Source organism: Mycobacterium scrofulaceum (assembly GCF_002086735.1).
Lineage (GTDB): Bacteria > Actinomycetota > Actinomycetes > Mycobacteriales > Mycobacteriaceae > Mycobacterium > Mycobacterium scrofulaceum.
The window spans coordinates 1-103605 of record NZ_MVIJ01000018.1 but is presented as its reverse complement, the minus strand read 5'-3'; the positions used below and the strand labels follow the sequence as shown (position 1 = coordinate 103605).

84 protein-coding genes and 4 pseudogenes are annotated in these 103605 nt (G+C 69.3%); 31 read left to right on the top strand and 57 right to left on the bottom strand.

Annotated features, from left to right (window positions below; all coding sequences use genetic code 11):
• The 5 genes and pseudogenes from BST44_RS14070 to BST44_RS14050 form a co-directional block, all read left to right on the top strand.
• Nucleotides 1–186 (top strand): annotated as a pseudogene (locus tag BST44_RS14070) (mammalian cell entry protein); the annotation flags it as partial.
• A gap of 68 nt (nucleotides 187–254) precedes the next feature.
• The gene (locus tag BST44_RS14065) at nucleotides 255–1385 is read left to right on the top strand and encodes a virulence factor Mce family protein (protein WP_439330722.1); all 1131 of its coding nucleotides are present in this window, start codon (nucleotides 255–257) and stop codon (nucleotides 1383–1385) included.
• Nucleotides 1379–2935: an MlaD family protein gene (locus BST44_RS14060; protein WP_083177710.1), complete on the top strand. Its 1557-nt coding sequence runs from the start codon at nucleotides 1379–1381 to the stop codon at nucleotides 2933–2935. The genes BST44_RS14065 and BST44_RS14060 overlap by 7 nt, the downstream gene beginning before the upstream one ends.
• 20 nt (nucleotides 2936–2955) lie before the next feature.
• Complete coding sequence (locus BST44_RS30655; RefSeq protein ID WP_208619793.1) at nucleotides 2956–3429, top strand: type II toxin-antitoxin system Phd/YefM family antitoxin; 474 nt, start codon at nucleotides 2956–2958, stop codon at nucleotides 3427–3429.
• 69 nt (nucleotides 3430–3498) lie between these two features.
• Nucleotides 3499–4341: a pyridoxamine 5'-phosphate oxidase family protein gene (locus BST44_RS14050; RefSeq protein WP_083177708.1), complete on the top strand. Its 843-nt coding sequence runs from the start codon at nucleotides 3499–3501 to the stop codon at nucleotides 4339–4341.
• On the opposite strand, the gene BST44_RS14045 is transcribed toward BST44_RS14050, so the two are convergent.
• The gene (locus BST44_RS14045) at nucleotides 4338–4982 is read right to left on the bottom strand and encodes a TetR/AcrR family transcriptional regulator (protein WP_083177707.1); all 645 of its coding nucleotides are present in this window, start codon (nucleotides 4980–4982) and stop codon (nucleotides 4338–4340) included. The genes BST44_RS14050 and BST44_RS14045 overlap by 4 nt on opposite strands.
• A gap of 95 nt (nucleotides 4983–5077) precedes the next feature.
• Here BST44_RS14045 and BST44_RS14040 point away from each other — a divergent pair, with 95 nt between their 5' ends.
• The 3 genes from BST44_RS14040 to mhpA are packed head-to-tail and all read left to right on the top strand — an operon-like array spanning nucleotide 5078 to nucleotide 8786.
• Complete coding sequence (locus BST44_RS14040) at nucleotides 5078–6208, top strand: VOC family protein (RefSeq protein WP_083177721.1); 1131 nt, start codon at nucleotides 5078–5080, stop codon at nucleotides 6206–6208.
• Nucleotides 6205–7155: a fumarylacetoacetate hydrolase family protein gene (locus BST44_RS14035; RefSeq protein WP_083177706.1), complete on the top strand. Its 951-nt coding sequence runs from the start codon at nucleotides 6205–6207 to the stop codon at nucleotides 7153–7155. The genes BST44_RS14040 and BST44_RS14035 overlap by 4 nt, the downstream gene beginning before the upstream one ends.
• The gene (gene mhpA, locus BST44_RS14030) at nucleotides 7152–8786 is read left to right on the top strand and encodes a bifunctional 3-(3-hydroxy-phenyl)propionate/3-hydroxycinnamic acid hydroxylase MhpA (protein WP_208619792.1); all 1635 of its coding nucleotides are present in this window, start codon (nucleotides 7152–7154) and stop codon (nucleotides 8784–8786) included. Before BST44_RS14035 ends, mhpA begins: the two co-directional genes overlap by 4 nt.
• On the opposite strand, the gene BST44_RS14025 is transcribed toward mhpA, so the two are convergent.
• The 10 genes from BST44_RS14025 to BST44_RS13980 form a co-directional block, all read right to left on the bottom strand.
• Complete coding sequence (locus tag BST44_RS14025; protein ID WP_083177704.1) at nucleotides 8678–9568, bottom strand: universal stress protein; 891 nt, start codon at nucleotides 9566–9568, stop codon at nucleotides 8678–8680. The genes mhpA and BST44_RS14025 overlap by 109 nt on opposite strands.
• 136 nt (nucleotides 9569–9704) lie before the next feature.
• Nucleotides 9705–10613, bottom strand: coding sequence for a formate/nitrite transporter family protein (locus BST44_RS14020; RefSeq protein ID WP_083177703.1), 909 nt, complete (start codon nucleotides 10611–10613; stop codon nucleotides 9705–9707).
• Nucleotides 10610–10879, bottom strand: a complete 270-nt coding sequence (locus tag BST44_RS14015; RefSeq protein WP_083177702.1) for a hypothetical protein — start codon at nucleotides 10877–10879, stop codon at nucleotides 10610–10612. Before BST44_RS14015 ends, BST44_RS14020 begins: the two co-directional genes overlap by 4 nt.
• Nucleotides 10876–11496 (bottom strand): RNA polymerase sigma factor, encoded by a 621-nt coding sequence (locus tag BST44_RS14010; protein ID WP_083177701.1) that lies wholly within the window; start codon nucleotides 11494–11496, stop codon nucleotides 10876–10878. Before BST44_RS14010 ends, BST44_RS14015 begins: the two co-directional genes overlap by 4 nt.
• A gap of 10 nt (nucleotides 11497–11506) precedes the next feature.
• Entirely contained in the window at nucleotides 11507–12574 is a 1068-nt protein-coding gene (locus BST44_RS14005; RefSeq protein WP_083177700.1) for an acyl-CoA dehydrogenase family protein, read from the bottom strand.
• Complete coding sequence (gene cynS, locus BST44_RS14000; RefSeq protein WP_065445364.1) at nucleotides 12571–13047, bottom strand: cyanase; 477 nt, start codon at nucleotides 13045–13047, stop codon at nucleotides 12571–12573. The genes BST44_RS14005 and cynS overlap by 4 nt, the downstream gene beginning before the upstream one ends.
• Before the next feature lie 22 nt (nucleotides 13048–13069).
• Nucleotides 13070–13594: an OsmC family protein gene (locus BST44_RS13995; protein ID WP_083177699.1), complete on the bottom strand. Its 525-nt coding sequence runs from the start codon at nucleotides 13592–13594 to the stop codon at nucleotides 13070–13072.
• A gap of 159 nt (nucleotides 13595–13753) precedes the next feature.
• Entirely contained in the window at nucleotides 13754–15031 is a 1278-nt protein-coding gene (gene efeB / locus BST44_RS13990; RefSeq protein ID WP_083177698.1) for an iron uptake transporter deferrochelatase/peroxidase subunit, read from the bottom strand.
• Nucleotides 15028–16206 (bottom strand): iron uptake system protein EfeO, encoded by a 1179-nt coding sequence (gene efeO, locus BST44_RS13985; RefSeq protein ID WP_208619794.1) that lies wholly within the window; start codon nucleotides 16204–16206, stop codon nucleotides 15028–15030. The genes efeB and efeO overlap by 4 nt, the downstream gene beginning before the upstream one ends.
• A gap of 59 nt (nucleotides 16207–16265) precedes the next feature.
• Nucleotides 16266–17099 (bottom strand): DUF3097 domain-containing protein, encoded by an 834-nt coding sequence (locus tag BST44_RS13980; protein ID WP_083177697.1) that lies wholly within the window; start codon nucleotides 17097–17099, stop codon nucleotides 16266–16268.
• Between the two features lie 218 nt (nucleotides 17100–17317).
• On the opposite strand from BST44_RS13980, the gene BST44_RS13975 reads away from it, so the two are divergent.
• Entirely contained in the window at nucleotides 17318–17605 is a 288-nt protein-coding gene (locus BST44_RS13975) for a DUF3349 domain-containing protein (protein ID WP_083177696.1), read from the top strand.
• A gap of 22 nt (nucleotides 17606–17627) precedes the next feature.
• Here the strand turns inward: BST44_RS13975 and BST44_RS13970 are convergent, their stop codons facing one another.
• From BST44_RS13970 to BST44_RS13945, 6 genes are read right to left on the bottom strand one after another with little or no spacing between them, the layout of a single operon-like run.
• A complete protein-coding gene (locus BST44_RS13970; protein WP_142274491.1) occupies nucleotides 17628–18602 on the bottom strand; it encodes a patatin-like phospholipase family protein in 975 nt (324 codons plus the stop codon).
• Between the two features lie 15 nt (nucleotides 18603–18617).
• Complete coding sequence (locus tag BST44_RS13965; protein ID WP_083177694.1) at nucleotides 18618–19688, bottom strand: ABC transporter ATP-binding protein; 1071 nt, start codon at nucleotides 19686–19688, stop codon at nucleotides 18618–18620.
• Nucleotides 19689–19691: 3 nt separating this feature from the next.
• Nucleotides 19692–20534, bottom strand: a complete 843-nt coding sequence (locus BST44_RS13960) for a carbohydrate ABC transporter permease (RefSeq protein WP_083177693.1) — start codon at nucleotides 20532–20534, stop codon at nucleotides 19692–19694.
• The gene (locus BST44_RS13955; protein ID WP_083177692.1) at nucleotides 20521–21462 is read right to left on the bottom strand and encodes a carbohydrate ABC transporter permease; all 942 of its coding nucleotides are present in this window, start codon (nucleotides 21460–21462) and stop codon (nucleotides 20521–20523) included. Before BST44_RS13955 ends, BST44_RS13960 begins: the two co-directional genes overlap by 14 nt.
• The gene (locus BST44_RS13950) at nucleotides 21459–22781 is read right to left on the bottom strand and encodes an ABC transporter substrate-binding protein (protein ID WP_083177691.1); all 1323 of its coding nucleotides are present in this window, start codon (nucleotides 22779–22781) and stop codon (nucleotides 21459–21461) included. Before BST44_RS13950 ends, BST44_RS13955 begins: the two co-directional genes overlap by 4 nt.
• Nucleotides 22771–23739: a sigma-70 family RNA polymerase sigma factor gene (locus BST44_RS13945; RefSeq protein ID WP_083177690.1), complete on the bottom strand. Its 969-nt coding sequence runs from the start codon at nucleotides 23737–23739 to the stop codon at nucleotides 22771–22773. Before BST44_RS13945 ends, BST44_RS13950 begins: the two co-directional genes overlap by 11 nt.
• A 165-nt stretch (nucleotides 23740–23904) precedes the next feature.
• Here BST44_RS13945 and BST44_RS13940 point away from each other — a divergent pair, with 165 nt between their 5' ends.
• Entirely contained in the window at nucleotides 23905–24255 is a 351-nt protein-coding gene (locus BST44_RS13940; protein ID WP_083177689.1) for a DoxX family protein, read from the top strand.
• A 5-nt stretch (nucleotides 24256–24260) separates the two neighbouring features.
• On the opposite strand, the gene BST44_RS13935 is transcribed toward BST44_RS13940, so the two are convergent.
• Both BST44_RS13935 and pncA read right to left on the bottom strand, forming a co-directional pair.
• Nucleotides 24261–25061: a ketosteroid isomerase family protein gene (locus tag BST44_RS13935; protein WP_083177688.1), complete on the bottom strand. Its 801-nt coding sequence runs from the start codon at nucleotides 25059–25061 to the stop codon at nucleotides 24261–24263.
• On the bottom strand, nucleotides 25061–25621 hold the full coding sequence (gene pncA, locus BST44_RS13930; protein ID WP_083177687.1) for a pyrazinamidase PncA: 561 nt from the start codon (nucleotides 25619–25621) through the stop codon (nucleotides 25061–25063). Before pncA ends, BST44_RS13935 begins: the two co-directional genes overlap by 1 nt.
• A 95-nt stretch (nucleotides 25622–25716) precedes the next feature.
• Between pncA and BST44_RS13925 the strand changes: the two genes are divergently transcribed.
• On the top strand, nucleotides 25717–26745 hold the full coding sequence (locus BST44_RS13925; protein WP_083177686.1) for a DoxX family protein: 1029 nt from the start codon (nucleotides 25717–25719) through the stop codon (nucleotides 26743–26745).
• 4 nt (nucleotides 26746–26749) lie between these two features.
• Here the strand turns inward: BST44_RS13925 and BST44_RS13920 are convergent, their stop codons facing one another.
• Genes BST44_RS13920 through BST44_RS13910 form a run of 3 tightly spaced genes read right to left on the bottom strand, consistent with a single transcriptional unit; the run spans nucleotide 26750 to nucleotide 30776 of the window.
• Nucleotides 26750–27274: a gluconokinase gene (locus tag BST44_RS13920; RefSeq protein WP_083177685.1), complete on the bottom strand. Its 525-nt coding sequence runs from the start codon at nucleotides 27272–27274 to the stop codon at nucleotides 26750–26752.
• On the bottom strand, nucleotides 27241–29253 hold the full coding sequence (locus BST44_RS13915; RefSeq protein ID WP_083177719.1) for a DUF7064 domain-containing protein: 2013 nt from the start codon (nucleotides 29251–29253) through the stop codon (nucleotides 27241–27243). The genes BST44_RS13920 and BST44_RS13915 overlap by 34 nt, the downstream gene beginning before the upstream one ends.
• Before the next feature lie 17 nt (nucleotides 29254–29270).
• Nucleotides 29271–30776: a carboxylesterase/lipase family protein gene (locus BST44_RS13910; protein WP_083177684.1), complete on the bottom strand. Its 1506-nt coding sequence runs from the start codon at nucleotides 30774–30776 to the stop codon at nucleotides 29271–29273.
• A 78-nt stretch (nucleotides 30777–30854) separates the two neighbouring features.
• On the opposite strand from BST44_RS13910, the gene BST44_RS13905 reads away from it, so the two are divergent.
• Complete coding sequence (locus tag BST44_RS13905; protein ID WP_083177683.1) at nucleotides 30855–31526, top strand: hypothetical protein; 672 nt, start codon at nucleotides 30855–30857, stop codon at nucleotides 31524–31526.
• A 238-nt stretch (nucleotides 31527–31764) separates the two neighbouring features.
• Here BST44_RS13905 and BST44_RS13895 read toward each other — a convergent pair whose 3' ends face one another.
• Entirely contained in the window at nucleotides 31765–32847 is a 1083-nt protein-coding gene (locus BST44_RS13895; RefSeq protein WP_083177682.1) for an NAD(P)H-dependent amine dehydrogenase family protein, read from the bottom strand.
• Between the two features lie 62 nt (nucleotides 32848–32909).
• Nucleotides 32910–33698, bottom strand: coding sequence for an SDR family NAD(P)-dependent oxidoreductase (locus BST44_RS13890; protein ID WP_083177681.1), 789 nt, complete (start codon nucleotides 33696–33698; stop codon nucleotides 32910–32912).
• A gap of 213 nt (nucleotides 33699–33911) precedes the next feature.
• Between BST44_RS13890 and BST44_RS13885 the strand changes: the two genes are divergently transcribed.
• The 7 genes from BST44_RS13885 to BST44_RS13860 all read left to right on the top strand — a co-directional run bounded on the left by BST44_RS13885 (nucleotide 33912) and on the right by BST44_RS13860 (nucleotide 39584).
• Nucleotides 33912–34511, top strand: coding sequence for a TetR/AcrR family transcriptional regulator (locus BST44_RS13885; RefSeq protein ID WP_083177680.1), 600 nt, complete (start codon nucleotides 33912–33914; stop codon nucleotides 34509–34511).
• 481 nt (nucleotides 34512–34992) lie between these two features.
• On the top strand, nucleotides 34993–35640 hold the full coding sequence (locus BST44_RS13880) for a hypothetical protein (RefSeq protein WP_050790088.1): 648 nt from the start codon (nucleotides 34993–34995) through the stop codon (nucleotides 35638–35640).
• Nucleotides 35641–35963: 323 nt separating this feature from the next.
• Complete coding sequence (locus tag BST44_RS13875) at nucleotides 35964–37487, top strand: nitric oxide reductase activation protein NorD (RefSeq protein WP_083177678.1); 1524 nt, start codon at nucleotides 35964–35966, stop codon at nucleotides 37485–37487.
• On the top strand, nucleotides 37484–38293 hold the full coding sequence (locus BST44_RS13870; RefSeq protein WP_083177677.1) for a CbbQ/NirQ/NorQ/GpvN family protein: 810 nt from the start codon (nucleotides 37484–37486) through the stop codon (nucleotides 38291–38293). Before BST44_RS13875 ends, BST44_RS13870 begins: the two co-directional genes overlap by 4 nt.
• Before the next feature lie 16 nt (nucleotides 38294–38309).
• Nucleotides 38310–38438, top strand: coding sequence for a hypothetical protein (locus BST44_RS31325; RefSeq protein ID WP_279628975.1), 129 nt, complete (start codon nucleotides 38310–38312; stop codon nucleotides 38436–38438).
• Between the two features lie 89 nt (nucleotides 38439–38527).
• The gene (locus BST44_RS13865; RefSeq protein ID WP_439330721.1) at nucleotides 38528–39133 is read left to right on the top strand and encodes a hypothetical protein; all 606 of its coding nucleotides are present in this window, start codon (nucleotides 38528–38530) and stop codon (nucleotides 39131–39133) included.
• Nucleotides 39134–39152: 19 nt separating this feature from the next.
• Nucleotides 39153–39584 (top strand): hypothetical protein, encoded by a 432-nt coding sequence (locus tag BST44_RS13860; protein ID WP_083177675.1) that lies wholly within the window; start codon nucleotides 39153–39155, stop codon nucleotides 39582–39584.
• A gap of 115 nt (nucleotides 39585–39699) precedes the next feature.
• Here the strand turns inward: BST44_RS13860 and BST44_RS13855 are convergent, their stop codons facing one another.
• The 3 genes from BST44_RS13855 to BST44_RS30650 form a co-directional block, all read right to left on the bottom strand.
• Nucleotides 39700–42330 (bottom strand): sugar epimerase family protein, encoded by a 2631-nt coding sequence (locus tag BST44_RS13855; RefSeq protein ID WP_083177674.1) that lies wholly within the window; start codon nucleotides 42328–42330, stop codon nucleotides 39700–39702.
• A 25-nt stretch (nucleotides 42331–42355) separates the two neighbouring features.
• The gene (locus BST44_RS13850) at nucleotides 42356–54892 is read right to left on the bottom strand and encodes a type I polyketide synthase (RefSeq protein WP_083177718.1); all 12537 of its coding nucleotides are present in this window, start codon (nucleotides 54890–54892) and stop codon (nucleotides 42356–42358) included.
• A gap of 338 nt (nucleotides 54893–55230) precedes the next feature.
• On the bottom strand, nucleotides 55231–55587 hold the full coding sequence (locus tag BST44_RS30650) for a hypothetical protein (protein ID WP_083177673.1): 357 nt from the start codon (nucleotides 55585–55587) through the stop codon (nucleotides 55231–55233).
• A 183-nt stretch (nucleotides 55588–55770) separates the two neighbouring features.
• Between BST44_RS30650 and rbpA the strand changes: the two genes are divergently transcribed.
• On the top strand, nucleotides 55771–56106 hold the full coding sequence (gene rbpA / locus BST44_RS13840) for an RNA polymerase-binding protein RbpA (protein ID WP_023364597.1): 336 nt from the start codon (nucleotides 55771–55773) through the stop codon (nucleotides 56104–56106).
• A gap of 10 nt (nucleotides 56107–56116) precedes the next feature.
• Here rbpA and lnt read toward each other — a convergent pair.
• The 3 genes and pseudogenes from lnt to BST44_RS13820 all read right to left on the bottom strand — a co-directional run bounded on the left by lnt (nucleotide 56117) and on the right by BST44_RS13820 (nucleotide 61170).
• Nucleotides 56117–58707 (bottom strand): annotated as a pseudogene (gene lnt, locus BST44_RS13830) (apolipoprotein N-acyltransferase).
• A gap of 295 nt (nucleotides 58708–59002) precedes the next feature.
• Entirely contained in the window at nucleotides 59003–60568 is a 1566-nt protein-coding gene (locus BST44_RS13825) for an amidohydrolase (RefSeq protein WP_083177717.1), read from the bottom strand.
• 71 nt (nucleotides 60569–60639) lie between these two features.
• Nucleotides 60640–61170, bottom strand: coding sequence for an FxsA family protein (locus tag BST44_RS13820; RefSeq protein ID WP_083177671.1), 531 nt, complete (start codon nucleotides 61168–61170; stop codon nucleotides 60640–60642).
• 73 nt (nucleotides 61171–61243) lie between these two features.
• Here BST44_RS13820 and BST44_RS13815 point away from each other — a divergent pair, with 73 nt between their 5' ends.
• Nucleotides 61244–61948, top strand: coding sequence for a dienelactone hydrolase family protein (locus BST44_RS13815; protein ID WP_083177670.1), 705 nt, complete (start codon nucleotides 61244–61246; stop codon nucleotides 61946–61948).
• A gap of 4 nt (nucleotides 61949–61952) precedes the next feature.
• On the opposite strand, the gene BST44_RS13810 is transcribed toward BST44_RS13815, so the two are convergent.
• The 4 genes from BST44_RS13810 to BST44_RS13795 form a co-directional block, all read right to left on the bottom strand.
• A complete protein-coding gene (locus BST44_RS13810) occupies nucleotides 61953–62807 on the bottom strand; it encodes a type 1 glutamine amidotransferase domain-containing protein (RefSeq protein ID WP_083177669.1) in 855 nt (284 codons plus the stop codon).
• Between the two features lie 6 nt (nucleotides 62808–62813).
• Nucleotides 62814–63200, bottom strand: a complete 387-nt coding sequence (locus BST44_RS13805) for a PPOX class F420-dependent oxidoreductase (protein ID WP_083177668.1) — start codon at nucleotides 63198–63200, stop codon at nucleotides 62814–62816.
• A gap of 84 nt (nucleotides 63201–63284) precedes the next feature.
• Entirely contained in the window at nucleotides 63285–66857 is a 3573-nt protein-coding gene (gene cobN / locus BST44_RS13800; RefSeq protein ID WP_083177667.1) for a cobaltochelatase subunit CobN, read from the bottom strand.
• A gap of 3 nt (nucleotides 66858–66860) precedes the next feature.
• The gene (locus BST44_RS13795; protein ID WP_083177666.1) at nucleotides 66861–67529 is read right to left on the bottom strand and encodes an alpha/beta hydrolase; all 669 of its coding nucleotides are present in this window, start codon (nucleotides 67527–67529) and stop codon (nucleotides 66861–66863) included.
• Nucleotides 67530–67672: 143 nt separating this feature from the next.
• On the opposite strand from BST44_RS13795, the gene cobG reads away from it, so the two are divergent.
• The 3 genes from cobG to BST44_RS13780 are packed head-to-tail and all read left to right on the top strand — an operon-like array spanning nucleotide 67673 to nucleotide 70903.
• The gene (gene cobG / locus BST44_RS13790) at nucleotides 67673–68782 is read left to right on the top strand and encodes a precorrin-3B synthase (RefSeq protein WP_083177665.1); all 1110 of its coding nucleotides are present in this window, start codon (nucleotides 67673–67675) and stop codon (nucleotides 68780–68782) included.
• Between the two features lie 4 nt (nucleotides 68783–68786).
• On the top strand, nucleotides 68787–69413 hold the full coding sequence (locus BST44_RS13785) for a precorrin-8X methylmutase (RefSeq protein ID WP_083177664.1): 627 nt from the start codon (nucleotides 68787–68789) through the stop codon (nucleotides 69411–69413).
• Nucleotides 69410–70903 (top strand): precorrin-2 C(20)-methyltransferase, encoded by a 1494-nt coding sequence (locus BST44_RS13780; RefSeq protein ID WP_083177663.1) that lies wholly within the window; start codon nucleotides 69410–69412, stop codon nucleotides 70901–70903. The genes BST44_RS13785 and BST44_RS13780 overlap by 4 nt, the downstream gene beginning before the upstream one ends.
• Here BST44_RS13780 and BST44_RS13775 read toward each other — a convergent pair whose 3' ends face one another.
• Nucleotides 70904–72487 carry a PPE domain-containing protein gene (locus tag BST44_RS13775; protein ID WP_083177662.1) on the bottom strand — a complete coding sequence of 528 codons (1584 nt, stop codon included), beginning with the start codon at nucleotides 72485–72487 and terminating at the stop codon, nucleotides 70904–70906.
• 134 nt (nucleotides 72488–72621) lie between these two features.
• Here BST44_RS13775 and BST44_RS31320 point away from each other — a divergent pair.
• Nucleotides 72622–73296, top strand: a pseudogene (locus tag BST44_RS31320) (DUF2275 domain-containing protein); the annotation flags it as partial.
• A 141-nt stretch (nucleotides 73297–73437) separates the two neighbouring features.
• Nucleotides 73438–73995 (top strand): RNA polymerase sigma factor SigC, encoded by a 558-nt coding sequence (gene sigC / locus BST44_RS30905; RefSeq protein ID WP_244184811.1) that lies wholly within the window; start codon nucleotides 73438–73440, stop codon nucleotides 73993–73995.
• Here the strand turns inward: sigC and BST44_RS13765 are convergent.
• From BST44_RS13765 to dprE2, 4 genes are read right to left on the bottom strand one after another with little or no spacing between them, the layout of a single operon-like run.
• Nucleotides 73992–74720, bottom strand: coding sequence for a cobalt-precorrin-6A reductase (locus tag BST44_RS13765; protein ID WP_083177661.1), 729 nt, complete (start codon nucleotides 74718–74720; stop codon nucleotides 73992–73994). The genes sigC and BST44_RS13765 overlap by 4 nt on opposite strands.
• Entirely contained in the window at nucleotides 74720–75475 is a 756-nt protein-coding gene (gene cobM, locus BST44_RS13760) for a precorrin-4 C(11)-methyltransferase (RefSeq protein WP_083177660.1), read from the bottom strand. The genes BST44_RS13765 and cobM overlap by 1 nt, the downstream gene beginning before the upstream one ends.
• On the bottom strand, nucleotides 75472–76641 hold the full coding sequence (cbiE, locus tag BST44_RS13755; protein WP_083177659.1) for a precorrin-6y C5,15-methyltransferase (decarboxylating) subunit CbiE: 1170 nt from the start codon (nucleotides 76639–76641) through the stop codon (nucleotides 75472–75474). The genes cobM and cbiE overlap by 4 nt, the downstream gene beginning before the upstream one ends.
• Entirely contained in the window at nucleotides 76638–77387 is a 750-nt protein-coding gene (dprE2, locus tag BST44_RS13750; RefSeq protein WP_083177658.1) for a decaprenylphospho-beta-D-erythro-pentofuranosid-2-ulose 2-reductase, read from the bottom strand. The genes cbiE and dprE2 overlap by 4 nt, the downstream gene beginning before the upstream one ends.
• 35 nt (nucleotides 77388–77422) lie before the next feature.
• Here dprE2 and BST44_RS13745 point away from each other — a divergent pair, with 35 nt between their 5' ends.
• Nucleotides 77423–77836 (top strand): F420-dependent biliverdin reductase, encoded by a 414-nt coding sequence (locus BST44_RS13745; RefSeq protein ID WP_040623142.1) that lies wholly within the window; start codon nucleotides 77423–77425, stop codon nucleotides 77834–77836.
• Between the two features lie 59 nt (nucleotides 77837–77895).
• On the opposite strand, the gene BST44_RS13740 is transcribed toward BST44_RS13745, so the two are convergent.
• The 6 genes and pseudogenes from BST44_RS13740 to BST44_RS13715 form a co-directional block, all read right to left on the bottom strand.
• Nucleotides 77896–78120 carry a hypothetical protein gene (locus tag BST44_RS13740; protein ID WP_083177657.1) on the bottom strand — a complete coding sequence of 75 codons (225 nt, stop codon included), beginning with the start codon at nucleotides 78118–78120 and terminating at the stop codon, nucleotides 77896–77898.
• 57 nt (nucleotides 78121–78177) lie between these two features.
• Nucleotides 78178–78440, bottom strand: a pseudogene (locus BST44_RS13735) (hypothetical protein).
• Nucleotides 78441–78508: 68 nt separating this feature from the next.
• Nucleotides 78509–79039 carry a TNT antitoxin family protein gene (locus BST44_RS13730; RefSeq protein ID WP_083177656.1) on the bottom strand — a complete coding sequence of 177 codons (531 nt, stop codon included), beginning with the start codon at nucleotides 79037–79039 and terminating at the stop codon, nucleotides 78509–78511.
• Nucleotides 79039–82017 (bottom strand): glycohydrolase toxin TNT-related protein, encoded by a 2979-nt coding sequence (locus BST44_RS13725; protein ID WP_083177655.1) that lies wholly within the window; start codon nucleotides 82015–82017, stop codon nucleotides 79039–79041. The genes BST44_RS13730 and BST44_RS13725 overlap by 1 nt, the downstream gene beginning before the upstream one ends.
• A 90-nt stretch (nucleotides 82018–82107) precedes the next feature.
• Nucleotides 82108–84363, bottom strand: a complete 2256-nt coding sequence (locus BST44_RS13720; protein WP_083177654.1) for a prolyl oligopeptidase family serine peptidase — start codon at nucleotides 84361–84363, stop codon at nucleotides 82108–82110.
• A gap of 34 nt (nucleotides 84364–84397) precedes the next feature.
• Nucleotides 84398–85525: a M24 family metallopeptidase gene (locus tag BST44_RS13715; RefSeq protein ID WP_083177653.1), complete on the bottom strand. Its 1128-nt coding sequence runs from the start codon at nucleotides 85523–85525 to the stop codon at nucleotides 84398–84400.
• 50 nt (nucleotides 85526–85575) lie between these two features.
• On the opposite strand from BST44_RS13715, the gene BST44_RS13710 reads away from it, so the two are divergent.
• Complete coding sequence (locus tag BST44_RS13710) at nucleotides 85576–86586, top strand: 5'-3' exonuclease (RefSeq protein ID WP_083177652.1); 1011 nt, start codon at nucleotides 85576–85578, stop codon at nucleotides 86584–86586.
• A gap of 4 nt (nucleotides 86587–86590) precedes the next feature.
• Here BST44_RS13710 and BST44_RS13705 read toward each other — a convergent pair whose 3' ends face one another.
• From BST44_RS13705 to dop, 11 genes are all read right to left on the bottom strand, one after another.
• Entirely contained in the window at nucleotides 86591–87367 is a 777-nt protein-coding gene (locus BST44_RS13705; protein WP_083177651.1) for a DUF4333 domain-containing protein, read from the bottom strand.
• Nucleotides 87368–87443: 76 nt separating this feature from the next.
• The gene (locus tag BST44_RS13700) at nucleotides 87444–90224 is read right to left on the bottom strand and encodes a DEAD/DEAH box helicase (protein ID WP_083177714.1); all 2781 of its coding nucleotides are present in this window, start codon (nucleotides 90222–90224) and stop codon (nucleotides 87444–87446) included.
• Between the two features lie 87 nt (nucleotides 90225–90311).
• Complete coding sequence (tatC, locus tag BST44_RS13695) at nucleotides 90312–91280, bottom strand: twin-arginine translocase subunit TatC (protein WP_142274488.1); 969 nt, start codon at nucleotides 91278–91280, stop codon at nucleotides 90312–90314.
• 42 nt (nucleotides 91281–91322) lie between these two features.
• The gene (tatA, locus tag BST44_RS13690; protein ID WP_083177650.1) at nucleotides 91323–91610 is read right to left on the bottom strand and encodes a Sec-independent protein translocase subunit TatA; all 288 of its coding nucleotides are present in this window, start codon (nucleotides 91608–91610) and stop codon (nucleotides 91323–91325) included.
• 72 nt (nucleotides 91611–91682) lie between these two features.
• On the bottom strand, nucleotides 91683–92654 hold the full coding sequence (locus BST44_RS13685) for a helix-turn-helix transcriptional regulator (protein WP_083177649.1): 972 nt from the start codon (nucleotides 92652–92654) through the stop codon (nucleotides 91683–91685).
• A complete protein-coding gene (locus tag BST44_RS13680; RefSeq protein ID WP_083177712.1) occupies nucleotides 92651–93655 on the bottom strand; it encodes a helix-turn-helix transcriptional regulator in 1005 nt (334 codons plus the stop codon). Before BST44_RS13680 ends, BST44_RS13685 begins: the two co-directional genes overlap by 4 nt.
• Before the next feature lie 223 nt (nucleotides 93656–93878).
• Nucleotides 93879–95237, bottom strand: a complete 1359-nt coding sequence (pafA, locus tag BST44_RS13675; protein WP_142274487.1) for a Pup--protein ligase — start codon at nucleotides 95235–95237, stop codon at nucleotides 93879–93881.
• A gap of 225 nt (nucleotides 95238–95462) precedes the next feature.
• Complete coding sequence (gene prcA, locus BST44_RS13670) at nucleotides 95463–96236, bottom strand: proteasome subunit alpha (RefSeq protein WP_083177647.1); 774 nt, start codon at nucleotides 96234–96236, stop codon at nucleotides 95463–95465.
• Complete coding sequence (prcB, locus tag BST44_RS13665; protein ID WP_083177646.1) at nucleotides 96233–97126, bottom strand: proteasome subunit beta; 894 nt, start codon at nucleotides 97124–97126, stop codon at nucleotides 96233–96235. Before prcB ends, prcA begins: the two co-directional genes overlap by 4 nt.
• Nucleotides 97123–97317, bottom strand: a complete 195-nt coding sequence (locus BST44_RS13660; RefSeq protein ID WP_007170369.1) for a ubiquitin-like protein Pup — start codon at nucleotides 97315–97317, stop codon at nucleotides 97123–97125. The genes prcB and BST44_RS13660 overlap by 4 nt, the downstream gene beginning before the upstream one ends.
• Nucleotides 97318–97436: 119 nt before the next feature.
• Nucleotides 97437–98945 carry a pup deamidase/depupylase gene (gene dop / locus BST44_RS13655; RefSeq protein WP_083177645.1) on the bottom strand — a complete coding sequence of 503 codons (1509 nt, stop codon included), beginning with the start codon at nucleotides 98943–98945 and terminating at the stop codon, nucleotides 97437–97439.
• A gap of 87 nt (nucleotides 98946–99032) precedes the next feature.
• On the opposite strand from dop, the gene BST44_RS13650 reads away from it, so the two are divergent.
• Together BST44_RS13650 and BST44_RS13645 are read left to right on the top strand one after the other, a co-directional pair.
• Nucleotides 99033–100217, top strand: coding sequence for a hypothetical protein (locus BST44_RS13650; protein WP_083177644.1), 1185 nt, complete (start codon nucleotides 99033–99035; stop codon nucleotides 100215–100217).
• A gap of 9 nt (nucleotides 100218–100226) precedes the next feature.
• On the top strand, nucleotides 100227–100871 hold the full coding sequence (locus BST44_RS13645; protein WP_083177643.1) for a hypothetical protein: 645 nt from the start codon (nucleotides 100227–100229) through the stop codon (nucleotides 100869–100871).
• Between the two features lie 36 nt (nucleotides 100872–100907).
• On the opposite strand, the gene arc is transcribed toward BST44_RS13645, so the two are convergent.
• Nucleotides 100908–102737 (bottom strand): proteasome ATPase, encoded by a 1830-nt coding sequence (arc, locus tag BST44_RS13640; protein ID WP_083177711.1) that lies wholly within the window; start codon nucleotides 102735–102737, stop codon nucleotides 100908–100910.
• Between the two features lie 310 nt (nucleotides 102738–103047).
• Here arc and lppK point away from each other — a divergent pair.
• On the top strand, nucleotides 103048–103605 hold a 558-nt coding region (gene lppK, locus BST44_RS13635), incomplete at its 3' end, for a lipoprotein LppK (RefSeq protein WP_142274486.1).

Here is a 103605-nt window from a genome sequence, read left to right as displayed (position 1 = left end):
CCCCCTCCCCCGGGATTGCAGACGCCGCCCGGCCCGCCGAACGCCTACGACGAGAACCCGGTGGTGCCGCCCATCGGCCTGCAAGCGCCGCAGGTGCCGATCCCACCGCCGCCGCCGGCGCCGGGTGTGGCGACGGGCCCGGTCGCGCCGACACCGGCGGCCGCCGCTACGGGAGCGGGATCGTGACGGCCGCGAGGCGCGTGGCGACCGCACAATCGCTGCGCGCGTTCGGTTCCCGCACCCGGCGCACGGCCTTGAAGGGGGCGGCCGTCCTGAGCGCCGCGGCGGTGCTCACCTCGTGCGCGAAGTGGCACGGAATCGCGAACGTGCCGATGCCCGGCGGCCCGGGCTCCGGGCCCGGTTCCTACACCGTTTACGTGCAGATGCCCGACACGCTGGCCCTCAACGACAACAGCCGGGTGCGGGTGGCCGACGTCTTCGTCGGCACGGTGCGCGCGATCGAACTCAAGAACTGGGTTGCGACGCTGACGCTGCGGTTGGGCAAGAACGTGAAGTTGCCCAGGAACGCGACCGCCAAGATCGGTCAGACCAGCCTGCTGGGTTCACAGCACGTGGAGCTGGCGGCACCACCCAACCCGTCCCCGGAGCCACTGCGGAACGGCGACACCATCCCGCTGAAAAATGCGTCCACGTATCCGACGACCGAGCAGACGCTGGCGAGCCTCGCCATCGTGCTGCGCGGGGGAGGCATCCCGAACCTCGAAGTCCTGCAGAACGAGGTCTACAACGTCGTGAACGGCCGGGCCGACCAGATCCGCGCTTTCCTCGGCAAGCTGGATACCTTCACCGCCCGGCTCGACGAGCAACGCGCTGACATCACCCGGGCCATCGATTCCACCAACCGGCTGCTGTCGTACGTGGGTCCCCGCTCCGACGTGCTGGATCGGGTCCTCACCGAATTCCCGCCGCTGCTAAAGCATTTCGCCGAAAAGCAAAACCTTCTGATCAACGCGGTCGACGCGACGGGACGGCTCAGCGGGGTCGCCGACCAATACCTGTCGGCCGCGCGGGGCGACCTGCACCAGGACCTGGCGTCGCTGCAGTGCCCGCTGCGGGAACTCGGCCGCGCGGCGCCGTATCTGATTCGCGCGCTCAAGCTGATCCTCGTCCGGCCGTTCGACATCGACGCCGTGCCCAAGGCATTCCGCGGCGACTATTTCAACCTGTCGCTGACGCTCGATCTGACGATGAGCGCCGTCGACAACGCGGTCCTCACCGGGACCGGGTTCTCCGGGGCGCTGCGCGCGCTCGAGCAATCGTGGGGCCGCGACCCCGAAACGATGATCCCCGACGTCCGGTACACGCCGAACCCCAACGACGCCCCGGGCGGCCCGCTGGTCGAAAGGGCGGACCGGCAATGCTGACCCGTTTCATCAAGCGCCAGCTGGTCATGTTCGCCGTCCTCACGGCGATCACCGCGGTTGCGCTGGGCTGGTACTACCTGCAGATTCCCACTGCGATGGGGATCGGCCAGTACACGCTGAAGGCCGAGCTGCCCGCGTCGGGCGGGCTGTACAAGACCTCCAACGTCACCTATCGCGGCGAAACCATCGGCACCGTCACCGCTGTCGAGCCCACCGCCACGGGCGCCCGGGTCACGATGAGCATCGGCGACCGCTACAAGATCCCGATTGACGCGTCGGCGAACGTGCATTCGGTGTCGGCGGTCGGTGAGCAGTATCTGGACCTGGTGTCGGTGGGGAACCCGCGCCAATACTTCTCGCCCGGTCAGACCATCACCAAGGGCACCATACCCACCGAAATCGGTCCGGCGCTGGACGCGGCGAACCGCGGGCTGGCCGTGCTGCCCAAGGACAAGATCGCCTCGCTGCTCGACGAAACAGCCCAAGCCGTCGGCGGATTGGGCCCCGCCCTGCAACGGCTGGTCGATGCGACGCAGGCGATCGCAGGCGACTTCAAGACCAACATCTCCGACATCAACGACATCGTCCAAAACTCCGGGCCGATCATCGACAGCCAGGTCAACTCCGGTGACTCGATCGAGCGCTGGTCGCACAACCTGAACATTCTGGCCGCCCAGAGCGCGGAGAGCGACCAGCACGTGCAAAGCATCCTGACCCAGGCGGCGCCGACGGCGGATCAGGTCAACGAGGTGTTCGGCGACGTCCGTGAGTCGCTGCCGCAGACACTGGCGAATCTCGCGATCGTGTGGGACATGCTCAAGCGCTACCACAAGGGCGTCGAGCAACTGCTGGTCGCCTACCCGCAGGGCGCGTCGGAGGGCCAGACCGTGACGTCGGCCTTCCCGGGCTACGCGTCGCTGGGCACCTCGCTCACCATCAACCAGCCCCCGCCGTGTCTGACCGGGTTCCTGCCGGCGCCGCAGTGGCGATCTCCCGCGGACACCAGCCTGGCGCCGATGCCGTCCGGAACCTATTGCAAGATCCCGCAGGACACCGCCGCCAACGCCGTGCGCGGCGCGCGGAACCTGCCGTGTGTCGATGTCCCCGGTAAACGCGCCGCCACGCCGCGGGAGTGCCGCGACTCCAAACCCTACGTTCCGCTGGGCACCAACCCGTGGTACGGCGACCCCAATCAGATCGTCACCTGCCCCGCGCCCGCGGCACGCTGCGACCAGCCCGTGAAGCCGGGTCTGGTGATGCCCGCGCCGTCGGTCGACAACGGCCTCAACCCGGCACCGTCCGACCGGGTCGCGGGCACCCCACCCCCGATCAGCGATCCACTGCAGCGGCCTGGGTCGGGCAGCGTCGAATGCAATGGGCAACAACCGAATCCGTGCGTCTATACGCCCGGCGGTCCGCCCCCGGCCGTTTACCTTCCCCAGAGCGGCGAACTGGTGGGGCCCGACGGCGCCAAATACGCGGTGGAGAACTCGAGCAAAACGGGTGACGACGGCTGGAAGGACATGCTGGCGCCGCCGGCCGGCCGATGAACGACGGAGATCGGAGCGAAATGCGGAAAGCGATTGGCTTGGGCCAACTTCGGAGCAACGCATGCACATATCTCGAGCGGGTCGCCGCCGGGGAGAGTATCGACGTCGTGCGTCGCGGCAAGCTGGTGGCGCGGATCGTGCCGGTGGGTGACTTCAGGGTGGCTCCGATCCCGGCGCGATCCGTCCAACCCGCGGCGTCCGACGCCGGTGGGTGGGTCGGACTCGACGAACTGCGAACCCGGGCCGGGCGGTGCTTCGACCGGGTCGCGGCCGGGGAGACGGTCAACGTCGTTCGCGGCGGCCGATTACTGGCCCAGATCGTGCCCGCCGGTGGGGCGGAGCGGGCCCCCGTTCCGGCCGACCCGAGCGGCGGAATCGGGCTCGACGAACTGAGAAAGCGCGCGGGACGCTACTTCGACGAGGTCGCCGCGGGGCAGACGATCGGGGTCATCCGCGGCGGGAAGCTGGTCGCCCGCATCGTGTCGGTCGCCTAGCAGGCGCCGGCCGCTGGCCTCCCCCGCGGCGCGCGGAAGCTTTACCGTGGCGGCATTGTTGCGGCTGGTATGAGTGCGACGGGCTTCCACGAGGGCGAGACCGCGACGCAGCGTCGAGCCGGCGTGGAGGCCGAGGCCAGACGGCTCGAGGGCATGCTCCGTGCGTCGGGCCTGTCCGCAGGCGCCGAGGCGTTTCTCGGGTCACAACGGTTCGCCGCGATGACGGGACGCGACCACGACGGCGTCCTGTGGATCTCGCCGCTGGCGGGACCGCCGGGGTTCCTCCGCGGCGAGGACGACCTCCTTCGTGTGTCCGCGTTGCCCCGGGGCGGCGATCCGCTGCACGAGATCCCCGGCGGTCAACAGGTCGGACTCATCGCCATCGACTTCGCCACGCGGCGCAGGCTGCGGGTCAACGGCGAACTCGTCGATGCCGACGGCGCGGGTCTGACCGTGCGGGTCGACCAGTCATACGGCAACTGCCCCAAGTACATTCATCGGCATGCGATCGACGTTGCCGGGATGACCGGGCCCGTGTCACAGCGGCGCGCAACCCTGCTGGGCCCGACCGACCAAGCATTGGTTGCAGCGTCCGACACGTTCTTCCTGGGCACGAGCCATCCCACCCGCGGTAGCGATGCCTCCCACCGCGGCGGTCCACCCGGATTCGTCCGTATCGACTCCCCGACCCGGCTGTGGTGGCCGGATTTCCCCGGCAACAACATGTTCAACAGCTACGGCAACCTCGCCGTCGACGACGAGGCCGCCCTGCTGTTCGTCGATTTCGATACCGGCGCCGCACTGCACGTCACCGGGACCGCGCGCGTGCGGTGGACCACGCCGGGCGCGTCCGGTGACGATGGCGGCGTGGGTCGAAGCGTCGCATTCTCCGTTGGCGGCGTCGCCCGCTAACCCCCGAAAAATCCTCCGTCGGGCAGAGGGCGCCGGCAGATCGCGCGCGCCTCGGCGGAATCCAGCCCGAACAGGCCGAGGACCTTCTCGGTGGCGACGTCGGCGGCGTGCGCATCGTCGCGATCGGGGTCGTCCCGCAGGAGGTTGCCGAGCCCCAGCAGCGCACCGCCGGCCATGGCCAGGGCCAATTCGGGATCGTCGATCGTGAACCTCCCGGCCGCCATCCCGGCTTTGATGTCGCGCAGGGCGCGCGGCGCCAGACCCCGTTCCGACGACAACAGCTCCAGCCCGTTGGCCAGCAGGATCCTGCTCTCCTGCGGCCGGCGGCGAAACAGCCGGCCGGTCAGCCGGAAACTGGTGGCGAACGTCTCGGCAGGGTCCTCGATGGACTCGGTGAGCCGGTCGAGCAGGGCCCCGTAGGCATCGAGCACGTCGGCGACCGCGGCCTCGAACAGCTGCTCCTTGCTGTCGAAGTGGTTGTAGAAGGACCCCATGCCGACATCGGCGGCCTGGGTGATTTCCAGGACCGGCACGTTGACCTTGCCCTCGGCGATCAGCCGCTGCGCCGCCTGAACCAGCGCCGCCCGGGTGCGCCGCTTGCGGCGCTCCAGCCGGTTGACGGGCTCCACCATCGCATTCATCAACAGCAGTATGCCTCAGTGATGAGGATTTCGTCAGACCCTTGACTGAACGTTCTCTCGTATGTGACGATTTCGTCAGTTAGTTGGGAGTGTTCATGGATCTGACGGAAAGCGCCGACCGGCGCGCGCACAGCGAGCAGGGTGCGCGCCGGGGCGAGCATCCCGGCCGGTCGCGCAACCCGGTGATCAAGGTCGCCGACATCGCGTGGTTGGAGTTCGAGCGGCCGGACCTGGCGCGGGCCGAAGCCTTCGCCCGCGCGTTCGGCTTCCACACGGCGCGGCACACCGCCGACGAGCTGCAGTTGCGCGGCACCCAGGCGGGCGGTCCCTGCGTGATCGTGCGTCGGGGGCGGCGAAACCGGTTCACCGGGGCCGCCTTTCGCGCCCTAGACGAGACCGACGTCCATCGGTTGGCGGCCAACGCCGGTGCCACCGCGCGGCCACTGCCGGAGACCATCGGCGGCCTGGCGGTCGAGTTGTCCGACCCGAGCGGCATGCCGGTGAGAGTCGTCGCCGGCATGCACGAACTGCCCGAGTTGCCGGACCAACCGCCCCAGATCTTCAACTTCGGACGGGACGTCCGGCGCACCAACGCCGCTCAGCGTCCGCCCCGGGTGCCCGCGCGGGTGCAGCGCCTGGGACACCTGGTGGTGCAGTCGACCAAATACCTCGAGACGCTCAACTGGTACCTGGACAACCTCGGCATGATCGTCAGCGACTTCCTGTACTTCCCCGACCAACGTGACCGGGGGCCGACCATGAGCTTCATCCGGTGTGACCGCGGATCGACGCCGGCCGATCATCACACGTTGGCGATGGCCCTGGGGCCGGCCAACCGCTACGTCCACTCGGCCTATCAGGTCAGTGACCTCGACGCCCTGGCCGCCGGCGGCGAATACCTCAGCGCGCGGGGGTATTCCCGATCCTGGGGAGTCGGCAGACACATCCAGGGCAGCCAGATCTTCGACTACTGGCGTGACCCGGATGGTGACTTGTTCGAGCACTTCACCGATGGCGACCTGTTCGACAACACACTGGAGCCGGGCTGGGCGCCCTTCACCGCGTCCGGGTTGGCGCAGTGGGGGCCACCGGCCACCAGGGACTTCCTCGGAACCAACACGAGATCGGCTCCCCGCGAACTGGTTTCGATGATCACCGCGCTCCGCGCGCACAACGAGTTCGATGTCAATCGCATGGTCGGCCTACTGAAAGTCCCCGTCTCATGACCCTTTCCGTGCTGCACACCGCCTCCGAAACCGGCCACGCCTGGTGGCTCAAAACCGCCCAGGGTGCGATCAAGATCGACACCGACGCCACCAGCACCGGCGCGCTGCTGGCCGACCGGGCCGCCATCGAAGGGGCGGCCGCGGGCGCCGCCACCGTCCCCGTCGACACCCTCGAACTGGTCTCGCCGGTGACCCGCCCGTGCCGGGTCATCGCCCAGATGACCAACTACGAGTCGCACGTAAGGGACGCGGGCATGGATCCCGCGTCGACCCCGCTCACTTTCTTCCGCAAGGCGTCGGCGTCCATCTCCGGCCCCTTCGACGACATCGTGAAACCTCAGCACGTCAGGCTGCTCGACTACGAGGTGGAGATCGGCCTGGTGATCGGCCGTGCCGTTCCGGTCGGGACCGACATCTCCGACGCCAACCTCGGCGATTTCGTCGCCGCGCTGGTCGTCACCAACGACGTCTCCGCGCGTGACATCCAGCTCCCGCAGACCCAGTTCTACGAGGCCAAGTCGTATCCGACCTTCACCCCGGTCGGCCCCGAACTGGTGCTGCTCACCGCCGAAGAACTCAAGCGCTTCGGCGATCTGCGGCTGCGCCTGAGCGTCAACGGCCACGAACGCCAGAACGCCCTGGTCGAGGGCGACATGCTGTACCGGCCCCTGGAGGCGCTGCAGTCGCTCACCCAGTTCCAAGAACTCGCCCCGGGTGACCTGGTGCTCACCGGCACCCCGGCCGGCACCGCGCTGAGCGCCCCGCCGAAGCCCGTGCAGTTCATCGGAAACCTGCTGCCGCCCGCGATGAAGTGGAAGATGTTCTTCTCGCGCCAGGCGACCAACCGCAACTACCTGCACGACGGTGACGTCGTCGAGGCGTCGGTGGCCACCGACGACGGGGCCATCGATCTCGGAACGCAGCGCACCGCAGTCCGATTCGCGTGACCGACATTCAGCGGTTTCCCGTCGTGATCGTCGGCGCCGGACCTACCGGCGTCACTGCCGCCACGCTGCTGGCCCAGTACGGAGTGCACTGTTTGGTACTCGACCGCTGGCCCGGCGTGTATCCCCAACCACGCGCCGTGCACCTTGACGACGAGATCTATCGCCTCATCGCCCGCCTCGGGATCGCCGGCGAGTTCGGCGCGCTGTCGCGGCCCACACTGGGATTGCGATTGGTGGACAACCGACTCCGGACGCTCGCCGAGTTCAACCGCGACCCGGAGCACAGCGTGCACGGCTTCCCCCAGGCCAACATGTTCGACCAGCCGGAGCTGGAGGCCCTGCTGCGCGTCAACCTCGAGCGGCACCCCGCCGCCCGACTGCGCGGGAACGCCGAAGTCACCGACGTCGCGGTGGGCGAGACGTCGATCCGGGTCACCTTCACCGACCGCTCCGACGGCCGCGTCCATCGGGTCGACGCCGGCTACCTGCTGGGCTGCGACGGCGCCAACAGCGTAGTGCGGGCCGCGATCGGATCGACCATGCGGGACTTGGACTTTCAGCAGCGCTGGCTGGTGGTGGACGTGGCGAGCGAGGCAGACCTGGGCCAGTGGGACGGCGTGCACCAGGTGTGTGACCCGAACCGCGCCGGTACCTACATGCGCATCGGACCGGCCCGCTACCGGTGGGAGTTCCAATTGCTGGCCGGCGAAACGGCGAGCGACTTCGGCACCATGGAGCGGTTGCTTCCGTTGATCGAGCCGTGGACCCGCACCGTGCCCGTCGGCGAGCTGACCCTGTTACGGGTTACCGAGTACACATTCCGCGCGCAGATCGCCGACCGCTGGCGCCACGGGAACGTCTTCCTGCTCGGCGACGCGGCGCACCTCACTCCCCCGTTCATCGGGCAGGGCATGGGAGCGGGGCTGCGCGACGCGGCCAACCTGGCGTGGAAGATCGCCGGCGTCCACCACGGCACCCTGGCCCCGGATGTGCTGGACACCTATGAGCGGGAACGCAAACCACATGCCCGATCCATGATCCGGCTGGCGCTCGGCGTCGGTTGGGCGATGACGGGCGGCGGCCGCCTGGGCGATGCGGCGCGCCGCGCGGTGTTGCCTCGGCTGCGGCTCGTCCCCGGCCTGCGCGACAAGGTCGTCGACTCCAGGACGCCGGCGCTGCGCCGTTCCGCGCTGGTGCACAGGTCCGTGCGGCGGCCGTGCCGGCTCGCGGGCACCCTGTGCCCCAATCCGGCGCTGCGCGACGGTCGCCGGCTGGACGACGTGCTTGGCCCCGGTTTCGCGTTGATCAGCGCCGCTCGCCTGAGTGTGGCCGACGAGGCGGCGCTGCGGCGGCGCGCTGTCGCGGTGCTGGTCGCCGAGGCCGGCAGCCCGCTGGCGGCGTGGCTACGCCGCCACCGCGCCACCGCCGCGTTGGTGCGCCCCGACCGGACCGTGGCGCGCGCCGGGCGTGACGTGGCCGCCCTTTGCGCGTGGACGGCCGGCGTGCTTTCGCCCGCCGCGGATCAAGACGACGTCGACGGCCGGGCGACGATCACCGGTATCCGCACCGAGTGCAACACCGCGTTGCTGACCGATCCCAACAACAGGGCGCCGAGACCACCGCGTCCGTGACTGCCCACCACGACCAGCTGAGCGAATTCGGACTTCTCGGCGAGCTGTCGGGCCGGCTGGTCGCGTTCGACCAATCGCTGCACCGACACGTCGGGATAGCGTTCCTGCCAACCCGCCAAATTCTCGGCGAGGCTGCGCTGCGCCTCCTCTTCCAGGGACGTCCAATCCGACTCCGGGAGTTCGGTGATGGCCACGTCGCTCCACGAGTGCAAGGCCATGACGTCGACGCCGCGGCGGGACGCCTCGTCGAAGGCGACCGCGGTGGCGAGCTCGGAGGCCGGCGATCCATCGATGCCCACCAGCACCGGCGCATCCGGCCTGTCCGGCAGCTCGTCGCCGTGGATGACGGCCACCGGGCAATGCGCGTTGCGCACCACCGTCGCGCTGACCGAACCGAGCACCCCCCGGGCCAGCAATCCTCGCCCCGCCGTGCCCACCACAACCATGTCCGCCTCGTCGGACATCTTGATCAGGGCGAGCGCCGGGCTCGAGTAGACGAGCTCCCGGTTGATAGCGACCCTTCGATCGGCCGGTAGTGCCTCCTCGGCGAGCTTGATCGCGTGCATGATCGCCTTCTTGCCCTCGTCCTCCAGCCGGATCGCCAGAGATTCGGGGTACGGGACCGGCGGCCAAGTGGCGGTGGGTGTGCTCACCGCGTGGACGACCGTCAGCGGCACTCGCCGCATCCCGGCTTCGCGGGCGGCCCAGATAGCGGCGGCGTTCGATGCCGGCGAGCCGTCGACCGCGACGACGATGCCGCGCTGTTGGTCAGGTGCTGACATTTCGTTCTCCCTCCATCACGACCGACGCTATTGACCCCAGGGGTCTTCGGTCGTGAGGCTTAAGTCCCTAACCGGCGGGACGGAGGGCTGTTACGGCACCCGTTCAAGTCGCCTTAACGCCACGGTCACCCACCGGTTAGACGCGACGGCGCTGCAACTGCGCGATCACCCAGAACGGCAACGCCACGAACAGTGTGCCGCCGATCAGGTTCCCCAAAGTGGTGACCCCGAGGTTGGTGAGCAAGCCGTGTTCGCCGACGCCCCAACTGATCCCGCCGCGCGGCGCGGCCGGATGAAACAGGTTGAGCAGCAAGGGGAGACCGAGGAAGCCGACGTTGGCGATCACGTGCTGGGTTCCGCCGATCACGAACGCGAACGGCCCGTAGAACGCGAACGTCATCCGGGCGACGTCGCTGCGCGCCTTGAAGAACATGCACATCGAGGTCTGCAGGAACCAGGTGCACACCACGGCAAGCAGCACGGCGGTCCAGAATGGCTGGCCGGCCTTCTGCGCGGCCACGGCAGCCGCCCGCTCGGCGAAGGCGCCCAGGTAGGGGCCTCCCGCGGCGCCGCAGACGGTGACGAACACCAGCGCCCCCAGGATGTTGCCGAACAGACCGACGCCGACCAGAAAGGCGTAGCCGCCGACCTTCATCGTGCGGTTGAGGACGGCGAGAAACCCCGCGGCCATGTCGGCGGTGATCAGCGACATGCCGGACACCAGAATCAGAACGAAGGACATCCCGAACGCCAGACCCATCAACAGGCTTGCGACACCGGGGGTCTTGACGCCGGTGCTCACCATCAACGCCAGCAGCGCCCCGAACGCGACCATCACACCGCCGACCAGCGAGCGCACGAGGAACGCCCACGGGTGGAGGGTTTTCTCCACGGCCATGGCGGCCACGCGGTCGACCATCGCGCCCACGCTGAGCGGCTCGAACGGGTCGTCGGCGGCGGCGTCAGTCGTGACGCCGGCGGGAGAGGCGACGTCGGGCGTCGGCGTTTCGCGTTCCAGGTGCGGCGCCTGCGCGTTGATCGTCATCGGTGTTCGCCTTTCCGTAAAGCGTTGATCGCATTCATGACCCCGACGATGTGCTCCTCGGTGAGCCGCTCACCCTCGAAGACGTGGCTGAGCAAGATCTTGAGGTCGACCATTTGCTGCAGGTAGGTCAGGCACGGGGGGCACTCGTCGAGATGCTTGGCGACGATCGGGCCCCAGTGCCGGGGGTGGGAGTCGACGAGTTCGTCGACGAGGCGGACGAAGTCGACGCAGTCGATCGCCGGAACGGTGTTGTCGTGGACGGTCATCGGCGATACCGCTTTTCCAATTCGTTGCGAAGATTTCCCCGCGCGCGGTAGAGCAGCGCCCGCTGCCCTTCGGCGGTCAGTTCGAGAAGTTCGGCGGCCTCTTCGGCCGAGGTGCCGACGATGTCGCGCAGGATGACCAGTTGCCGTTGCCGCTCGGGCAGCCCGTGCAGCGCCGTGCGCACATACCCGATCAGCTCGTTCTCGACGGTATGGTCCTCGGGCAGGAAGCGCCGCGACGGCGGAACGCTCCAGTGCCCCGCGTCCGGATGGCCGGCGGGATGCATGCGGCCCGCCAGGGGGTCGACATCGTCCGCCGACAGCACCTCGTGGTCGCGGATGCGGGATTCGCGGCGCCGGTGCCGCGAGGCCGTGTTCTTGACGATCCCGAACAGCCAGGTGCCGATCGAGGAACGTCCCTCGAATGAGTGCGCGGACTGCAGAACCTGCAACCAGGCCTCCTGCACCGCCTCTTCGGCGACCGTCGCCGAATCGACCATGGTGCGGGCGAAGTTGACCATCGGACGGTGGAAGTCGCGGACCAGCTCGGCCAGCGGAATGCCGCCGACCAGGGGTTCGGATTCGGTGCCCCCCGGCGGCACCGCCACCGGGGTCACCATCGTCTCGCGCTCACGCGCATGCGGCCAGTTCCCAGCGCAGTTGCCCCTCGGACGGGGACTGGACGGGGATGAACGCCGCCTCCCGATAGCGGCGACTCGCCGCTGTCCTGCTCGCATACCCCTTGCCGCCGGCGGTCCGGATTTCCAGATCCGCTCCGGCACTGGATAATTCGGCGGCAGTAAGGCGCAGCGACAACAGCTCCTTCTTGCTGGGCGACCGCTCCCCTCCCACCGCCGCGGCCAACTCCGCCAAAGTCGCTTCCGCGGCGGTGAGCCTTTCCGCGACATGGTCGACCTGGGCGCTGAAAACCGAGTTCACCCCGCTGAGGCCGGTTTTGGCCTGCGCCACCGCGGTCCTGGTGAGCCCCAGGCACATCGCGGATTGCAAGACCAGAAACGTGGGGCGGACGGCCTGCAGATAGCCCTCGAAGTCGCGTGACAGCACCTGCTCCGGGGGAACGTGGGCGGCGGTCAGGTTCAGGTACGACGAGGCCGTGCTACCCATCGCCAGCAGGTCGAAGTGATCGCCCACCCGCACCCCCGGGGTGTTCAGCGGCAAGGCTACGATCAGCCTTTCGCCCGCCTCGGTGCGCACCGCGGTCACCAGGGTCGAGTCGGGGTAGAGGTTGCTCGCCCACCGGATGGGCCCGGACACCGCGTAGCCGCCTTCGACCGGTGTGGCCTTCAGCTCCAGACTTCCGCAGCCCGCCGCCTCCTTGAACGCCGACGCCATGCCGGTGACCCCCAGCGTGGTTCCGGAAAGCAGCGGCTGGGCCGCGGCGATGCTGAAAGGCGTTGCCGCCGTGAGCAGATACTCGACCGCCATCCGGTGGGCCCACAACGAGAACCCGGTGCTCATGCATTCCCCGGAGATCAACCGGATCACCTCGGCCATCTCGGGGAGCCTGCCGTCGGCGTTGGCGGGGGCGCCCACGCCGAGCAGGCCGGCCGCCCCGAATGCGGCGAAACTGCGCCGCGACTGCTGCTCGCCGCGGTCCAGCACCCCGGCATGGGCCCGGATGTCTTCCAACAATTCGACATCCATCTGGCCGGCCGCCGAATCCATCGTCGCCGTCATCCCGATACCTCCTGGGTCGAGTGCTTCCACGCGTAGTCGAGGAACTTGCCGTCGAATGTGACGACCACTCTGTCGCCTCCGGGGTCCGGGCGCCGCTGCACGCTCAGCTGAAAGTTGATCGCGCTCATGATGCCGTCGCCGAATTCCTCGTGGATGAGCTCCTTGATCGCCGGGCCGTAGACGGCCAGTGCCTCATGGAACCGGTAGATCGTCGGGTCTGTCGCCATGGTCGCATCGGAACCCCGATACGGCATCATTTGCAGCACCGCCACCGCCTCGTCGTCGAGGTCAAGGAGCGATGCGACTGTCGCCGCGTCGGCGGCCGAGAGCGGATGCTGCCCGAGCAGCGCCGCGACCGTCCATACCGGGTCCTTGCCGATCGATGCGGCGATCTTCGCCCAGCTCAATCCCCGCTCGGCGCGGGCCAGCCTGACCACCCCGCCGAGCTCCTTCTTCGTCAATGTAGTTGCCACAGCGGTCTTCCCGTCTCGATACCTATCCGGTGCACAGCGTCGAGTCGACACTGACCGGGTTGCGGAACGTGTTCACCACCGGTGACCAGGCGATCGCGTTGTCGTGGATCTCCTTGAGCGTCGCGTCGTCGGCGTCCCCGGCCAGCGTCACCTTGCAGCGGACCGCGCTGAAGCCCAGGCGCTTTCCCTCCGGGGTGTCACCCACGCCCCACACCGCGGAGATGTCGATGTCGCCTTCCATCTCCACCTCGATCTTCGTCAGCGTCACGCCGCGGTGGGTCGCGTTCGCCAGCAGGCCAACCGACACGCACGAACCCAACGCCGCGAGGGCCGTCTCGGAGGGGTTGGGCGCCGAGTCGTCGCCGAGCAGCGCGGGCGGCTCGCCCACCAGCATCGGCGCCAGGTCGCGGACGTAGGTCATGTTGCGGAACCCGGTCTCGCACACCGTCCTGGCTTTCAACGTCTTCTTGCCGGTCTCCGGGTTGGCCCGGGCGTTACACGACAGCTTGTCGAGGCCTTCGGCGTCGATGACGAGCGCGTCGGTCATGTGATCTCCTCCGTATTCGCTGATTTTTCGGCGTCACGGAGTTAGTGCTCGGCGGCCACCGATGTGTGACGCGGGGTCTGATTGTTTTACCTGGACGACACGAAACATCACACAGCCGAAACGCGGCGTCGTCACGCGGCGGCTTTCGGGGAGATTTGCCTAGCCGAAAAGGCTTTGGGCGATGTAGTGGCCCTCGGCGGGCGCGGGCGGCACCGCGAAGATTGCTGAGCCGATGTGGCGAATGTATTCGTTGAGCAAGTCGTGGGCGCCCAGGCGATTCTGCAGCCGGATAAAATCTTGCGGATCTTTTTGATACGAGATGAACAGCAGGCCGGCGTTGAGCCGGCCGTTGGAATCGAGGCCGTCGGTGTAGTTGTAGGACCGCCGCCGGATCATGATGCCGCCGTTGTTCTCCCGGGCCGCCAGGCCGACGTGTGACATCGGGTCGATGAGCGGACTGCCGTCGGCGCTCTTGGCGGCGAAGTCCGGGGTGTCGAATTCGCGCTTGCCGCTCAGCGGCGCCCCCTCTTCTTTGGTGCGGCCAAAGATCCGCTGCTGGTTGCCGATGCGGTCGACATCCCATGTCTCGAGCAGCATGCGGATCTTGCGCACCACCTGATAGGTCCCGCCGGTCATCCACGGCTGCTCCCCGCCGGCGACCCAGACGAATCGGTCGTACTCCGCGTCCGTGACGATGTTGCGGGTTCCGTCCTTGAATCCCAGCAAGTTTCTCGGGGTGTGCTGGCCCGGACCCGACGACGCCCGGCCGAATCCCAGCACCGCCCAGGACGGCGAGACGATGTCTCGGCCCAGGCGGGCCAGGTTCCGCACGGCGTGATAGCAGACCTGCGGGTCGTCGGCGCAGGCTTGCACGGAGAAGTCGCCGCCGCGCAGGCGTGAGTCCAGGTTGTCCCCGTTGAGCGGGGGCAGGTCGGTGAACGCGGCGGGTCGGCGGCGGGCGAGCCCGAACCGATCGCCGAACAGCGACGGGCCCAACCCGATGGTGACGGTGAGGCTGGCGGGGCTCAGCCCGTAGGCCTCCCCCGTGTCGGTCGGAGGCTGGACCTCGACTCGCGGCTCGACGGTGCCCACGGGCTTCCCCCGCTGCAGCATCGCGGCCGCCGCCGACCAGCGCGCCAGCAGGATCTGCAGCTCGGTACGGGCCGCGTCACCCGCCAGCGAGAAGGACATGAACATGGCGTAACGCTGTGGCGGGGTGGCGATTCCACCCTGATGGGCCTGGCCGTAGAACGGATAGCTGCGACGCAGGTCGACGTCGTCGTCATCCTCGCCCTTTTGTCCCGCCGCCAGCGCGTGGCCCGCGAAGCCGCCGACCGCGGTCCCGGTGAGCCCGGCCAACGCGGCGCCGCCGAGCATCCGCCGGCGCGAAACCGCTCTGGCTTCGCCGGGTTCGGTGGTGTCGCCGGTCACGGTCACCCCGCGGATACTTTCTGGGCGACGGCCGACAGGCTCTGGTGCAGCGGCTGGATGACCGCCGTCAGCTTCGGCGCGTCGGTGGCCTTCAGCGCCGGCGTGTAACGCGAGAAGCCGCCCAGTATGGACGGGTCGCGGTATCCGTCGAGAGTGGCCAGCACCGCGCGGAATTGCTGATCGATCTGTTTGACCAGATTGCCGTCGATCTTCTCCAGGCCCGGCCGCAGCGACGCGAAGGCCTGCTGCGCGCCTTCGACGTTGCCCGAGAAGTCGACCAGGTCGAGGTGACTGAAGGCCTCCTCCTCCCCGGTGATCTTCGTGTTCTGGATCTCTTCGATCAGGTCGCTGGCGCCGTTGGCCAAGTCCTCGGGCCGGTAGTGCAGGAGGGCGACGATGGCGGTCAACTTGACGACGTTGCCGACCAACTCGGAGCTGAGAGCCAACGTGGCGGGCGTGATCGTTCCGCCCTGCCAGAGGTCGCGTTCGATGGCGTGGAAACCCTTCCATCCGACCTTCGCGTCGACGGGTGTGGACTCTCGCATGTCGATCAGATAGTCGAGGTTTCCCGCGTTGTCGCCGGGCGCGAAGCCCACCAGGACGAACCCCTCGACCGCGGACTCCGAATGCTCCCAGGATGGCCGCGCTTTGGCGTAGGCGACCTTCGCGGCCTCGACATTGCCCGCCTGCACGGCAGCGTCGAGCGCCCTGACCCCGTCCCCGAGTTGACCGATTTGCTGGACGATGTAGGCCGCGTAGTCCTTGGTGCCCTGGTTGAGGGCGTCCGCGACGCTGCCCGTCGGCCCCACGGCGGCCCGGCCCGTTACCGTCAGCGTCTGGTATTCGCTGCTGGCGCCGGGGCAATACAGTTGATACGACCCGCCGTCGAGAGTCACGGTGAACGACACGGGGTCCAGCCCGGGAGCGAGGTCCTCCTTCTCGCCGACGATTCGCTCGCCCCTGAGCAACTCGACTTCACTGATCCCGGGTGCGTTCGCGTTGGCGACCGTGAACGTCACCGGGCCGGCGGCCAGGTTCGCGTGATCCAGCGCGCAGGCGTCTTTGCCGTCGCGGTTGGCCAGGGTCACCTTCACCGCGTTCGCCCCGCCGGGCCGCCCGGCTTCCGCGCGGCTCCGGTCTGCCCCCGACGGACCGCAAGCGGTCGCCGCGACGACCACCAAACATCCTGTCGCGAATCGCAATCCACGACAGCGTCGCCTCCCGGCCTGACGCCGGTCGGTCACGGCGCCGGCTGGGTCACGAAGTCGATGAGTTCCTCGACGCGGCCGATCAGCGCCGGCTCGAGGTCGTTCCAGTCGCGCACGCGCGAGCGGATGCGGCGCCAGGCCCGCGCGACGTCCGCCTGATTGGCATGCGGTAGGCCGAGCGCCCGGCATGCGCCGTGTTTCCATTCGACGTGCCGCGGTACGTCCGGCCAGGCCGTCAGGCCCAGCCGCTCGGGTTTCACCGCCTGCCAGATGTCGACGTAGGGGTGACCGACCACCAGCGTGTCCGAGCCGCCCGGCCCCCGCCGCACCGCGTCGGCGATCCGCGCCTCTTTCGAGCCGGCGACCAGGTGATCGACCAGCACACCGAGCCGGCGGCCGGGGGCCGGGGCGAACTCGGCCACGATGTCGGCCAGATCGTTCACGCCGCCGAGATACTCGACGACGACGCCCTCGATGCGCAGGTCCTCGCCCCACACCTGCGCGACGAGTTCGGCGTCGTGGCGGCCCTCGACGTAGATCCGGCTGGCGCGGGCCACCCGGGCACGGGCCCCCGGCACCGCAACCGAACCGGACGCCGTCCGCACGGGGGCCGCCGGCGCCGCGCGGCGCGGTGCGGTGAGGATCACCGGCCGGCCCTCGAGCAAATAGCCAGGGCCCAAAGGGAACCCGCGAACGTGGCCGCGCCGGTCTTCCAGGTCGACGCGCCCGTACTCGACCCTGACCACCGCACCGACGTAGCCGGTCTGCGCGTCCTCGACCACCAGGCCGAGCTCGGCGGGGTGCTCGGTCGAGCGGGGCTTGCGCCGGCCCGCGGCAAGGACATCGGTTCCATAGCGATCAACCACGCGGCAATACTAGAAAGCCTTGCGGCCAAACGCGGTTACGGCGCGCCCGCTCGGGGGCATCGTGGTGAAGATCGCTCCCGCCGCCCGCGCGACACCGACGGGTAAAAAATGTGTTTTAACTGTGTGGCGTTACTGAGCTGATGACGTTACCGATGGTACGTTGCTACTCCTAGGACTGCCGCTCATTCGTACATCGCGGCGGTGAGCGAGGTGGGACTATGGACCTGGCACTTTGGGTGTCGAGCATTGTGGCTTTCGTGCGCGCCGGCTACCCGACCGGCATGCCGACCACCGGATATGCACCCCTGGCCGCCCTTGCTCGCCGGCGACTTTGCGACGACGAGATCAGCGCCATCGCAAGCAAACTCATGCGGCGCCAATTCTGGCCGATCAGCCCCGTTGACATCGGTGTGGAGATCACCCGCGTCACCAACCACTTGCCGTTGCCGGCCGACGTGGAGCGCGTCGAGGTTCGCCTTCACGAGATCCGGTGCGCGCGCGGATAAGCGTCCCCGCGGAATCCGATTCTCACGGCGCCTCTTTCGCCGGGCCGCCGCACGCCGCAAGGTAGTCCGGGTAGCTCCAGGTGCGCAGGAACTCCTGGCCCGCCTGCAATCCGCGTTGATAGAGGCCGTCGCGCTGCTCGGCGGTGATGTCGAAATCGATCGGGCTGACGCCTTCGGCGGGCACGAAGATAGTGCGCCGAACGGTGCACGGATCGTCGATGTACGCGTTGTCCTGATTGCTCACCAGTGTCTCGATGGCGGCGATGCCCAACGAGACCGGGCCGTGGACCGGATGGGTGGGCGGGATGCCGGGACGCGCGGACAGCCGGATCCCGAACGTCGGCCACCGCGGTTCGCCGCCCGGCCGGTCGAACAATTCCACCGGGAAGTCGGAGAGCAGGCCGCCGTCGACCCACGTGGCGCTGCCCACCCGGACGGGCTCGAACACATACGGAATGGCCGACGAGGCGTGCACGGCGCGGGCCACCGGGAAGTCGTCGGGATCGATGCCGTAGGAACCGAGGTCCCAGGGGATGCGCACCAGCCGGCGTCGGGACAGGTCACTGGCCGTCACCACGAGCGACCAGGCGAACTGGTCCGGCTCCTCGCCGGTGCGCAAGTCACCGAACGTCCGCACGCCCAGGTCCGCGAGCAGGCCCGCGAGCAGTCGCTCGAGGTAGGCGCCGCGGTAGACCCCGTCCGACACCAGCAGCGACAGTCCCCCACCGATCAGCGGCACCCGACCGATCAGATTGCGGTCCAGGAACTTCCGGTAGTCGATGGACCGCATGATCTCCGCGAGCCGGCCGAGCGGTTCACCCGCGACCTGCAGCGCCGCGACCAGCGACGCCACCACCGAGCCTGCGCTGCTGCCCGCGACGCGCGGAAACCGGTAGCCCGCCGCCGACAGCGCGTCGACCGCGCCGACCAGCCCGACACCCCGGACCCCGCCGCCTTCACAGACCAGATCGGCGCGGGATGCGCTCACGTTCGCCACCATAGCCTTACCGCCTCAAGGGATTCGTCTGCCGTCCACACCGAAGAAGTGCAGATGTCCCGGCTCGGGGTGCAAGCGCACGCGGCTGCCCTTTTGCGGAGGTCGCCGCCCGTCGGCGCGCGCCACGACGGGCTGGTCGATCACCTTGCCCGAGCCGGTGATCCGGCCGTAGAGGTAGGCGTCCGCCCCCAGCTCCTCGACCACGTCGACCTCCATCTCGACCCCGAGACCGCCCAGTTCGAAATGCTCGGGGCGGACCCCCACGACGACTTCGCCCGCGGAGCCGGCGAGCTCCCGCGGGAGCGGGATGGGCCAATCCCCCAAGGACACAGCGGAATCGACGACCGGCAGGGTGAACAGGTTCATCGCGGGCGACCCGATGAAACCTGCGACGAAGACGTTCACCGGGTTGCGGTACAGCTCGCGCGGCGCCGCGAACTGTTGCAGCACACCGTCGCGCAGCACCGCGACTCGATCACCCATGGTCATCGCCTCGACTTGGTCGTGGGTGACGTAGACGGTGGTGGTGCCGAGCCGTCGCTGCAGAGCGGCGATCTGGTTGCGGGTCTGCACGCGCAGCTTGGCGTCCAGATTCGACAGCGGCTCGTCCATCAGGAAGACCCGTGGGCGCCGCACGATGGCGCGCCCCATCGCCACCCGTTGGCGCTGTCCACCGGAGAGGTCCTTGGGCTTGCGGTCCAGGTATGGTTGCAGGTCTAGCAGTTTCGCCGCGTCCAGGACGCGGTCGCGAATCTCCGCCTTGGGCGTCTTGGCGATCTTCAGGGCGAAGCCCATGTTCTGCGCGACCGTCATGTGCGGGTACAGCGCGTAATTCTGGAAGACCATCGCGACGTCGCGGTCCTTGGGGTCGACGCGGGTGACGTCGCGGTCGCCGATCCAAATCCGCCCGGAGTCCAGCGTTTCCAGGCCAGCCACCATCCGCAGCGAGGTCGTCTTGCCGCAGCCGGAGGGACCAACCAGCACGACGAATTCGCCATCCCCGACGTCCAGGTCGAGGCTGTCCAGGGCCGGGCGATCCGCTCCGGCGTAGCGCCGCGTCGCTTGCTCGAACGTGACCGATGCCATGACTTACCCGTTGAGTCCCGTGACGGCGATCCCCCGGACGAAGGACCGCTGCGCGATCGCGTAGATGACGACCAACGGCAGCATGATCAATATCGACGCGGCCATGATGATCGGCCAGCGGGCGACATACTCGCCACGAAGCCGTACCAGGCCGAGCGTCAGCGTGGCCAGGCTGTTGCGCTGCAGCATCAGCAGCGGCCACAGGAAGTCGTTCCAGACGTTGACCCAGGTGAGTACGGCCAGCACCATCACCGCGGGACGGGCATGGGGCAGCAAGACTCGCCAATAGATCTGCCAGGGCGAACACCCGTCGAGTATCGCCGCCTCCTCCAGGTCGGTCGGCAGCGTCCTGAAGAACTGGCGCATCAGGTAGGTGCCGAACGCACTGCCGAACAGGCCCGGCACGATCATCGACCATGGGGTGTCGACCCATCCGACGGTTCGCATCAAGATGAACTGCGGGATCACGGTCACGGTCAGCGGCACCATCAACGTGCCCAGGTATAGCACGAACAGCGTGTCGCGACCGCGAAAATGCAGCCGCGCGAACGCATATCCGGCCAGCGAGCAAAAGAAGACCTGCCCGGCGGTCACGCACCCGGCGTACAGCACGGTGTTGAAGAACATCCGCGCGAAGGGCATCAACGAGAACACCTCGGTGTAGTTGGACCACCGCGGGTGCGCGGGCCAGAGCCTGGGTTCGATGATCTCGCCTTCCTTCTTCAACGAGCCCAACACCGCCCAGGCGATGGGAAACAGCCAGCACCAGGCAATGCCGATCAGCGCGGTGTAGACCAGCACGCCGCGCACGACGTGACGCCTGAACAACCGCTCAGCTGAGCCCACGCGACGTCTCCCAGGATCGCTGCCGAGTGATCCGCAGCTGCATCACGGTCAGACCCAGCAAGATGGCGAACATCACCCATGCCAGCGCGGACGCGTACCCGAACTCCAGGAAGGAGAACGCGTGCTGGAACAGCATGATGCCTAGGACATACGTGGCGGTTTCGGGCCCGCCGTTCGCGCCGTTGAGGACGTAGACCAGGTCAAAAGCCTGGAACGCGTGGATGATCGAGATCACGCCCACGAACGATATCGACCCGCGGATCAGCGGCACCGTGATGGACATGAACTGCCGTACCTCGCCCGCCCCGTCGATGCGGGCCGCCTCGTAGACGGTCTCAGGAACCCCCTGCATCGCCGCGAGCAGGATGACGGTGGCGAACGGAACGCTGCGCCATACGCTGACGATGCACAGCGAGGTCATGGCCCATCGCGGTTCCACCAGCCACGGGACCGGACCGATTCCGACCCAGCCCAGCATCATGTTGAGCAGGCCGCTGTCCGTGTTGAAGACGAACTGCCACACGACCGCCATCACCACCGACGAGATGGCCAGCGGCAGAAAGACGATCGTGCGGAAAATGCCGATGCCCCTGACCTTTCGGTTCAGCACGCCGGCGACGACGAGGCTGACGACGATGGTCGGCACGACCGTTCCGAGGGTGAAGACGACGGTGTTGCCGATGGCGATCAGAAAGAGCGGGTCCGACGTGAACAGCTCGCGGAAGTTTCGCACCCCCACGAACGTCGGCGGCCGGAACACGTCCCATCGCTGAAAGCTCATGTACAGCGAGAACCCGAGCGGAAACAACATGAAGACCGCGACGGCCACCAGGTTCGGCGCCACGAACAGGCGCCCGGCCCACGCCCGCCGCCGCCACGGACGTCCGCCGTTGGCGTGATCGCGGATTGCGGTGTCGGCCGATGTCATGTTGTGCGCAACACCTCGTCGATGGCGGGCGACAGACCGGTCAGCGACGTCGCGGGCCGCGATCCGCGAAGCACCGGCCCGAAGCTGCGGTCCATCAAGGCGACGATCTTCTCCCACGCGGGGGTCACCGGCAGCCCTTCGGAATACGCCGGCCCTTGCGTGAGCACCGCGAGGTTGCCGACGTTGCGGTGGGCGTTGGCGAATTCGGCCGAGTTGAGCGCGGATTGCAGCACAGGCACAAAGAGGCTGGATTCACCGATCAGCGCCTGCCCGACGGGCCCCGTCGCGAATTTCACGAATTCCCAGGCCTGCTCCTTGCGCTGACTGCTCGCTGAGATCGCCAGTCCGGTGGAACCGATGTCGGAATGGGCGGGCTGTCCCTGCCGGCGCGGCCCGACCGGCAGCGCGGTGACATCGAAATCCAGGCCGTCGGCCCGGATGAAGGTCTGATACCGCCAGTGCCCACCCATCGCCATCGCCGCTTTGCCGCCCGCGAACAGGTCTGGCGTGGACATCGATTGCACCTCGGACGCATTCGGTGCGACCTTGTGCTTGTTGGCCAGGTCGGCATAGAACTGCACCGCCTCGATGAAGGCGTCATTGTCGAAGTTGAAGTGTGTCGGGTTCTTCAGCGGGGTGGACCACGGCACCCCGTTGTTCATGGCGAACAACCCGGCCGAGTAGTAGGAAAACCACATGTTCACGAAGCCCCACTGCGTCGCCCGCCCGGAGCGATGGCGCTTGGTGAGCGCGGCCGCCGTGCTGGAGAATTCGGTGAAAGTCCACGGCTGCTCCCAGGTTCGGGGCGGGGCCGGCACCCCGGCCTCGGCGAACAGCCGCGTGTTGTAGAACAGGAAATTTCCCGACCATTGTTCCGGGAGGGCGTACTGGCCTCCGTTGAAGGTGAAGCTGTCGTACAACGCCCCGATGCCGTCGGACTTGAGTTCGGCGGCGAAGGCGGGGTCGCCGGACAGCATCGTGTTGAGGTCGAGGAGGACGCCCCGCGCGGCCAGCTCGGCGTACGTCAGATCCCACGCCATCAACACGTCCGGGCACCTGCCGCCGGCGCAGAACGTCGACAACTGCTGCATGACGCCGGGAGCCGCAAGCACGGGGCGAACTTTGATGTCGGGGTGGCGGCGCATGAACTCGTCGACGATGCGCATTCTGGCATCGCGTTCGTCGGGGTTGGCCGCGAAGAAGAACGTCAGCGCGTCCTCGTCGGGGGCGCATCCGACGGTCCACGGCGCCAACGACGCCGCGGTGAGCGCGCCGACGCCGCGCAGCAGGCCGCGCCGCCCGAACGGCTTATCCAGCATGGCGCTTCCGTTCCCGCCGCGGCGCCGACCGGCCGGCCGGCGGTGCCTGAGGTCCCTGATACCCGATGCTCGGGAGCGCCAGGGTGGCCCGGTGGATGCGGCTGGGGTCTGCGGTGATGTCGATCGCGTGGATGCGGTCGTCGCCGCCGACGGTGATCAGCAACAGGACCTGGGCGCGTCCTCTCGGCGCGATCACGATGCCCGGCGCCCCGTCGATGAGCATGACCGCGCCGGCGCGCGCACGCTGAGGGAACCGGCGGGTCTCCTCCGCGACGCGCCGGGCCCCGCGCAGCTCGGTCTGCACGTCGTCGGGCACCAGCGCCCGATCGACCGTGCGCACCACGTCCGGGGCCAGCAGCTCGAGCAGACCGGCGATGTCACCGCCACGGGACGCCGCGAGAAACGCGTCCACGATCTCGAGGTGTTTGGCCGCGCGCTCGGGTTCGCCGTCCGGTCGGGCCTGCAGGCGTCCGCGCGCCCGGCTCGCCAGCTTCTTCGCGGCGACCGGCGACCGATCCAGCAGGCCGGCGATCTCCTCGAACGGCAGCGCGAACACGTCGTGCAGCACGAAGGCGACGCGCTGCGCGGGTGAGAGGCGGTCGAGCACGACCAGCAACGCGTTGCTGACCGACTCGGTCAGCAACGTTTCCTCGTCCGCCGGGGCGGACGCCGTCGCGGCCAGCCGGTCCAGCTCGTCCGTCGCGGCCAGCGGTTCCTCGGCGCGCCTCTTGCGGGCGCGGAGCTGGTCGATGGCTTCGCGGGCGGTGATGGTGGTGAACCAGCCGGTCAGGTTTTCGACCGCGCCGAATTCCGCGCGGCTGGCCTTCAGCCACGCCGACTGCACCGCGTCGTCGGCGTCGGCCGCCGAGCCCAGCAGCTGGAACGCGACGGATCTCAGGTGCCGCCGGTCCGCCTGGAAACGCTGCGCGAGATCGGTCAGATCGTTCGGGGCGCTCATGGGTCACCTTCTCCGCACTGGAGCCGTCAAGAAGATGACCGCATCCGTCGAGCTCTCTGTCGCAAAGGAGACCAGCACCATGACCTTATCGATTGTGCGCCGCGGCGCGCGCGCCGACCATTCGGCTCGCCGCAAAAACGGCTGCCCGGCAAGGGTTTGCCGCCGATGAACGCCGCATACCTGGTGATCACGCTGATTACCGCCTCGATCACCGCCGGGATCGCCGTCGCCGACCTGATCCCGGCGGGGTTCGTCCTGGCGAACTCGGCCGAGGTGGGGGTGCCCCGTTCGTGGTTGCCGGCGCTGGGGGCGGTCAAGCTGGCCGGCGCGGCCGGCCTGATCGTGGGCCTGGTGGGCCCGCCCGCCGTGGGGATCGCGGCCGCCGCCGGCCTGGTGTTGTTCTTCGTCGGCGCCGTCGTCACGCACCTGCGGGCTCACGTCCTGTACAACATCGCGTTTCCCGGGGCGTACCTGTGCCTGTCGGCGGCGTCACTGGCGCTGCTGATGCTGCGTTGACCGGGTCAGCCGGGGAAGTACCGGATCCGGTCGATGGCGTCGCCCTTGCGGGCCATGTCGGCGAACAGGACCCCGCGCCCGTGGTCGGAGTTGACCGCGACGGTCACCGTGGGGCCCGCGCCGATCACCTTTATGACGCGGGCACCGTCCAGCTGGTCGACGAGTTCAGCCAGGTCGAGCGCGTCGTCGTCACCGAGAGTGATTGTGGCGCTTGGCGATAGCGCACGCACGGCGGCGGCGCGATCTCCTCGCCCGGCGGCGCCCAAAAACGCCCGCACGAACTGCTGATGCCGCGTACCCACCCGCCGGAACCCCGTCAGGAAGCCGGCCGTGCCGAGCAGCCGCTGGTTGCTCAACAGACCGCGCGACAGTTGCAGGCCGGGTGACAGCGCGCGTGATCCGGTCCGCAGGAACTGCAGCATCATCGCGGGCAGCTCCCAATAGGCGCGCAGGCGGCCAATGCGCCACTCCCCGTTGACCTCTCGCAGGTCGTAGCGCAGGAACGCCGGAATGAACATGGTGACCGCCGAACCCATCGCCACCTCGAGCTCGAGGTCGCGCAGCACCACGGCGCCGAGGACGATATCGAGGTCGCGGTGAAACGTGATGTCGCGCGGGCCGATGAAGGTGTCATAGAAACGGCCGATCTGTTGGTGCCCGACGTGCGGCCGCGACCCGACCGGGTCCTCGACGCGACCGTCTCCCGCGAACAGCCCCACCCATCCGGCGCGGTCGTGGGCGGCGGCCGCCTGCGGCGAGCGCTCGACGGCGGCGAGGAGCTGTTCGCGATCCGGCGCCACCCCCATCAGTTTTGTCCGACCAGCTCGACGCCCGCCGACCGCATCGCGGCCAGCGCATCGGCGGCCGAATCCGGCCCGAGGGCCGCGGTCAGGCCGACCAGCACCCGGGTGGACAGGCCCGCCCGTGCGGCGTCCTCGGCGGTCCGCCGGACGCAGTGCTCGGTGGCGACGCCGACCACGTCGACCTCGTCGACCCCGCGCCGCTGCAACCATTCCAGGAGTGGGGTCCGGTCCTGGTCGACGCCCTCGAAACCGCTGTACGCCGCGGCGTAGGCGCCCTTGCGGAAGACCGCCTCGATCCGGTTGGTGTCCAGCTCCGGACGGAAGTCCGCGCCGGGGCTGCCGGCGACGCAGTGCGGGGGCCATGACGACGAATAATCCGGACGGTCGGAGAAGTGGTCGCCCGGTTGGATGTGGAAGTCCTGAGTTGCTACGACATGCCGGTAACCCGGCTCGCCGGTCAGATAGTCGTTGACGGCACGGGCCACGGCGGCGCCGCCGGGCACCGGCAGCGAGCCTCCCTCGCAGAAGTCGTTTTGCACGTCGACGATGATCAACGCCCTCACGGGTCTCACCTTATCCGCGCCGCAACGGCGGGTCGGCCAGCTGGGCTTATGGCCGGGGCGGTTTGTTCGCCAACCAGTCGGGTAATACACGGGCCATGGTCATCCGCAGAATCGCGCGCCCGTTGCTTTCAGTGGCTTTCATCGGCCAAGGAGTCAATTCCCTGCTCAACCCGAAATCTGCGGCGGCCGCGGCCGCTCCCGCGGTGGACGGTTTGCAGGCGCTACCGAATTCGGTGAGCGGCAACATTCCGAGCGACCCCGAGACGTTCGCGCAAATCACCGCCGCCGTACAGATCGGCGGCGGCCTGTTGCTGGCCACCGGCAAGCTGCCGCGCGTCGCGTCGGCCGCGCTCGCGTTCACGGTGTTGCCGGCCAACCTCGGGGCGCACTCATTCTGGAACGAAAGCGACCCGCAGGCCAAAGCGCAGAAGCGCCAGCAATTCCTCACCGACCTCAGCCTGGTGGGCGGGTTGTTGATCGCGTCGGCCGACACCGCGGGCAAGCCGTCGCTGGGGTGGCGGGGCCGCCGCGCGGCCGAGCGGCTCTCCGAGCGGGTGTCGTCGACGCTGCCCGGCTCCGACGACGGCTTCGACACGGACTTCTCGGAGTTCGGCGAAAAGCTCGTCCATGGCCTGCAGATCGGCGCGGAACGCGGTCGCGAACTGGCCAGCACCGCCGCCGAGCGAGGCGCACCGTACGCCGAGGCAGCGCTCGAACGCGGGCGGGAATTCGCCAGCACGGCGGCCGATCGGGGCAAGCCGCTGGCCAAAAAGGCGCGCAAGCGCGGCGAAGAACTCGCCGAAGAGGCGGCCGAACGAGCCGCGCCGCTGGCCAAGAAGGCGCGCAAGCGCGGCGAGGAACTGGCGGACGAAGCCGCCGACTGGGCCGCGCCGCTGGCCGAGAAGGCGCGTAAGCGCAGCGAGAAGCTGGCCAAGAAAGCCCGCAAACGCGGCGAAGAATTGGCGAGCACCGCCCTGGATCGCGGCGAGGACTTCGCCGACACCGCGCGGGCGCGGGGCACCTACCTCGCCGACACGGCCCGCGCTCGCGGCGGCTACCTGGCGGACACCGCGCGCGAGCGCCTGGGTGAGCAGGTCAAGACCGGGCGTCGCAAGCTGGCCTGACGGTTCAGGCGCCGGCCCGTAAATAGCCTTCGACGATCGCGTCGACGCCCTGGTCGACGCTGAGGGTAACGCCGGCCTCGTCGGCGCCGAGGGGTTCCAGCGCGTCGAACTGCGAGCTCAGTAGTGCGGCCGGCATGAAGTGATCGGTCCGGACGGCCAGCCGCCCGCCGATGAGCGCCGGCGGGCCGGCCAGGTGCAGAAACCGGACTTGCGGGCAGTGGGCGCGCAACCGGTCGCGGTAGGCGCGTTTGAGCGCCGAACAACTCACCACGCCGCCGCCGCGGTGGCCGGCCAACCACTCGCCGACCCGGTCGAGCCAGGGGCGGCGATCGTCGTCGTCGAGCGGTTCCCCCGAAGCCATCTTGGCGATGTTCGCCGGCGGATGCAGGGTGTCGGCGTCGACGAACGGAACCCCTAAGCGTTGCGCGAGTCTCATCCCCACGGTCGACTTGCCCGACCCCGAGACGCCCATCACGACGACGGGCGCCGGTGGCCTCACTCGGACCGTTCGCCGAGGTTGCGGTTCCATTCCAGCCAGCCGACCCCGCCGCGGCCGTCGGCCGTCGTGACGGTTGCCCAGGCCCGCGGGAACTGGCTCACCCGGCCGTCGGCAGCGGTGAGCCGGACCGGTGCGTGGCCGCGGACGTCGACGTCCGCGATGACGTCGCCCGGGTTCAGCGTTACGCTGGCGGTTTGCGGTAACCCGTTGGCGCCGAAAGTTTCTCGCGATTCCACGGTTTGCAGGTCGGTGACGGCTCCACCGGCGTCCTGGCTGTAGCCGATGCTGAAGGCCGGTGCGCCGGGAATCCGGATGTTCACGCCGTGCAGGTGGGTGCCGTCGTCGAGATGCAGCGCACTCCACATCCAGTCCATGCTCCACCAGTCGCGCACACCCCAGGAGTGGTCGCGCTGGCCGGGGACCGACTCGAGTCGGTAGGCGGCGTCGTCGACGGTGACGGTGCCCGAGACGGTGCACGGGACCTCGTAACGCGTCGTCACGCGGTATTTGTACGGGGCGCCGTCGGTCGCCCACACCAGGTTCATCGTCATCTCGACGGGCGTGCCCGGCTCGCCCCGCAGCAGCGCGGACGGATCGGGATAGGCCTGGGCGCGCGCACGCAGGTCCACGCGGTAGGCCCGTAGCGGCGTGGTGGCGCAATGGCCGAGCTCCAAGGAATCGCCACGCACCTCCCACGGGTCGGCAGGCAGCGGCACTTGCGCGTCGACGGCCACCGTCGCCATGCCGGGGCCGCACAGCAGCGCGTGCACCCATGCCTTGTGTTCGTTGGCGATCAAACCGAGACGAAACCAGCCGCCCAATCCCTGTGCCACATCGGCGAAGTCGGCGTACCAGCTCTCGCTCCAGAGCGGTTCGTCGGTCGGAGCGTGCGCGTGTTCGTCCTCCTCGGTGGGCCGCAACGGTTCCGGCGTCTGCGCGACGGGCAGGGTCGCCAGCGCGTCCGTGTCGAGCACGTGGTCGCAGTGCCGCTGCAGCATGGTCATGAACATCCGGTCGCCCCGCTCGGTGCGCTCCACCAGCATCGAGGACACGATCGCCATCATCACGCCGAAAAAGCTTTGGCGGCGAACCCCTTCGGCGACCTCGGCGAGCGTGAGGGGAGCCGCCGGCCCCAGCGCCTCGTGGTAGGCCCGCAGCAACGCGTCGTAGTGCTCCCGGCGGTCCGGTGTCGGCAGCGCACAGCCCAGGAAATACGCGAGGTCGGTCAGCGCCGGGCCCCACGAAACCGTCTGCCAGTCAACGACCGTCAACGGACGTTCGGCCCCGGCGGTGCCGAACAGCAGGTTGTCCAGCCGGTAGTCGCCGTGCATCAGGCCCTGGATGCGGTCGGGCGCCGACTCGGCCGCCAGGTACCCGTCGAAGGACGCGACGAGCCGTTCGCACACCATGCGGTGCTCCGGCGCGATCTGGTCTCCGTAGCGGTCGACGAACCCGGCGTACAGCGGGGTGATCATCCCCTGGTTGAGCGGCGACTCACGGTTCAGCCACGGCGCCTCGGCCAGTGTGGGGTCGCCCAGCAGCGGGCCGTGCAGACGCCCCAGCTCCACGACACACAGCTGCGCCTGATCGGCTGTCGCGCCTGCGATTTCGTCCCCGACGACCGCCGGCCCGGCGTCGCCGAGCAGTAGATCGAACACACCCGTCGCGGTGTCGACGGCGGCGTGGTAGCACGGCGCTATCGGGCCACCCAGGCGTGGCGCGATGTCCCCGTAAAACCGCACCTCCCGCTCGTAGAGGCCCAGGGCCAGCCCCGTTTGCCGGCTCACCGGGTCGGTGGCCGCCACCTTGAGCACGACCGACTCGGGCCCGGCCGGGCCCGCCGCACCGTCGGCGTAACGCAGCCGGACCCGGTAGCACTCGCTCATCTGCCCGGTCCCGATGCGCTCGACGTCAAACTCGGCGATCGGTCCCGCGCCGATCGCCGTGGCCAGCCACGCGGCGGTGAGATCTTCGGGGCGTTCGATGACTTGTTCGGTCTCGGCATGCATGAGGTCAGCGTGCCAGGTCACCGCGCCAGGGAGAAGCCGTCCCAGGCAATCCGGCGGTGCGGATGTGGATCGAACTCGACGCGGCTCTTGCGGTCGAAGACCATGACGGCACGGTCGGCGGTGGTGTAGGCGGGCCAGTCGTCGCCCGGGGCCCCGGTGCGGCTGAAGGACCGCCACCGCCGTTGCACCTGGTTGCTGACGCGCAGCGCGGCGCGCCGGTCCGCCGCGGCGGTCAGCAGGGCACCGAAGCGGGTGCGGTAGACGTCGAAGACGGCCAGCAACTCGGTGGCATGCGTCGCGCCGAGGCCCGACCAGCGCAGCGTGCGCGGCGCGTAGTCGTACCGGTAGAGGTAGGTGGGTGCGTGCGCGCTGTGGGCCTCGGCGATCTGCCAGGCCGCCGAGCCGAAGGCGAAGTCACCGCCGAGCTGGATGCACGCCGACGGCGCCGGGTAATCCGGGTAGGCGGCGGTGATGCGTTCACGCGCAGCCGGTTCCGTGTCGGCCAGCAGCTCCTCGATCATCGCTTCATTGGTCGGCAACATCTTGAGGAACCGGGTGAACAGGCGGCCCTCTTCGGCGTTGGTGCCCACGATCAGCGGCACCCGGTGCGCGCTGCCCCCGCGCATCGCCTCGACGGGGTCGACGGGCACGACGTCGTCACCGGCGACCGGACCGATCGGGAAAGCGCCCAACCTGTCCTCCATGCCCTGATCGATCAGCCGGTGTTGCGCGTCCACCAGTTGCGTCGCCGACGCCCGCATCAGCGCCTCGGCGGCGTCGTGCGGGCGCGCGCCCAGCAGTTCGGCGAAGCGGGTCGCGAATTCCGCGGCGGTCTCCGGGGAGCGAACCATGCCGGAGGCCGGGCTCTCCGAAATGGCCCGGGCGAACAGTCCTTCGGCGGCGGGCACGGCCAACAGGGTGGCGGTGATGTGCGCGCCGGCGCTCTCCCCGAAGATGGTGACGTTGTCCGGATCGCCGCCGAACGCCGAGATGTTGTCCTTCACCCAGCGCAACGCCATCACCAGGTCGCGCAGGAACAGGTTGCTGTCGATGGTGACATCCGGCGTCGAAAGGGACGACAGGTCCAGGCATCCCAATGCGCCGAGCCGGTAGTTCACCGACACGTACACGCAACCGCGGCGCGCCAAGGCGGCGCCGTCGTAGAGCGGCGTGGCCGAGCTGCCCAGGATGTAGCCACCGCCGTGGATGAAGACCATGACGGGCAACGGCGCTTCCGCCTGCGCCTCGGGGGTGACGACGTTGAGGGTCAGGCAGTCCTCCCCCATCGGCTGGTAGCGACCGACTCCGAGCATGGTGTAGCGGCGCTGCTGGGGCGCGCAGTTGGCGAATCCGTGGCAGTGCCGCACGCCCGACCACGGCTGTGCGGGCTGGGGGGCCCGTAAGCGCAGGGGTCCGACGGGGGGCCGGGCGTATGGGACGGATCGCCAGCGGTGGACGCCGTCGCGGGTGAAGCCTTCCACAGTGCCAATGGTCGTGCGTGCGCGGACAGTGCGCTGATGCATAACCCGACGGTAGCCGACACCACCGGCGTAACGCGCGCGCAGCGCCTTATTTCGCCGCATGGCGGTTAGCCTGGCGGGATGCGGATCGCCGCGCTGCTCGCAGCGTCGTTACTGGTCGCCGGGTGCTCGCACACCCTGGGCGGCCAGGCCCAGCAAACTCAGACGTCCGCGGGCGCGTCCGCAACCTCATCGGGCGGCAAGGCGCCGGCCCCCTCGGCCCCGCCGGCGACCGGGGCCGGGATGTCCGACGTCGTCGGGTGGATCGAGGCGGGGCGACCCGCGGATCCGGGCCACTTTCACGACGCCATCCGCGACGGTGCGACCACACCACTCGGTAATGACATCGCCTTTACGGCGGCAGCCGGCAAAGTCTCCTGCCTGACCGATTCCAAGCATGCGGCGGGCACCCTGCTATGCCTGGTGAACCTGACCAGTCCGCCGCCCGCGCCCCCGACGTCCTACGGTGACTGGCAGGGCGGCTGGGTGACCTTCGACGGAGTGAACCTGCAGGTGGGTTCCTCGCGGGCCGACCCGGGTCCGTTCGTCAACGGCAACGGTCCCGAACTGGCGACCGGTGATTCCTTGTCATTCGGCGACTATCGTTGCCGCGCCGACCAAACCGGTCTCTCGTGCGTGAACTACGCCCACCAATCGGCGGCGCGGCTGAGCCCCGCGGGCGTCGACCCGTTCGGCTGCCTACGGCCGGGGCCGGCACCGGACGGCGTCGGCGTGGCGTTCAGCTGTTCGTGATGGTCGCGAACAGTTCGCCCATCTCGTCGGCCGCCCGCCCGGGGCCGTGTAGCCGGCTTCGTCACGAATTCGTCGAGGTGGTCGCGCGCTCCTTCGATGGACAGCGGCGGATCGTAGAAACCCGTTGTCCTGCCGACGAAGAACCGCGCGACATGCCCCTCCCCGACCGTGTAGATCTCTCCGGAAACCGGGCACGCTGCGTTATGTGGTCGGGCCGAACAGCTGGCCGCTGTAAGCCCTACTGCTCGTCCCACATCAGGCCGCGCATCGTCGCGGACAGCGGGATGTCCTCCACGCCGATGAGTCCTTGCGGGGCGCGGCATACCCAGTCGATCGCATTGACGGCGCGGCCCGCCGTGGCGATGCAGCCGGCATCGGTGGAATCCAGCACCGGATGCGAAACGTGGGTGTTGATCTCCACCCGGGGCTCGCCCTCCACGACGACACGGTGCACACCGGTACGCCCGTCGGGGGGGAACTCCCAGTCGGGTGCCGCGGCGTGGGTGAGCCTGGTGACGTGCTCGAGGGTGATCACCGGCTTGCCGTCGCGCACGCCCTCGGTGGCGAAGCGCACCGCGGCCATTCGTCCGGGGTCCACCGTCATCATCGCGCACTCGATGCGTTCCGGGGTGTACCACGGTTCGACTCGTTGGCGCACGTCGTCCAGCTTGATGTCGAGGTTGTCCGCCAAGCTGCGGACCTGACCTCCCCACATCGACACGATCACCCCGGGCAGGAACATCATCGGCGAGTCGTCATCCGGTGCTGAACCGAATCCCATTGCGGCACCGGTGAACTCGGCGTCGTCATAGTTTCCGTAGTCGAAGATCTCCTGCACGGTGATCGAAGAGACGCGGGTGGTCAGGCTGACCGCCGAGTGGACCAGCGTATCCCCGGAGAAGCCGGGGTCGATGCCGTTGACGTAGAGCGACGTGTTGCCGGCCGCACAGGCACGCTCCAACGGCTCGCGCAGCCAACCGTCGGCGTGGCGCGGGGTGACCAGCCAGACCATCGACGTGCCAACGACATTGGTACCGGCCGCCAGGAACTTGGCCATCTGCTCGATGGCTTCCATCGGTCGCGTCTCACCCTGGGATGTGTAAACCACGCAGTCGGCCCCGAGGGCGACCAGGGCGTCGACGTCGTCGGTGGCGACGATCCCGGTGGGTTGGTCCAGCCCACACAGCCGCGCCGCGTCCTGGCCGACCTTCTCCGCGCTTGCGGCGTGCACCCCGACCAGTTCGAGATCGGGTCTACCGATGATCGCCCGCAGCGAGTGCCGCCCGACGTTCCCGGTGGAGAATTGGACGACTCTGCGCACGGTTACCCTCGTTCTTCCAGCGGTGCTGCGACCCATCATGACGCGTTGACGCGGAGCGCAGGTCAGTAATCGGGTATCGGCAAAGGTGAATTGTTCGAGTCGATGCCGCCGTCGACGTGGAAGATCGCGTTGGTCGCGTAACAATCGCGTGTGCAGAGGTACACCGCGAGTCGCCCGAGGTCTTCGACGTCACCGAGCCGGTGCAGCGGGGTGGCCTCTTGCATCTTCTCCAGCGACCCGGGCATCAGGTCCAGGCTGCCCTTCAGGCCGTCGGTGGCGAACGAACCCAGGGCGATGGCGTTGACGCGAATCTTCGGCGCGAGTTCCTGTGCCATCGCGCGGGTAAGCGCTTCCAGCCCGCCCTTCGCGACGCAATACGCGGTGAGCGCCCGGATGCCGAACCGTGCCGAGCCCGAGGAGATGTTGATGATGGAACCATTTCCGGCGTCGAGCATCTGGGGCGCCACGAGTTGGCTCATGATGAACGCGGAGGTCACACACCAGTCGAACGTGTGCCGGAAATCCTCGTCGGTGATATCCAGAAATCGCGCGTAGGCCGACCCGCCGACGTTGTTGACGAGGATGTCGATGCGGCCGAAACGCTCCATGGCGGTGTTGACGACCCGTTCTCCGTCCGGACGACTGATTGCGTCGGCTACGAGCGCCAGCCCCTTGCCGCCCGCCGCCTCGATAGCCTCAATCGTGCCCACGATGTCCGCTTCGGTTCGGGCGGTCCCGACCACCGTGACCCCGGCCTCCGCCAACACCCGGGCGATGCCCGCCCCGACACCCCTCCCCGCGCCGGTGACGATCGCGACCTGTCCGTCCAACCGGAACTGCTCCAAGGCCATCCTGGGCTCCTTCGGCCGCGTGTGACTGGTGCGCCGTTCAATCTATGAATCGCACTGACTAAAGTCAACGACTCTGCGGATTCGGGGCCTGGGGATGGCAGGAGCGACCCAAAGAACGGCCAAGTATTGCAGCCTTTCTGACGGAAGCGCGGCATACTTGGCATCGTAGTCCTGGAACTCATGCAGGAGTCAGGTCAACTTGTGAGGAATGAAATGGCTGTGACGGACCGACTCTCGGCACGAGAAGCGAAGCGGCTGCAGACCAGGGAGCGATTGATGGGCGCCGCGATCGCGGAGTTCGCCCGCGCCGGGATGGCCGAGGCCGACGTCGGCGCCATCGTGGCCGCCGCCGGCGTCGCCCACGGGACCTTCTTCTTCCACTTCCCCACCAAGGAGCATGTGCTGCTGGAACTCGAGCGCCGCGAAGAGGACCGCATCGCCAAGCAGTTCGCCCAGTTCTTGAAGTCCAAGCACGATCTTGCTTCCGCGCTCAACGAGGCGGTCCGGCTGGTGATCGGATTGGAACGCCGGCTGGGCGATCTGCTCTTCAATGACTTTCTCGCGCTGCACTTCTCGCAGACGCGGCCGCCCACTGAAGACGGCAGGGATCACCCCCTGATCGTGCTGGTCGCCGAGGAGATCGGTCGGGCGCAGGAGCGCGGCGAGATCGATCCCGACGTCAGCCCGATGAACAGTGCCGTGTTCTTCCTTCTCGGCCTCTACTCCTTGTTGATCACGACCAATCACTGGCCGACCGGCCGCGCGCTGTTGGAGGATTACGTCGCGCGGACGTTGCGGAGTATGCGGGCCTGAGGCGGGCGCGTCAGGGGCGTATCACGCCGCGGAGCGGCATGAGCCCAAGTTCCTTGTGGGACATGAAGCCCGGCGGGGCCTCGCAGACGGCGGAAATGGCGTTCGCGGGGCGGCCGCGACGGCGGGGCGCTCGCTGAGCGTGGGCGTCCGCCGATCGGTGTGTCAACGCCGAAACACCTGACTTGTGTCAGTTACCTGGTCGGCAACAAGACATGTGGTCGACCGCCGTTTTGCAGATTGTCGCCGATAGCTGGCCTGCGGTATCGAATATGCCGGACCTGCACCGTATGTGAGCCCACCTCGGCGCACCTCACATCCGACCTTATGCTGACTGTAGTCAGCCTGTTATAGTGCAGACGCCGATCCAATCAGCGTCGATGACGGGGGGGTTGTCGTGAATCCGCCGAAGCTGGGCCAGCACAATGCCGGCACCGACGCCCGCTCCACCCGCCCTTCGGCCGGCCTGACCATCGACGAGCACATGGAACGGTCGCACTTGGCGCAGCGTCGGGCCGACAAATGGCTTATCTCCGGCAGCCTCCTGATCGGCACCGCGGCCCTGGGCGTCTTCGGCTTGCCGTTGTTTCTCTGGGGCGTCCGACTGCTGCGCCGGGCCCTACGAGACGGTCTCTCGGTGCGGCCAATGCTGGTCACGCTGCTGGGCTATCTGGTCATCATCGACGCGGCCATCAACACCGTGGGCTGGGCGCTCGACCTGGTGGCAAACCACACACTGCTGGCCCGCGTGCTGCTGAACGGCTGGGGCAACATGTTCGACGCCGGCTATTTCTGGCACTACAACGAGCTGTGGGTCGGCGGGGCGGCCGGTCCGGGCGAAAAGGCGTGGGAAGTGGGCCTCATCCTGACCGTCTTCACGATGCGCATCGCCGCCGCCATCGGCTTCCTGCAGATGAAACGCTGGGGCCATCAGTGGATGGTGGTCACCTGCTGGATGGGCGTGGTGATCTGGATCGGCTACGTCTTCAACATGACCATGTTCGCCGACGTGCGCTTCGCCGGCGTGGTGCTGCCGGTCGTCGGCTGGTGGCTCTACGACATCTTCTACATCACCCCCTTCCTGGCCATCCCCTACCTGCACACCGTCAACCGCGAACTCTTCTCCGACTGACATGCCGCACGCGCCGTTCGCAGACGCACATCGTCGGCCCAATCCCGACCGACCGTCCGATCGCCCCGGAGGGATTCCTCTGCGGCAGGGAGTACTTCGACACCCTGCCGGCCCGGGCACACCGAAAGCCCAAGTCGCGCATCGCTTGGCCAAGAGCGCGTCACCAAGGAGGTCAAATCGTGGCTTATGTTTGGGAGATCCTTCGGTATGTCGCCGCGTGGGGCGGCACCGGACTGATCATCTGGTTCTGGTACTGGCTGTTCTCCAACATCGGGACGTTCTGACCGCCGACATAGACCGTCCGGACTCGTTGGATTCGGCCAATGCCTGAAGACTCCCACGCAATGGCGCTGGAGCGGAGTTGCTCGGTCACAGCGGTCGCGCTGAGCGAGCGACGTCGTGAGGGCGCCCGGCTGGTCACCGGCGACCGGCGCCGGTTCGGCCTGAACGCGGCGCTGACGTTCGTTCATGTCCCCTACCCGCCGCTGTGCGATTGGACGCGCAGGGCCCTGACATGCGGTGTGGCCCTGCAATGTTCACCGTCCAAGGATCGGATCACCGAATATCGGCTGAACGAGTTGTCCGGTCGAGAATTGCGCGCCCTCGGCGTTGTCGAAGCCGGGGTCGCCCTCGGTTGGCTGGCCTCGCGTTGGCCGGGCCTGCTCCCCGAGGCGCGACGCCTGCTACCGGACCTGCACACCGAAGCCGGCGACCTGACCGCCGTGGAAATGCTCAACCGGGCAATCGCGTTGGCCGCCACCGACCAGACATTGACGGTCCATCCGCTGCTGGGCACCTTGCCGCTGGCATTCACGGCGCCGCAGGGCTTGGCCGACCGGTTGCGCCGGAGCTTCGGCAGGATGCCCTGGACCACCGCGCAAAAGCGGCTGCCACGGCCGTACTCGGTTCCCGTTGGCGGCGACGGCGGCGTCCGTAATCCCAATCTCCCGCCGCCAAGCCGGCCGCAGGACAACGATTTCGACGTGACCCCCGAGCACCGGCCCGGGATTCCGTATCCGGAATGGAACATGTGGACACGGCAGTTCATGCGCGACCACGTCGCCGTGGTCGAGCGCGCGGACGCCCGGCGCACGCGCGGTGTCGTCCCCGTGGTCGTCGATGTGCGCAAGTGGTTCGAAGAACACACCCACCGTGGGATGGCGAACCGCCTCGAGGACGGCTCCGACCTCGATGTCGACCAATACGTCAGCCACTACATCGACCTGGCCACCGGCGAGGCCAAGGAGCCGAGGATATTTCGCGATTTGCTGCCCAGCGGCCGCGACGTCACCACCGCGGTGCTGCTTGACGGCAGTTCGTCGCTGGGGGTGCACGGCGGGCGAATCTTTCATCTGGAATTGGCCTGCGCCGATGCGCTTTCCCGCGCCATGACACTTGCCCGGGAGCGACACGGCGTCTTCGCGTTCACCGGCAACACCCGCCACCGCGTCGAAGTACATTGCCTGAAGGATTTCGAAGATCGCCGGCTGGTCGCGCCCAGTGGGCTCGGGCTGTCCACCCGCGGATACACCAGGCTCGGCGCGCCGCTGCGACATTTGACCAGCCGGCTGCTCGCGCAGGCATCCGAGCGGCGGCTGCTGATCGTCATCGGCGACGGCCTGCTCTCCGACGAAGGGTATGAGGGCCGCTACGCCTGGGCGGACGCCGCGCACGCCGTCGAGGAGGCCAACGACGCGGGGGTGTCGATGTATTACGTCGGCGTGGGGCCGGTCCGCGTCGATCCCCTTCCGGAGGTGTTCGGGCCCCGCCGATTCCAACGGATCCGACGCGTAGAGGAGCTTCCGCGGGTGTTGGCTCATGTCCATCGCGAACTGGTTGCCGCATGAGTGCCACCACCGACACGTATTTCGCAAACGGCAACGAAGTCCAGCTGTTCGAGCAGGCCTTCCGCCAGCGCACGCCGGTGATGCTCACGGGCCCGACCGGGTGCGGCAAGACGCGTTTCGTCGAGCACATGGGCCTGCTGTTGCAACGGCCCGTCGTCACCATCAGTTGCCACGACGACCTGACCAGCTCGGACCTCGTCGGCCGCTTCATGGTCACCGGCGGCGACGTGGTCTGGACCGACGGCCCGCTGACCCGCGCCGTCAAGGCCGGCGCGATCTGCTACCTCGACGAAGTCGTCGAAGCCCGCCACGACTCGTTGGCCATCCTGCATTCGCTCACCGATCACCGGCGATCGCTGTACCTGGACCGAGCCGGTGAAGTCGTGACGGCACCGGACGCCTTCATGCTGGTGTGTTCGTACAACCCGGCATATCGCAGCTCGCTCAAGGAGCTCAAACCGTCCTTCCGGCAGCGGTTCGTCACACTCGCGATGAGGTATCTGCCGCCCGAACGCGAGGCCGAGGTGATCGTCGCCGAGGCCGGAATCCCCGTCGCCACGGCGCAGCGGTTGGTCGGATGCGCGGTCGCGATCCGCACAGCCGACGAAGCCTTCCACTTCGAGCCGCCGTCGACCAGGGTGCTGGTCACCGCCGCCCATCTGATCGCCTCCGGCGCAAGTGAATTGGACGCGGCGGAGGCTTGCATCCTCGCGCCGCTGAGCCTCGATGGCGCGGTCACCGACGGCCTACGTGAAGTGGCGGTGGCCAGCCTGGCCACCGCGGACGCCCCGAGTGCACGCCCCTAGGAAAGGAACTGACGGCATGGACCAGCAGGAGAGGAAGCGCAAGAGGGCGCTCATCGTCTTTCAGCTGTTCATCTACGGCTACCTGCTCGTGATGTTCGGAATCCAGCTGTACATGTCGTTCGCCCGCGGGTGGTGGGATTTGTGAAACCCGTTGTCGCGCAGCCAGCAAGTTCGGTCAGCCTGGACGATCACCACGACGCGTCCCGCCAGGCGCAGCGCCGCGCCGACAAGTGGATGATCGTCGGCGCCGCGTTGATGGGCATGTGGGCACCGGGGCTGATCGGATTTCCCATCTTCATGCGCGGGGTATGGCTGCAGCGCCAGGCGCTGCGCGCCGGCCTGTCGGTCCGGCCGATGATCGTGACGCTGATCGGCTATCTGGTCCTGATCGACGGAATGCTCAACAGCCTCGGCTGGGCCCTGGACCTGGTCGCCAACCACACCTTGATCAACCGGGTGCTGATGGTCGGCTGGGGCAACATGTTCGACGCCGGTTATTTCTGGCATTACAACGAGCTCTGGGTCGGCGGCGCCGCGGGACCCGGCGAGAAGGCCTACGTGGCGGGCTTGATCCTCACGGTGTTCTCCATGCGGGTCGCCGCGGCGATCGGATTCTTACAGATGAAGCGGTGGGGTCATCAGTGGATGGTCGTCACCTGCTGGATGGGCGTGGTGATCTGGTCCGCCTACGTCTTCAACATGACCATGTTCGCCGACGTGCGTTACGCCGGAGTCGTTTTCCCGGTCGTCGGCTGGTGGCTCTACGACATCTTCTACATCACCCCGTTCCTGGCCATCCCCTACCTGCACACCGTCAACCGCGAAATCTTCACCGACTAGGTCCTAAGGAGCGCCTGCCATGACCGCCTCATCCCCCACCGAAGAACGAGCCGCGACCGCGGATCTCGAGCCGGGGACCACGCCCTACTACGCGCGCATGCACAAATGGATCAAACGGGCCGTCCTGGTATGCCTGGTGGCACTGGTGATCGAAGGCGCATTCACGTTGCCGTTCATGGCCGTCTACTACGGCTACCCCACGCTCAGCCTCACGCAGATCTGCAGCGAATTGCTCAAGATTCGATACTCCAACGACACCCTGGAGTGCAAGTACCCGTACCCGCCCTTCGGGCCTCCGGAAGGCGCTGAGGGCAAGGCCACCGCGCAGGACGTGTGGGGCATCCAGCCGATACCGAAGTACCACCGGCTCGGGTTCCGCGAACTGGTCAGGATCCACGACGACCGGCTCGCCCGTCAAGCCGCCCAACAGCATTCGGCGCCGCACCCGTGACCGAACGGGTCGTTCCGTGGACAACGGGCGGCCGGCCCTGTGCCGATCAGCCGGAGGCCGATTTGCCGGTGTTCGACCGGCCCCTAACATGGAATGTGTTGCCGCGCAGCATTTTTTAGTGAGTATGCCCGTCCGCGGGAAGCGGTTGGCCGTCCGCCGGCGCCACCTCCAGTACGTGAATCTCGCCTGTCGTGCCGTCGACTTCGACGAGCGCACCCGGCGGCAGACTTCGGGTGGCTCCCTGCACGTCCACCACGCACGGGAACCCGAATTCCCGGGCCACCACCGCGGCGTGCGACATCGGGCCGCCCAACTCGGTCACCACGGCCGCGGCATAGCAGAACGCGGCGGTGTAGCCGACGTCGGTGACCTCCGCGACAAGGATCTCGCCGGGCTGCAGGTCGTCGATGGTCTCGGGCCGGACGATGCGCACCCGGCCACGCACCTTCCCCCCGCAGACGCCGACACCGCGCAGGGTTTCCCCACTGGTGAGAGCCGCCGGCGTCGTCGTGGTCGGTTGCCAGCTCCCGCTGAACACCGTCGGCGGAACCACGGCGGCCAGCCGGCGTTGCTCGGCGCGGCGCCGGGCCACCAGCGCCCCGACATCGGCGGGCAGCGCATCGAGCTCGTCGACGAGCAGGTAGAACACATCGTCGGCGGTGTCGACGATTCCGGACTCCACCAACCGCCGCCCGTACTCGCGCATCAGGGTGCGCAGCACCCAATTGGCCCGCACCACCTTGTCGCGACGGGCTTCCCGGTCGCGCAGCTGGCGCGCCGCAAACTGGGCAACGGGCTTGGCGTGCAATGGGATACGGGGGCGCTGCGGCTGAGGCGCCGCAGGGGCGCTCATCGCTCTGGTCACCATCCGGACGAGCAACTCGGGATCGTCGGCGTAGCTGACCGACCGCATCTCGAGTTCGGCGGGGCCGCGATGCCCGATCAGCGCCAGCTCGGCCAGCACGGCGGCGTGAAACTCCGGCGCCTCGACAGCCAGCTTGCCCAGCCGCTCCCCCGGTTCGGCCAGCAGCGCAGTCACTTTCGGATCGCGCTGCGCGGCCACCACCAACCGCTGCATTGCCTCGACCGATCGCGCACTGACCAATTCCGGTCCCGCCGGCGCGGCGGTGTCACGTCCACACAAACCGCGCAGCAGGACGTTGAACGCCGCGCACAGCATGAACGACGCCGACGCCAGCACCCAGCCGTGCACCACCTCGTCGCGCGCCAACGAGATCAGGCTCAGCAGCCGACGGTCGTCCAGCCCGGTGACGTCGTCGGTGAGGCGCTCGAGGCGATCGACGTCGGCGAGGAACTCGTGGGTGTCCTTGGACGAGCCCGCGGACAGACCGACGAGGTTGACACCGAAGACCCCGATGTTGCGGATTGTCCGCAATTGCTTGCGGATCCGGCTGGTTTCGGAGCGTGGACGCTCAGATCCGAAGATCGGCAACGACGCCATACTGGGGCCGAAAAATCCGCTGTTGCTGACGATCGTCGCCGGTTTGGCAAACGGTACGGTTTCGGCCATGTAATGCGCCGACGTGATGGCCCCGTAGAGGCGGTGGGCGAAGACGGCGACGGTCCGGGTGGCGATTTCGCGCTGAACGATGCCCCCGGGGCGGAGCCGCTCGGCGATGGCCACGCCACCGGCGCGCAACCCGCGCACGGTCGCCGAGGCCGACGCCGGCGAGAACGGGCCGGGCAGCGCCTCCGACAGATTGGTGGCCAGGAACGTCGGAAAGCGCGGATCGATCGGGGTATCGAATTCCCCGTTGTCGCCGGGAGGGCCGGCCCAATCGGGCTTCACCCCGTCCTCGGTCGGCGCATCGACGGTCGGAAGGTCACCGATGGTGGCCATCCGCCACGGCAGCGACACCACCCGCTTGCCCACGGTGACCCGGCCGCGCACCGCGAGCGCGAAATCTTCGACACATTCGCTGGAGTTCCACGCCGGGCGGAATCCCCACTGCTCCCGCAACCGCGCGGTATCCATGAACGCGCCGCCGTGCACCAGTTGCAGCTCGGGCAGCTCGAAGCCCAACGGCACGACGGGGCGTCCCAGCGTCGCGGCGATCCGACGGAAGGTCAGCTCGCCCGGGGCGGCGAGATTGACGGGGCCGCTGCCGATTTCGGTGTCCACGATCGCCCGGTTGAAGAGCCGAAGCGCGTCGTCGAGGTGGACGACCTGCATGAGGCGGTCGGCCGACCCGTCGGGAAAGACCGGCAGCGCCAGTAGCCGCCGCACCCAGTTGTCGACGCTTCGGCCGATGATCAGCGCGGAGCGGATCGCGACCCATTCCAGGTCCGATTCCTCCAGCATCTGCTCGACCCGGTCCTTGTATCGGCCCTCGGCGTTGACCGGCATTCTCGCGTCGTGCTCGGTTCTCGGCGCTTCTGTGCCCCCGTACACCTGCGCCGACGACGCGAAGACGATCCTGCTGGCTCCAGTCTCGGCCATCGCCGCCAGCACGTTGCGGGTGCCGTCGATGTTCACCTGCCCGCTGGCCCGGGCACCGGGTCCGGGGCTGTTCGCCCACGCCAGGTGCGCGACGACGTCCGCGCCACCGAGGGCGCGGGTGACGACGTCGGTGTCGCGGATGTCGGCTGCGACGAATTCGGCCGCGCTCGGCCAGCTTTCGGGACGGTGACGGGAGATCCCGATGACGTCGTGGCCCTGGCTGAGCAGGCGGGCGGTGAGCCCGCGGCCGAGCACACCACCGGCCCCGGTGACGGCGATTCTCACTGAGTGCCCTCGCGCAAGGTCATGGCTATTCGTCGTCGTCCATCAGCGCCGCGTTGACCAGGTCCTCGAGGTCCATGTCCGCGATGTCCTTTTCCGCGGTCAACGCGGCGGCCGGCGATGGTCCGTCCGTGCGACTGCCGTCGGCCTCGTTCGCCAACGCCAGCAACAGTTCCAGCACCCCGGCCTGCCGCAGCCGTTTGACCGGAATCGAGCCCACGGCGCGCTGGATCTCCGCTTCCCCGGGCGCGGCGGCCGGGCTCTGTTGCTCGGCCGCCCCGACGAGCTCGCGGTGCATGTAACCGGCCAGCGCCGCGGAGTTCGGGTAGTCGAAGATCAGCGTGGGCGACAGCGCCAGCCCGGTGGCGGATTTCAGCCGGTTGCGCATCTCGACCGCGGTCAGCGAGTCGAAGCCCAATTCCTGGAACGCCCGGTCGGGATCGATGGACTCGGGGCTGGAGTTGCCGAGCACGGTGGCGATGTTGGCGCGCACCAGGTCCAGCAGGACGGCCTGTTGCTCGTCCTCCGGCAGCCCCTCGAGGCGCTGCAGCAGAGCCGACTTCGACTTCGCCGCGGCCAGCGAATCGTCTACCTGACGCCGGGTGGGCGCGTTGATCAGGTCGACGAACATCGGCGGCAACGTCCCGCCGTCGAACTTGACCCGCAGGGCGGCAAGGTCGATGTGGGCGGGCAACAGGAACGGCTCGTCGACGACGAGCGCGGTGTCCATCAGTTCCAGCGCCTCGTCGGAGGACATCGCGACGATTCCGTCGCGGCCGAACCGGGCGCGGTCGGCGGAGCCGAGCGCACCGGTCATCGCGCTGGCCTGATCCCACAGACCCCAGGCCAGCGACATCGCCGGCAGGCCATGCATACGCCGGTGCACGGCCAGACCGTCCAGGAAGGAGTTGGCGGCCGCGTAGTTGGCCTGGCCGGATGCTCCCGCCAACCCCGCCATCGACGAAAACATCACGAACGCGGACACATCCAGGTCGCGGGTCAGCTCGTGCAGGTTCCACGCCGCATCGACCTTGGCCCGCAACACCGACGCCACCCGCTCCGGAGTCAGCGACGAGATCACCGCGTCGTCGAGCACGCCGGCCGCATGGATCACCCCCGACAGCGGCCGGTGCACCGGGATGTCGGCGATCACCTTGGCCAGCGCCTCGCGGTCGGCGGCGTCGCAGGCCACCACCTGCACCTGGGCGCCCGCGGCGTTGAGCTCCGTCACCAACTCGGCGGCCCCCGGCGCGTCCAGGCCGCGCCGGCTCACCAACACCAGGTTCCGCGCGTCGTGGCGGGTCACCACGTGGCGGGCCAACGCCGAACCGGCCATGCCGGTGGCTCCGGTGATCAACACGGTGCCCGCCGCCCAGGCGTCGGGCATGGTCATGACGACCTTGCCGACGTGGCGGGCCTGGCTCAGATACCGCAACGCCGCGGGCGCGCGACGTACGTCAAACCTGGTCACCGGCAGGGGCCGTAGCACGTCGTCGGCGAACATGGCTGCCAGCTCGTCGAGTATCTGTGCAATGCGGTCCGGCCCGGCCTCGAACAGGTCGAAGGCGCGGTAGCGCACACCGGGGTGCTCCCTGGCCACGGCGTCGGGCTCACGCATGTCGGTCTTGCCCATCTCCAGGAACGCGCCGCCGGGTGCGACGAGTCGCAGGGAGGCGTCCACGAAGTCGCCGGACAGCGAGTCCAGCACCAGGTCCATGCCGCGCCCACCGGTCACCGCCCGGAACTTGTCCTCGAAGTCCAGGCTGCGCGAGTCCGAGATGTGGTCCTCGTCAAAGCCCATGGCCCGCAACGTGTCCCACTTGCCGCGGCTGGCGGTGGCGAACACCTCCAGACCGAGGTGCCGGGCCAGCTGCACCGCGGCCATTCCGACGCCGCCCGCGGCGGCGTGCACCAGCACCCGCTGGCCCCGCTTGGCGGCGGCCAGGTCCACCAGCGCGTAGAAAGCCGTGGCGAAGACCACCGTGGTGGTGGCCGCCGCGGTGGGCGACCAGCCGGCGGGCATCTTGACGAGCAGGCGCTCATCGGTCCTGGCTATCGTGCCGGTGCCGTCGGGGAACAGGCCCATGACGCGGTCGCCGACCGCGAAACGCCCACTGCCCGTACTGGTTTTGGGGCCAGTTTCCACGACCACACCGGAGGCCTCGATACCCATGACGGCGTCGGGGTCCGGGTACAGCCCGAGCGCGATCATCACGTCGCGGAAGTTGGCGGCCAGCGCCGACACCGCCACCCGCACCTGCCCGGGCCCCAACGGGGCGTCGGCGTCCGGGATGCGCTCCATTCGCAGGTTCTCGAACGTGCCGGAACTGCTCATGCCCAGTCGCCACGGCCCGTCGCTCGGCGGCACCAGCAGGCCGGCGACGGCGCGACTGCCATGCACGCGCGCGGTGTACACCGTCGAACCGCGCACCACGACCTGCGGCTCGCCGACGGCCAAGGCGGCGGCCACGGACTCGTCGTCCAGCCGGCCGTCGGTGTCGACGAGCACGATGCGCCCGGGGTGCTCGGTCTGCGCCGAACGCACCAGGCCCCACACCGCCGCACCCGCAAGGTCGGTGACGTCCTCCCCCGGCAACGCCATCGCGCCGCGGGTGGCCACGACCAGCGTGCCGGAGTCACGGGCGAGCCAGGACTGCAGCACCGGTAGCACCGCGCGCGTCGCCGCATACACCTCGGCCACGACGTCCTCGGTCACCGGCGCGGACTCGAACACCACCGCCGCGGGGTGCGCCTCGGTGTCGTCGAATGCCGTTGCACCCCAGCGTGAAACGGTGACCGGCGGCACCGACGTCGATCGCTGGGCCGACCAGATGACTTCGAAGAGCCGGTCCGGCCCGGAATTCGACACAGCCGCCAGCAGCTGCTGGTCGGTCACGGGGCGGGCCACCATCGACCCCACCGACAGCACCGGCAGGCCCAATCCGTCCGCCAGTTCGATCGACACCGCCGAATCGCTCACCGGCACGATCCGGGCGCGCACCGCCGTCGCGCCGGCCGCGTGCAGCGAGATCTGCTGCCAGGAGAACGGCACCAGCATGGAACCTTCGGGGAGCTCGTCCCCGTCGGACGTCAGGATCACCGCGTGCAGTGCCGCGTCGAGCATCACCGGGTGGACACCGAACCCCGCCGCCGAGACGCCGCTGTCCGCGGGCAGGGCGACTTCCGCGAACACCTCGTCTCCGCGCCGCCACATCGAGGTCAGGCCGCGGAACGCCGGCCCGTAACCGTAGCCGCGGTCGGCCAGGCGGTCGTAGCCGTCGCCGACGTCGACCGGGACGGCACCGATCGGCGGCCACGCCGACAGGTCCGCGCTCGGCTGCACCGAGCCCGCGCGCAGCACCCCCTCGGCATGCAACGACCAACCCGAACCGGCGTCGGCACGCGAAAAGACGGACACGGCGCGGGTCCCGGCGTCGTCCGCGCCGCCCACGACGACCTGCACGGCGACCGACCCGGAGGCCGGCAGCACCAGCGGCGCCGCCAGATTCAGTTCCTCGACCACGCCGCAGCCCACTTCGTCGCCCGCGCGGATCGCCAGTTCGACGAATCCCGCGCCGGGGAACAGCACGACGCCGCCGACGGCATGGTCGGCCAACCAGCCCTGGGTGCCGGGTGACAACCGGCCGGTCAGCACCACCCCGCCGGACGACGGCAGTTCCACCACGGCACCGAGCAGCGCGTGCTCGCCGGGCACCAAACCCAGGCCCGCGGCGTCGACCGTGGCGCCGTCGCCGGCGAGCCAGAACCTCCGCCGCTCGAACGCGTAGGTGGGCAGCTCCACGAAATTGGCTTGCCCGATGGCGCGGCGCCAGTCGACGTCCATTCCGGCGACGAATCCCTGCGCGACCGCGTTGACCAGGGTCACCGGTTCCGGGCGGTCCTTGCGCAGCGCCGACATGGTGACGATCGGGGCGTCGGCGAGCGACTCTTCGATCGATGCCGTCAGCCCGCCGCCGGGGCCGACCTCGAGGAAGCGGGTCGCGCCGGCCGAGTGCGCGAAGCGCACGCTGTCGGCGAACCGCACGGCTTCGCGGATGTGCCGCTTCCAGTAGCCCGGCGACGCGAAGTCGTCGCCCGCCGGCTGCCCGGTCAGGTTCGACACGATCGGAATCGCCGGTTTGCCGAGGGCGAGTCCGGCTGCCACCGTGCCGAATTCGTCGATCATCGGATCCATCAGCGGCGAGTGGAAGGCGTGCGACACCGCCAACCGGTGAACGCGGCGGCCGTCGTCGCGCAGCTGGGCCGCGATCGCGGACACCTGGTCCTCGGCGCCCGAGATGACCACCGACGCAGGTCCGTTGACGGCGGCGATGCCGACGCTGGCCTCTTCGGAGCGCGCCAGCAGCGGCCGCACCTCCTCTTCGGTGGCCTGCACCGCGAACATTGCCCCGCCCTCGGGCAGGCCCTGCATGAACCGGCCCCGGGCGGCCACCAGCACCGCCGCGTTTTCCAGCGACAACACCCCGGCGACGTGCGCGGCCGACAGCTCACCGATCGAGTGACCGAGCACGAAGTCGGGGTGAATGCCCCAGGACTCGAGCAACCGGAACAAGGCGACTTCCACCGCGAACAACGCCGGCTGGGCGAATTCGGTGGTGTTCAGGAGGTTTTCGTCGTGCCCCCACACGACTTCCCGCAAGGGCCGCAGCAGGTGCCGGTCCAACTCGGCGACCACGGTGTTGAACGCCTCGGCGAACACCGGGTAGGCGGCGTGCAGGCCCATCCCCATGCCGAGGACCTGAGCGCCCTGGCCGGGAAAGACGAAGGCGGTCTTGCCGCCGGACGCGGCAGTGCCCTGGACGACCGATCCGACCTGGCCGGAAGCCAACTCGTCGAGGCCGGCGAGCAACCGCTCGCGATCCCCACCGACCACGACGGCCCGGTGCTCGAAGTTGGATCGGCCCGCCAGCGACCATGCCACGTCGGTGTCATCGAGCTCGTCATGCCGGCGCAGATGCCCGGCGAGGCGCTCGGCTTGGGAGCCCAACGCCGACAACGACTTTGCCGACACCACCCACGGCATGATCGGTAAGTTCCTGCGTTCCGGCACCGGCGCGGGCTCGGCGGGCGCGGCCTCGATGATCACGTGCGCGTTGGTGCCGCTGATGCCGAACGACGACACGCCGGCGCGGCGCGGACCGTTGGGCTGCCAGGGCCGCGGCTCGGTCAGCAGCGCGACCGAACCCATCGACCAGTCGACGTGCGGGCTGGGCTCGTCGACGTGCAGGGTCGCCGGCAACATCGCATGCCGCATCGCCAAAACCATCTTGATCACGCCGGCCACACCGGCGGCGGCCTGCGTGTGCCCCATGTTCGACTTGATCGATCCGAGCAACAGCGGCTCGGCGCGGTCCTGCCCGTAGGTGGCCAACAACGCCTGGGCCTCGATGGGATCGCCCAATGTCGTTCCCGTGCCGTGGCCTTCGACCGCGTCAACGTCGGCCGCCGACAATCCGGCGTTCGCCAGCGCCGCGCGCACCACCCGCTGCTGCGACGGACCGTTGGGCGCGGTCAGCCCGTTGGAGGCGCCGTCCTGGTTGATCGCCGAACCCCGCACCACCGCCAGGACGGGGTGGCCCAGCCGTTGCGCATCCGAGAGGCGTTCCACCACGAGCATGCCGCCACCTTCGGAGAACCCGGTGCCGTCGGCGCCGCCCGCGTAGGCCTTGCACCGGCCGTCCGCGGAAAGCCCGCGCATGCGGCTGAACTCGACGAAGATGTCGGGCGTGGCGTTGACGGTGACACCGCCGGCCAGCGCCAGGTCGCACTCGCCCGAGCGCAGCGACTGCGCGGCCATGTGCAGGGCCACCAGCGACGACGAGCAGGCCGTGTCCACCGACACCGCCGGGCCCTCCAGGCCGAGCGCGTAGGACACCCGCCCCGACGCCACGCTGGACGACTGGCCGGTCAGGCGGAAGCCCTCCGCGGCCGGGGCAGCGCCCATCCCGTAGCCCTGGGTGTACACACCGGCGAAGACCCCGGTCGCGCTGCCGCGCAGGGCGCCGGGCTCGATCCCGGCCCGTTCCAAGGCTTCCCATGACAGCTCGAGGAACATCCGCTGCTGCGGGTCCATGGACAGCGCCTCGCTCGGCGCGATGCCGAAGAAGGCGGGGTCGAAGTCCGCGACACCGTCCACGAAGCCACCGATGCGGGTGTAGCAGGTGCCCGGGACGTCGGGATCCGGGTTGTAGATGCCGGCCAGATCCCAGCCGCGGTCGGTGGGGAACTCCGAGAGCACGTCTCGGCGCTCGACGAGCATCTGCCACAGGTCCTCGGGGGAATTCACCCCGCCCGGATAGCGGCACGACATGCCGACGATCACAATCGGGTCGTCGCCGGCGGCGCGGACGACCGGGGCGGGCCCGACTTCCCGCGGCACCCCGGCGAGTTCGCTGCGGATGTAGCCCGCCAGGCCGTTGGGCGTCGGGTAATCGAAGATCAGGGTGGGCGAAAGCGGCAGCCCGGTCGCGGTTTTCAGCCGGTTACGCATCTCCACGGCGGTCAGCGAATCGAAGCCCAGGTCCTGGAACGCCTTGTCCGGGTCGACCGCCTCCGGCGTGGTGTTACCCAGAACGGTGGCGATGTGCGAGCGCACCAGGTCCAGCAGCACGGCGTGCTGTTCGGCTTCGGGCAGCCCGTGCAACCGGTGCGCCAGAGCCGATTTCGACTTTGCGGCCGCGAGCGAGTCGTCGACCCGGCGTCGCGCGGGGGCGTTGACCAGGTCGGCGAACATGGGTGGCACCGCGGCGGCGTGGGCGCGCAGCGCGTTCAGGTCGATGCGAGCGGGCGCCATGAACGGCTCGTCGACAACCAGTGCGGTGTCGAACAATTCCATCGCCTCGCCCGACGACAGGGCCAAGATGCCGTCGCGGCCGAGCCGGGCCAGGTCGGCGGCGTCCAGGCCGCCGGTCATGGCGCTGGCCTGATCCCACAAACCCCAGGCCAGCGAGACGGCCGGCAGCCCGTGGGCCCGCCGATGCGCGGCCAGCCCGTCCAGGAAGCTGTTGGCCGCCGCGTAATTGGCCTGGCCCGACGACCCCACCAGCCCGGCCATCGACGAGAACATCACGAAGACCGACAGGTCGAGGCCGCGGGTGAGCTCGTGCAGGTTCCAGGCCGCATCGACCTTGGCGCGCAACACCGCATCCACCCGCTCCGGGGTCAACGACGTGATTACCGCGTCGTCGAGCACACCGGCGGCGTGGATCACCCCGGTCAGCGGGTGCCCGGCCGGAATGCCGGCTATCACCGAGGCCAGCGCGTCCGGGTCGGCCGCGTCGCACGCGACCGCGCGAACCCGTGCCCCGCCTTCCTCCAATTCGGCGATCAGCTCGGCTGATCCGGGCGCATCGGGCCCGCTGCGGCTCAGCAACACCAAGTTCTGCGCACCGTGTTCGGTGACCAGGTGGCGCGCCAGCGTCGCACCCGCCATTCCGGTGCCACCGGTGATCAACACGGTGCCGGCCGCCCAGGCGTCGGGCATGGTCATGACGACCTTGCCGACGTGGCGGGCCTGGCTCAGGTAGCGCAGCGCAGCGCGGGCGCGGCGGATGTCGAAGGTGGTCACCGGCAATGGTCGCAGCACGCCGGCGTCGAACAGCCCGGCCAGCTCGATCATCCACTGGTGCATCCGGGGGCGGCCGGGTTCGAAGAGGTCGAAGGCGCGGTAGCGCACGCCCGGGTATTCCTCGGCGATCACACCCGGGTCGCGGATGTCGGTCTTGCCCATCTCCAGGAACACGCCGCCGGGCGTCACCAGCCGCAGCGAGGCGTCCACGAAGTCGCCGGCCAGCGAGTCCAGCACCACATCCATCCCAGCCCCGCCGGTGACGGCGCGGAACTTGTCCTCGAACTCGAGGCTGCGGGAGTCCGAGATGTGGTCGTCGTCGAAGCCCATGGCGCGCAACGTGTCCCACTTGCCGCGGCTGGCCGTCCCGAAGATCTCGAGCCCCAGGTGCCGACCCAACTGGACCGCGGCCATGCCGACACCGCCGGCGGCCGCGTGCACCAGCACGCGCTGACCGGGCTGCACGTCGGCCAGGTGCACGAAGGCCATGTACGCGGTGGTGAATACGGCGGAGATGGCGGCGGCTTCGGCGTACGACCAGTCCGCCGGCATCGGCTGCAGCAGGCGGACGTCGCCGGCGACCAGCGTGCCGCTCCCGTCGGGGAAGAACCCGTAAACCGAGTCGCCGACGGCGAATTCGGTGACGCCCGGACCGATTTCGGTCACCACGCCGGCGCCTTCACCGCCGAGCAACGCGTCGTGGGTGAACATGCCGAGCGTGATCATGATGTCGCGGAAGTTGGCGGCTATCGCGCGCAGCGCCACCCGAACCTGGCCGGGCTCCAAGGCCGCACCGGCGTTGGGAACCGGCTCCAACCGCAGGTTTTCGAAGGTACCGGCGGTGCCGATGCCCAATCGCCAGGGGCCGTCGCCGGGAGGCGTCAACAGGTCGTCGACGGCGCGGCTTGGCCGCACCCGCGCGGTGTGGACCTGACCGTTGCGCAGCAAGACCTGCGGCTCACCGGCCGCGAGCACCGATGCGGCCGCCTGATCGTCCAGGGGCACATCGGAATCCACCAGGACGATGCGGCCGGGATGCTCCGTCTGCGCCGAGCGCACCAGACCCCATACCGCCGCGCCGGGCAGGTCGCGGACGTCCTCCCCCGCCAATCCGACGGCCCCGCGGGTCGCCACGATCAGCACACCGGAGTCGTGGTCGGTCAACCACGATTGCACGGCGGTCAGCGCCTGGTGGGTGCGCTGGTAAGTCGCGGTGACGGGATCCTGCTCGCTTGCAACGGATTCCAAGATTTCGTACGACGGGACGGGACCGGGGGCGGCCGACGGAGTGACCGGCGACCAGGTCAGCTCGAACAGTCGCTCGGGGCCGGCGCTCGACACCGCGGCGCGCAGCTGCCGCTCGCTGACCGGGCGGGCCACCATCGCGCCCACCGACAACACCGGCAGGCCCAGCCCATCGGCGAGCTCGATCGAGATCGCTGCGGCCCCCCCGTCGGCATGTGCGCCGCGATGGTTCGGCGCGATCCGTGCCCGCACGGCGGTTGCCCCCGCGGCGTGCAACGACACGTCCTGCCACGAGAATGGCAGCATCACGTCGACGGGCTGTCCCGCCGCCTGGCGGGCAATGATGACGGCGTGCATCGCCGCGTCGAGCAGCGCCGGGTGCACCCCGAACCCGCCGGCGCCGCCCGCCGCGTCCGGCAGCCGCACCTCGGCGAAAACCTCGTCGTCGCGGACCCATGCCGCGGTCAATCCCCTGAACGCCGGGCCGTAGCCGTACCCCTGCGCCGCCAGCCGGTCGTAGCCGTCGGCCATTTCCACGGCGACCGCACCCGCGGGCGGCCACGCCGACAGGTCGGCGCCGGGCTCGAGCGACCGCGAGCTCAGGACGCCCTCCGCGTGGCAGACCCACCCCGAACCGGCCTCAACGCGGGAAAACACCGACACCGCGCGCCGCCCCGATTCTTCGGCGGGACCGACGACCACTTGCACGGCAACCGAACTCGATGCGGGCAGCATCAGGGGCGCCTGCAGCGTCAGTTCGTCGACCACCGGGCAGCCGACCTGGTCGCCCGCCCGGATCGCCAACTCCACGAACCCGGCGCCCGGGAACACCGCGGCGCCGGCGACCGCGTGGTCGGCCAGCCACCCCTGCAGGCTCGGCGACAACCGACCGGTCAGCAGCACTCCGTCCGACGCGGGCAGCTCCACCACCGCGCTGAGCAACGCGTGCTCGCTGGTGCCCAGTCCGAGGCCGGTGGCGTCGGCCCCGACGCCCTCACCGGAGAGCCAGAACCTGCGCCGGTCGAAGGCGTACGTGGGCAACTCCACGAAGCCCGCCCCCGCCAGCGCCCCACGCCAATTCACGTTCACGCCCGCCACGTACGCGGCGGCGGCCGAGGTCAGGAACCGCTCGAGGCCGCCGTCATTGCGGCCGAGGGTGGGAACCACGATGGGCGCGGGGTCGCCGGCGGAGCTCCCCAGGCAGTCGCTGCAGGTGTCTTCGATGCCGGCGATCAGCGCGGGATGCGGGCTGGATTCGATGAACGTGCGGTACCCGTGCTCGCATGCGGCGCGTACCGCCTGGTCGAACTGCACGGTCTGGCGGATGTTGCGGTACCAGTACGCGGCATCCAAACCTACTGTGTCCAAACGGCTTCCGGTCACCGTCGAGAAGAACGCGACGCGCGAGGAACGCGGCTCGATACCGGCCAGGGCCCCGGCCAGCTCGTCACGGATGGCCTCGACCTCGACCGAGTGCGACGCGTAGTCCACGTCGATGCGGCGGGTGCGCAGCTCCAGGTCGGCGCAGAACCCCACGAGTTCCTCCAGCGCGGCGACTTCGCCCGACACCACCACCGCGGAACGGCCGTTGACCGCCGCGATGCTCACTCGATTTCCATAGGGGGCCAACAGTTCCCGCGCGCGCTCGGTGCTGCACGCGATCGACAGCATGCCCCCGGAGTGGGCCAGCGCCCGCAGCAACTTGCTGCGCAGCGTGACCACCCGCACGGCGTCGCGCAAGGACAGCGCGCCCGCGACGTACGCGGCGGCGATCTCCCCCTGCGAATGGCCGATCACCGCGTCCGGGCCGACCCCGACCGATTTCCACAACTCGGCCAGCGACACCATCACCGCGAACAGCACCGGCTGCACCACGTCCACACGATCCAGGCCCGGAGCGCCCGGGGCGCCGCGCAGGACGTCGATCAGCGACCAGTCGACGAATTCCGCGAACGCCTCCGCACACGCGTCGATCTGCTGCGCGAATACCGGTGCGGTGTCCAGCAATTCGATGCCCATGCCCAGCCACTGGGAGCCTTGGCCGGGGAACACGAAGACGTTCTTGCCCGCGGGCGCCGCGCTGCCCTGAAGGACGGTGCCGGCCGGGTCGTCAGCGGCCAACTCGTCCAGCCCGGCCAGCAACCGATCCCGGTCACCGCCGACGACGACGGCCCGGTGCTCGAACGTCGCGCGGCCGGCCAGCGTCCAGGCTACGTCGGCGACATCGAGCTCGGCGTGACCGCGCACATGCCCGGCCAGCCGGGCGGCCTGGGACCGCAAGGCGGGCAACGACTTCGCCGACACCACCCACGGCACCGTCGCGGGCTTCGATCCGCCCTCGGAGGGCTCGGGCGCCGGGGCCGCCTCAACGATGACGTGGGCGTTGGTGCCGCTGATCCCGAACGACGAGATGCCCGCTCTTTGCACCCGGCTCGCCGGCCAGGGCTGCGACTCGGTCAGCAGCGACACCGATCCTGCCGACCAATCGACATGCGGGCTGGGCACGTCGACATGCAGTGTCGCCGGCAACATTTCGTGGCGCATGGCCTGGACCATCTTGATCACACCGGCCACGCCCGCGGCGGCCTGGGTATGACCCATGTTCGACTTGATCGACCCCAGCCACAGCGGCTGTTTCCCGGGCTCTGCCCTCTCTTGGCCGTAGGTCGCCAGCAACGCCTGCGCCTCGATGGGGTCGCCCAACGTGGTGCCCGTTCCGTGGCCTTCCACGACGTCCACGTCGGCGGCCGACAGGCCGGCGTTGGCCAGCGCGGCACGCACCACCCGCTGCTGCGAGGGACCATTGGGCGCGGTCAGCCCGTTGGACGCGCCGTCCTGGTTGACCGCCGACCCGCGCACCAGCGCCAGCACCGGATGGCCCAACCGCCGGGCGTCCGAGAGCCGCTCGACGACCAGCATCGCACCGCCCTCCGACCAGCCGACGCCGTCGGCCGCCCCGGCGTACGCCTTGGACCGGCCGTCGGGAGCCAGGCCCCGGTGGCGGCTGAACTCGACGAAAACGGTCGGGGTGGCGTTCACGGTCGCGCCGCCCGCCAGCGCCAGGTCGCACTCCCCCGACCGCAGCGACTGCACCGCCATGTGCAATGCCACCAACGACGACGAACACGCGGTGTCCACCGACACCGCGGGGCCCTCGAGCCCGAGCACGTACGACACCCGGCCGGAGGCGACGCTGGAGGTCATGCCCGTCAGGCGGTAGCCCTCGATCTCCTCGGCGAGCATGCCGTAGCCCTGGACGATCAGGCCGGCGAAGACACCGGTCGCGCTGCCCCGCAGCCCGCTGGGGTCGATCCCACCCCGCTCCAGCGCCTCCCAGGACAGTTCCAGCAGCATCCGGTGCTGAGGGTCCATCGCGAGCGCCTCGCTCGGGGCGATGCCGAAGAACGCCGGATCGAAGTCGGCGACGCCGTCGACGAAGCCGCCGCTCTTTGCGTACGTCTTGTGGCGCGCGTCGGGGTCCGGGTCGTACAGGCTCGCCAGGTCCCAGCCGCGATCGGTGGGAAAGTCGGTGATCACGTCGCGGCCGTCGGCCACCATCTGCCACAGGTCCTCGGGCGTCTCCACGCCGCCGGGGAAGCGGCAGGACATGCCGACGATCGCTATGGGTTCGCTCGACCGCTCCAGCAGCGCGCGGTTGGTGCGTTTCAGGCGTTCGACCTGAACCAGCGCTTTGCGCAGCGCCTCGGTCGCATGCTGGAGTTGATCCACCACCACTACCTCTCGCCTAACTTGGCCGTCAGCTGCCCCGATGCGACTCTCGCCGAGTCACGGAAGTTGCTGCACGATGCGATGTCGTGCGGCTTCCCGGCCCAAGAATGTCGCTGGTGAGTATGGCCAACTCTGACGGTATTTCAAAACGTCCGATGCTCCCGACTGCTACAGGAGGACCGGCTTCGGCGTGAGGCACGCCTTGTCGACGGGGATGCGGAACGCGCCGTTGCGGCCGCGGGCATCGGGGCCCCTCGAGACCCGGATACACCGGGATGCCACGGACGCGCCTTCCATGGCGAGACTGTACCCGGCTGTGCATCGATCGTGGTCAGGCCCGGTCAGACGCCCGCGCGGCGCCAGCCGTCGGCCGCCCGGGCGGCGCGGATCAGCACGTCGCACAATTCGCGAAGTTCGGTTGCCTGGGCCCCTTCTTCGAGGGCGGTGGCGACATCCTCGGCCGCGCACCGCACCTGGTAGACGCGGTCGGACAGGTCGACCGCGTCGTCGGCCGACAGGACCACCGCGTCGGGCGGTAACGCCAACGCGGACCCGCCGCCTCGGGTCAACGAGGCGCGTTGTTCGTAGGCGCGCTGCCGGCAGGACTGCCGGCAGTACTGGCGGCGACGCCCCATCCCGGCGTCGGACACGTCTCGACCGCACCAACGGCACGGCTGCGGATGAGGGCGACGGCTCACGCCTGCCGACTTTAGTCGGGATTCCCGGGCGGTCCCGGTATCATTGAAGGTCGCGTCGCGTACGCCGGCTGCCCACGGCCGGGAACTACGCAGGCCGCCGCGACGTTCGCCAAACGGACAGAATCGCACTACAGCCCGACCGTCCAGAACACAGACGTCCAGAAGACCCAGAGGAGTAGCAACATGGCTGATCGCGTTCTTAGGGGCAGTCGCCTCGGAGCCGTGAGCTACGAGACCGACCGCAACCACGACCTCGCACCGCGCCAGATTGCGCGGTACCGCACCGAAAACGGCGAGGAGTTCGAGGTTCCGTTCGCCGACGACGCCGAGATCCCCGGCACCTGGCTGTGCCGCAACGGCATGGAAGGCACCCTCATCGAGGGCGACCTGCCCGAGCCGAAGAAGGTGAAGCCGCCGCGCACACACTGGGACATGCTGCTCGAGCGCCGCAGCGTCGAAGAACTCGAAGAGCTGCTCAAGGAGCGGCTCGAAATCATCCGGTCACGCCGCCGCGGCTGACCCCGGCCGGTTAGGTGCGATGGTCGGCGCGCTGGCTGCCGACGCGGGCCTTGCGGCCCTCGATGCCCCACCTGGTGACCTTGACCAGCGCCTCGCGGATGTTCGATCCGCTCATCTTGGAGACGCCGAGTTCCCGCTCGGTGAAGGTGATGGGCACCTCGGCGATGACGAAACCGTTGCACACCGTGCGCCAGGTCAGGTCGATCTGAAAGCAGTACCCCTTGGAATCCACCGCTTCGAGACCGATGGCCTCGAGGACTTCGCGGCGGTAGGCGCGGTAGCCGGCGGTGATGTCGTGGACGCCGATGCCCAGCGCGAGCCGCGCGTAGGTGTTGGCGGTCCAGGAGAGGGCCCAGCGTCGCCACGGCCAATTGCGCACCGATCCGCCCTCGACGTAGCGGGAGCCGATGGCCAGGTCGGCCCCGGTGTCCACCGCGTCCAGGAGACGGTGCAGCTGCTCGGGCGCGTGACTGCCGTCGGCATCCATTTCCACCAACACCGAGTAGTCGCGGCTCAGGCCCCAGGCGAAGCCCGCCAGATACGCCGCGCCCAGGCCGTCCTTCGCGGTGCGGTGCATCACGTGGGTGCGACCCGCGTCGGCGGCCGCGAGTTCCTCGGCCAGCTCGCCCGTGCCGTCGGGGCTGCTGTCGTCGACGATCAACAGGTGCACGTGGGGGCACGCCTCTCTCAGCCGCCGGTGGATCACCGGCAGGTTCTCCCGCTCGTTGTAGGTGGGGATGATCACCAGGACGCGCTCGCTGGGACGATTTCCCGAGTCCCGGGGCGCCGGCTGGCCGGTGGTCATGTAGCTCCTCTGTGTCGCCCGAAATCACGCGACGGTGGTCGGCCGCCCTCGTGGGGCGGAGTGTAGTCACCGCCGTGCTGCGGCGGAGCCTCGTCCCCGCCCTCGCCGGGCGGACTGTCCGGGTCAGCCTCGTCATCGGGCGCGGTGTCGCCCGTGGGCCTACCGGCGTTTTCGGATTCGTCCGGGGGTTCGGACCTCCGACGAATCGGACGCGGGAACCATCCATTGTGCCGTATCCCGGCCAGGATGGCCGCTCCGGCCGCCGCGACCAGGAGCCATTGCAGCATCGGGCCCCAGCGCGTGGCCGGCGTCAGCCTGGTCTTCAGGCGCACCTGGATGTCCAGGTAATCCGGCTGGAAGAAGTCCGTGCGCACCAGCTCGACCCCGTCCGGCGCGATCACCGCGCTGATCCCGGTGGTGCCGGCGACCACCACGTATCGATCGTGCTCGACGGCCCGCACCTTGGCGAACCCCAGCTGCTGCTCGCTCATCGTCTTGTTGAACGTGGCGTTGTTGCTCGGCACGGCCAGCAACTGGGCGCCGTTGAGAACCGCTTTGCGCGGGACGCGGTCGAAGATCACCTCCCAGCAGGTGGCTACGCCGACCGGCACCCCGGCGATGTGCACGACGTCCCGGCCCGGGCGGGGCACCATGTTGCCGGCGCGGTCGGCGTACGCGGAAAGGTGGCTGAACAGCCACGGCATCGGCAGGTATTCGCCGAAGGGCTGCACAATTTCCTTGTCGTGGCGGTCGGCCGGCCCGGTGGCCGGATTCCACACGATCATGGTGTTGGTGTACTGAGGGTTCTCCGGCGGGCTGCCGGGCAGTTCCGCCACGGTGCCGATCATGATCGGCGCGCCGACCGCGGTCGCGGCCCGCGATATCTCCAGCGCGGCGTCGACGTTGACCAGCGGGTCGATGTCCGAGGAATCCTCCGGCCAGACGACGAATTGCGGTTGCGGCGCCTGACCCGCGCGGACGTCCTCCGCCAGCCGCAGCGTCTCGCGGACGTGGTTGTCGAGGACCGCCCGGCGTTGCGCGTTGAAGTCGAGACCGAGCCGCGGAACGTTGCCCTGCACCACCGCGATGGTGACCGAAGGCTCGCCGCCCGACCCCGTGCCGGCGTGCCGCACCTGCGGCCAGACCAAAACCGACGCGAACAACACCAGGCAGATGCAGACGCCGGGCAACACCACCGCGGGCGGTGCCGCGTCCACCGGCGCCGCTTCGTCGGCGCCGCGGTGCGCCCGGCTGCCGGCGCGCCACCACTTGACGATCTCCAGCTCGATGGCGGTCGCGCTGAACCCGACGAGCACGATCGCCGTGGAGAGCAGCGCAGCCCCCCCGAGTTGGGCCAACGGCAAGAAGGGGCCCTGCGCCTGACCGAATGCGACCGACCCCCACGGAAAGCCGCCGAACGGGACGAGCGATTTCAGCCACTCCTGAGCCGCCCACACCAGCGCGAACCACACGGGCCAGCCGGGGAGCCCACGCACGAGCACGGCGCACAGCCCGAACAGGGCGGGGAACAGCGCGCACGTCATCGCCAGCACCACCCACGGCACGGCGCCCACGAGCAGGCTGATCCAGGGCAGCAGCGGCAGGTAGAACGCCAGCCCGAAGAGGAACCCGTAACCCAGGCCGCCCGCCGGCGTGGTCGCCGGATGCTTGAGCACCCAGGCCAGCAAGGCGGCCGCCACGACCGCTCCCCACCACCAGTTCAGCGACGGGAAGCTGGCGAACAGCAGCACGCCGCCGGCCACCGCGCACGCCAACCGGCTCAGCCGGGGCGCCATGGCGGACCGTACGGCGGGCAGCCGGGCGCGCGCCGCGGCGCCCAGTCCCGCGGCCGCCCGGCGCGGCACGGTCGCCGGGCGGCCCGCGCGCGGCGTGGCAGCGGGCTCGGTGCTGTCGGGTCCGGCGTCGGGGGCGGGTGGGGTTTCGAGCTCTGAGTCGACGGCGGCGGGCTCGTCGTCGCGATCGGATTCGGCTTCGTCGCCGATCGGGTCGCCGATCGGGTCGCCGATCGGGCGCGCCGGCGGGTCGGGCTCGTCGGCGCGGTCGGGTCGGCCCCGTCGGCCGAACCATTCCCTAGCCATGGATGACAGCGCCCCGATGCACCGTTCGCCGGCAGCGCGGCAGCGCGTCGTCGGGGCCCAGGCGGGGCAGGGCCGGCACCCGGGCACGCGGGTCGGTCGACCACCGCGCAACTGCATCCCGGGGGGCGTGGACGTCCAGGGCACCGGCGTCCCAGACCGCGTAGGAGGCGGGCGCGCCGGGCACCAGCGTTCCCGTCACGCCGTCGTGGACGCCGGCGGCCCGCCAGCCGCCCCGGGTGGCGGCGGCGAACGCGGCCCGTGCGGAGACCGCGCTGCCGGGCGTGTGATGGTTGACCGCCGCGCGCACGCTCGCCCACGGGTCGAGGCCCGTTACGGGAGCGTCGGAACCTAGCGCGAGGGGCACGCCTTGGGATGCTAACAGCGCTAACGGGTTGAGCCGACTGCCTCGCTCGGCGCCCAGGCGCCGCGCGTACATGCCGTCGGCGCCGCCCCACAACGCGTCGAAGTTGGGCTGCACGCTGGCGATGACGCCCCATTGGCCCAGCCGGGCGGCCTGCTCGGCCGTGACCATTTCGACGTGCTCGAGGCGATGCCCGCAGCGGGCGACGGCCACCGCCCCTAGCCGCGCGACGACGCGTTCGAAGGCGCTCACCACCGCCGAGACGGCGGCGTCGCCGATGACATGGAAGCCCGCCGTCACCTGCGCCTCGGTGCAGGCCCGCACGTGCGCCTCGATGGCGTCGGGCTCGAGATAACGGGTGCCTTGCCGATCCGGGGCGTCGGCGTACGGCTCGTGCAGCCACGCGGTGCGGGATCCGAGCGCGCCGTCCACGAACAGGTCGCCGGCCAGCCCGCGGGCCCCAGTCTGCTCGATGAGCGCCCGCGCGTGGGCGGCGGTGCTCACCGCCTCGCCCCAGTAGCCGGTCACCTCGACGCCGTGTCCGAGGGCCCGCAGCCGCAGCCAGTCGTCCAGCCCGCCGATCTCGGGGCCGGCGCATTCGTGCACCGCGACGATGCCGGCCGCCGCCGCGGCCGCCAGGGCGGCCGCACGGGCCTCGGCCAGCTGGCCGGGCGTCAACAGGTCACGGGCGACCGCGCGGACCGAGTGGTGGGCGTCGCCGGTGAGCGGCCGGTCGGGGTCGAATCCGGCCGCCGCGGGCAGGTCCGCGGCCAGCCGGCGCAACCCCGTCGAGGCGAGCGCGGAGTGGACGTCGATCCGGGAAAGGTAGGCCGGCCGGTCACCGAGGACGGCGTCGAGGTCGGCGGTGCTCGGGGGAGCGTTCTCGGGCCACGACGACTCGTCCCAGCCGTGCCCCCACACCGGTAGGCCCGGGTGCTCGGCCGCATGCTCGGCGAGCAGTTGCATGCAGTGCGCGCGCGAGCCCGCCGCGCGCAGGTCCAGCCCGCTCAGCGTGAGGCCGGTCGCGGTCAGGTGGATGTGGCTGTCCACGAACCCGGGCGCCACGAACCCGCCGTCCACGTCCTCGACGTCGGCGTCGGGGAACTGCTCGCGACCGACTTCGTCGCGGCCCAGCCACGCGACGACGTCGCCGCGCACCGCCATGGCGGTGGCGTCGGGATGGGACGGGCTGTGCATCCGGCCGTTGACCAGCAGCGTGGTGGGCGTGTCGTTCACAGGGCAAAACTACGTGGGTCGCGGCCGGGCGATCAGTCCCAGCCGGGCCGCCCCGGATATCCGCCGCGCACAGGCTCGTCCGGGAGGGCGGGCGGCCTGAAGTCGCGGACGTCCACGACCTCGCCGTCGATGTAGCCGTCGTGGGCGCCGGCGTGGCCCTGCCGTGGGGCGAACAGCGTCGTGTCGGCGAGCAGCGGCATCCGCCGCCGCAGACCGCGCATGGCGATCGCGGCCAAACCGGGACCGACGGCCGACCGGACCGGCCGCACCAGCAGCAACAGCCCCAACGCGGTGGTGACCAGCCCGGGCACCAGCACCAGGGCGGTGGCCAGGGTGACCAGCGTCCCGTCGCGCACGGCGACGCGCGGCTCGGCCAGGCCGGAACGCAAGTGCCCGATCTGGCGGACGAGGCGGGAGCCCATCGCCGGCACCACCAGGCCCCAGCCGAGCAGGAACGCGCCCGCCAACGCCAGCAGCGTCCAGCCCCACCCAACCGTCGAGACCAGGGCGATGATCGCCACCAGCTCGACGGCGGCGTAGACGAAAAACAGCCGTGACAGCATGTCCCGCCAACGCGCGCCGACCGCGGCGAAGTTCCCATGGTGGCGCCCGGGGCGATTGCAGTTAGATGACGATATGACCACGATTGAGATCGACACCCCCGACGGACCGATCGACGCGCTGCTGGACCTTCCCGCCGGCCAGGGCCCGTGGCCCGGCGTGGTCGTCATCCATGACGCGTTCGGATACGCCCACGACAAGGAGTCGACGAACAAGCGGATCGCGCAGGCCGGCTACATCGCGATCACACCGAACATGTACGCGAGGGGCGGCCGCCTGCGCTGCATCACCCGGGTGATGAAGGAGCTGCAGACACAGCGCGGCCGCGCCCTCGACGACATCACTGCCGCCCGCGATCACCTGAAAGCCATGCCGGAATGCTCCGGCCAGGTCGGCATCGCGGGCTTCTGCATGGGTGGCCAATTCGCTTTGGTCATGTCGCCCAAGGGTTTCGGCGCCTCCGCGCCGTTCTACGGCGCTCCCCTGCCCCGCCACCTCGACAAGACGCTCGACGGGGCGTGCCCGATCGTGGCCAGTTTCGGCGCCCGCGATCCGCTGGGACGGGGCGCGCCCGAAAAACTGCGCGCGACGATCGCCGAAAAGAACATCACCGCCGACGTGAAGGTCTATCCCGGTGTCGGCCACAGCTTCGCCAACGAACTGCCCGCCCAGCCATTGCTTCGGATCACCGGTTTCGGCTATGACCGCGCGGCCACCGAGGACGCCTGGCGCCGGGTCTTCGCGTTCTTCGGCGAACACCTGGCCGCCGGGGCCCGATGATGCGTCACATCAACTTTCGCGACAACACCGTCGCGAACGTGTGGGTGTCTCCGGGCCAACGCGCCGATATGTAGTCGCCGTCGTCGACGACGAACGCGGGCCGCGAGTCGGTCGCCCTGTCGCGCGCGACGCCGGACGTCTTGCGGCGCCAGCCCGGCGTACCGCGCACGACGTCGCGGAAATCGGCCGGATCCTCAAGTGCGCGAGTGACTTCCGACTGCACGGACATGTAGCCGCTCGCCTGGCCGGGTTCCTCGGTGTAAGTGCGGTAGTAGTCGCGGTCCCAGAATCGGGTGACCCGCGTCAATCGCCACGCCAGCCGCTCCATCGCCCACGTCAGCGCCGTGGTCTGGCGCCCGTACAGCACCGAGCGGCCCCTGGCTGGGTCGACGCTGCGCGCGGCGAGGAGCACACCGTGGCAGATGGCGGCCACGATGACCTTTCGCGCGAAGGCCTCGACGACCAACCGGTGCAGGGTGTCGCTGTCGATGTAGCTGCGCATGCCGCGGGCGCGGTGCCCGCCCGGCAACAGCAGCGCGTCGACGCCGTCGAGCGTGGCCTGGGCCCACGCGATGGGGTGCCGAAACTCTTTGGACGCCAACATCTCCCGGTAGGCGTCACGCCCGTCCTTGTTGGCGCGCAGCGCCAACCCGATCAGCGGGATGGCGCCCAGCGCCGGCAGGGCGGACCACACGTCCAAGCCGCGGCCGGTGACCATGATGTCGTCCGCCGCGCCGGGCGCGCCGCTCTCGGTGGCGAACACCACCCGATGACCCTCGCGGGTAAGGATGCGCCAGCTGACGGCGACCTCGGTCGGGTCGAAGTCGCGGTCCGGGATCGGGATGAGGACGGTGCCCATGCGACCCTAGGTCTGGGCCAGCCTGAGCTCGAGACCGACGTTGTTCTCCATGCCGCCGCGCAGCTTGCTGAAGAAGTTGAAGACCTTGCCCACGACGCCGTAACGCTTCCCGATGGCGTCGTAGACCGACGCGGTTTGCGACTTGTCGAGGACGGCGGCGGTACCTTCGACGGCCTCGCTGGTCGGGCGACCCTGCATGGTGCAGGTGGCCAGCGTCACCCTTGGGGTATTGCGGATCCGCCTGACCTTCCACGACTTTTCCTGGGTGATGACCAGGAGCCGGTCTTGGTCGGCGGCCGCCCAGATCGGCGTCGGCTTGGGCTTGCCATCCTTGGTGAAGGTGGTCAGCAGGAGGTATTGCGCTTTGGCGAGATCGGCGAAGGTGGGCGTCACGCTGTTAACCTACCGCGCGACCAGACGCAGAATCGCATGGAGAAGACCCTTCCCATGCGATTCTGCGTCTGCTCGCCAGGGGAACTAGCCTTCCAGGTCGCCCTCGGTTTCCAGCAGCGCCTGGCGCAGGCCGTCGAGGGTATCCGGTTGCGGCCGTTCCCACATGCCGCGGCCGGCGGCCTCCAGCAGGCGTTCGGCCATGCCGTGTAACGCCCAGGGATTGGATTCGGCCATGAACTTCCGGTTCTCGGGATCCAGCACGTAGCGCTCGGTGAGCTGTTCGTACATCCAGTCGGCCATCACCTGAGCGGTCGCGTCGTAGCCGAACAGGTAGTCGACGGTGGCCGCCATCTCGAACGCGCCCTTGTAGCCGTGCCGGCGCATCGCGGCCATCCAACGGGGGTTGATGACGCGGGCGCGAAACACCCGGGCGGTCTCCTCGGACAGCGTGCGGGTGCGGATCGCGTCAGGTCTGGTGTTGTCGCCGATGTACGCGGCCGGGGCCTGACCGGTCAACGCCCGGACGGTGGCGACCATGCCGCCGTGGTACTGGAAGTAGTCGTCGGAGTCGGCGATGTCATGCTCGCGGGTGTCGGTGTTCTTGGCGGCCACCGCGATCCGCCGGTACTGGCGGTTCATGTCGTCGACGGCCTCGCGACCGTCCAGGCCGCGGCCGTAGGCGAAGCCGCCCCACGCGGTGTACACCTGCGCCAGGTCGGCGTCGTCGCGCCAGTTGCGACTGTCGATCAGCTGCAGCAGCCCCGCTCCGTAAGTGCCCGGCTTCGAACCGAAAATCCTTGTCGTAGAGCGTCGTTGGTCGCCGTGCTGGGCCAAGTCGGCCTGGGCGTGTGCGCGCACGTAGTTGTCGTCGGCGGCCTCGTCGAGGTCGGCGACCAGTCGCACCGCATCGTCGAGCATCGTCACCACGTGCGGGAACGCGTCGCGGAAGAACCCCGAGATGCGCACGGTCACGTCGACACGCGGGCGGCCCAGCTCCGCCAGCGGGATCACGGTGAGATCGACGACGCGCCGCGACGCGTCGTCCCAGACCGGCCGGACGCCCAGCAGTGCAAGCACTTCGGCGATGTCGTCACCCGAGGTGCGCATCGCCGAGGTGCCCCACACCGACAGCCCCACCGATTGAGGCCACCTACCGTGGTCGTCGCGGTACCGGGTCAGCAGCGAATCCGCCAGCGCCACACCGGCTTCCCAGGCCAGCCGCGACGGCACCGCCTTGGGATCGACCGAGTAGAAATTGCGCCCGGTCGGCAGCACGTTGACCAGGCCGCGCAGCGGAGACCCCGACGGGCCGGCCGGGATGAACCGGCCGTCCAGCGCGTTGAGTACCTGGTCGATTTCGGCGGCGGTGCCGGCGAGGCGGGGCACCACCTCGGTCGCCGCGAACCGCAGCACCGCCGCCACCTCCGGATCGCCGGTGATGCGGTCCGCGGCCTCCGGATCCCAGCCGCTGGCCTGCAGTGCGGCGACGAGCTCGCGCGCGGCGGCCTCGGCCCGGTCGACCGACGCCCGTTCGTCGGTACCGTCCTCGGCCAGGCCCAGCGCCTGTCGCAGCCCGGGCAGGGTGTGCTCGCCGCCGAACAGTTGGCGGGCCCTCAGGATGGCCAGCACGAGGTCGAGTTCGACCTCGCCCGAGGGCTTTTGGCCCAGGACGTGCAGGCCGTCGCGGATCTGCACGTCCTTGATCTCGCACAGCCAGCCGTCGACGTGCAGCAGCATGTCGTCGAAGGAGTCCTCGGGGGGCCGCTCGGTGAGCCCGAGGTCGTGGTCCATCTTGGCGGCGCGGATCAGCGTCCAGATCTGCTGGCGGATGGCGGGCAGCTTGGCGGGGTCCAGCGCGGCGACGTTGGCGTGCTCGTCGAGCAGCTGCTCCAGCCGGGCGATGTCGCCATAGGTTTCGGCGCGCGCCATCGGTGGGATGAGGTGGTCGACCAGCACTGCGTGCGCCCGCCGCTTGGCCTGGGTGCCCTCGCCGGGGTCGTTGACCAGGAAGGGGTAGATCAGGGGAAGGTCGCCCAGCGCGGCGTCGGACCCGCAGGCCGCCGACATGCCCAGCGTCTTGCCGGGCAGCCACTCCAGGTTGCCGTGCTTGCCCAGGTGCACCACCGCGTGCGAACCGAACCCGGCGTCCAACCAGTGGTAGGCGGCCAGATAGTGGTGGCTGGGCGGCAGGTCCGGGTCGTGATAGATCGCCACCGGGTTCTCCCCGAAGCCGCGGGGCGGCTGCACCATCAGCACCAGGTTGCCCGATTGCATTGCGGCGATGACGATTTCACCGTCGGGGTCGTGTGTGCGATCCACAAACAGGTCGCCGGGCGGCGGACCCCAGTGCTGCGTCACCGCGTCGGTCAGCTCGGCGGGCAAGGTGGCGAACCAGTCGCGATAGTCCCTCGCGGACACCCGGATCGGGTTGCCGGCCAGCTGCCCCTCGGTGAGCCAGTCGGGGTCTTGGCCGCCGCGTTCGATCAAGGCGTGGATCAGTGCGTCGCCGTCGTTGGCCTCGACGCCGGGCAGGTCGCCCACCCGGTAGCCGCGCTCGCCCATCGCCCGCAGCAGGGCGATGGCGCTGGCCGGCGTGTCCAGGCCCACGGCGTTCCCGATCCGGGCGTGCTTGGTCGGATAGGCCGAGAACACCAGGGCCACCCGCTTGTCCGCCGGGGCGACGTGGCGCAGCCGGGCGTGCCGGACCGCCAGGCCCGCGACACGCGCGCACCGTTCCGGGTCGGCGGCGTACGAGATCAGCCCGTCGTCGTCGATCTCCTTGAAGGAGAACGGGACAGTGATGATGCGGCCGTCGAACTCGGGCACGGCCACCTGAGTGGCGACGTCGAGCGGGCTGAGGCCGTCGTCGTTTTCGCTCCATTGCGCCCGGGAGCTGGTCAGACATAACCCCTGCAGGATCGGAATGCCAAGCGCCGCCAGGTGTTCGACGTTCCAGCTGTCGTCGTCGCCGCCGGCCGAGACCGTGGCGGGTTTCAGCCCCCCGGCGGCCAGGACGGTGACCACCATGGCGTCGGCATCGCCGAGGCGTTGCAGCAGTTCGGGTTCGGCGGTGCGCAGCGACGCACAGTAGACCGGCAACGGCCGACCGCCGGCGTCCTCGATGGCCCGGCACAGCGCCTCGACGTACGCGGTGTTGCCCGCCAGTTGCTGCGCGCGGTAGTAGAGGACGGCGATCGTGGGTCCGTCGGCGGCGCCGGTGGGCCGCTCCAGCTCGCCCCAGGTCGGCGTGACGACCGGCGGACCGAACCCGAAGCCGGTCATCAGCACGGTGTCGGAAAGGAAGGCGTGCAGCTGGCGCAGGTTCTCCACGCCGCCGTGCGCGAGGTAGATGTGCGCCTGCACCGCGATGCCGGCGGCCAGCGTGGACAGGCCGGTCAGCTCGGCGTCGGCGGCCTGCTCGCCGCTGACCAGCACCGTCGGCACACCGCTGGCGATCACCGTGTCGATGCCGCTCTGCCAGGCGCGGTAGCCGCCGAGGATGCGGACCACCGCGATCGAGGCGCCGGCCAGCAAGTCCGGCAGTTCGCCGTCGTCCAGGCGCGACGGGTTGGCCCACCGATAGTTCTTCCCGCTGGCGCGGGCGCTGATCAGGTCCGTGTCGGACGTCGACAGCAGCAGGATGGTCGGCTCAGCCACCCCTCATTCGTACCGCAACGTCGCCGCGATCCGGGCGGCGACCTCGCCGGCCGCGCGCAGCGCCTCCTCGCTCCTGCCCGGCTCGTAGCGATCCGCGACCGCGTCGTAGTCGGCGCCGGCGATGGACCCGTGGTCGGCCGCCAGCTCGACCAGCTCGACCGGCCAGCCGACCCGTCGCAGACCCCCGGCGAACTCCCTGCTGGCCGTCGCCGGGACCACGTCGTCGGCCAGGCCGTGCAGCAGGGTGAACGGCGGGCCGACCCGCTGCGCCGGGAGTTCGTCGGCCACGCGCCGACCGAAAATCGGATCCGGGACCATGAACGCGCCCGCCAGACAAACCGTGTGGGCCAAGTGCGCATCGCCGCTCAGCGTCAAAGCCGCGGCAGCGGCGCCTCCCATCGACCAGCCGACGAGCACGATGGCGTTCCCCTCGCCGGCGAAGTCGCGGGCGAAGTCGAGCGATCCCAGCAGGTCCGCGCGCCCGCCGTCGTCGGCGTGGGAGTTCCAGTCCGGCGCCACCACCGCGGCGCCGCAGTCGGCGAGCATGCCGGCGAGCGGACCGAAGGCGGCGCGCGCATCGGTCTGCATGCCGTGCCACAGCAGAACGGCGGGCCGCGGTGGATCGCCATAGACATCGGCCAAACGTCCCGGGGCGTACTCCACTGTCCGCACGGAGACGAGGGTGCCCAGGGTCGTGCCGTATCAATCCCCGCGGGCGCCGCCCAACGTGCATTCAGTGCGAAAAGGATTCGGCGGAACCTCGCAGTGAGTGCACGTTCGGCGCGACGCTGGTGCGCCCTGGGTACCGTGGACGGGTGGCCAGGACGCGCGGCACGGACGCCTGCCCGGGCGCGCTGCAGGTGCACCGGGCGGCCGACGGCGCCCTGGCGCGGATTCGGCTGCCGGGCGGCACGCTGACGGCCGCCCAGCTGGCGGCGCTGGCGCGGGTGGCGAGCGAATACGGCTCGTCGACGCTCGAGCTCACCGCCCGCGGCAACATCCAGGTGCGCGGGATCACCGACGAGGCGGCGGCCGCGGACGCCATCGCCGGCGCCGGGTTGTTGCCGTCGGCGACGCACGAGCGCGTCCGCAACATCGTCGCGTCTCCGCTGTCCGGCCGGGCCGGCGGCAACGCCGACGTGCGGCCGTGGGTCGCCGGCCTGGACGCCGCGATCCGCGCCGAGCCCCGCCTCGCCGGGCTGGGCGGCCGGTTCTGGTTCAGCGTCGACGACGGGCACGCCGACGTGTCGGGTCTGTGCGCCGACGTCGGCGTGCACGCGTTCCCCGACGGCTGCGCGCTGCTGCTGGCGGGACGCGACACCGGTCTGCGCCTGGGCGCCGACGAGGTGGTCGAGACGCTGGTCGTCATCGCCACGCGCTTCGCCACTACGCGCGGAAGTGCTTGGCGGGTAAAGGAATTGGACGATCTCGAAAGGCTGCTGCCCGGAGTCGAACTCGGTGCCGCCCCCTTTTCCGCGGTCACCAGGCCGCCGGTGGGCTGGATCGCCCAGGACCAGCCCGGTTCAGAAGGCCGCGTGGCCCTGGGTGCCGCTGTGCCGCTGGGCGTGCTGCCCGCACGGGTCGCGGAGTACCTGGCGGCGATCGAGGCCCCGCTGGTGATCACGCCGTGGCGATCGGTGCTGGTGTGTGATCTGGACGAGGCCGTCGCCGACGTCGCGCTGCGGGTGCTGGCCCCGTCGGGTTTGGTCTTCGACGAGAACTCCCCCTGGCTGACCGTCAGCGCCTGCACCGGCAGTCCCGGGTGCGCGCACTCGGCCGCCGATGTGCGGGCAGACGCCGCCCGGGCGCTGAAACCGGATGCGGGGATGCATCGTCACTTCGTCGGCTGCGAACGCGCGTGCGGCAGCCCGCTCGCCGCTGAGGTGCTGCTGGCGACCGGCGACGGATACCGCCAGCTACGGTAATCGGGTGCTCGACTACATCCGCGACGCGGCGGAGATCTACCGCCAGTCGTTCGCGACCATCCGCGCGGAAGCCGACCTGACCCCGTTCCCGGAGGACGTCGCGCGGGTGGTGGTCCGGTTGATCCACACCTGCGGGCAGGTCGACGTCGCCGAGCACGTCGCGTTCACCGATGACGTTGCCGCGCGGGTCGGCGCCGCCCTGCGCGGCGGCGCCCCGGTGCTGTGCGATTCGTCGATGGTCGCGGCGGGAATCACCGCCGCGCGGCTGCCGGCGGGCAACGAGGTGGTCTCGCTGGTGGCCGATCCGCGCGCCCCCGAGCTGGCCGCGCGCCGGCACACCACCCGATCGGCGGCCGGGGTCGAGCTGTGGGCCGATCGGCTGCCGGGCGCGGTGCTCGCGATCGGCAACGCGCCGACGGCCCTGTTCCGGCTGCTCGAGCTGGTCGACGAGGGCGTCTCCCCGCCGGCCGGCGTGCTGGGCGGCCCGGTCGGGTTCGTGGGATCGGCGCAGTCCAAGCAGGAGCTCATCGACCGCCCGCGCGGGATGTCCTATCTGGTGGTGCGGGGCCGCCGCGGCGGCAGCGCCATGGCCGCCGCGGCCGTTAACGCGATCGCGAGCGACCGCGAATGACCGACCCGGGCAGCCGGCGGGGCACGCTGTGGGGCGTCGGGCTGGGGCCCGGTGACCCCGAATTGGTCACCGTCAAGGCGGCCCGGGTGATCGGCGAGGCCGATGTCGTGGCCTACCACAGCGCCCGGCACGGCCGCAGCATCGCGCGCGGCATCGCCGAACCGTACCTGCGGCCCGGCCAGATCGAGGAGCACCTCGTCTATCCGGTGACCACCGAGGTGACCGACCATCCCGGCGGCTACGCGGGGGCACTGGAGGACTTCTACGTGGACGCCGCCGCGCGCATCGCCGCGCACCTCGACGCGGGCCGCAACGTGGCGCTGCTGGCCGAGGGGGACCCCCTGTTCTACAGCTCATACATGCACTTGCACACGCGGCTGACGCAGCGGTTCGACGCCGTCATCGTGCCGGGTGTGACGTCCGTGAGCGCCGCTTCGGCCGCGATCGCGACACCCTTGGTCGCCGGCGACGAGGTGCTCTCGGTGCTGCCGGGCACCCTGCCGGTCGCCGAGCTGACCCGCCGCCTGGCCGACGCCGACGCCGCGGTGGTGCTGAAACTGGGACGTTCATATCGTGCTGTGCGGGAAGCGCTTTCGGAATCCGGCCAACTGGACGACGCGTATTACGTCGAGCGGGCCAGCACCGCCGGGCAGCGCATCCTGCCCGCCGCCGACGTCGACGAGGCAGGCGTGCCGTACTTCTCGCTGGCGATGCTGCCGGGCGGGCGGCGAGGCCGGCAGTCGCCCCCCGCAGGGTCCGTCGCCGTGGTCGGTCTGGGCCCCGGCGACAGCGACTGGATGACCCCGCAGAGCCGGCGAGAGCTGGCCGCCGCCACCGACCTGATCGGCTACGGCGGCTATTTGGATCGCGTGCCAGTGCGCGACGGCCAACGCCGGCACGCCAGCGACAACACCGACGAGCCCGAGCGTGCCCGCCTGGCCTGCGCGCTGGCCGAGGAGGGCCGGGCCGTGGCGGTGGTGTCGTCGGGCGATCCCGGAGTCTTCGCGATGGCCACCGCCGTGCTGGAGGAGGCCAAGGAGTGGCCGGGCGTGCGGGTCCGGGTCATTCCGGCGATGACGGCCGCGCAGGCCGTGGCGAGCCGGGTCGGCGCCCCGCTGGGGCACGACTACGCGGTGATCTCGCTGTCCGATCGGCTCAAGCCGTGGGAGATCATCTCCGAGCGGCTGGCCGCCGCGGCCGCCGCCGACCTCGTGCTGGCGATCTACAACCCGGCGTCCAAGACGCGAACATGGCAGGTCGCCGCGATGCGTGACCTGCTGCTGCAACACCGCGAACCTGGCACGCCGGTGGTGGTCGGACGCAGCGTTTCCGGGCCCGACGAGGATGTCCGCGTGGTGCGGCTGGCCGACCTCGACCCCGCCACGGTGGACATGCGCTGCCTGTTGATCGTCGGCTCGTCGCAAACCCAGTGGTATGCGGGCGATTCCGGCGATCGGGTGTTCACGCCCCGGCGCTACCCGCTCGGCTAGTTAGTCGTCGTTGCTCCAGCTGCTGGGCATCATCGGCACGTTAGGGCCTTCGCTGAACCCGCCGCGGGCCAGCGTCGTCAAACCGGCGGGCCGGGCCGCACCGGATGTCGCTGCGGCCCCGGCGAATCCGTGCGGCCCCCCGCCCTGCTCGGAGGGGCGCACGGTGTCGGGGTCTTCGGCGTCGAAGCCCAATTCCTGGTCGAGGTCCATGAACTCGTACCGGTAGGCGCGGTCCGTGGCCGTCCCGGCGCGGCGGCGACGGGCCCGGGCCTTCTTCTTGGCCGCGGCCGCGGCGGCGGCCGCGGCGGGTGCGTCGACGTCGTCGGGCGCCGGCTCCTCCGATTTGCGGCGCGCCCGGCCGCTGGCGCTCCCGCGCGCCGCCAGCCCCGACAGCGCCGCCGCGTACAGGCCGTCGGACATGCCGGCTCCGATGCCGTTCGTCGCGGTCGGCCCGAAGCCGACTCCGGGTCCGCCGCCCACCGGTCCGCCACCGGCCGGAGTGGCCACGGTCGACGCGGGCGCGCTGGACACCGTCGGGGCGGTGCTCACGCTCGCCGGCGCGGTGCCGGCGGTCGGGGCCGGCGCGGACGCCATCGGCGCGGGCGCGGTCGCCGGCGCGGGCAGTGGCGCGGGGGCGGAGAGGGGGGCCGCGACGCTGACCGCGGTGATCGCCGCCGCCGCGCCCCCTGCCGCCGCGGCGCCCAGGGCCGAAACGACCATTGGTGCGAGCACCACGGCCATTTGGATGGCGGCCTGCATGAAGGGCCAGAAGATCATCAGCGTGTGGAAAATCGCCCAGCCCAGCGCGCTGGACAGGGCCGGCGAGAACCCCAGTTGGCCGAAGAAGGAGGCGAGTCCGTTGACGAACGGCACCGGCGGGAACGGCCAACCGCCGGGGTTGAGGTCCTTGGACACCGGCCAGGCGAAATTCTTCGTGTACTGCTGCAGCCACGCCGTGAGCTGGTCCTGCCAGGATGGATAGGTCTGTGCCGCTTGCTGCTGCGTGTCTGCGGCTTGCATCGTGGCGACGCTCGCCTCCGCGGCCGGGGTGACGATCGAAGGCGCCGGCGTGGCTGCGGGCACCGCAGCGAGGGCGGACTCGGCCGCCACCTGGTAGGTGGTCATCGTCGTGGCGGCCTGCACCCACATGCGCGCGTAGTCGGCCTCGTTGACGGCGATGGGAATGGTGTTGACGCCAAAGAAGTTCGTCGCCACCAGCGCCGCGTGGGTCGCGTGATTCGCGGCCAGTTCCGGCATGGTCGGCATGGCGGCCAGCGCCGCGGTGTAGGCGCCCGCCGCCGTCTCGTGCAGCGCCGCGGCGGTCGCACTCTTCGCGGAGCTCTCCAGCAGCCAAGCCAGATAGGGGGCATGGGCCGCGACGTACTGCTCGGCGGTCGGCCCCTCCCACGCACCGCCCTGCACGGCGCCCAGGAGCCCGCCGAGTTCGTCTGCGGCCTCGGCGTATTGGCCGCTCATCGACGACCACGTCGTGGCGGCCGCGAGCAGCGGCCCAGGTCCGGGGCCGCTACTGAGCAAGGTCGAGTGCACTTCGGGAGGGAAGGCGATCCAGATCGGGGCCGTCATCGGCGGGGGCCTTCGGGCACGAACACGAATACCTCTTCGGTGAATGTCGGGGCTGCGGACGTCCAGTGGTCGGTTTGCGGGACGGTTTAGTTCCCTGCGGTTGATTTGGCGTGGTCTTTGCACGTGGACCGGGCATGCGCAACGATGCAGGGATGCGGTGTGACGCGGCGCGTGAGGCGCTCTCGGCTCGATTGGACGGCGAACGTCCCCAGCTGCTCGCGCAGCAGGTCGATGCGCATCTCGAGTCGTGCCGGCGTTGCCGCTCCTGGCTGATCGGCGCCGCAACCCAGACCCGCCGGCTGGCCACGGTCGAGCCCGACGACGGGCCCGACCTGGTCGCGAAGATCATGGCGAGCATCGGCGAGGAGTCGTCCGGGCGCCGTCGGCGGATGCGCTGGCTGCGCTCGCACTACCGGCGGTGGGGCCTGATCGCCGTCGGGATTTTCCAGGTCGCGATTGCCGCCGCGCAGATCAGCGGCGTCGATTTCGGCATGGTGTCGAGCCACATGCACGGCGCCATGTCCGGGGAGCACCTGATGCACGAGTCCACCGCCTGGTTGCTGGCGCTGGGTCTGGCGATGGTTGCCGCGGGCGTGTGGCCCGTCACGGCCATTGGCGTGGCGGCGATTACGGGCGTGTACTCGGTCGCGCTGTTCGGTTACGTGGCCGTCGATGCCTTCGCCGGTGACGTCACCGCCACGCGCATCGCCAGCCACATGCCCCTGCTGTTGGGCGTCGCGTTCGCGTTCCTGGTGGCACGCGAACGGGTGCGCGCGGACAGAGCCGGCGCATCCGATGCGGCGGACGACCCGGCTTGGCCGGCCGAGTCCCCCGCCGCGCGGCGCCGCGGTCATCTGTGGCCCATCAATCGATCGACCTCCGACCCCGTCGCGATGACTACGACAGGCCGTCGTAGACTCAGTCAGCCCGCGAGACAAAGGTGGTTCGCCATGATCGCGTCAAGCGACGACGAGGCCGTTACCGAGCTCGCCTTGGCCGCGGCGCGTGGGAACGACCGGGCGCTCGAGGCATTCATCAAGGCCACCCAGCGGGACGTGTGGCGGTTCGTCACGTACCTGTCGGACGCGGGCAGCGCCGACGACCTGACTCAAGAGACCTTCCTGCGCGCGATCGGCGCCATCGAACGGTTCTCCGGGCGCTCGAGCGCACGAACTTGGTTGCTTTCCATCGCGCGCCGCGTCGTGGCCGATCACATTCGCCACGTGCAGTCGCGTCCGCGCGCCGCCCTGGGGGCCGACCCGGAGCACGTCCTACGCGGCGACCGCCACGCCCGCGGCTTCGAAGACCTGGTCGAGGTGACGACGATGATTGCGAGTCTGACCCCCGAACAACGAGAAGCCTTGCTGCTCACGCAATTGCTCGGGCTACCCTACGCCGACGCTGCGGCGGTGTGCGGCTGCCCGGTGGGCACCATCCGATCCCGCGTCGCCCGCGCCCGCGACGCGCTGCTGGCCGCCGATGTCGAGCGCGACGACCTGACGGGCTAATTGTCTTGGCGGTAGAGCCATTCGGCGGCCTCGTCGACGCTGCCCACCGCCGTCACCCCGGGCGGTAACGGCGGCCGCGCCACCATCAGCACCGGAATGCCCAGCGCGGCAGCGGCATCCAGCTTTGCCCTCGTCATCTCCCCGCCGCTGTTCTTGGTGACGAGGGCGTCGATCCGGTGTTCCCGCAGCAGCGCCAGCTCGCCTTGGTAGCGATATGGGCCGCGGGACAGCACCAGTTGATGGCGGCACGGCAGCGAGGCCGCGTCGGGCTGGGTGACTGCCCGGATCAGGAACCACGCGTCGCTGTCCACGAACGCCTTGGTCCCCGACCGTCCGGTGGTGAGAAAGACCCGTGAAAACTCATGCTCCGCAACGGCTTCCGCCGCCCTGCCATCCGATTCGACGACGATGGCAGAGCCCGGATCCCACGCCGGACGCGCCAGCACCAGGTGCGGAATCCCGAGCTCACCGCACACCTGCGCGGCGTGCGCCGTCATGGCCGCCGCGAACGGGTGGGTGGCGTCGATGACGGCCCCGATGTCTTCGTCCAGCAGCCAGCGTCGCAGCCCGTCCACGCCGCCGAAACCGCCGACCCGTACGGGGCCGACCGGCAGCGCGGGGTCGGGCACGCGGCCCGCCAGCGAGCTGACGATGTCGACGCGCGGGTGTAGGGCGTTCGCCAGCGCGCGACCTTCGGCCGTACCGCCGAGCAGCAGCACTCGCATCAGTGCCTGCTCCCCCGGCTGCGCCCGGTCGAATAGAGGTAGCTGTCGGTGAATCCCTCCGCGGCCAGCACGTCACCGACGACGATCACCGCCGTCTTGGTGACACCGGCCTGGTTCATCTGGGCGGCGATGTCGGCGAGCGTCCCGCGCAGCACCACTTGTTGCGGCCAGCTCGCGAAAGCCACTACCGCGGCGGGGGTTTCGGGCCGGTAGCCGCCGTCGAGCAGTTGCGGCACGATGGCGTCGATCTGGGCGGCCGCGAGGTGCAGGACCAGCGTGGCGCCCGATCGCGCGAGGGTGGTGAGGTCCTCCCCCGCTGGCATGGCCGTCGACAGGGTGGCGACCCGGGTCAAGGTCACGGTCTGCGCCACGCCGGGAACGGTGAGCTCACGCTTGAGCACCGCCGCCGCTGCGGCGAAAGACGGCACGCCCGGCACGATTTCGTAATCGATGCCCTGCGTGTCGAGCCGGCGGCATTGTTCGGCCAGCGCGCTGTAGAGCGACGGGTCACCGGAATGCAGCCGCGCCACGTCGTGGCCGGCGGCGTCGGCGTCCGCCAGTTCGGTGACGATCTGCTCCAGCGTCAGGGGGCCGGTGTCAACGACTTTGGCCCCGGGCGGACACAGGGCCAACAGGTCGTCGGGCATGATCGATCCGGCGTAGAGGCAGACGGGACAACTCTGGAGGAGCCGCTGGCCGCGAACCGTGATCAGGTCGGCGGCGCCGGGGCCCGCTCCGATGAAGTACACCGTCATTTCGTGATCATCCACTGGGTGACCGGCATCTGCGGGCGCCATCCGGTGAAGCCGCCGAGCGGCTCGCCGTGATAGTGCTGGAAGCGTCGCAGTTGCCCGCCGAGGTGTGAATGCGACCCTGCGAGAGTAGCTTCCGATTCGGCGGTGACGGCGTTGACGACGAGGCGACCGCCGGTCGGCAAGTGCTCGAGGCACGCGTCGAGCAGGCCGGGCTGGGTGAGGCCGCCGCCGATGAAGATCGCCGACGGCGGTTCGAGCCCGGCGAACCCGTCCGGGGCGTCGCCTCGCACGTCGATGTCGGCGCCAAAGGCGGCGGCGTTGAGCCCGACGTTGTGGCGGCGCCGTTCGTCGCGCTCGAAGGCGACCGCGGCGCAACCGCGCCAGCTCAAACACCATTCGACGCTGATGCTGCCCGAGCCCGCGCCCACGTCCCACAGCCGCTCACCCGGACGCGGCGCCAACGCCGCCAGCGTCACCGCCCTGATTCCGTGTTTGGTGATCTGCCCGTCGTGGGCGAAGGCGTCGTCGGGCAGCGGCAACAGCCGTTCGTCGGGCAGGTACCGGAGGGCGATGACGTTGAGGTCGTCGACGTCCGAGGGCGCTTGGGCCCATTGGCGCGCCGTGCCGCCGCGGCGGTGCTCGGTTGGGCCGCCGAGGTTTTCCAGGATGGTCATTTCGGATTCCCCGCGGCCGTGCGCGGTCAGCAGTGCGGCGACTTCGTGCGGCGTGAGCCGCCCCTTCGACAGCACGATCGCCTGGCCGCCGCGGCGCACCGCGGTGTGCGGCGGCGCGGTGACCAGGCTGATCACCTCGGTGTCCTGGGCGTTCCAGCCCATCCGCGCGCACGCCAGGGTCACCGAGGAGACGTGCGGAAGCACCCGGACGTGATCGGGGCCGTGCAGCCGCATCAGCGTGCCCCCGATGCCGTGCAGCAGCGGGTCGCCGCTGGCCACCACGTGGACGTCGTCGGTGTGGCGGTCGGTCAGGGTCTGCAGGGCGGGCAGCATCGGCGAGGGCCACTGGCGGCGGGGCGCGGTCACGGTGTCGTCGAGCAGGTCGAGTTGCCTTTTGGACCCGTAAACAACTGTGGCCCTTTGTAATTCGTCACGCGATGTTGCGGCCAGCCCCGCCATGCCGTCGGCGCCGATGCCGACCACGATGATCATCGTGGCATCCTGCGCCAGACGAACTGCGGCAGCAGCCGCATCACGGCGGACGCCGGCCCCAGCGCCCACGGGATCCACACGGTGCGTCGGCCATTCGCCAGCGCACGCGCGGTCGCGGCGGCCACCTGGGCGGGCGTGCTGGACAGCGGCGCGGGATCCATGCCATGGGTCATGCGTCCGATGACGAAACCCGGGCGCGCGATCAGGAGTTTGACGCCGGTGCCGTGCAGGGCATCGGCCAGCCCGCTCGCGAAGCCGTCCAGGCCCGCCTTGGCGGAGCCGTAGACATAGTTGGCGCGACGCACCCGTGCGCCGGCGATCGAGGAGAACACCACCAGCCGGCCGTTGTCCGCCTCGCGCATCGCTGCCGCCAGGTGGGTGAGCATGCTGACCTGGGCGACATAGTCGGTGTGCACGACGGCCACTGCGTGCGCGGCGTCGGCCTCGGCGCGGGACTGGTCGCCGAGGATTCCGAAGGCCAGCACCGCCGTGGCGATGGGCCCGTGATCGGCGACGACGGCGTCGACCAGCGGGCCGTGGGACGCGAGGTCGTCGGCGTCGAACTCCCTGGTGTGCACCGCGGTGGCGCCGGCGGCCGTCAGCGCGGCGACCTGCTCGTCGAGGTGGTCGGCCTTGCGCGCGGCCAGGACCACGGTCGCCCCGGGCGCCAGCAGCCGCGCCAGCTCGATGCCGATCTCGCTGCGCCCGCCGAGGATGAGGACTGGTCCCGCGCCCGTGTCGTCCACGGCTGCGATTATTACCTGCGCTAGCGTGTGCGGTGATGGCGAATACCACTACCCGGCTCACCGACGATGCGCTGGCGTTTCTGTCCGAACGGCATCTGGCCATGCTGACCACGCTGCGAGCCGACAATTCGCCGCATGTGGTGGCGGTGGGTTTCACCTTCGACCCCAAGACGCACATCGCGCGCGTCATCACCACCGGCGGTTCGCAGAAGGCGGTGAACGCCGACCGCGGCGGGGTGGCGGTGCTGAGCCAGGTCGACGGCGCGCGGTGGTTGTCGCTGGAGGGCAGCTCCAAGGTGAACAGCGACGCGGACGCCGTCCGCGATGCCGAGTTGCGATACGCCCAGCGCTACCGGACGCCCCGCCCGAATCCGCGGCGGGTGGTCATCGAGGTGCGGGTGGAGCGGGTGCTGGGGTCTTCGGGCTTGCTGGACCGGGGCGAGCAGTAGCGCCGCTGGGTTCGCCGACCGACGACGACCAGCCGACTCTCCCCTCGCGCGGCCACAACCTAGCTATGGTCCGCTTCAGCGACGTTCCTCCGGGGGTCAAATTCAGTACCCGAGATGTCATCCCAAACCTTGGGTGACACATCTTTTACTCGATCTTCCGGAGCAACAGCGTTTATCTTCTTTTCAAATTCATCAAAGCTCCTCTGAGCCTGCGCCAGCTCCTCTTCCGTCGGCCGAGTCACGCCGGCAGGAGTAGAGAAAATTTTCCCCGCGATTTTCCTCATGACGCCATATTCCCCCTATCCCTTGCCTCTTGTACTCAGTTGAGTAGCCGCACGCCGTCAGACAGGCGTTCCTCGGTTACTGCCCGGCTTCTGTAGGAGCAAGCATCGTGCTCACGCTTGCGACATGCTTCAGCGAACTCAAATGCAGCTTCGCGGTCATGCAAGAAATGACTGCATTGCTCGGGCCTCAGCTCGTAGTACTCCGCATAATCCACGATACCGTTGCTCACTGGTATCGACGTGTAGTAGCGACCCGACCTCTTTTCAATACCGATAGAATATCGGTCTACGAACGATACATATTTGTCTTCAAATTCCATTGTCGGGCCCTTCAAGGTCAACAAAAAGGGGGATTGCCCACGCAACAACTCAATCAATCGAACCAGTTTCACGACGGATTCTTAGAATCTCGCACGCCAAAAAGCGGCTTGCCATCGGGAGATAGATAGGTGTCCTCTATCATCTTTCCAGTTGCATCCAAATAATGAGATAACTCGACAAGGTCTTCCACACCCGCAATCGCCACAACCATCCCTGGCTGATCAATTAACGTGTGACGCTCTCGTCCGGCAAATGGCCGTTTGCCGATGCTGTAGCCCGGCCGCAGCTCGTCGCGTCGAAACGGGATTTTTAGCCTCGGGAGCCTCTCGCCCCGGGCAGACCCCCCAAACAATCCGTACAGGTACTTTTCCACTACCGGCATCGTTCGTCCCGCGAAATCGTATGCTTCAGGCCCCATACGATCAGAGGATGTGACGACGTACCACCCATCATTGATGCCAATGAAGTAGCGTACTTCGCCGCCTGTGTTCCAGATGATCGTTCGACCATCGTGCGCTTGACTTCCCTGGACCATGCCCAAGCCAGCGAGACGAATCCACCTTTGTAGGTCGGGAGAGAGATCCACGGCGCCTGTCATCACTCCAGAACTCCTCGCTCTATAAGCTTGTCAATTATTTGAACTTTTCCATCCGCATCGAACACCCGGACTTGGATCGACCCGCCCTGTTGGCCCACTCCAGGCCCGACCTCCGATACTTCAATGGTCCAGTCTTCCGGTAGTTCGCCGAAGGCGTAGCTGTGGTAGGGGTCGCGGAGGTTGGTGACGTGGAGAGCCCTCTGCTCCCATGAAGCCGCTTGGCCATCTTCCATGACAGCTAGATACTTGCCATCAGTTTTGCCGACCCGATCAAGGGATGAGCCATAGTCTCGCAGGAAGGATGCAGCATTGGTGTAGGCGACCCGCGTCCCTGGGACGGCACCGGCATTAAGGGGAAATTTAGACCAATTCTGGCCTTCTGGCCCTACGTCATTGAAGCGTTCCGCGTATTCCTCTTCGGTGTAAGGATGACCTTGCGGGTCACGACCAAATGGTGCTTCGGGGTCACGTATGAGCTTCGCCACGTCTTTATCAATCTTCGAAGGATCAACCGGATCGTCGGCGAAATCCCAGTGTTCATCCAGCGGCTCCCCGTAATGCGGGTCAAGTGGCTCATCCGGTAACCGATGCCACCCGTCCCCCGCGGGCTCGTGCGAATGCACGGGGTCCTGACGTTCACCCCCTGGATGGCCACCATCACCCGGGTCCTTTGAACCATCGCCGTCGTGCGGGCCTACCTTACTGCGGTCACCGGGTGAATCTCCGTCGCCAGACTGGCGATGCCCCCCGCCCGGCGGTTGTCCGTCCGGCTTACTGCCAGCCGGATCGACGTCGCCGGGCCCGCGTGGCTCTCCACCGTGCGGCGGCTGACTCTCCGGCGGACCAGCGTCACCAGGGCTCTGCCATGCGCGGCCCGGCGCTGGGATTTCCGCCGGACGACCGCCAATCGCGCCGAAATGCGGTGAGGCCATCGGTGCAGCGGGAGCAGCAGAAGGAGGGTGCGCAAGTCGTGGAGCGCCGGCACTAACCGGGGCGGTCTCAACCGGCGATCCGCTCAGCATTACCGGCGCATGCGCCGGCGAATGCTGGGCTTGCTGCGCAACGCCGGCCGGCACACGGTCATTGGCAGCGGCGGGTCCGGCCGTCGGAGCTGACTCGCGTGCCGTGGCCGGCATCGGTTCGCGCGGATCAGCCACGGACGAGGGCACCGATTCGCGCGGACTTTCGGCCACCGCCGGCACGGGTTCTCGGGGACTCGCAGGGGAAACCGATCCTGGTTCATGCGGGACCCCGCCCCCAGGTGCCGCAGGAGCGGGGGCCTCGGCCGGCACCGATGCCGGGTCGTGCGGACCAGCGGCCGCAGGCGCCGCCACCGGCTCATGCGGACCGCTGCCGCTGCCGAGTCCCGGGCCCTCGGGAGCGGCCGGCCGCGGCACGCCAGTTGGATCATGCGCACCCGGTGCGGCGGTGTGTGGTCCTGGTGTCGCCTCGACGGGTGCCTCGAGTGGCTTGCCGGACGGTAGACCGACGGGAGCACCGCCAGCGGGCGGTTTGATTTCCGGCAGATCACCGGTGGCGCCTTCGAGGTTCTTGGTCACGTCGCCGCCGGCCTTGGTGATGTCGGTCAGCGCGCCGCGCGCTCCCGCCGCGCCTTCCCCACCGGCACGCCCGGCAGCCCGACCCGCGGCCTCCGCCTCTTCCTCCGCGCCACGTGCGGCGGCTCCCGCGCCGTCGGCCGCCGCACCCGCCCCACCGAGGCCCGGGGCGATCAGGGTGAGGCCGTCGAATGCGACTTCACCGGCGCCCAATCCCGGCCGATCCCAAGTCCAATCCTTGGCGTGCACAAGGCCTTTCAGCTCCTGCAGCCTCGCTTCCGAAAATTCTTCGGGATTGACCGCGGCATTGATCAAACTTTCTTTCCAGGCGTTTTTCACCAAGCCCGTCCAGGTGGCGGCCGCACCCTGGGGATCGGCGGCGATCCAGTGCGGGCTCAGATCGACGAGGCCCAGCCCCACGCCGACCGCACCTTTGAGGACACCGGTATAGCCATTGATCCACGTGTCGGCGACGGTGGCGACGGGGTTACCGACGTCGTCTCCCAGGAATTGGACGAGCCCGCGGCGCGCGTACTTCTCGCATGTGACGACCGCGCGATCGGCCTCTTGCACGAGGAACCTGATCGCCTCCTCGCAGGCCCTGGCCTCCTGCCCAAGATGCTGCAGCACCGCGTTGATGTCCCTGACGATCTGTTTGATCTCATCCCAGGCGTCACCGTCGATGATGAGCATGACATCGTGACCGAGGTCGCCCAGGGACTCGATCCGACTCAACAGATCCCGGATCGCGGTTTGGGCGTGGTCCACCCTGTTCGCGAACGTGTCGATGGTGCGGGCCAGTGAGTCGCACAGCGCGCCGATAACGTCTGTCGACGAGCCGATTTGGCTCAAAGCGTTGTCGATCTTCTCGCCTTCAGGAATGTGTTGGCTGTCGAACAGCGTCTTCGATGCGCCGAGAGTTCCTTTCACACCCTTGGCCGCCGCCCCGAAGGCACGCCAACAAGATGCAGCCGCACGCAGACCCACCACATCGCCATCGGGCCATGCCTCGAGGACGAACGATTGCACGAGCGACCACAGCGGTGGGGGCGGCTGGCCGGGCCCCCACGTCCCGGGCGGCCCCGGCGCGGCAAGTTCGGCCGGAGGGGACGGTGGCTCTAACGCTCTGCTTCCGCCGCCCAGCGTCGACGCCGCCTCGGCGTGGGAGTAGTTCGACGCGCCTTGCTGGATGACGGCCCCGCTTTTGCGGCAAGCGTTGACGGCGGCGGCGGCCGCCTTCAGCACCGACTCGGCCTTCTCCTGATACGCCAAGCCGAACACCTCGCCGGCCCGGTCGACACCGGTGTGGGCGGAAAAGCCGGCCGTCAATACCGCCAGATTCGCCGCCAGACCCTCGCCGGCGGCCTGCACCGCGCTACCCGCAGCGAACATCGCCTCGGGATCGACAGCCAACGGAGCCATGCGCAAAATTCTGGTCGAGGCCGCGCGCCGCCGCTATTCACCCAATGATGGTCTTGACCAAGCTAGCCGCGGCCACGAAGCGGGCACAACTCATTCATCCACAGCCCGCGCGGACAACGTGATGCGGTGCCGTCCCGCCGGCACCGCCATGGTCGATTCGGCCGTCTCACCATCGAGGCCCACCCTGACACCCGCGGGCAGCCCACTCAAAGTGATCCGTGCGGCGGTGTCGGTGGCCACCGTGATCGTCGACGCCGACAACGCGGCCAATCCGGCGCGCTGGACATCCACCGTCACCCCGGCGACCCCGGTCAGCCGAAGCGTGACATAGGGCAGCGGGCCCACTGGCGCGCCCACCCGCCAGTCCAGTTCGCTGTACACGCCCGGTGTCGGGTCGAAATCCAGGAGGAACCCGCGACGGTGCCCGACGGTGTGCGTCGGGTCCGGACGTGCATACGAACGCGCGTCGACTTCGGCGATGGCCCCGCGCCGCGCCGTCACCGCGGGGTCCGCGGTCAGACCGGACAACCACCACACCCGGTGCGGTCCGATGCCCAGGTCGTCGCGCACCAGCTGCGGATGCCACGCGAACGTGATGTGTCCCGGATCCGCTTGCCGCAAGCCGGTTTCCATGTGGGCAATCGGGTCCTCGAACTTGTCCTGCAACACCCAGGCGATGTGGTCCTCGAACGGATACACGGTGAAGCGGTGCCGGTAGCCCAGCCGGTCGAGTTCGAGTACCTGCTCGGCGACCGACGCGAACGGCACCAGCTCGTCGACCAGCCCGTGCGCGATGACATAGGGCAGCCAGCGGGCGTTCACCAGCAGCTTCCACGTATCGCCCTCGCGGGCGCAGGGCGAGTCCGGGTCGAGGTCGGCCGGGATGTCGACGTCGGGCAGCAGCCGCACCCCGCACGTCGGCGGACCGGCCAGCACCACCGCCTGCGAAAACACCTGCGGGTAGGCCAATCCCAGCTTGTAGGCGGCATAACCGCCCATCGAGTAACCCGAGATCACGGTGCGGTTGGGATCGGTGCCGAGTTGTTCGGCGACGCGCGCCCACACCTCCCAGACGTCGAGTTCTCCGGTGTCGAAGTACCACGTCGACGGGCCGCGGGCCAGCGGCGTGATGACCACCGAGTCGCGTCGCTCGCACACTTGGTGCAGCAGGCGGGGATCGATGGCGGCGAACTGGCTCTGCCCCAGGGCGAGCGAATGCAGCAGCAGGGTCAACGGCAGCATCCGGCCCGGCCTGAAGCTCGACGGCAGGCAGACCGAATACGGCTGCACCCGACCGAGGAACTGCGGCTTGGTGCTCAAGATGTCGTCGGCGGCGACACCCTGGCCCAGCTCGACCGAGGACACGTACCACCGTGTCGACGGGCCGGTGATCACCGGCTCGGGTTCAGTCTCACCGGCCGCCAGCCGATCCCATGCCACCGTCACGGCGAACTTCGACACGTCGCCGCGTGTCAGGGCCTCGGCCTGGGCGGCGTCCGACCAGAAGTTCAGGTGCGGCGGCTCCTGCGCGTGGGTGCGGAATGCGACGTTATAGACGTTGGGTTGCCCGGGCAGCGCGCCGTGCTCGGCGGGCACGTCGGCGAAACCGTCCCCCGCCGCGTTGGCCAGTCCCGCCGCCAGCCGCACCGTCCAGTTGCCGGCCGGCTCCAGCAGGGTCCGCGGCACCTGCGCCAGAAACGTGCGCGACCCCATGTCGACGCTGTGCTGTACCGGCGTCGTGGACCCGGTGGTCAGGTCGATCAGGGCGGCGCCACTGCCCGAAATCAGCAGGGCCGCGTCGATACCGGCCGAGCGCACCCCCGCCCCGGCGGGCCACTGCTCCGGCGCGGTCCGGGCGGGATCGGTGTCGAGGGCGAACAGCGCGATGGGGACCGAGGCGTCCACCAGCGTGTTCCAGTCGATCCGCCACCAGGTGTGGGTCGCGGTGAGCCCGATCCCGACGCGGAAGATGTCGGCGCCGTTGCGGGCCGCGGGACCGTCGGGGTAGACGTAGGTGCCGCGCGGCGGCGCCTGCACCTTCAGGTCGCCGATCGGCAGGCCGGTGGCGCCGTGGTCGTCGTAGAGGAAATCGGTCCAAAAGAGGGCACCGGCGGCGACGCGGCCCGCGCCGCAGGTGCGTGGGAAGTCCTCGCCGAAAGGCCATCCCGACGGCACCGGAAGTCGCGGCTCGGGGCGCAAGGCCGCCGGCGGCACACCCTCGGGCATCCCGCCGACCACCACGAGGTCGGCGGGTGGGGCGGGTGCCGGGGCGGCGGGATGAACCAGCGTGTCGGCGATGTGGCGTGCGATGCGAATCGGAAGGAGAGTCAGATCGAGAAGTGACATCACGCCCAACGTACGCGCCGACGGGCCGGGGAGGCTATGCCACGGGCACCACGATCAGCTCGTGCGGCCGGTTGTTGACGGCCAGGGCGCCGTCGTCGGTCACGACGACGATGTCCTCGATGCGGGCGCCCCACCGGCCCGGAAAGTAGATGCCCGGCTCGATGGAAAACGCCATACCGGCGGCCAGCTTCAGGTCATTGCCCGCGACGATGTAGGGCTCCTCGTGCACCGACAGCCCGATGCCGTGGCCGGTGCGGTGCACGAAGCGCTCCGCGAGTCCGGCGGCGGCCAGCACGTTGCGGGCGGCTGCGTCCACCTGCTCGGCCGTCACGCCGGGGCGCACCGCGTCGAGGGCCGCGCGCTGCGCCCGTTGCAGCACCGAATACTGCTGTGCCACCTCGATTTCCGGTTCACCGATGCTGTAGGTGCGGGTCGAATCCGAATGGTAGCCGGGCTCATAGGCGCCGCCGATGTCGACGACGACAATGTCACCGACCTGCAGTTCGCGATCCGAATATCCGTGGTGCGGGTCGGCGCCGTGCGGCCCGGAGCCCACGATGATGAAGGCCACCTCCGAATGCCCTTCGGCCACAATCGCTTCCGCGATGTCGGCGGCCACGTCGGCCTCCGTCCGGCCGGGGATCAGAAACTCCGGCACCCGGGCATGCACGCGATCGATGGCCGCCCCGGCCTTGCGCAGGGCGTCGATCTCGCATTCCTCTTTGACCATTCGCAGGGTCCGCATCACGCCGGTGGCCAGCACGGGCAGCACACCGAGCACACCGGCGAGCGGCAAAAGGTGCAGCGCCGGCATGGAATCCGTGACGGCGGTCGACGCGGGCGTCCCGCCCAGCGCGGCGGCCACCACGTCGTACGGGTTGTCCCCGTCGACCCAATCCCGCACCGCCAACCCCAGTTCCGCAATGGCCGACCCCTTGAGCGAGGCGAGCTCCAGCCGCGGGACCACCACCGTCGGATCACCGGAGGCCGGCAACACCAGCGCGGTGAAACGCTCGAGCGTCTGGGCGCGCGACCCGACGAGGTAGCGCAGGTCGTAGCCCGGGGTGATGACCAGCCCGGACAATCCGGCGGCGGCGGTCGCGTCGGCCGCCGTCCTCAGCCGGCGCGCATACACCCCGGTGTCGAACCGATGAGATTCCATGGCAGCCAGGCTAACCCGGTCGGCGCTCGGCGGCGTGAGACGATACCGGCATGACCAAACCCCCAGCTGGCAGCGGCGACCTGCAGCGCCCGGCTTCGCCGCGCTCGCGATCCCCTGTTGCCCTGCTCGACGGGGCCAGCATGTGGTTCCGGTCGTATTTCGGGGTGCCGTCCTCGATCACCGCGCCCGACGGCCGGCCCGTCAACGCCGTGCGCGGTTTCATCGACTCGATGGCCGTGGTGATCAACCAACAACGCCCCAGCCGGCTGGTGGTCTGCCTGGACCTGGACTGGCGCCCGCAGTTCCGGGTGGACCTCGTCCCGTCGTACAAGGCGCATCGCGTCGCGGAAGCCGAGCCCGCGGGCGAACCGGACGTCGAAGAGGTCCCCGACGACCTCTCGCCACAGATCGACATGATCATGGAGTTGCTGGATGCCTTCGGGATCCCGACCGCGGGCGCCGAAGGTTTCGAGGCCGACGACGTGCTGGGCACGCTGGCCGCCCGCGAGCGCCGCGACCCGGTGGTGGTGGTCAGCGGGGACCGCGACCTGCTGCAGGTGGTAGCCGACGATCCGGTCCCGGTCAGGGTGCTCTACCTGGGACGTGGGCTGGCCAAAGCCACCCTGTTCGGCCCGGCGGAGGTCGCCGACCGCTACGGTGTGCCGGAGCATCGGGCCGGCCCCGCCTACGCCGAGTTCGCGCTGATGCGCGGCGACCCGTCCGACGGCCTGCCGGGCGTTCCGGGCGTCGGCGAGAAGACGGCGGCGACGCTGCTTGCTCAGCACGGGTCGCTGGAACACATCCTGGCGGCCGCCCGCGACCCGAAATCGAAGATGGCCAAGGGCCTGCGCTCGAAGCTGCTGGGCGCGACCGACTACATCGAGGCCGCCGGCCAGGTGGTGCGGGTGGCCACCGACGCGCCCGTCAACCTGTCGACACCGACCGACGCGCTACCGCTGGCCGCCGGCGACCCGCAACGCACCGCCAAGCTGGCGACCAGACTGGGCGTCGGGTCCTCGGTGGCCCGGTTACAGAAAGCGCTCGACGGGCTGCCGGCGTAGCCGACTACTGCGGGCGGCCGACCTCGTACGTGCCCTTGTTGTCCTGGAAGGTCACCGTCACGTGCTTGGGGGCGCCGTCGATGCTGACGTCGCAGTCGAAGGTGGCGCCCTTCTTGACCGTCGGGTTCTGGCCGTGGTTGCACTTGACGTTCTGGACGTTCTTCGCGCCGTAGCCGTTGGTCTCGTCGGACAGGACCTGCTGCACACCGGCCTGCGCCTTACTGACGTCCAGCTTGGTGGTGACGAAGAACCCGGGCTGCCAGAAGCCGAGCACCAGCACGACCGCGATGAGCAGCAAGGCGATCGCCCCGCCGACGCCGGCGATCAGTCCGACCGGCCGCTTCTTGGCCGGTTGCTGTTCGTAGGGCGGGTACTGCTGCGGGTACTGGCCCGGCTGACCGTACTGACCGGGCTGGCCGTACTGCCCCGGCTGCCCGTACTGCCCCGGCTGCCCGTACTGGCCGGGCTGGGCGTACTGACCGGGTTGGCCATACTGTCCCGGCTGGGCGTACTGGCCCGGCTGGGCGTACTGGCCCGGCTGGGCGTACTGGCCGGGTTGCCCGTAACCCGGCTGCTGGGGGTACTGCTGCGGGTACGCCTGTTCGGCCGGCTGTTGGTACTGGGGGTACTCGGCGGGCGGCGTGTAGGCCGGGGCCTGCCAGGTCCCCTCCTGGCCGGGCTGCTGCTGCCAGGGCGAACCGACCTGCGTCGGTTCGGAGGACTGATCGCTACCTTGGCCGGGCGGTTGCCACTGCTGTTCCGGTCCTTGCGGTCCGCTCATCGTCTCTCCTCAGCCCCTTGTCTCGGCACGAACTATCGGCTTGTGGTTGTTGGATCTACGGTAGCTTCGGCTCAGCCTACCCGGCGTCAACAGCGACGACGCCGCGCCGAACGTCATTGATGGCACGCTTGGCGTTGGCTCGCAGCTCCGCGTCCGGGGCGGCGTTGCGGACCTGGTCCAACAGGTCGAGCACCTGACGACACCAGCGCACGAAATCCCCGGCCAACAGCGGCGACCCGGTGCCGACCGGGTCGACGGCCGCCAGCGCCGCGGAGAGGTCCCCCGATTTCGCCCAGCGATAGATGACGTTGACGAAGCCGTCGTCCGGCTCGCGACTGGGCGCTATCCGGTGCGTCTGCTCGTCGGCGCGCAGCGCATACGACAGCCGCGACGTTTGCTGTAGGGCCTGCCGCACGCGCTGCGTGGGCGCCTCGGCGGCGAACGCCCCCCGGGGGCCTTCGCCACCGCCCCTGGTCTCGTACAGCACCGCCGAGACCACCGCCGCCAGCTCGGCCGGCTTCAGGTCGGCCCACGCCCCGCTGCGCAGGCATTCGGCGACCAGGAGGTCACTCTCGCTGTAGATGCGGGCCAGCAACCGGCCGTCGTCGGTGACGCGGGGATCGGTGTCCGGGCCTTGGATGAAGCCTCGCTCGGTGAGCAGGCCGACGATCCGGTCGAACGTCCGCGCCAGCGAGTTGGTCGCGGCGGCGACCTTCTTCTCCAATTGCGCATTGTCGCGTTCGATGCGCAGGTAGCGCTCCGCCTGCCGGACCTGGGACTCCAGCCCGGCGCTGTTGTGCGACGGGTGCCGACGCAGCTCCTCCCGCAACGACGCCAGCTCCGGGTCCTGGAATGCGCCGTCGTGGTCGCCACGGCCGGCGCGGCGCCTGGCCGGAATCTGCAGCCCGGCGGCCGCCGACCGCAGCGCCGACGCCAGGTCGCGCCGGACCCTCGGTTGGCGGTGCTCGACCCGCTTGGGCAACGGCATCGACCCGACCGGGGCCGACGCACCGGAGTAGTCGGCGGTCGAAATCCGCCCCGCCCAACGGTTTTCGGTAAGCACCAGCGGGCGGGGGTCCTCGCCGTCGCGGGCGGATTCCAGCACCACGGCCAGGCCGCCGCGCCGGCCGTGGGTGATGTTGATGATGTCACCTCGCCGCAGCGCGGCCAGCGCGTCGCTGGCCGCCTGCCGCCGCTGCAGCCGCGACGCGCGCGACTGCGCGCGTTCCAGCTCGGAGATCCGTGCCCGCATCCGGGCGTAGTCGAGGATGGGCGCCCGCGGCCCGCCCAGCTCGGCGGCGATCTCGGCGAGCATCGCCTTGCCGCGCTCGATGCCGCGGACCAGGCCGACCACGGAGCGGTCGGCCTGGTACTGCGCGAACGACTGCTCCAGCAGCCGGTGCGCCTGCTCGGGGCCCATCTGTTGGACCAGGTTGATCGTCATGTTGTAGGACGGTGCGAACGAGCTGCGCAGCGGGAAGGTCCGGGTGGAGGCCAGACCCGCGACCGCCGACGGTTCGGTGGTCTCCTCGGCGGGATTCCACAGGACGACCGCGTGCCCTTCGACGTCGATGCCGCGCCTGCCGGCGCGCCCGGTCAGCTGCGTGTACTCCCCCGGCGTCAGCGGCACATGCTGCTCGCCGTTGAACTTCACCAGCCGTTCCAGCACCACCGTGCGAGCGGGCATGTTGATGCCGAGCGCCAGCGTCTCGGTGGCGAATACCGCCTTGACCAGCCCGGCGGTGAACAGCTCCTCCACGGTGTGCCGGAAGACCGGCAGCATGCCGGCATGGTGCGCGGCCAGACCGCGCAGCAGCCCCTCTCGCCACTCGTAGTAGCCGAGCACCGCCAGGTCCGCGTCGGCGAGGTCGCCGCAGCGGTGGTCGATGACCTCGGCGACCTGCGCCCGCTCCTCCTCGGTGGTCAACCGCAGCGGCGAGCGCAGGCACTGCTGGACGGCGGCGTCGCAGCCGGCGCGGGAGAAGACGAAGGTGATCGCCGGCAGCAGGCCCTCGGAGTCCAGGGTCGCGATCACGTCCGCGCGCCCGGGTGGACGGTAGAAGCGCGGCCTGCCGGGACCGCCGCGGCCGGCACCACGCCCGCGGCGGGGCTGCCAGTCCGACATCCGGTCCGCCTCGCGGCGGTGCGCGATGTGGCGCGCCAGGTCCGGGCTGACGCGTGCCTCCCGGGCGGCGCCGGGGTGCTCGCCCGGCTCGGCGCTCCGGTAGTCGAACAGGTCGAAAAGCCGCTTGCCCACCAGCACGTGCTGCCACAACGGCACCGGCCGGTGCTCGTCGACCACCACGGTCGTATCGCCCCGCACCGTCTGGATCCAGCCGCCGAACTCCTCGGCGTTGCTCACCGTCGCCGACAAGCTGACCACCCGCACCTCCTCGGGCAGGTGCAGGATCACCTCCTCCCATACCGGACCGCGCATCCGGTCCGCCAGGAAATGCACCTCGTCCATCACCACATACGAAAGCCCCTGCAGCGCAGGCGAATCGGCATAGAGCATGTTGCGCAGCACCTCGGTGGTCATCACCACCACGGGCGCGTCGGCGTTCACCGACATGTCACCGGTCAGCAGGCCGATCCGGTCGCGGCCGTAGCGCGCGGTCAGGTCGGTGTGCTTCTGGTTGCTCAGCGCCTTGAGCGGCGTGGTGTAGAAGCACTTCCCGCCGGCCGCCAGCGCCAGGTGCACGGCGAATTCGCCCACCACGGTCTTGCCGGCTCCGGTCGGCGCGCACACCAGCACGCCGTGGCCCCGTTCCAGCGCCGCGCACGCCCGCCGCTGGAAACCGTCGAGCGCGAAGGGCAATTCGGCGGTGAACCGGGTCAGCTCGGCCAGTTCGGTCACGCCGTCGCCCGGCCGCGCGAAGGTCCGCAAATGCACATCGGATACGGCGTGTCGCTGTACAAACACGGTCGCTCGCGCGATGAGGACTTAGGTGACATCGTCATGCTGGCCGGCGGTGAACGACGGCTCTCGCACCGATTCCTGCAGCGGCGCGGGCCGCTCGATCACCGATGCCTCGTCGTCGGGGATCGCCGCCTGGGCTTCGCGCTTGGCCTTTCGCCGGTCGTGCAGGCGGGCGATCTGGATGGCGAATTCGAGGAGCACCGACAACGCCAGGCCCAGGGCGGTCATCGAGAACGGGTCGGATCCCGGGGTGAACACGGCCGCGAACACGAACATCGCGAAGATCAGGCCGCGCCGCCAGGACTTGAGCCGCTCATAGGGCAGCACACCGGTCATGTTGAGCATGACGATCAGCAACGGGAACTCGAAGCTGACCCCGAACACCACCAGCAGGTTGATCAGGAAGCCGAAATACCGGTCCCCGGACAGCGCCGTCACCTGGACGTCGCTGCCGACTGTCAGCAGGAAGCCCAACGCCTTGGACAGCACCAAGTACGCCAGCACCGCACCCGCCACGAACAGGACCGCGGCCGGTACGACGAACCCGACCGCGAAGCGGCGCTCCTTCTGGTACAGCCCGGGCGTGATGAACGCCCACAGCTCGTAGAACCACACCGGACAGGCCAGCACGACCCCCGCGGTCAGCCCGACCTTGAGCCGCAACATGAACTGGTCGAACGGCGCCGTGGCCAGCAACCGGCATTTTCCGTCGGCGCTGATGCTGGCCCGCGCGGATTGGGGCAGCGCGCAGTACGGGTGGCGCAGCCACTCGCCGAGGCTTTCCAGCCCGAAGATGGAATGCGAGTACCAGACGAACCCGAAGATCGTGGTGATCAGGATGGCGGCCAGCGACAGCAGCAACCGGGTGCGCAGCTCGGTCAGGTGGTCGACGAGCGACATCGTCGCGTCGGGGTTGGAGCGGCTGCGCCGATTACGCGGATTGAGGCGCCTCAGCACGCCGGCAGTGCGCGCTGAAACCTTGAAAACCTTCACGACGCTCGTTCAGTGGCGCTCGGGCACCGCGACGATGGCGGGCTAAGCCGGGCGTGCTTCAGAGTGCCCCTGCTCGGTGGCCGCCGGAGCGTCGACTCGCTGCGACTGCACGGGAGTGGGGTTCGCCGCGGAGGGCGCGCTGCTCGGCGCGGGGGTCTCCAACGCGGACGGTTCCGCTTTGTTCTCGCTCTGCATTTCGCGCAGCTCGGACTTGAAGATGCGCATCGACTTGCCCAACGAACGTGCTGCATCGGGGAGCTTCTTGGCACCGAAGAGCAGGATCACCACCACAGCGAGGATCGCCCAGTGCCACGGACTAAGACTGCCCACTTTGATTACCTCCAGACGTCTACCCGATGCTACCGCAGCGCGGCGATCCACCGGGCCGCCCGCGCCGTGGCCTCAAGCGGTAAGGGCCTCGTAGGACTCGCACGCCGCGGCCGCGGCATCCCGGACACGTTTCGCGAGCGACGCCGGTTCGAGCACGCGCACCGCCGACCCGAAGCCGAGCACCAGGCGCGTCATCCAGTCCTCTGAGGCATAGGTCATCACCGCGTCGCACGATCCGTCCGGCAGCTCCCGGACCTCGCGCATCGGGTAGTACTCGAACATCCAGGACGCAGTGGGCGCCACCCGCAGCCTGGCCGACGGCAGCGCCGGATCGCCGTCGAACAGCGACGTGTCCGGCGGGGCCTGCACGGCGAGTTCGGGCGGGGCGGCGGGCTCGTCCAGTTCGGTGGCGTCGACGATCCGGTCGAAGCGGAACAGCCGCATCCCTTCGGCCTCGCGTGACCAGGCCTCCAGGTAGCTGTGTCCCCCGATCAGCAGAACCCGGATGGGGTCGACGACCCGGCTGGTCATGGCGTCATGCGACGCCGAGTAATAGTCGATGGCCAGCGCGTGTTTGCGCTGCACGGCCGTGCGCACGGCGGCCGCGGCGGGACTCTCCGCGGGCGCGGGCTCGTCGGCCGCCGTCACCGAGCCGGTGGCGTCATGCCCGGCGGCGCCTGCCGCGGCCTCGATCTTGGCAATCGCGCTGCGCGCCGCCTCGGGGTCGACCACGCCGGGGATGTCGGCGAGCGCCCGCAGCGCCACGAGCAAACCGGTGGCCTCCGGCGAGGTGAGCTTGAGCGGCCGGTCGATGCCCGCCGAGAACGTCACCTCGATGGTGTCGCCGGAGAACTGGAAATCGATCAGGTCGCCCGGGTAGTAGCCGGGCAGGCCGCACATCCACAGCTGGTTGAGGTCCTCCTCCAGCTGCTTGGCGGATACCCCCAGGTCGGCGGCCGCCTTGGCCCGCGTGACCCGCGGGTTCGCCTGGAAATACGGCACCATGTTGAGCAGCCGGACCAGGCGGGTGGAGACGGATGTCATCGCAGTCCCCCTTCGCCCACGTGGGCGCGCAGCCGCGCCAGCACGTCCTCGCGCAGCGCCTGCGGCTCGAGCACGACGGCGTCGGCCCCGTAACCGGCGATGTCGCGCGCGAGCCGGTCACTGAACCCGATGTCGACTTCTATCACCTCGCCGTCGCGGCCGCCCAGTTGCCGCGCGCCGGTCGACCTCCCCGCGCGCCGCAGCGCGGTGGCCCGCCCGTCGGCGACCCACACCCGCGCCCGCGCACCCGTCGGCGTCTCGGCGACGGTCCGGGCGACGATCTGGCGCAGGTCCACGTCCTCGGGCACCACGACGGCTCCAGGCGGGCCGATCGGCCTCACCTCCGCCCCGATCCGCGACAGCCGGAACGTGCGGGTGGCGTCGCGGTCGCGATCGTGGCCCACGAGGTACCAGCGACCCTTCTGCGTGACGACGCCCCACGGCTCCACGGTGCGCGTGCTGTACGGTTCGGCCCGCGACGGCCGGTGCGGAAACTGCACCGCCTGCCGGGAATCGATGGCCGACAACAGGACCCCGAGCACCTCTTCGGAACCGCGCAGCCCGGGCACACCGGCCGGCGACGCGATGGCCACCGGCGCCCCGATATCCACCGGGTCGACGTCCACCCCGGCGGCGCGCAGCTTGAGCAGCGCGCCCTGGGTGGCGGTGATGAGCTCGGGCGACTCCCACAGTTGCGTCGCGACGGCGACCGCGGCCGCCTCGTCCGCGGTGAGCTCGACCGCCGGGAGCGCGTAGGCGTCGCGATTGATCCGGTAACCCTCGGTGGGATCCCAGGCCGACGCCCTGCCGACCTCGAGCGGGATGCCCAGATCGCGCAGCTCGTTCTTGTCCCGCTCGAACATCCGGGAGAACGCCTCGGCGGTGGGGCTGTCCGCGTATCCGGCCACGCTGGTTCTGATCTTCTCCGCGCTGATGTACCCACGGGTGGACAGCAGGGCGATGACGAGATTGACCAACCGCTCGACTTTCGAGGTCGCCATTCGCACCAGGTTATAGCCGGGGCTCGCCACGCGCCTGCACCGGCTGGCGAGTCGCAGGATTCACAATCGCCACATCAGCCACGGGTTGGCGGGGCTACCGCGTCACCACCGCGTCGCGAACCTCGACAGCGCCGGTGCTATCGACTTTGCGAGTCGGACATGCGTCGCCGAGCCGGGGCTGGTGTGACTGCTGTTTCTGCTGCGACCGGTGGTGGGCGCCGGATTACATGCTGGCGATCAGCCGCTTGACCCGCTCGTCGACCGCCCGGAAGGGGTCTTTGCAGAGCACGGTGCGCTGCGCCTGGTCGTTGAGCTTGAGGTGGACCCAGTCGACGGTGAAGTCGCGGCCCGCCGCCTGGGCGGCGCTGATGAACTCGCCGCGCAGCCGCGCCCGGGTGGTCTGCGGCGGATGGTCAACCGCCTCGGCGATCTCCTCGTCGGTGGTGACGCGCGCCGCCAGCCCCTTGCGCTGCAGCAGGTCGAACACGCCGCGCCCGCGCTTGATGTCGTGGTAGGCCAGGTCGAGCTGCGCGATCTTGGGGTCGGAGAGCTCCATGTTGTACCGGTCCTGGTACCGCTGGAACAGCTTGCGCTTGATCACCCAATCGATCTCGGTGTCCACCTTGGCGAAGTCCTGGCTCTCGACCGCGTCGAGCTGTCGCCCCCACAGGTCGACGACCTGCTCGATCTGGGCGTTGGGCTCCCGCGTCTGCAGGTGCTCGACGGCCCGGCTGTAGTACTCGCGCTGGATGTCCAGGGCGCTGGCCTGACGCCCGCCGGCCAGCCGCACCGGCCGCCGGCCGGTGATGTCGTGGCTGACCTCGCGGATGGCGCGGATGGGGTTGTCCAGCGAGAAGTCGCGAAACGGCACGCCGGCCTCGATCATCTCCAGCACCAGCGCCGCGGTGCCGACCTTGAGCATGGTCGAGGTCTCGCACATGTTGGAGTCGCCGACGATCACGTGCAGCCGCCGGTATTTCTCGGCGTCGGCGTGCGGCTCGTCGCGGGTGTTGATGATCGGGCGGCTGCGCGTGGTCGCCGAGGAGACGCCCTCCCAGATGTGCTCGGCACGCTGGGACAGGCAGAACGTCGCAGCCTTGGGCGTCTGCAGGACCTTGCCGGCCCCGCAGATCAGCTGGCGGGTGACCAGGAACGGCAGCAGCACGTCGGAGATCCGGGAGAACTCACCGGCCCGCACGATCAGGTAGTTCTCGTGGCAGCCGTAGGAGTTGCCCGCCGAATCTGTGTTGTTCTTGAACAGGTAGATATCGCCGCCGATGCCCTCGTCGGCGAGTCGCTGTTCGGCGTCGATGAGCAGGTCTTCCAGCACCCATTCGCCGGCCCGGTCGTGGGTGACCAGCTGCACCAGGCTGTCGCACTCGGCCGTCGCGTATTCGGGGTGGCTGCCCACGTCCAGATACAAGCGTGCGCCGTTGCGCAGGAAAACGTTGGAACTGCGCCCCCAGGACACCACGCGCCGGAAGAGATAGCGGGCGACCTCGTCCGGGGACAGGCGGCGATGGCCATGAAAGGTGCAGGTGACACCGAACTCGGTCTCGATGCCCATAATTCGTCGCTGCACGTAATCGAGGGTACTGGTTGTCCGACCGCGACGGTGCGGAAGCCGCGCCTATGGGTCCCGACGAGTTTCGCGAAGCCCGCCAGCGCTCGCGCGCGAACCGCCCGAGGCGACCGTCGCGGGACGTGACGGCGCTTCGGCGCCGTGACTCCGGCCGACTCAGAACCGCCCGGCGTTTCGCCTATAGCGAACAAGAGCCCGGACCGACTCGGCCCGATCCAGCCCGATTCAGCCCGCGGAGTCGCCGTTGGATTCGGGCCCGTCACCGTTGGTTTCCTGCTGCTGCGAATCTCCCTCGTGCAGCAAGCTTTCCAGGGTGGCGCGGTTGATCCGCCGGAAGGCCCGCCGCGGCCTGTTGACGTCGAGGATGGCGACCTCCAGGCTGCCCACGTCCGGGGAGGGCTGATCCCCGCCGGACCCGTCCCCGCTGCCGGCCCGCAGCGCCTTGACGGCGATCTGCGTCGCCTCGCGCAGGTCGGCGTTCTCGGCGTAAGACTCCTTGAGCGCGGTGGTGATCGGCTCGGTCGTACCGCCCATCACGACGAAGTGCGGCTCGTCGGCGATCGACCCGTCGTAGGTGATCCGGTACAGCTCAGGCGGTTTCGTCTCGCCGCAGTGCGCGACCTCGGCGACGCACAACTCCACCTCGTAGGGCTTGGCCTGCTCGGTGAAGATGGTGCCCAACGTCTGTGCGTAGACGTTGGCCAGCTGGCGTCCCGTGACATCGCGGCGGTCGTAGGCGTAGCCGCGCGTGTCGGCGAACTGGATTCCGCCACGGCGCAGATTGTCGAACTCGTTGAACTTGCCCGCGGCGGCAAAACCCACGCGGTCGTAGAGCTCGCTGATCTTCTGCAGGGACCGCGACGGGTTCTCCGCCACGAAGAGCACCCCACCGGCATAGACCAGCGCCACCACGCTCTTGCCGCGCGCGATGCCCTTGCGAGCGAGCTCGCTGCGCTCGCGCATCGCCTGCTCGGGCGAGATGAAATACGGGAAGCTCACTTCTCACCGCCGTCGGGGCCGAAGGTGTCTGCGCGCGAACGACTCTGGATGACCTCGCGGGCCAATTCGGCGATCCGGCTCTCGGGCACCTCGGCCGCCCCCTCGGCGCCGATGGTGACCGCCGTCGGGTAGATACCGCGAACCAGATCGGGTCCCCCGGTGGCGGAATCGTCGTCGGCGGCGTCGTAGAGCGCCTCGACGGCCACCCGCACGGCGGAATCGGCATCGACGACGCGCGAGTACAACTTCTTCATGGACGACTTGGCGAAGATCGAGCCCGAACCCACCGACTGGTAGCCCTCTTCTTCCACGTTCCAGCCGCCGGCGGCGTCGAAGGAGACGATCCGGCCTGCGCCCTCGGGGTCGGGCGCGTCGATGTCGTAGCCCGCCAGCAGGGGCAGCGCCACCAATCCCTGCATCGCGGCGGCCAGGTTTCCGCGCACCATGATCGCGAGGCGGTTCACCTTGCCGGCGAACGTGAGCGGCACGCCCTCGAGCTTCTCGTAGTGCTCGAGTTCCACCGCGTAGAGGCGGGCGAACTCGACGGCGATGGCCGCGGTGCCGGCGATGCCCGTGGCGGTGTAGTCGTCGGTGACGTACACCTTTTTCACGTCGCGACCGGCGATCATGTTGCCCTGGGTCGAGCGCCGGTCCCCGGCGATGACGACGCCGCCGGGATATTTCAGGGCGACGATGGTGGTGCCGTGCGGCAGCTGCGCGCCGGCCCCACCGCCGTGTGCGCCGCCGCCGAGGCTCGCGGGCAGCAGGTCCGGAGCTTGGCGGCGCAGAAAGTCAGCAAACGACGACAGGTCGACGGCGGGATTTCTGGGAAGGGCCGAGCCCGGGAGTGCGGAGTTGGTAGACAGGCGATCGGAGAAGGGCCAGGTCACTGTCCGCCCTTTTGGACGTATGCCCGGACGAAGTCTTCGGCGTTCTCTTCGAGGACGTCGTCGATCTCGTCGAGCAGATCGTCGGTGTCCTCGGCTAGCTTCTCGCGGCGCTCTTGGCCCGCGGCCGTGCTGTCGGCGAAGTCGTCGTCGTCGCCACCACCACCGCCACGCTTGGTTTGCTCCTGAGCCATCGCCGGCCTCCTGCTTCATCTGAACTTGTTCAGCGGCTTGCTTGGTTCCTGAGCCACACTGCCCCGCTGGTAATTCTCTACCCTACCGGTCGACCGCGACATTCCCCGGTCTAACCGGCTTAGCTGGTCAGTTGTTCCACCAGTTCGGCGGCGCTGTCCACCGAGTCCAGCAGCGCTCCGACGTGCGCCTTGCTGCCCCGCAGCGGCTCCAGCGTCGGGATGCGCACCAGTGAATCGCCGCCCAGGTCGAAGATGACCGAGTCCCAGCTGGCGGCGGCGATGTCGGCGCCGAACCTGCGCAGGCATTCACCGCGAAAGTACGCGCGGGTATCGGTCGGCGGGTTGTCGACCGCCTCCAGCACCTGGTGTTCGGTGACCAGACGCTTCATAGAGCCGCGAGCGACGAGCCGGTTGTACAGGCCCTTGTCCAGCCGCACGTCGGAATACTGCAGGTCGACGAGGTGCAGCCGGGGGGCCGACCAGCTCAGGTTCTCCCGCTGGCGGAATCCCTCGAGCAGCCGCAGCTTGGCGGGCCAGTCGAGCACCTCGGCGCATTCCATCGGATCCCGCTCGAGTTGGTCGAGCACACGCGCCCAAGTCTCGACGATGTCGGCCGCGCGGGGGTCGGGGTCGCGGCTGTCGACCAGCTTCGCCACCCGATCGAGGTAAATCCGTTGCAGCGCAAGACCGGTCAACTCGCGACCGTCGGCCAGGGCCACGACGGCGCGCAGCGACGGATCGCGGCTGATCGCGTGGACCGCGTGCACAGGACGGGCGAGCATCAGGTCGCTCAGGTCGATCCCGTGCTCCGGCCCGACCTCGATGAGGTCGAGCACCAGCGCCGTGGTGCCCAGCTTCAGGTAGGTCGACGTCTCGGCGAGGTTGGCATCGCCGATGATGACGTGCAGCCGGCGGTACCGATCGGCGTCGGCGTGGGGTTCGTCGCGGGTGTTGATGATGCCGCGCTTGAGGGTGGTCTCCAGGCCGACCTCGACCTCGATGTAATCGGAGCGCTGGGACAGCTGGAAGCCGGGCTCGTCACCCGAGGGCCCGATGCCGACCCGGCCGGAGCCGGTCACCACCTGCCGGGAGACCAGAAAAGGGGTCAGTCCCGCGATGATGGACGAGAACGGCGTCTGCCGCGACATCAAGTAGTTCTCGTGCGCGCCGTACGACGCACCCTTGCCGTCGACGTTGTTCTTGTACAACTGCAGCTTCGCGGCCCCGGGCACGCTGGCGACGTGCCGGGCGGCGGCCTCCATGACCCGCTCGCCTGCCTTGTCCCAGATCACCGCGTCCAGCGGGTCGGTGCACTCGGGCGCCGAGTATTCGGGGTGGGCATGGTCGACGTAGAGCCGCGCCCCGTTGGTCAGGATCATGTTGGCCGCGCCGACCTCGTCGGCGTCGACCACCGGGGGCGGCCCGGCCGAACGGCTCAGATCGAAACCCCGGGCGTCCCGCAGCGGCGATTCCACCTCGTAGTCCCAGCGGGTCCGCTTCGCGCGCTGAATGCCTGCGGCGGCCGCGTAGGCCAGCACCGCCTGTGTCGAGGTGAGGATCGGGTTGGCCGTCGGGTCCGACGGTGAAGAGATGCCGTACTCGACCTCCGTCCCGATAATCCGTTGCATGACCTAAGCGTAGGCCGGGCGACGATCGGTCCTCGCGCAGGGGGAAACCCACCGGAACGAGGTTGCGCGCCACTAGGGTCACCGGATGTGGACCCAACTCGGCGCCGCACGCCGGACCGCAGGCAGGCTGCCGCGGCTGAACAGTGGTTCTTAGAGCGTGGGTTGCCGTCGGTGCTGACCCGGCGGGGCCGGTGGCGACGGCTGTGGCCGCGGTGCGCCCCCGCGCTGGCTGCCTGGGCGGCGGTGGAGGCCTGCCTGCTCGGCGTCTATTTCGTCAGCGACGGCGGCGAGGTCTTCATCAGCGGAACACCGACGGCTCACCAGTGGCTGATCCTGGCGCTGCTCGCGGTCGCGCTGCCGCTGGCCGCGCTGGCCGGGTGGCTGGTGTCGCGGCTGTCGAGCGGGCGCACCCGCGCGACCGTCGCGACCGCGGCACTGGCCCTCGCGGTCGCGTGCGGTGTCATCGAGTCCGGCCCCATCCAGCTCACCCGGGACGCCGTCGTTCTGGTCCTGGTGTTGGTGCTGACCGGCAGCGGCATCGGTTCGGTGTTCGCGTGGGCGGTGCGCATGACGATGGAGCACCTGTCCACGGTGGGCACGCTGGCGGTCCGCGCCCTGCCCATCGTGTTGCTGACCGCGTTGGTGTTCTTCAACACTTACGTCTGGCTCATGGCGGCGAACATCAACGGCGAAAGACTCACGCTGGCAATCGTTTTCCTGCTCGGCATCGCGGGGACCTTCGTCGTGTCCAAGACCGTGGAACGGGTGCGGCCGCTGTTGAAGTCGACCGCATCGCTACCCCAAGGCGGCGAGAGCCTTGCCGGTACGCCGTTCGCGTCGATGCATGATCCCGTAGCCGGCGCCCCACTGAAACGTGCGGAACGCCTCAACGTGGTGTTCCTGCTGGCGACCTCACAACTCATCGAGATCCTGGTGGTGGCCGCCGTCGGCGCGACGATGTATCTGATTCTCGGCCTGATCATCCTGACGCCACCACTGCTCAAGGAATGGGCGCACAACACCGCCACCACCTCGACGGTATTCGGCTTCACGTTCCCGGCGCCGGACTCGCTGATCCACATGTGCCTGTTCCTGGGCGCACTGACGTTCATGTACATCAGCGCCCGCGCAGTCGACGACGCCGAGTACCGGGGAATGTTTCTCGACCCGCTGATCGACGACCTGCACACGGCCCTGGCGGCCCGCAACCGCTACCGCGGCGCCGTCGCGCCGTCCCCGTCTGCTGTTGACGGCACCGACGGTAGTGACTAACTTCACCGTGTGTCCGCCCCCGAATCCGACCACGTCGTCGGCAAACACGCACTCGACCTGGCCGGAAAACGCTACGGCGAAGTGCTGCTCGTAACCTCAGGCGAGGCCGGCCCCCAGGCGACGGTGTACAACAGCTTCCCGCTCAACGACTGCCCCGCCGAACTGTGGTCCGCCCTCGACCCGCACGCCATCGCCGCCGAAAACGGCGTGGCCGCCGCCCTGCTCAACGGCCCGCGGTACTGGCTGATGAATGGCATCGAAAAGGAAGCCCAGGGGCCGCAGGTGACGAAGACCTTCGGCGGCATCGAGATGATCCAGCAGGCCACGGTGTTGCTGTCGTCGATGAATCCCGCGCCGTACATTCCGAACAAGGTCAACCGCCACACGGTCTTCGTCTTCAACGCCGGCCAACAGATCTATGAGCTCATCGACCCGCAGGGGCGGCACTGGGTGATGCAGACCTTGAGCCAGGTCGCCGACCCCAACCTGTCGCAAGCCGACCTGCCCCGACTCGCCGACCGGCTCGACCTGCCGGCGGGGTGGACCTACCAGCCCAGGGTGCTCACCGAGGAGCTGCGAGTGGACACCAGGACCCGCGCGGCCCAGGTGCTGCAGGACAACCTGACCAACAGCTATTCGCTGGTGACCGACTGACCCTGAGCGGCGCCCGGTGCCGCGCGGCCTGGAATCTTACAGGTACTGGCCGAGGTTGGATTCGGTGTCGATCGCCCGCGACGCGCTCGAGCTCTTGCCGGTGACCAGCGTGCGGATGTAGACAATCCGCTCGCCCTTCTTGCCCGAAATCCGCGCCCAGTCATCGGGGTTGGTGGTGTTGGGCAGGTCTTCGTTCTCGGCGAACTCGTCGACGATCGAGTCCAGCAGGTGCTGGATGCGCAGACCCGGTTGCCCGGTCTCGAGCACCGACTTGATCGCGTTCTTCTTCGCCCGGTCGACGACGTTCTGGATCATCGCCCCGGAGTTGAAGTCCTTGAAGTACATGACCTCCTTGTCACCGTTGGCGTAGGTGACCTCCAGGAACCGGTTGTCGTCGATCTCGGCGTACATCCGCTCGACGACCTTCTCGATCATCGCCTTGATGCACGCCGACCGGTCGCCGTCGAACTCGGCGAGGTCGTCGGCGTGCAGCGGCAACGTCTCGACCAGGTACTTCGAGAAGATGTCTTGCGCCGCTTCGGCATCGGGCCGCTCGATCTTGATCTTCACGTCCAGGCGGCCGGGCCGCAGGATCGCGGGGTCGATCATGTCCTCGCGGTTGGAGGCGCCTATCACGATGACGTTCTCGAGGCCCTCCACCCCGTCGATCTCGCTCAGCAGCTGCGGGACGACCGTGGTCTCGACGTCCGAGGAGACCCCGGTGCCGCGGGTGCGGAAGATCGAGTCCATCTCGTCGAAGAACACGATCACCGGCGTCCCTTCCGACGCCTTCTCCCGCGCCCGCTGGAAGATCAGCCGGATGTGACGCTCGGTCTCACCGACGAACTTGTTCAGCAGCTCGGGGCCCTTGATGTTGAGGAAGTAGGACTTCGCCTCGCGGGCGTCGTCCCCACGGACCTCGGCCATCTTCTTGGCCAGCGAATTCGCCACCGCCTTGGCGATCAGCGTCTTCCCGCAGCCGGGCGGACCGTACAGCAACACACCCTTGGGCGGGCGCAGCGCGTACTCCCGGTACAGCTCCTTGTGCAGGAACGGCAGCTCGACGGCGTCGCGGATCTGCTCGATCTGACGGGTCAGGCCACCGATGTCCTCGTAGCTGACGTCCGGCACCTCCTCGAGCACCAGATCTTCGACCTCGGCCTTCGGGATGCGCTCGAACGCGTAGCCCGCCTTGGTGTCCACCAGCAGCGAGTCACCCGGGCGCAGCTTTCGCGGCCGGGTGTCGTCGTTGAGCGCGTCGGGATGACCCTCCGGCAGATCCTCGGCCACCAGCGGCTCGGCGAGCCAGACGATGCGCTCTTCGTCGGCATGGCCGACAACCAACGCCCGGTGTCCGTCGGCCAAGAGCTCACGCAGAGTTGAAATCTCGCCGACCGATTCGAACGTGCCGGCTTCGACGACGGTCAGCGCCTCGTTGAGGCGGACGGTCTGGCCCTTCCGCAACGACGCGACGTCGATGTTCGGCGAGCAGGTCAGGCGCATCTTGCGGCCCGAAGTGAACACGTCGACCGTCTCGTCCTCGTGCGCACCCAGCAACACGCCGTAGCCACTCGGCGGCTGGCCGAGCCGGTCGACTTCCTCCCGCAACGCCAGCAGCTGCTGGCGGGCCTCTTTGAGGGTCTCCATCAACTTCGAGTTGCGGGCAGCCAGTGAGTCGATGCGTGCTTCGAGCTGATGCACGTCGCGTGCGGAGCGGGCGCCACCTTGCGCCCCGGCTGCGTGCTCGAGTTGCTCGCGCAGCAGCGCCGCCTCACGGCGCAGTTCTTCCAATTCGGCAGCATCGCCGCTGGACATGCCCGACTCACGGGGGGTACCGAATGCTTCAGAACGCTCTGAGCTACCCATGTTGCGCTCCTTTCCCACACCGAATTGGCGCGGTGGATACTTCAAAGCTACCGGCGATTGACCAATGATGTGCGGAGTCAAATACCCACGAAAAGTTAAGATTTTCGTCTCGTTGGTAATCTCGGCCACTAATCCCGCTGATCGAAAGGGCCGCCGTGACCGCAAAAGGCCTCGCCACGGGCTTCACCGGCGCAACTCGCATCGGCGTGGCGCCCGCGGGTGTGAGTTCAGTTGCACCCGTTGGCCCGACCGCACGCCCGACGCCCGGTTCGCTAAGCGCCCCAACCCGCCGGCCGGCCTGATCGACTGAATGCACCGACACCTGCTCGCAGCCTTGAGCGCCGCTACCGTCTTGGCGGCGGTCGGCATCTCGGGATGTTCGTCGCATCAACAACCGAGAATCGCCTCCTCTGTGCCTCCGGCGGCCCCGCCGACTTCGAGCACGGTTGTCATCTCACCGACTACCCCGCTGCCGACACCTGAAGCCCTTACCGACATCTTGGCGCGGCTGGCCGACCCGAACGTACCCGGCATCAACAAGGTGGGCCTGGTCGAAGGCGCTACCCCCGAAAGCGCGGGCACCCTGGACAAGTTCACCAACGCGTTGCGCGACAACGGCTACCTGCCGATGAGCTTCGTCGCGCGCGACATCGCCTGGTCGGACAAGACGCCGTCCAACGTGGTGGCGACCATCGACGTCAACACCGCCCAGCCGGCCAACGGCAGCTTCCACTTCCCCATGGAATTCACGCCGTTTCAAGGCGGTTGGGAGTTGTCCCGGCGAACCGCGGAAACGTTATTGGCGCTGGGCAAGTCGCCGGCGGTGACGCCGCCCAGTCCGGCGCCAATAACGTTTCCGCGGTTCGCC

Coding starts and splice junctions, on each gene's coding strand:
- BST44_RS13660 (WP_007170369.1), bottom strand. CDS start 97,317: ATGGCTCAGGAGCAAACCAAGCGTGGCGGTGGTGGTGGCGACGACGAC.
- BST44_RS13815 (WP_083177670.1), top strand. CDS start 61,244: ATGACCACGATTGAGATCGACACCCCCGACGGACCGATCGACGCGCTG.
- BST44_RS14040 (WP_083177721.1), top strand. CDS start 5,078: ATGGATCTGACGGAAAGCGCCGACCGGCGCGCGCACAGCGAGCAGGGT.
- BST44_RS14015 (WP_083177702.1), bottom strand. CDS start 10,879: ATGACCGTCCACGACAACACCGTTCCGGCGATCGACTGCGTCGACTTC.
- sigC (WP_244184811.1), top strand. CDS start 73,438: ATGATCGCGTCAAGCGACGACGAGGCCGTTACCGAGCTCGCCTTGGCC.
- BST44_RS14005 (WP_083177700.1), bottom strand. CDS start 12,574: ATGACGGCGACGATGGATTCGGCGGCCGGCCAGATGGATGTCGAATTG.
- dop (WP_083177645.1), bottom strand. CDS start 98,945: ATGCAACGGATTATCGGGACGGAGGTCGAGTACGGCATCTCTTCACCG.
- BST44_RS13730 (WP_083177656.1), bottom strand. CDS start 79,039: ATGACAGGCGCCGTGGATCTCTCTCCCGACCTACAAAGGTGGATTCGT.
- cbiE (WP_083177659.1), bottom strand. CDS start 76,641: ATGATCATCGTGGTCGGCATCGGCGCCGACGGCATGGCGGGGCTGGCC.
- BST44_RS14045 (WP_083177707.1), bottom strand. CDS start 4,982: ATGAATGCGATGGTGGAGCCCGTCAACCGGCTGGAGCGCCGCAAGCGG.
- BST44_RS13825 (WP_083177717.1), bottom strand. CDS start 60,568: ATGCACAGCCCGTCCCATCCCGACGCCACCGCCATGGCGGTGCGCGGC.
- BST44_RS13780 (WP_083177663.1), top strand. CDS start 69,410: ATGACCGACCCGGGCAGCCGGCGGGGCACGCTGTGGGGCGTCGGGCTG.
- BST44_RS13935 (WP_083177688.1), bottom strand. CDS start 25,061: ATGGGGGTGGCGCCGGATCGCGAACAGCTCCTCGCCGCCGTCGAGCGC.
- BST44_RS13810 (WP_083177669.1), bottom strand. CDS start 62,807: ATGGGCACCGTCCTCATCCCGATCCCGGACCGCGACTTCGACCCGACC.
- BST44_RS13725 (WP_083177655.1), bottom strand. CDS start 82,017: ATGGCTCCGTTGGCTGTCGATCCCGAGGCGATGTTCGCTGCGGGTAGC.
- BST44_RS13915 (WP_083177719.1), bottom strand. CDS start 29,253: ATGCATGCCGAGACCGAACAAGTCATCGAACGCCCCGAAGATCTCACC.
- BST44_RS13945 (WP_083177690.1), bottom strand. CDS start 23,739: ATGAGCGCCCCGAACGATCTGACCGATCTCGCGCAGCGTTTCCAGGCG.
- cobM (WP_083177660.1), bottom strand. CDS start 75,475: ATGACGGTGTACTTCATCGGAGCGGGCCCCGGCGCCGCCGACCTGATC.
- BST44_RS13880 (WP_050790088.1), top strand. CDS start 34,993: ATGGAACGGTCGCACTTGGCGCAGCGTCGGGCCGACAAATGGCTTATC.
- BST44_RS13885 (WP_083177680.1), top strand. CDS start 33,912: ATGGCTGTGACGGACCGACTCTCGGCACGAGAAGCGAAGCGGCTGCAG.
- BST44_RS13765 (WP_083177661.1), bottom strand. CDS start 74,720: ATGCGAGTGCTGCTGCTCGGCGGTACGGCCGAAGGTCGCGCGCTGGCG.
- BST44_RS13740 (WP_083177657.1), bottom strand. CDS start 78,120: ATGAGGAAAATCGCGGGGAAAATTTTCTCTACTCCTGCCGGCGTGACT.
- BST44_RS13745 (WP_040623142.1), top strand. CDS start 77,423: ATGGCGAATACCACTACCCGGCTCACCGACGATGCGCTGGCGTTTCTG.
- BST44_RS13950 (WP_083177691.1), bottom strand. CDS start 22,781: ATGCTGGATAAGCCGTTCGGGCGGCGCGGCCTGCTGCGCGGCGTCGGC.
- rbpA (WP_023364597.1), top strand. CDS start 55,771: ATGGCTGATCGCGTTCTTAGGGGCAGTCGCCTCGGAGCCGTGAGCTAC.
- BST44_RS13715 (WP_083177653.1), bottom strand. CDS start 85,525: ATGGAATCTCATCGGTTCGACACCGGGGTGTATGCGCGCCGGCTGAGG.
- BST44_RS14060 (WP_083177710.1), top strand. CDS start 1,379: ATGCTGACCCGTTTCATCAAGCGCCAGCTGGTCATGTTCGCCGTCCTC.
- BST44_RS13860 (WP_083177675.1), top strand. CDS start 39,153: ATGACCGCCTCATCCCCCACCGAAGAACGAGCCGCGACCGCGGATCTC.
- BST44_RS13710 (WP_083177652.1), top strand. CDS start 85,576: ATGACCAAACCCCCAGCTGGCAGCGGCGACCTGCAGCGCCCGGCTTCG.
- BST44_RS13965 (WP_083177694.1), bottom strand. CDS start 19,688: ATGGCATCGGTCACGTTCGAGCAAGCGACGCGGCGCTACGCCGGAGCG.
- BST44_RS13865 (WP_439330721.1), top strand. CDS start 38,528: ATGATCGTCGGCGCCGCGTTGATGGGCATGTGGGCACCGGGGCTGATC.
- BST44_RS31325 (WP_279628975.1), top strand. CDS start 38,310: ATGGACCAGCAGGAGAGGAAGCGCAAGAGGGCGCTCATCGTCTTTCAG.
- BST44_RS13685 (WP_083177649.1), bottom strand. CDS start 92,654: ATGACATCCGTCTCCACCCGCCTGGTCCGGCTGCTCAACATGGTGCCG.
- BST44_RS13995 (WP_083177699.1), bottom strand. CDS start 13,594: ATGACCGACGCGCTCGTCATCGACGCCGAAGGCCTCGACAAGCTGTCG.
- BST44_RS13975 (WP_083177696.1), top strand. CDS start 17,318: ATGGACCTGGCACTTTGGGTGTCGAGCATTGTGGCTTTCGTGCGCGCC.
- BST44_RS14025 (WP_083177704.1), bottom strand. CDS start 9,568: ATGTCAGCACCTGACCAACAGCGCGGCATCGTCGTCGCGGTCGACGGC.
- BST44_RS13705 (WP_083177651.1), bottom strand. CDS start 87,367: ATGAGCGGACCGCAAGGACCGGAACAGCAGTGGCAACCGCCCGGCCAA.
- BST44_RS14020 (WP_083177703.1), bottom strand. CDS start 10,613: ATGACGATCAACGCGCAGGCGCCGCACCTGGAACGCGAAACGCCGACG.
- BST44_RS13720 (WP_083177654.1), bottom strand. CDS start 84,363: ATGTCACTTCTCGATCTGACTCTCCTTCCGATTCGCATCGCACGCCAC.
- BST44_RS13925 (WP_083177686.1), top strand. CDS start 25,717: ATGGTCATCCGCAGAATCGCGCGCCCGTTGCTTTCAGTGGCTTTCATC.
- BST44_RS13875 (WP_083177678.1), top strand. CDS start 35,964: ATGCCTGAAGACTCCCACGCAATGGCGCTGGAGCGGAGTTGCTCGGTC.
- BST44_RS13870 (WP_083177677.1), top strand. CDS start 37,484: ATGAGTGCCACCACCGACACGTATTTCGCAAACGGCAACGAAGTCCAG.
- arc (WP_083177711.1), bottom strand. CDS start 102,737: ATGGGTAGCTCAGAGCGTTCTGAAGCATTCGGTACCCCCCGTGAGTCG.
- BST44_RS14010 (WP_083177701.1), bottom strand. CDS start 11,496: ATGGTGACCCCGGTGGCGGTGCCGCCGGGGGGCACCGAATCCGAACCC.
- BST44_RS14050 (WP_083177708.1), top strand. CDS start 3,499: ATGAGTGCGACGGGCTTCCACGAGGGCGAGACCGCGACGCAGCGTCGA.
- BST44_RS13910 (WP_083177684.1), bottom strand. CDS start 30,776: ATGCATCAGCGCACTGTCCGCGCACGCACGACCATTGGCACTGTGGAA.
- BST44_RS14035 (WP_083177706.1), top strand. CDS start 6,205: ATGACCCTTTCCGTGCTGCACACCGCCTCCGAAACCGGCCACGCCTGG.
- BST44_RS13820 (WP_083177671.1), bottom strand. CDS start 61,170: ATGCTGTCACGGCTGTTTTTCGTCTACGCCGCCGTCGAGCTGGTGGCG.
- BST44_RS13890 (WP_083177681.1), bottom strand. CDS start 33,698: ATGGCCTTGGAGCAGTTCCGGTTGGACGGACAGGTCGCGATCGTCACC.
- BST44_RS13775 (WP_083177662.1), bottom strand. CDS start 72,487: ATGACGGCCCCGATCTGGATCGCCTTCCCTCCCGAAGTGCACTCGACC.
- BST44_RS30655 (WP_208619793.1), top strand. CDS start 2,956: ATGCGGAAAGCGATTGGCTTGGGCCAACTTCGGAGCAACGCATGCACA.
- BST44_RS13680 (WP_083177712.1), bottom strand. CDS start 93,655: ATGGCGACCTCGAAAGTCGAGCGGTTGGTCAATCTCGTCATCGCCCTG.
- BST44_RS13920 (WP_083177685.1), bottom strand. CDS start 27,274: ATGGAACCGCAACCTCGGCGAACGGTCCGAGTGAGGCCACCGGCGCCC.
- BST44_RS13955 (WP_083177692.1), bottom strand. CDS start 21,462: ATGACATCGGCCGACACCGCAATCCGCGATCACGCCAACGGCGGACGT.
- BST44_RS13905 (WP_083177683.1), top strand. CDS start 30,855: ATGCGGATCGCCGCGCTGCTCGCAGCGTCGTTACTGGTCGCCGGGTGC.
- BST44_RS13940 (WP_083177689.1), top strand. CDS start 23,905: ATGAACGCCGCATACCTGGTGATCACGCTGATTACCGCCTCGATCACC.